Below are 103895 nucleotides of genomic sequence, written 5' to 3'. Positions count from 1 at the left end.
AACCGTCACTCCCCAGCCCGTTGCCGTACAGCACACCCACATCGCTGCGGCCGTCACCGTCGAAGTCACCCGACGTCACCTTGGACCGCTCCCAGTCCCAGCTGATCGACCCCGCGCTGTCCCAGACCTTCACGGGCTTGGCGAAGCCGGTGCCGCTGCTGGTCAGCGTCCACAGCGCGGTGCGGTTGGTCCCGTCGCTCCCCGCGCCGTTGCCGTAGAGCACGCCCACGTCGTCGCGGCCGTCACCGTCGAAGTCACCGGTGACCACCTTGGACCGGCTCCACTCCCAGCTGATGGTGCCGGCGCTGTCCCAGACCTTCACGGGCTTGGCGAAGCCGGTGCCGCTGCTGGTCAGCGTCCACAGCGCGGTGCGGTTGGTCCCGTCGCTCTGGCGGCCGTAGTCGTACAGCACGCCGACGTCGCCGTCGCCGTCACCGTCGAAGTCACCGGTGAACGCCTTGGACCGGCTCCAGTTCCAGCTGCCTCCCGTGGCGCTGTCCCACACGCGCACGGGGCTGCCGAAGCCGGTGCCGCTGCTGGTCAGCGTCCACAGCGCGGTCCGGTTGGTCCCGTCGGTGCCCTGACCGTAGTCGTAGAGCACACCCACGTCGCCCCGGCCGTCACCGTCGAAGTCGGCGGCGGGGGTCCGCACGGCGTTCCGGGCGACCCAGTCGCGGACGTCGTCTACACGGGCGGCGACCGCACCGGCGGAGGCGCCCTCGGCGGAGTCGACACCGAAGCAGCCCACCTGGTTCGAACGGCTGCTGACCGCGACGAGCGCCGGGCGGCCGTCGACGGTCCGCAGGACGGGGCCGCCCGCGTCGCCCTGGCAGACCGAGGCGCCGTCCTTGCCGCTCAGGGTCAGGTCGGCGCCGTCGACGGCGGTGACGGCGAAGGTGCCGGTGTGCCGGTCGAGCGGCACCCACTCGGTCGCGGTGCGACCGTGACCGGCGACGGTGAGGTCCTGCCCCGAGACGGGCGCCGCGGTGGCGAGGGCGACGGGGGCCACCCCGCGCACGGGCTGCGCCAGGCGGGCCAGCACCAGGTCGCGCTCGCCGTGCGGGCGGAGCTCCAGGACGGCTCTCTGCACACCGCCCACGGTCGCGACGGTCTCCGTCCGGGGCGCACCGGCCGGGACGGAGAGATCGGCGGCCGGGTTGTCCGCGAAGCAACTGGCGGTCGTGAGCACCCACTCGGGCGAGACCAGCGAACCCGAGCAGCCCCGCTGGTGGTCACCGACCACGAGCCGGGCGGTGAAGCCCAGGTCGGCGTCGGTCGAAGGCCGGCCGACCAGAGCCTGCGCGGGCGTGACGCTCAGGAACAGCGGCACCGCGCCGAGCAGCACGGCTGCCCGTCTGAGCCGTCGCGGGCGTGAAGAGGTCGTGCGTACGTTCATGGCGATCCTAGGAGTCGGTCTCGGGAACTGGCTCGAAGGTTGCGGTACGCCGAGTGCTCTTCACATGCCGGGCCGTGCTCTTCGCACCACGTCGGCGAAGAACACCCGATACCCGCCCCCGCGGCCATCTAAGACCGTGCTCCAAGATCCGTCCACGGGACGAACCACCCGAACTGACAGTACGTCACACCAAAGGTATGACGTACGTCACCTGCACGCCACCTGCCGTTACTTCACCGTCAACGGCAGCAGCTTCTTGCCGGTCGGGCCGATCTGGATCTCCGTGTCCATCGCGGGGCACACCCCGCAGTCGAAGCACGGGGTCCAGCGGCAGTCGTCGACCTCGGTCTCGTCGAGGGCGTCCTGCCAGTCCTCCCAGAGCCACTCCTTGTCGAGGCCGGAGTCGAGGTGGTCCCAGGGCAGGACCTCCTCGTAGCCGCGCTCGCGGGTGGTGTACCAGTCGACGTCGACGCCGAAGGGCTCCAGGGCCTTGTCGGCGCAGGCCGTCCAGCGGTCGTAGGAGAAGTGCTCGCGCCAGCCGTCGAAGCGGCCGCCGTCCTCGTAGACGGCGCGGATGACGGCGCTCATGCGGCGGTCGCCGCGGGAGAGGAGGCCCTCGATGATGCCGGGCTTGCCGTCGTGGTAGCGGAAGCCGATGGAGCGGCCGTACTTCTTGTCGCCGCGGATCTTGTCGCGGAGCTTCTGCAGGCGGGCGTCGGTCTCCTCGGAGGAGAGCTGCGGGGCCCACTGGAAGGGGGTGTGGGGCTTGGGGACGAAGCCGCCGATCGAGACGGTGCAGCGGATGTCGTTGGAGCCGGAGACCTCGCGGCCCTTCTGGATCACGCGGGTGGCCATGTCGGCGATCTGGAGGACGTCGTCGTCGGTCTCGGTCGGCAGGCCGCACATGAAGTACAGCTTCACCTGGCGCCAGCCGTTGCCGTAGGCGGTGGCGACGGTGCGGATCAGGTCCTCCTCCGAGACCATCTTGTTGATGACCTTGCGGATGCGCTCGGAGCCGCCCTCGGGGGCGAAGGTGAGGCCCGAGCGGCGGCCGTTGCGGGTCAGCTCGTTGGCCAGGTCGATGTTGAAGGCGTCGACGCGGGTGGAGGGGAGGGACAGGCCGATCTTGTCCTCCTCGTACCGGTCCGCGAGGCCCTTGGCGACGTCGGCGATCTCGGAGTGGTCCGCGGAGGAGAGGGAGAGGAGGCCGACCTCCTCGAAGCCGGTGGCCTTCAGGCCCTTCTCGACCATGTCGCCGATGCCGGTGATGGAGCGCTCGCGCACCGGGCGGGTGATCATGCCGGCCTGGCAGAAGCGGCAGCCGCGGGTGCAGCCGCGGAAGATCTCCACCGACATGCGCTCGTGGACGGTCTCGGCCAGCGGCACGAGGGGCTGCTTGGGGTAGGGCCACTCGTCGAGGTCCATGACGGTGTGCTTGGACACGCGCCACGGCACGCCCGAGCGGTTGGGGACGACGCGGGCGATACGGCCGTCGGGGAGGTACTCGACGTCGTAGAAACCGGGGACGTACACCCCGCCCGTCCTCGCCAGGCGCAGGAGGAGCTCCTCGCGGCCGCCCGGGCGGCCCTCGGCCTTCCAGGCGCGGACGATGGCGGTGATCTCCAGGACGGCCTGCTCGCCGTCGCCGATGACGGCGCAGTCGATGAAGTCGGCGATCGGCTCGGGGTTGAAGGCGGCGTGGCCGCCGGCCAGGACGACCGGGTCGTCGATGCCGCGGTCCTTGGCCTCCAGCGGGATGCCGGCCAGGTCGAGGGCGGTCAGCATGTTCGTGTAGCCCAGCTCCGTGGAGAAGGACAGGCCGAACACGTCGAAGGCGCCGACGGGGCGGTGGCCGTCCACGGTGAACTGCGGGACGGAGTGCTCCCGCATCAGCGCCTCCAGGTCCGGCCACACGCTGTAGGTGCGCTCGGCGAGGACGCCCTGCTGTTCGTTGAGTACCTCGTAGAGGATCATGACGCCCTGGTTGGGCAGCCCGACCTCGTAGGCGTCCGGGTACATGAGAGCCCAGCGGACGTCGCAGGATTCCCAGTCCTTGACCGTGGAGTTGAGCTCTCCGCCGACGTACTGGATCGGCTTCTGCACATGCGGGAGCAGCGCTTCGAGCTGCGGAAACACGGAAGACACAGACTCGGCGGCTTCGGCAGGCATCTCACGGAACCTTCGTGTGCTGACAAGGGGGACCATCCAGCCTAACCCGGCTGGATGGTCCCCCTTACCGCTCGTCCCCGTACCGCCCGTCCCCCGGGTCTCCCCGGCTAGGCCGACATGGGTCTCTGCACGGTGATCGACTGGAGGAGCCCCACCGCTATCCACACGGCGAACATGGAGGAGCCGCCGTAGGAGACGAAGGGCAGGGGCAGGCCGGTGACCGGCATGATGCCGAGCGTCATGCCGATGTTCTCGAAGGTCTGGAAGGCGAACCAGGCGACGATCCCGGCGGCGACGACCGTGCCGTACAGGTCGGTGGTGTCGCGGGCGATCCGGCAGGCGCGCCACAGGACCACTCCGAGCAGGACGACGATGAGCCCGGCGCCGAGGAAGCCCAGTTCCTCGCCGGCGACGGTGAACACGAAGTCGGTCTGCTGTTCCGGGACGAACTGGCCGGTGGTCTGCGAGCCGTGGAAGAGGCCGGAGCCGGTCAGGCCGCCGGAGCCGATGGCGATGCGTGCCTGGTTGGTGTTGTAGCCGACGCCGGCGGGGTCGAGTTCCGGGTTGGCGAAGGCGGCGAAGCGGGCGATCTGGTAGTCGTCCAGGATGCCGAGCTGCCAGACGGCGAGCGCCCCGGCGGTCCCGGCGCCGAGCAGGCCGAAGATCCACCGGTTGCTGGCTCCGGAGGCGAGCAGCACACCCAGCACGATGATGACCATGACCATGACCGACCCGAGGTCCGGCATGAGCATCACGATCAGCATCGGCACGGTGGCGAGGCCCAGGGCCTGGAGCACGGTCCGCTGGTCCGGGTGCGGCCGGTCCCCCGCGTCGACGCGGGCGGCCAGCAGCATCGCCATGCCCAGGATGATCGTGATCTTCACGAACTCCGAGGGCTGGAGGGAGAAGCCGCCGGGGAGCTTGATCCAGGAGTGGGCGCCGTTGATCGTGGAGCCGAGCGGGGTGAGCACCAGCAGGATCAGGAAGACGGACGCGCCGTACAGCAGCGGTACGGCGGTGCGCAGGGCGCGGTGGCCGATCCAGACGACGCCGACCATCAGGGCGAGCCCGATGCCGGTGTTCAGCAGGTGCCGGGTGAGGAAGTAGTACTGGTCGCCCTGGTTCAGCTCGGTGCGGTTGCGGGTGGCCGAGTAGACGAGCAGGGAGCCCATCAGGGAGAGGGCGACGGCGGCCAGCAGTATCGGCCAGTCGAGTCGCCGGGCGAGGGAGTCCCGTGCGAAGAGCCGGGTCCACCCGGCCTTCTCGGGTCCGTACCCGGAGACCTGGAAGCTGTTGGCACCGGTCATGCGCGCGTCCTCCGGCTTCCGCTCGCGCCCGTCCCGCCGCGCCGGCCACCGCCGCCGCGCCGCCGGTGGCGGCGGGTGGCGCGGTTGTCGCCGGTCTGCGTCGGCGGGGTCGTTCCCTGCTGCTGTTCCTCGACGGGGGCGTACTCGTCCTCGGGGGCGGCCTTCTTCTCCGGCAGCAGGTCCTTGACGGCGTCCTTGGACATCTTCGGGGCGGGGATGGTGCCGTCCGCCTTGATCGTCGGCAGCTTCGCCTGCGGCCGGGGCAGCAGTGCCTTCTTCTGGTCGATGTCGCCCTCGTCCGAGACGCCGTAGAGCGCGTCGTAGATGTTGCGGACGGCGGGGCCCGAGGCACCGGAGCCGGTGCCGCCCTGGGAGATCGTCATGACGATCGCGTAGTCGTCGGTGTAGGTGGCGAACCAGGAGGTGGTCTGCTTGCCGTGGACCTCGGCGGTGCCGGTCTTGGCGTGCATCGGGATCTTGTCCTGGGGCCAGCCGCCGAACCGCCAGGCGGCGGTGCCGCGGGTGGCGACGCCTTCGAGGGCGTCGTCCATCTTGGCGAGCGTGGTCTTGCTTATGGGCAGCTTGCCGTGCGCCTTGGGCTCGATCTCGTCGACGTGCTTGCCGTCGGGGCTGATGACCGCCTTGCCGATGGTGGGGTCGTACATCGTGCCGCCGTTGGCGATGGCTCCGTAGATGGTGGCCATCTGGATGGGGGTGACGAGGGTGTCGCCCTGGCCGATGGAGTAGTTGATGGCGTCACCGGCGCGCATCTTGTTGCCTTCGAGGCAGCCTTCGTAGGCGAGCTTCTCGACGTAGGAGCCGTCCTTCTTGCCCGTCTTGCACCAGGCGTCCTTGTTGGCCTTCCAGTAGTCCTGCTTCCACTGGCGGTCGGGGACGCGGCCGGTGACCTCGTTGGGCAGGTCGATGCCGGTCTCCTTGCCGAGGCCGAACTGGTGGGCGGCCTTGTAGAAGTAGTCGTTCGGCTTCTTGGGGTTGGTGCCGCCGTCCTTCTTCCACTCCTCGTGGGCGAGGCGGTAGTAGACGGTGTCGCAGGAGAGTTCCAGGGCGCGGCCGATGCTGATGGAGCCGTAGCTGGCGGACTCGAAGTTCTTGAAGACCTGGCCGCCGACGGAGTACGAGCTGGAGCAGTCGTAGCCGCCGTCGAAGTCGTAGCCCGCCTCCACGGCGGCGGACGAGGAGACCACCTTGAAGATCGAGCCGGGGGCCGCCTGACCCTGGGTGGCCCGGTTGAGCAGCGGGTAGTTGGACTCCTTGCCGGTGAGCTTCTTGTAGTCCTTGGCGGAGATGCCGCCGACCCAGGCGTTGGGGTCGTACGTCGGGTTGGAGGCCATGGCGACGACGCGGCCGGTCTTGGCCTCCATCACCACGACGGCGCCGGCGTCGGCCTCGTAGAGCCGGTTGGTGTTGCGGTCCATCTCCTTGCGCGCGGCCTTCATCGCCTCGTTCAGCTCGTACTCGGCGACCCGCTGGACACGGGCGTCGATGCTGGTGACGAGGTTGGAGCCGGGCACGCCGGGGTCGGACTCGGCCTCGCCGATGACGCGGCCGAGGTTGTCGACCTCGTAGCGGGTGACGCCGGCCTTGCCGCGCAGCGCCTTGTCGTACTGGCGCTCGATGCCGGAGCGGCCGACCTGGTCGGAGCGGAGGAAGGGCGAGTCGGTGTCCTTGGCCTTCTCGATCTCCTCGTCGGTGACCGGGGAGAGGTAGCCGAGGACCTGCCCGGTGTTGGCCTTGCCGGGGCTCGCGTAGCGGCGTACGGCCATGGGTTCGGCGGTGATGCCGGGGAAGTCCTCGGCGCGCTCGCGGATCTGGAGGGCCTGCTTGGCGGTGGCCTCGTCGGTGACGGGGATGGGCTGGTAGGGCGAGCCGTTCCAGCAGGGCTGGGGGGTCTCGGCGTCGCAGAGCCGGACCTTGTCCTTGACGTCCTTGGGCTTCATGCCGAGGACGCCGGCGAGCTTGGTGAGGACGGCCTCGCCGTCGTCCTTCATCTTCAGCAGGTCGGTGCGGGAGGCGGAGACCACGAGCCGGGTCTCGTTGTCGGCGAGCGCCACGCCGCGCGCGTCCAGGATGGAGCCGCGGGGGGCGGGCTGGACGACCTGCTGGACGTGGTTGCCGGAGGCCTCCTTGGCGTACTCGTCGCCCTGGCGGATCTGGAGGTACCAGAGCCGGCCGCCGAGGGTGCCGAGGAGGGAGAGGACCAGGACCTGGATGACGACGAGCCGGATCTGGACGCGGGTGCTGCGGCCGGTCTCGGGGATGTTAGTCATGGGCGCGGCCCGTTCCGTTCGGGGTGGCGGTGGGCGACGGGTGGGCGTTCCTCACTGCTGCCGCCTCCCCCTGGCCCCGTGTGCTGGTCGTGTGCTGCCGCGTCCTCACAGGCGCTTGACCCCCTTGATGCGTCCGGCGCGGGCGACCCGGGCCCGGGCCGCCTTCACCCGCAGTCCGTTGCGCTGGCTGCCGATGCGCAGCCCGGTGCCTCCGGAGAGCCAGCCGGAGGAGATGTCGGGCTTCTGCCCGGCGGAGCCGGACTCGGCCAGCGGGTCGTTCTCGGCGCGTCTGGCGAGGGCCATGATGCCGGGGACGACGAAGGGCGCGAGCAGCAGGTCGTAGAGGGCGGCCGTGAACAGCAGGCCGGGCAGGCCCACGTGGCGGGCGGCGGTGTCGCCGACGAGGGCGCCGACGCCGGCGTAGAGCAGGGTGGTGCCGAGGGCGGCGACGACCACGACGACCATGGGGCCGGTGGCGGACCTGAGCCGGCCGTTCTCCGGCTTGGCGAGGCCGGCGAGGTAGCCGATGACGCAGAGCACCAGGGCGTAGCGGCCGGCGGCGTGGTCGGCGGGCGGGGCGAGGTCGGCGAGGAGTCCGGCGCCGAAGCCGACGAGGGCGCCGCCGACATGGCCGTAGACCAGGGCGAGGCCGAGGACGGTGAGCAGGAGCAGGTCGGGGACGGCGCCGGGCAGGTGCAGGCGGGCGAGGACGCTCACCTGGAGCACCAGGGCGACGACGACCAGGGAGGCGGACAGCAGGATCCGGTTGACGCGCATGGGGTGAGAACTCCTACTGCTCGGTCTGCTCGTTCGGATCTGTCTGCGCGTTCGGATCGGTCTGCGCGTCGGGCTCCGTCCGCGCGTTCGGATCGGTCTGCGCGTTCGGATCGGTCTGTCCGGTCTGCCCGTCCGGTGACTGGCCGTCGGCGTCGGCTCCGGCGGACGGGGTCGCGGTCACCGTGACGGTCGGCGTGGGCTTCGGCTGCTTCTTCTCCGGGAGGACCGTGTCGCGCGGGTCCTTCTGCGGGGCCTGGACGACGACGCCCACGATGTCGAGCTTGGTGAAGCTGACGAACGGCGTGACGTCGAGGATGCGGGTCAGGTCGCCGCCGGAGGGGTCGACGCGGGAGACGATGCCGACGGGGACGCCCGGCACGAACGGCTTGTCGGCCTGGGACCCGAAGGTCACCAGCCGGTCGCCCTTCTCGACGTCGGCCTTGCCGTTGAGGAGTTCGACGCGCAGCGGGCGGCCGCCCTGGCCCGAGGCGAAGCCGAGTTCGTCGCCGGCCTCCATGCGGGTGCCCACGGTGAAGTCGGGGTCGTTGGCGAGCAGCACGGTGGCGCTGTCGGGTCCGACGGTGGTCACCCGTCCCACCAGACCGTCGCCGTTGAGGACGGTCATGTCGCGCTTGATGCCGTCGTTCGCGCCGACGTCGATGGTGACGGTCCAGGAGAAGCCCTGGGCGGCTCCTATGGCGATGACCTGGGCGCCCTTGATGCCGTACTGGCCGGCGCCGGCGAGTCCGAGCATCTTGTCGAACTGCTTCAGGCGGCTGCGGCCTCGCTCGTCGCTGCCGAGTTTCGCCTTCAGGGCCGCGTTCTGCGTCTCCAGCGCGGCGAGCCGGTCGTGGCGGTCGCCGGAGTCGCGGATCGCGGAGACCGCGTTGCCGACCGGGTCGACGGCCGAGGAGACCCCGTTCTCGATCGGGCCGAAGACCGAGGCCGCGGCCTGCCGGGCACCGTCGACCGGTGAGTCCTCCCCGCCGCGGATGTCCACCGTGATCAGTGCGAACGCGATGGCGATCAGCAGCACCAGGAGCAGCCGGCTCTCTTTCGTGTCCCTCACGTGCGGCGGCCGTGCCTTCCTCGTCGAAATTCGGGAATCTCGGAATTTACGTGGCGGTGTTCAGGAATTCAGATGTCTCGGTGGGCGCGGTACTCGGGGCGGTCGCGCCGCACTCGCCGTGCTTGCGTACTGAAGCCTCTATATCAACGATCCGCCGCACGAGAGGAGATCGTCTCGTACGGCGGAACCGAAGCGTTACGTCATCTGCGGGGCTGGGCGTCCAGCACCTGCTGGAGCGCCTCGAACTCCTCGACGCACTTGCCGGAGCCGAGCGCCACACTGTCCAGCGGGTCCTCGGCGATGTGGATCGGCATCCCGGTCTCCCGGCGCAGCCGCTCGTCGAGCCCGCGCAGCAGCGCGCCGCCGCCGGTCAGGACGATGCCCCGGTCCATGATGTCGCCGGACAGCTCCGGCGGACACTTGTCGAGGGTGGTCTTGACGGCGTCGACGATCGCGTTGACCGGCTCCTCGATCGCCTTGCGCACTTCGGCGGCGGAGATGACGACGGTCTTGGGCAGCCCGGAGACGAGGTCCCGGCCGCGGATTTCGGTGTGCTCGTCGGAGTCGAGGTCGTACGCCGAACCGATCGTGATCTTGATCTGTTCGGCCGTGCGCTCACCCAGCAGAAGGCTGTACTCCTTCTTGACGTGCTGGATGATCGCGTTGTCCAGCTCGTCACCCGCGACGCGGATGGACTGGGCGGTGACGATGCCGCCGAGCGAGATGACCGCGACCTCCGTGGTGCCGCCGCCGATGTCGACCACCATGTTGCCCGTGGCCTCGTGGACCGGCAGGCCGGAGCCGATGGCCGCGGCCATGGGCTCCTCGATGATGTGCACCTGACGGGCGCCGGCCTGGGACGACGCCTCGATGACGGCGCGGCGCTCGACGCCGGTGATGCCCGAGGGCACACAGACGACGACCCGCGGACGAGCCAGATAACGCCGCTTGTGGATCTTCAGGATGAAGTAGCGGAGCATCCGCTCGGTGATCTCGAAGTCGGCGATGACGCCGTCCTTCAGCGGCCGCACGGCGACGATGTTGCCCGGCGTGCGCCCGATCATCTTCTTCGCTTCGGCGCCGACCGCGAGGATGCCACCGGTGTTGGTGTTGATCGCGACGACGGACGGCTCGTTGAGTACGATCCCGCGACCCCTGACGTACACCAGCGTGTTGGCGGTCCCGAGGTCGACAGCCATGTCACGGCCGATGAACGACATTGAGTTCCCCATCAGGATTCGACTGGCCTTCCCAGGAGCTTTTGAGGGCTTTTCAGGTAGGCGAAGTGGGTGCAGTGACGCGTGGAGGCTTCCATCGTAGACGCGCTTTCGCGAACACTGCGCGAGGGTCTTCGCCATTGTCAGCAGATGGCGCCTCGCCTCGCTTGTGGAGACGGGCCAACGGGGGCATCCGTTCCCCCGATCAGGCGCGCATATGCCACAGGGCGGTCGCTTTTACGCGACCGCCCCGGTGCGCTGCGGGCCATTCGACTGACGCGGCGTCAGAAAAAAGATGCGTCCGGCGTGTCCGGCGGGAGGCTCAGACCCGGCCCGGGAAGAAGATCTTCAGCTCGCGCTCGGCGGACTCCTCGGAGTCGGAGGCGTGGATCAGGTTCTCCCGGACGATCACGCCGAAGTCACCGCGGATGGAGCCGGGGGCGGCGGCGATGGGGTCGGTCGGACCGGCCAGCGCCCGCACGCCCTCGATGACCCGCTCGCCCTCGACGACCAGGGCGACGACGGGGCCGGACGCCATGAACTCGACCAGCGGCTCGTAGAAGGGCTTGCCCTTGTGCTCGCCGTAGTGCTGCTCCAGCGTCTCGGCGTCCAGGGTGCGCAGTTCCAGCGCGGTGATCTGCCAGCCGGCCTTGCGCTCGATACGGCTGATGATCTCGCCGGTCAGGCCACGACGGACGGCGTCGGGCTTGAGGAGGACGAGGCTGCGCTGGGTCACGACGGGCTCCCTTGGGTGTGCGGTGGTGCGACGTGATGACTGAGGTTACCGGGCGTGTCGCGGCGCCTGTCACGCAGCGTCAGCCGACGCCCGGGGCACACCCGCGGCGGCCGCGCGCACGCCACCGGGGCAGCATCCCCATCCCGGCCACGCACACGCCACCGAGGCAGCACCCGATGGCGGTCACGCACGCGGCGCGTGGGCAGCGCCCCGCAACGGCCGCACCGCAGTCCGCGCCGCGCCCTCAGCGGCCACACATGCTGCGCCCGGACGGCATCCGCGACCGTCAGGCATACGGCGAGAAGCGAGAGGCACCCGCCACGGCGGCGCGTGCGGCAGCCGGCGCGAGGCACGGTCCCGCCGTGCCGTCCGGCGCGGCCACGGCGCCCGGCCAGGCCCCGCTCAGGCGGCGTCCGGAGCGGAGCCGCTCTCGGCCTGGGCGGCGAATCTCGCCTTCGCCTCGTCGATCTTCCGCCCGTAGTGCACCGAGGCCCACCACAGGGCCGCGAAGATCGCGCCGAGGAAGAACATGGACGGCACGACGAAGCCGGAGGCGATCAGGGCGATCTGCAGGGCCCAGCCGAAGGCGATGCCGCCCGGCCGGGTCACCACGCCGCACAGCGCCACGCACAGGAACATCGCGATGCCGCTGACCGTCCACACCGTCCCCACGGCCAGGTCCGGGTCCTTCATGGCGACCAGACCGGCGAAGCCGATGACGAAGAACTCGCCGATCAAGGTCGAAGCACAGAGCGTACGCACGTGGATCTCAGCCCTTCCCCAGCAGCAGCCGGGCCTCGCCGACGGTGATGACGGAACCGGTGACGAGCACACCGCCGCCCGCGAACTCGCCCTCCTCCTCGGCCAGCGTGATCGCGGCCTCCAGGGCGTCCGGCAGTCGCGGCTCGACCTGGACGCGGTCCTCGCCGAACACCTCGACGGCGATCCCGGCCAGCTCGTCGGCGTCCATCGCGCGGTGGCTGGAGTTCTGGGTGACGACGACCTCGGCGAAGACCGGCTCGAAGGCCTCCAGGAGGCCCCGCACGTTCTTGTCGCCGCTGGCGCCGACCACGCCGATGAGGCGGCTGAACTGGAAGGCCTCCCCGACCGCCTCGGCGGTGACGCGGGCCCCGGCCGGGTTGTGCGCGGCGTCGAGCACCACGGTGGGTGAGCGCCGCACCACCTCCATCCGTCCCGGTGAGGCGACGGCGGCGAAGGCCTTGCGCACGGTGTCGACGTCCAGCGGCTCGGGGCGCTGCGCGCCGACGCCGAAGAACGCCTCGACGGCGGCCAGCGCGACCGCCGCGTTGTGGGCCTGGTGGGCGCCGTGCAGCGGCAGGTAGAGGTCGGTGTACTCGCCGCCGAGCCCGCGCAGGGTCAGCAGCTGTCCGCCGACGGCGACCTCCCGGGCGACGACGCCGAACTCCAGGCCCTCGCGGGCCACGGTGGCGTTGACGTCGACCGCCTTCTTCAGCATGACCTGCGCCGCGTCCACCGGCTGCTGGGCCAGGATCACGGTGGCGTCCTGCTTGACGATGCCGGCCTTCTCGGTGGCGATCGCGCCGGGCGTCTCGCCGAGCCGGTCGGTGTGGTCCAGGTCGATGGGGGTGACGACGGCGACGTCACCGTCGATGACGTTGGTGGCGTCCCAGGAGCCGCCCATGCCGACCTCGACGACGGCCACGTCGACGGGCGCGTCGGCGAAGGCGGCGTACGCCATGCCGGTCAGCACCTCGAAGAACGACAGCCGGTAGTCCTGCTGCGCGTCGACCATCTCGACGTACGGCTTGATGTCCTGGTACGTCTCGATGAACCGTTCGGCGGCGATCGCGGCGCCGTCCAGGCTGATCCGCTCGGTGATCGACTGCACGTGCGGCGAGGTGTACCGCCCGGTGCGCAGCTCGAAGGCGCCGAGCAGGGCCTCGATCATGCGGGCGGTGGAGGTCTTGCCGTTGGTCCCCGTGATGTGGATGGACGGGTACGAGCGCTGCGGCTCCCCCAGCACGTCCATCAGGGCGGCGATGCGGGCGACGGACGGCTCCAGCTTGGTCTCGCCCCAGCGGGTGGCCAGCTCCGTCTCCACCTCGCGCAGCGCCCTGTCCACCTCGGGGTCCTCGGGGCGCGCGGGCACGTCGGCCTGCGGGGGCCCGCCCTGGGTGCGCAGGGTGCGGCTGCCCGCCTCGATGACGGCGAGGTCGGGGTCGCGGGTGGTCTCCGCGTCGATGATCTCGTCGAAGGAGTCGAGGGGGTCGGCAGGGTCGGGCTGGTCGTTCTCGCCGGGGATGTCGCTCACGGGGACCAGTCTACGGAGGTCGCCGACGGTGGGGCGGCTGAGGTCCCGTGGTGTCCGCCGGTCCGTCGTGGCCCGGCGCGCCCGCGCGGCGGAGCCGCACGTGGAGACAGCCCCGCGCCCCTGGGGGCATGAAGGCTCCCGGCACGCGAGCGCCGGGAGCCTTCGTCGACGTGGGCCGCCTACGCCTGCGGCAGCTTCTCCAGCTGGGCCTGGATGCGGGCGATGTCCTCGTCCGCCTTGGCCAGCCGGCCCCGGATCTTGTCCACGACCTGGTCCGGCGCCTTGGCGAGGAACGCCTCGTTGCCGAGCTTCCCGTTGGCCTGCGCCTTCTCCTTCTCCGCGGCGGCGAGGTCCTTGGCCAGCCGCTTGCGCTCCGCGGCGAAGTCGATGACCCCGGAGAGGTCGAGGGCGACCTCGACGCCCGCCACCGGCAGGGTCGCCGTCGCCGTGAAGGCGTCGCCCTCCGGCTGGAGGCGGAGCAGCTGCCGGACGGCCGCCTCGTGCGCCGCGAGCGCGCTGCCCGCGAGCGTCAGCCGGGCCGGGACCCGCTGGCCGGGCTGGAGGCCCTGGTCGGCGCGGAAGCGGCGGACCTCGGTGATCACCGACTGGACGGTCCCGATCTCCCGCTCTGCGTCGGCGTCCCGGAAGCCCGAGTCGGCCGGCCAGTCGGCGATCACGACGGACTCGCCGCCCGTGAGCGTCGTCCACAGGGTCTCGGTGACGAACGGGACGACCGGGTGCAGCAGCCGCAGCGTGACGTCGAGGACCTCGCCGAGGACGCGCTTGCTGACCTCGGCTGCCTCGCCGCCCGCCTGGAACGTGGTCTTGGACAGCTCCACGTACCAGTCGAAGACCTCGTCCCACGCGAAGTGGAACAGGGCGTCGGAGAGCTTGGCGAACTGGTAGTCCTCGTAGAACGCGTCGACCTCGGCGACCACCGAGTTGAGCCGGGAGAGGATCCACCGGTCGGTCGAGGACATCCTCGACGCGTCCGGCAGCGGGCCCTCGACCGTCGCGCCGTTCATCAGCGCGAAGCGGGTGGCGTTCCAGATCTTGTTGGCGAAGTTCCGGGAGCCCTGGACCCAGTCCTCGCCGATCGGGACGTCGACGCCCGGGTTGGCGCCGCGCGCGAGGGTGAAGCGCAGGGCGTCGGAGCCGTACTTGTCCATCCAGTCCAGCGGGTTGACCACGTTCCCGAAGGACTTGGACATCTTCTTGCCGTTCTGGTCACGGACCATGCCGTGCAGGGCGATGGTGTGGAACGGCGGGGTGCCGTCCATCGCGTAGAGGCCGAACATCATCATCCGGGCGACCCAGAAGAAGAGGATGTCGTAGCCGGTGACCAGGACGGAGTTCGGGTAGAACTTCGCGAGCGAGTCGGTCTGCTCCGGCCAGCCGAGCGTGGAGAACGGCCACAGGCCGGAGGAGAACCAGGTGTCCAGGACGTCGGAGTCCTGGTGCCAGCCCTCGCCGCTCGGCGGCTGCTCGTCGGGGCCGACGCAGACGATCTCGCCGTTGGGCCCGTACCAGACCGGGATGCGGTGGCCCCACCACAGCTGGCGCGAGATGCACCAGTCGTGGAGGTTGTCGACCCAGTCGAAGTACCGCTTCTCCATCTCCTGCGGGTGGATCTTGACCTTGCCGTCGCGGACGGCGTCGCCCGCCGCCTTGGCCAGCGGGGCGACCTTGACCCACCACTGCATGGACAGGCGCGGCTCGATGGTGGTCTTGCAGCGCGAGCAGTGGCCGACGGAGTGGACGTAGGGCCGCTTCTCGGCGACGATCCGGCCCTCGGCGCGCAGCGCGGCGACGATGGCGGAGCGGGCCTCCAGCCGGTCCAGGCCCTGGAAGGGGCCGTGGACGGTGATGACGGCGTGCTCGTCCATGACCGCGATGGCGGGCAGGTCGTGGCGCTGGCCGATCTCGAAGTCGTTCGGGTCGTGGGCGGGCGTCACCTTGACGGCGCCGGTGCCGAACTCGGGGTCGACGTGCTCGTCGGCGACGACCGGGATGGAGCGGTCGGTCAGCGGCAGCTTGATGAGCTTGCCGACCAGGTGCTGGTAGCGCTCGTCCTCGGGGTGGACGGCGACGGCGGTGTCACCGAGCATCGTCTCGGCGCGGGTCGTGGCGACGACGATGGTCTCGTCCCCGTCGCCGTACTTCATGGAGACCAGTTCGCCGTCGTCGTCCTGGTACTCGACCTCGATGTCGGAGATCGCGGTCAGGCAGCGGGGGCACCAGTTGATGATGCGCTCGGCGCGGTAGATCAGCTCGTCGTCGTAGAGCCGCTTGAAGATGGTCTGGACGGCCTGGGAGAGGCCCTCGTCCATCGTGAAGCGCTCACGCGACCAGTCGACCGCGTCGCCCAGGCGCCGCATCTGGCCGCCGATCTGCCCGCCGGACTCGGCCTTCCACTGCCAGACACGCTCGACGAAGGCCTCCCGGCCCAGGTCGTGCCGGGACTTGCCCTCCTTGGCCAGCTCCCGCTCGACGACGTTCTGCGTGGCGATGCCGGCGTGGTCCATGCCGGGCTGCCACAGCGTCTCGTAGCCCTGCATGCGCTTGCGGCGGGTCAGGGCGTCGATGAGCGTGTGCTCGAAGGCGTGCCCGAGGTGCAGGCTGCCCGTGACGTTCGGCGGCGGGATGACGACGGTGTACGGAGGCTTCTCGCTCTGGGCGTCCGCCTCGAAGTAACCCCGTTCTACCCAGCGCTCGTACAGCTTCCCCTCTACCTCGGCCGGCGTGTACTGGGTCGGCAGTTCGGTCGTGGGCGCTGCTTGCGGCTGCTGAGTGTTCTCGGTCACGGGGGTCAGTTTACGGGCGTCACGACCGTGTCCCGAAACGCGTTTCCTTTGTAACGGTGCGGCCCCCCGGTGACCTGCGCACGCCGCCTCTGCGTCAGGATGTCAGCACCACGTAAGCATCTGGAGGGGAACCCAGCAATGAGTCACAACCAGCCGGGCCCGTACGGCGGGCAGCCTCAGCAGCCCGGACCGTACGGCCAGCAGGGGCCGTACGGCCAGCAGCCGCCGCAGGCCCCCCAGCCCGGCTACGGCTACCCCCAGCAGACGCCTCCCCCGCAGCCGGGCTACGGCTACCCGTCCCAGCCCCAGCAGGGCGGCGTCCCCCCGCAGACCCCGCCCTACGGCCAGCAGCCCCCGTACGGCCAGCAGCCTCCCTACGGCCAGCAGCCCTACGGCATGCCCCAGCCCCCGGCCCCGGGCGGCGGCAAGAAGAAGATGGGCCTGATCATCGGCGCGGTCGCCGTCGTGGCGGCGATCGGTGTGGGCGCGTACTTCGTCCTCGGCTCCAGCGGTGGCGGCGGCTCGGACATCGCCGACGACGGCCCGCACAAGCTGACGACGCCGGCGACGGTGCTCGGCGGAGAGTACAAGAAGGGAAGCAACGCGGACAGTGGCGGCTTCGACAAGAGTGACCTCGAAGAGGCCGAGAAGCACGGCGTCAAGAACGCGCAGGACGTCAACGCGGGCTACGAGGCCGGGGATGAGACCAATCCGCTTTCCATGAAGATGATCAACTTCATGGGGGTGTACGGCGAGATCGACGACCCGGAGAAGGTCGTCGACGCCATGTTCGCCGAGCTCAAGAAGAACGCCGGCGAGGACAAGGAGACCGAGGGCGAGGTCGTCGGAACCCCCAAGGAGTACAAGCCGAGCGATCTGGACGGAGCGGTTCTCAAGTGTCAGGAGACCAAAGTCAAGAACGCCGACGCGACCGAGGGCTCCGCCGCTTCCGGCCCGTCGGAGTTCAGCATGCCGGTGTGCATCTGGGGTGACCACAGCACCCTCGGCGTCATCATCAACATGGATCTGGCAGACGCCATGGCCGGCAAGCCGGCCGACCTGGAGAAGGCTGCCGACCTCACGGCCAAGCTCCGTAAGGACGTGCGCGTCAAGGCGTGACCAGTTCCGCCTCGCTGCTGCGAGTGGAGGGCGGCTCGGCTCAGTGCCGAACCGCCCTCCACTTGTTGCAGGCGCCGGAGCTTGCGCCGCAATGTGTCCGTCAGGCGCGCAGGCAGGCTGGGCTCGCCACGGTCAGGACAACGCCTGCATTCAGTAGCCGGGTCGTACACACCGGGTTGGGTATCTTGCTGACGCCCATGTCGATCGCCCCGGCACTGCAGGCGAAGCGGACCTTCGGCCCGATCAGGTAGCCCTTGCTGCCCACGTAGTTCACACACGTGCTTTGAGCAGCGCTGGCAGGCGTCGCCGTGATCAGCGGCATGACCCCCGCAGCAGCGACCACCCCTACCGCCGTCATAGCCGCCTTGATGCTGCGTGACCTCATGATGTGCCTCCCGTTTCTGCCGCCGACAGTTTGAACACCTAGTCGACGTGGTGGCACCACCAGATCACAGCGAGGAAGCGCGGTCCCCCACCCCTTGCTCATCTGACGCGATCTTGTCATCAGTTGGCGAGATGGGAGCGGCCGCACCTTCTACCGCGACTCTTTGTGGGCTGGAGAAGCGCTGCGTCGCCGCTACGCCGTCTTCTGCTCGCCCGATCCCCGCCCACGCGAATCGCGCGGGATGAGCGTCGGGTTGACGTTGGAGAGGACCACGTCGGCCGTGATGACGACGCGGGCGACGTCCTTGCGGGACGGGACCTCGTACATCACGCCCTGGAGGACCTCCTCCATGATGGCGCGCAGGCCGCGGGCGCCGGTCTGGCGGAGGATGGCCTGGTCGGCGATGGCCTCCAGGGCCTCGCGCTCGAAGTCCAGCTCCACGCCGTCGAGTTCGAAGAGGCGCTCGTACTGCTTGACGAGCGCGTTGCGCGGCTCGACCAGGATCTGGAGGAGCGCCTCGCGGTCGAGGTTGTGGACCGAGGTGATGACCGGGAGCCGGCCGATGAACTCGGGGATCATGCCGAACTTGACCAGGTCCTCCGGCATGACCTGCTCGAACTGGTCCTTGGACTCGATCTCCCGCTTGGAGCGGATCTGCGCGCCGAAGCCGATGCCCTTGGCACCCGCCCGGCCCTCGATGATCTTCTCCAGGCCGGCGAAGGCACCGCCCACGATGAACAGGACGTTCGTCGTGTCGATCTGGATGAACTCCTGGTGCGGGTGCTTGCGGCCGCCCTGCGGCGGGACGGAGGCCGTGGTGCCCTCCAGGATCTTCAGCAGGGCCTGCTGGACGCCCTCGCCCGACACGTCGCGCGTGATGGAGGGGTTTTCACTCTTCCGCGCGACCTTGTCGATCTCGTCGATGTAGATGATCCCGGTCTCGGCCTTCTTGACGTCGTAGTCCGCGGCCTGGATCAGCTTCAGCAGGATGTTCTCGACGTCCTCGCCGACGTACCCCGCCTCGGTGAGCGCCGTGGCGTCGGCGATCGCGAACGGGACGTTCAGCATGCGCGCGAGCGTCTGGGCGAGGAGGGTCTTGCCGGAGCCCGTGGGGCCCAGCAGGAGGATGTTGGACTTCGCCAACTCGATGGCGTCCTCACGCCCTTGGGCGCCGCCGTTCTCGCCGGCCTGGACCCGCTTGTAGTGGTTGTACACCGCGACGGAGAGGGCCTTCTTGGCCGCCTCCTGGCCGACCACGTAGCCCTCGAGGAACTCGTAGATCTCGCGGGGCTTCGGGAGCTCCTCCCAGCGCACCTCGCTGGTCTCCGCGAGCTCTTCCTCGATGATCTCGTTGCAGAGATCGATGCACTCGTCGCAGATGTAGACACCGGGCCCTGCGATGAGCTTCTTGACCTGCTTCTGGCTCTTCCCGCAGAACGAGCACTTGAGCAGATCGCCGCCGTCACCGATGCGTGCCACGGTGTGCTTCCCCTTCGCCTGGGAGACTCCCGGACGTCGACGTGACGTCGACGGCCGGCGGACTCCTGGTGCTGCCTTATGTCCGACGGTACCTTGCCGGGCCCCCCGTCCGGGCCCCCCTTGGCATGGTTCGCTTTGACGTGAATCGCGTCAAACCGTGCCAAGGAGCGGCAGACGATACAGCCTCCCGCCTAGCGGAGAGAGGAGTTGTCCATCTTCCGGGTGGTGATGATCTGGTCGATCAGGCCGTAGGCCAGCGCGTCCTCGGCCGTGAGGATCTTGTCGCGCTCGATGTCCTCGCGGATCTTCTCGACCGGCGTGGTGGAGTGCTTGGCCAGCATCTCCTCCAGCTGCGAGCGCATCCGCAGGATCTCGTTGGCGGCGATCTCCAGGTCGGAGACCTGACCGCGGCCGGTCTCGCTGTAGGGCTGGTGGATCAGGACGCGGGCGTTCGGCAGCGCCATGCGCTTGCCCGGGGTGCCCGCGGCCAGCAGCACGGCCGCGGCGGAGGCGGCCTGGCCCATGCAGACCGTCTGGATGTCCGGCTTCACGTACTGCATCGTGTCGTAGATGGCCGTGAGCGCCGTGAAGGAGCCGCCGGGGCTGTTGATGTAGACCGAGATGTCCCGGTCGGGGTCCATCGACTCCAGGCACAGCAGCTGCGCCATGACGTCGTTGGCGGAGGCGTCGTCGATCTGGACGCCGAGGAAGATCACGCGCTCCTCGAAGAGCTTCGCGTACGGGTCGTACTCGCGGACGCCCTGGGAGGTGCGCTCGACGAAGCGGGGGATCACGTACCGGGACTCGGCCGAGGGGCCGGTGTACTCGGCGCGGGCGCGGTCGTACAGGCCGCTGCCGGGAAAGTCGTTCACAGTGTCTCCTGGAAAGGGGCTGAGGCGGTCGGCTGAGGCCGGCTGGGGCGCGCTGGGACCCCCGCTGGGGCCCGCAGAGGGCTCAGGCGCCGGTACCGCCGCCGCCCGGCATGCCGGCGGCCGTGGGGATCACGTCGTCGATGAGGCCGTACTCCTTGGCCTCGAAGGCGTCGAACCAGCGGTCGCGGTCCGAGTCGCGGGTGATCTGCTCGATCGTCTGCCCAGTGTGCTGGGACGTGAGCTCGGCCATGCGGCGCTTGGTGTGCAGCAGCCGCTCAGCGTGGATCTTGATGTCCGAGGCCGAGCCGGCCAGGCCCGCGGAGGGCTGGTGGATCAGGATCTCGGCGTTCGGCAGGGCGAAGCGCTTGCCCGGGGTGCCCGCGCTGAGCAGGAACTGCCCCATGGAGGCGGCAAGGCCCATGGCGATCGTCACCACGTCGTTCTTGATGAACTGCATGGTGTCGTAGATCGCCATGCCGGCCGTGATCGAACCGCCCGGGCTGTTGATGTACAGGAAGATGTCCTTGTCCGGGTCGGCGGCAAGGAGCAGCAGCTGCGCGGTGATCTTGTTGGCAATGTCGTCGTCGACCGGCTGGCCGAGGAAGATGATCCGCTCGCCGAGCAGTCGGTTGTACACCTGGTCGCCGAGGCCACCACCGATGGAGGGCTCGCCGGCGGCTGAGGGCATCAGATTCGTCACGTATCCACCTGCTCGTCTTACGACGGCGCCGGGCCGTCTCACGTTTCCCTGCGGGGCTGGAGCCGCTTTCGGGGACTCCCCTGCCCTCGTATTCATGGACCCTAACGCGGTGGGCCTGCGGCGCCATCCCGGTTCTGCGGGTGTTCGCCGGGGGCGTAGCGCCGTGGCAGCTCCTGTCGGTCGCCGGGTGCGGGTCCCTCGCGGTTGCTCGCGCAGTTCCCCGCGCCCCTGAGGGGGCTGTCCGGCCGTACGGCGAAAGGGCCCCGGACCTGATCGTCCGGGGCCCTTTCACGTCCGTCGGCGCAGACGCGAGGGTCAGCCCTCGGTCTTCTCCTCGGCCTTGTCCTCGGCCTGCTCGGCGTCGGTGGACTCGGCGGCGGCCTCGGCGGCCTCCGTGTCCTCGTCCTCCTCGTCGTCCAGGTCGACGAGCTCGCCGTTGGTGTCCTTGACCGTGGCCTTCTCGACCACGACGGCCAGGGCCTTGCCGCGGGCGACCTCGCCGACGAGGAGCGGGACCTGGCCCTGCTCGACGACGGCCTGGGCGAACTGGTCGGGGGACATGCCGGAGGAGGCCGCGCGGCGCATGAGGTGCTCGGTGAGCTCCTCCTGGCTGACGTTGAGGTTCTCCTGCTTGACCAGCTCGTCGAGGACGAACTGGGTCTTGATGCCCTTGACCGCGGCCTCGCGGGTCTCGGTGTCGAACTCCTCGGCGGTCTTGCCCTGGAGCTCGAGGTACTTCTCCAGGTCGAGACCCATCTGGCCGAGCTGGTGGTGCTCGAGGTTGTGCTTACGGGTGTTGATCTCGTCCTCGAGGAGCTTCTCGGGGATCGGGACCTCGACCAGCTCGAGCAGCTTGTCCAGGACGCGCTCCTGGGCCTGCGTGGCCTGGTCGTACTGCTTCATGTTGGCGAGGCGCTTGCGGCTGTCGGCGCGCAGCTCCTCCAGCGTGTCGAACTCCGACGCGAGCTGCGCGAAGTCGTCGTCCAGCTCGGGCAGCTCGCGCTTGGCGACCTGGGTGACCTTGACGGTGACCTCGGCCTCCTTGCCGGCCGCCGAGCCGCCCTTGAGCTCGGAGGTGAAGGTGGTCTCGCCACCGGCCTCCAGGCCCGTCACGGCGTCGTCGATGCCTTCCAGCAGCTCGCCGGAGCCGATGGTGTAGGAGACGCCGTCGGCGACGCCGTCCTCGAGGACCTCGCCGTCGACCTTGGCCCGCAGGTCGAGGGTGACCACGTCACCGTCCTCGGCGGCGCGCTCGACCGGGGCGGTGGAGGCGAAGCGCTCGCGCAGCTGCTCGACCGACTTCTCGACGTCCTCGTCGCTGACCTCGACGGCGTCGACCTCGACCTCGATGCCGGAGTAGTCCGGGATCTCGACGGTCGGGCGGATGTCGACCTCGGCGGTGAAGTTCAGCGTCTCGCCGTCCTTCAGCTCCGTGATGTCGACCTCGGGCTGGCCGAGCGGGTTCAGCTCGGCCTCGTTGACCGCGTCGGTGTAGAACTTGGGAAGCGCGTCGTTGACCGCCTCCTCCAGAACCGCACCGCGGCCGAACCGCTGGTCGATGACCCGGGCCGGGATCTTGCCCTTGCGGAAGCCCTTCACCGTGACCTGCTGGTTGATCTTCTTGTACGCCGCGTCGAGGCTGTCCTTGAGCTCCTCGAAGGGCACCTCGACAGTGAGCCGAACCCGGGTCGGGTTCAGGGTCTCCACGGCGCTCTTCACGGTTCGGTCTCCTTGGTGGCTGACTTCTCGGGTTCTGCCGGAGCCAGAGCGGCATCCGGCAAATTTCGCCGCCCGGGAGACTTCAGACGCTGAGACACACGGGCGTGCAGCTTGCATAGTAACGGCAGCGACTACACGGCCCAAAAGGCGATCACTCGCACTCGTCCGGGACGATCGACCGAGGTGGTCGGGGTGGCGGGATTTGAACCCACGGCCTTCCGCTCCCAAAGCGGACGCGCTACCAAGCTGCGCCACACCCCGTCTGGTGCGACACGTAGGGTACATGCCGCCAGGCGTCGCGGCCTTCCGGTTTCCCGCGCGCCGCGGACGGTCCGGCGCGGACCGGAAGGGGTGTGCGGTGAGGCGGGGCGACCCGCTAGGATGCCTGGAGTGCCGCGGTCGCCGACCTGCGGTGCGCTGTGCGGGCGTAGCTCAATGGTAGAGCCCTAGTCTTCCAAACTAGCTACGCGGGTTCGATTCCCGTCGCCCGCTCCGAGAGGCCTCCGGCCCGGTCCCTTCGAGGGACCGGGCCGGAGGCCTTCGTGCTGTCCGGAGGCCCGCACACCGACCGGGCGCCTCCGTGCGGGCCGGAGGCGGTGGGCCGGAGACGGCGGGCCGGCGGGCCGGCGGGCCGGCGGGCCGGTCAGAACTGGATCGAGTTGATCGTGTCCGCTATCGAGTTCAGGAACCGCTGGATGTCGTCGGCCATGCCGGTGGACGCCAGGAAGAAGCCGAAGAGGACCGCGACGATCGCCGGGCCCGCCTTGATGGAGCCCCCTCGCAGCAACACCACCAGGATGATCGCCAACAGCAGCACCACTGACAGTGAAATGGCCACAACTGATCACACCCTAGGTCGGTCCCTCTCCCGGCCCGGGGGTGCGGCCGCGCACACCCCCGCCAGAACCATCGTGCCACCAACCGGGCCCCGCTATGCGGCAGGTGACACATCGTCCGGCCGGCTTCTGGGGTGTCGCTGTTCCCCGTCCACGCGGACGTACTCAAGCTTCGCACCCCGCACACGAATTCGACAGGGCACCCGTGCGGGGAATTCCGGCCACTTCGTTTCGATGCCCACACAACGCGTTCGCAGATATTTCGAATTGTCGCGGGACGCACATCGAGGGGCACATCACAGGGAGATCTCGCAGACGCCCGCGCTCCCCGTAAGCGCATTGAAGCGGACATTCCAGTGGAGTCGCCCGCCGGACTTATGCACTGTTTAGTCATGACGAGTCAGGACAAGTGGGGTGGTCCCGGGCCCGGTTCCCGACGCGGTGCTACTCGGGGGCGTTCCGGCGTCACGGGGGCGCGGTGGTCGCGTTCACCGGAATACACGGGGCCCACGAACCACCCGGGCATGCGAATACGGGAATGACGTCGGAGGTTTTACGGATTCCCGGGGAGAACGCTAGGGTGCCTCAGATGTTCTACGCTGCCCCGTCCCCCACCAGAGCAGCGAGGTCCTGTGACGACTCGCCGATTTTCCGGCGGGGGGTCGCATGACGAGCTCGCTGCGATCGCGCGACGGCCGGAAGACGCCGCTCCCGCCGAACCGGCAGACGCAGCCGGACCGTCGGCGCGACGCGTTCTTCGACAACGCCAAGTACCTGGCGATCGTGCTGGTCGGTGTCGGTCACGCGTGGGGCCAGATCCTGGACGGCAACCGGACCGTGGAGACCCTGTACCGGGTCCTGTACACGTTCCACATGCCGGCGTTCATCATCATCTCCGGCTACTTCTCGCGCAGTTTCGATCTGAGCCCCAAGCGGGTCAAGCGACTGGTCACCGGTGTCGCCGTCCCCTACCTCGTCTTCGAGGTCGCCTACGCGCTGCACCGCCGCCTCAGCGAGGACCCGGGCGCCGACATCAGCCTGCTGGACCCCACCTACCTGCTGTGGTTCCTGTGCGCGCTGTTCGTCTGGCGGCTGACCACCCCCCTCTGGAAGACGGTCCGTTGGCCGCTGCCGATCGCCCTGGCCATCGCCGCGCTGGCCTCCGTGACACCGACGGTCGGCAACGACCTGAACATGCAGCGGGTGCTGCAGTTCCTGCCGTGCTTCGTGCTGGGCCTGCTGCTGCGCCCCGAGCACTTCCGGCTGGTGCGGCGCCGTTCGGTGCGGATCATGTCCGTGCCGGTGGTCGCGGCGGCGGTGGCCGTCGCCTGGTGGTCGGTGCCGCGCATGGAGACCGGCTGGTTCTACCGCAACGCCCCGGTGCAGGACACCGGCGCCCCCTGGTGGACCGGGCCCGTCGTGACGCTCGCGCTCTTCGGCTGCTCGGTGGTGCTCTCCGCGTGCTTCTTCGCCTGGGTGCCCGGTCGCCGCATGTGGTTCACGGCCCTCGGCGCGGGCACGATCTTCGGCTACCTGCTGCACGGCTTCCTGGTGAAGGAGGGCACGTACGCCGGCTGGTTCTCCCATCCCGTGCTCGACCGGCCGCTCGGCGAGATCGGGCTGACCGTCCTCGGCGCCGCCGTCATCACCGTGCTGTGCACCAAGCCCGTCCAGCGGGTCTTCCGCTGCGTGGTGGAGCCGCGGATGGAATGGGCCTTCCGCCGGGACCCGGGTGAGGCCGCCCGCGACCGCGAGCGGCGGGAGCAGCCCGAGGCGCGCACGGCACGCGAGGCAGCCGAGGCACCCGGGGTGCGCGAGGCGCACGTGCCCGGCAGGGCCGGCGAGAAGGTCTCCGTCTAACTCCGGTCCGTCGGGCCGCCGTCCGGACCGAGGAGTGCGCGCATCCGCCCGTACTTCTCGGTCAGCCGGGCGCGGGTGGCCTCGTCGAGGACCGCGAGCCGCGCCGGGTCCGCGTTGTGCGCCAGGTCGGCCTCCTTGACCAGGCGTGCGCCGGGCGTGGCGAGGATGCGCGCGGCGTACTCCGCGGGCGGCTCCCCCGGGCGCTTGGTGAGGGCGAGCACGATGTCCTTGGTGCGGCGGCTCAACGCGGCCTCGCGCAGCCACTCCTCGGACAGCGCGTCGTCCTCGACGGCGTCGTGCAGCCAGGCCGCCGCGATCTGCTCCGCGTCACCGCCGCGCCGCCGGACGCCCTCGGCCACGGCCCGCAGGTGGTCGGTGTACGGCCGTCCCGCCTTGTCGGTCTGTCCGGCGTGGGCGGCGCGGGCGATGGTCTCGACCTCGGCCTCGGAGAGGGCCGGGGAGGGTTCGCCGGTGGGTGGGGAGGTGAGGGACACGCCGTCCAGTGTGTCAGTCGGCCGTCGCCGGGCTGTGGGCCGTCGCGCCCTCCCGGCAGATCAGCAGCAGCGCCCGGTCGTCGTTGACGTCCTTGGCGACCGCCTCGATCAGGTGCCAGGCGGCGCCGTGGAAGCCGCCCGCGACATAGCGGTCGGCCTCGCCGGTGAGGCGGTCGATGCCCTCGGCGATGTCGCGTTCGGAGGTCTCCACCAGTCCGTCCGTGAACAGCATCAACACGTCCCCGGGGCGCAGCGAGCCCTTCACGGGGTCGAACTGCGCCCCGTCGTACACCCCGAGCAGCGGTCCCTCGGCGGACTTCTCCTCCCAGCGGCCGGTGCCCGCGCTGAGCTGGAGGCCCGGCGGATGTCCGGCGGAGTACAGCTCGTAGTCGCCGGAGTCGAGGTCCAGGACGAGGTGGATGGAGGTGGCGAAGCCCTCGTCCCAGTCCTGGCGGAGCAGGTAGCCGTTGGCGGCCGGCAGGAAGGCGTGCGGCGGGAGGCTGCCCAGCAGACCGCCGAAGGCGCCCGACAGCAGCAGGGCGCGGGAGCCCGCGTCCATGCCCTTGCCGGAGACGTCGGTGAGGACCACCTCGAGGGTCCGGCCGCCGTTCGTGCGGGCCGCGACGACGAAGTCACCGGAGAAGGACTGGCCGCCGGCCGGACGCAGTGCCATCTCGCGGTGCCAGCCCGGCGGCAGGCCCGGCAGCTTGCTCTGGACCCTGATGCGTTCGCGCAGGTCGAAGAGCATGGTGCCGCCGCGCCGCCAGGGCACGCCGACCCGGCTGCGGAACTGGGCGACCAGCAGCCCGAAGAAGCCGCAGGCCGCGACGACCAGGACGACGCCGGGGGTGACCCGGGAGGGGCCCTCGGTGTACGGGCCCAGTTGGACCGACTCCACGATCAGCGCGGTGGCCGCCGCCGCGTACAGGCCGAGCAGGCTCGCCGGGCGGAGCAGCAGGCCGCCCGCGACGATCGGCAGGACCAGCGCGGCCGGTGCGCACCACACGCTGTTCATCATCGTGGTGGCCGCGATCACGGGGATCATCAGCAGCAGCCCGGCCAGGGCGATCCAGTCCGAGCCGTCGCCGCGGAAGTAGTCGACGGCGGACCGGCGCATGCCGACGCGGGCCCGGTGCCACTGCTTCTTCCACCGGGCCGTGAACGTCTCGGCCTCCGCGCGCCGCTGTCGTCCTGCTGCCATTAGTTCGGGACCCTATCCATCGGACCGGCCGCTTGGCACGGGAGGCCCCACTTGTCCCCCGTCCGAGGCCTGACTTCACAGTGAACTTCACGTACGGCCGTCGCGCCGCAACCTGGCGGAAATTGGTTCGACCGTCCTGGGCGGCCCTGGTACGCATGGTCCATGGGCGAGGACCGCGATGTGACGACCGAGCTGCGCGTGCTGCGGCAGGACGAGTGGAGCCAGTGGTACGAGACGCTGATCCGGGCCTTCAGCGGGGTGCCGGAGTCGGCGGAGGAGAAGGAGCTGTACAACGCCCTGACCGAGACGGACCGCTCCCTCGGCGTCTGGGAGCGCGACGAGTGCGTCGGGACCACGGGGGCGTTCGGCTTCCGGATGACCGTGCCGGGCGGGGCCGAGGTGCCCGCGGCGGGCGTGACGATGGTCAGTGTCGCCGCCACGCACCGGCGCCGGGGCCTGCTCACGGCGATGATGCGGCGGCAGCTGGACGACGTACGGTCCTGGGGTGAACCGCTGGCCGTGCTGACGGCCTCCGAACCGGGGATCTACGGCCGGTTCGGGTACGGCGCCGCGACCTACCAGATCAACGCGGAGATCGACACGGACCGGGTCCGGCTGTCCGTGCCGGACGGCACGGATGACGTACGGCTCGGGTACGCGGCGCCCGAGGAGGTGCTCGACGCCTGCGAGGCGGTGTACGCGCGGCTGGTCCCCGGGCGGCCGGGGATGCTCGCGCGCCGGCCCGGCTGGGAGCGGGTGGGGCTGCTGGACCCGGAGAGCAGGCGGGAGGGAGCTTCTCCGCTCCAGTGCGTGGTGGCCCGGCGCGGCGGCGAGGTCACGGGGTACGCGCGGTTCCGGGTGCGGCCGGCCTGGGGGGACGAGGGGCCCAGGGGCACGGTGGCGCTGAGCGAACTGGCCGGGCTGGACCCGGCGACCAGGGCGGCGTTGTGGCGCTTCCTGTTCGGCATCGACCTGACCTCCACGCTGGCCGTGCGGGGACGGCCGGTCGACGAGGAGTGGCAGTACCAGGTGTCGGACATCAGGCGGTGCCGCCCGGCGGTGCGGGACGCGTTGTACGTACGGCTGGTGGACCTTGCGGCGGCGCTGACGGCGCGGACCTACCTGGCGCCGGTGGACGTCGTGCTGGAGGTCGAGGACGCCTTCTGCCCCTGGAACGCGGGGCGTTGGCGGCTCAGCGGGGACGCGAAGGGGGCGACCTGCGAGCGGACGTCCGCAGCGGCGGATCTCGTCCTGTCCGCGCGGGAGTTGGGGGCGGCCTACCTCGGCGGCGTGAGCCTGGGCTCGCTGGCCGCGGCCGGGCGCGTGCGGGAGGTGCGGCCGGGCGCGCTGGCGGAGGCGTCGGTGGGGTTCGGGTCGGACGTGGCGCCGTGGCTGCCGCACGGGTTCTGACGGCGGGGCGTTCCCTCCGACGGAGCGGTCCGGTGGCGGATCGTCACGTCCGCCGCTCGTGCGCCCGGCTCGGTCGCTGCTGGCAGGTCGGGCACCAGAAGAGGTTGCGGGCCGCGAGGTCCGCGGTGCGGACGGGGTCGCCGCAGAGGTGGCAGGGCTGCTGTGCCCGGCGGTAGACGTAGACCTCGCCGCCGTGGTCGTCGACGCGGGGCGGGCGGCCCATGGCCTCGGGCGTGTGCTCGGGGCGGACGGTGTCGATGCGGTTGTTCCGGACGCCTTCCCGCATGAGGCCGGTCAGGTCGTGCCAGATCGCGTCCCATTCGACGGGGGTGATGTCCCGGCCCGGGCGGTAGGGATCGATGCCGTGGCGGAAGAGGACCTCGGCGCGGTACACGTTGCCGACGCCGGCGATGACCTTCTGGTCCATGAGCAGGGCGGCGACGGTGGTGCGGCTGCGGGAGACGCGGCGGTACGCGGCGCCGGGGTCGGCGTCCGGGCGCAGGGGGTCGGGGCCGAGGCGGTCGTGTATCGCCTGCTTCTCGGCGTCGGTGATCAGGGCGCAGGTGGTGGGGCCGCGCAGGTCCACGTACGCGGTGTCGTCGGCGAGGCGCAGGCGGACGGTGTCCGTGGGCGGGGGCGCGGGGGCTCCTCCGAAGGTGACCTTGCCGAAGAGGCCGAGGTGGATGTGGACCCACTCCTCGTCGCGGAAGCCGAGGAAGAGGTGCTTGCCGTGGGCCTCGGTGCGGGTGAGCGCGGTGCCGGTGAGCAGCGCGGCGGCGTCGGAGAACTTGCCCTGGGGGCTGGTGACGCGCACGGTCCTGCCCGCGAAGGCGGCGGCGTAGTCCTGTGCCAGCCGGTGGATCGTGTGGCCTTCCGGCACGGGGTGGTCCTTCCTGCGTCTGCTCCGGGGCTGCGCCCGGGCCGCCGCTCGCGTGGGCGTGCCGCCCGGCCCGGACGGCGGTCCGGCGCCGAGCCGACCGGCGGGCGGTCGGTCGGTCACGGCACGGCACGGCACGGCAGCCGCGCGCGTCAGGGGCCCGGGCGTCGGTGCGGCGGCCTCCGGCCCCGCGCCCGTCGTGAGCGCGGGCCCCTCCGTCCCGCCAGGTCCGGGGCGCTCCCCCGGTGCTCGTGCGCCGGGGGGGCGCCGGGACCTGGGGTTACTGCTGCGGGTGGTGGGCCGGGATGGGCGGGAGGTCGCCGGTCGTCTCGTAGGAGCTGAGCATGTCGATGCGGCGGATGTGGCGTTCGTCGCCGGAGAACGGCGTGGCGAGGAAGGTCTCGACGAACTTCGTCGCCTCCTCCTGGGAGTGCATGCGAGCGCCGACGGCCACGACGTTGGCGTCGTTGTGCTGACGGCCCAGGGCCGCGGTCTCCTCGCTCCAGGCCAGCGACGCGCGCACGCCCTTCACCTTGTTCGCCGCGATCTGCTCGCCGTTTCCGGAGCCGCCGATCACGATGCCGAGGGCGCCCGGGTCCGCGGCCGTCCGCTCCGCGGCGCGGAGGCAGAAGGGCGGGTAGTCGTCCTGGGCGTCGTAGAGGTGCGGGCCGCAGTCGACGGGGTCGTGGCCCGCCGCCTTGAGCCACTCGACGAGGTGGTTCTTGAGTTCGTAGCCCGCATGGTCGGAGCCGAGATACACGCGCATGCCACGAGTGTGACACGCGCCCCACGGGGCAGCAGCGTCGGGTGTCGGGTCGGAAAAGACCAGGTGAAACAATGGAAGCTCAGGGAAAGCTCAAGTAACGATCCGGAATCAAAGGTTCCCGAATTCGTTCACCTCCGTTTCACTGGTCCGGCTCGTACACCGCTCGTACGGGAAACTGCTCGACCGGCGCAAAGGAAAACCACCCCATGACTTCGCAGCCGACCCTGACCAAGGCCGAGGAAGGCCCCGACAGTCCCGGAGACCCCGGGACCGGGCTCCAGGCCGGACTCAAGAACCGCCACCTTTCGATGATCGCCATTGGCGGTGTCATCGGGGCCGGGCTGTTCGTGGGTTCCAGCTCCGGTATCGCCACCGCCGGGCCCGGCATTCTTCTTTCGTACGCGCTCGTCGGCACCCTCGTGGTGCTGGTGATGCGGATGCTCGGCGAGATGTCCGCCGCCAACCCGACCTCGGGTTCCTTCTCCGCGCACGCCGACCGGGCGCTCGGGCCCTGGGCCGGGTTCTCCATCGGCTGGCTCTACTGGTTCTTCTGGGTCGTCGTGCTGGCGGTGGAGGCGACCGCCGGCGCCAAGATCCTCGAAGGCTGGATACCGGCCGTGCCCCAGTGGGGCTGGGCCCTGATCGTGATGGTGGTGCTGACGGCGACCAACCTCGTCTCGGTCGGCTCCTACGGCGAGTTCGAGTTCTGGTTCGCCGGGATCAAGGTCGTCGCGATCGCCGCGTTCATCGTGGTCGGCGGGCTGGCCGTCTTCGGTCTGCTGCCGGGTGTCGACAGCGAGCAGGCGGGGCTGGCCAATCTGACGGAACACGGAGGGTTCCTGCCCAACGGGGCGGGGGCGATCCTGACCGGTGTGCTGCTCGTGGTCTTCTCCTTCATGGGCAGCGAGATCCCCACGCTGGCCGCCGGCGAGTCCGAGGACCCGCAGCGGGCCGTCACCAAGGCGACCAACAGCATCATCTGGCGTATCGCCGTCTTCTACCTGGGCTCCATCTTCGTCGTGGTCGCCCTGCTGCCCTGGGACTCCCAGTCGATCATCGACAAGGGTTCGTACGTGGCCGCGCTGGACTCGCTCGGCATCGCCAACGCCGGCCAGATCATGAACTTCATCGTGCTGACGTCCGTGCTGTCCTGCCTGAACTCCGGGCTCTACACGGCCTCCCGCATGGCCTTCTCGCTCGGTCAGCGCGGTGACGCCCCCAAGGCCTTCGCCCGGACCACGCGCAGCGGCGTGCCGCGGACGGCGATCCTCGTGTCCGTGGTGTTCGGTTTCGTCGCCGTGTTCTTCAACTACGAGTTCCCGGACTCCGTCTTCCTCTTCCTCGTCAACTCCTCGGGAGCCGTGGCGCTCTTCGTGTGGCTGGTGATCTGCTTCTCTCAGCTGCGGATGCGGAAGATCATCCAGGCGGAGGCGCCGGAGAAGCTGGTGGTGCGGATGTGGCTGTTCCCGTACCTGACCTGGGTGGCCGCCGCCGTCATCGTCTTCGTGCTCGGCTACATGCTCACCGACACCGAGAACAACGGGCGCACGACCGTGCTGCTGTCGCTGCTCGTCGCGGCGCTCGTGCTCGCCGTCGCCGTCGTCAAGCAGAAGCTGGGCGCGCGCAAGGCCGTCGCCGACGGGAGCTGACCGCCGGCGGAACGCACGAAGGGGCCGGCCGGATCGCATCGCGATCCGGCCGGCCCCTTCGTGCGTGCGGCCGCCGCTTCCTAGCGCTTGCCGACCAGCTTCCAGGCGGTGGGCACCAGGCCCATCGCCAGGGCCGCCTTCAGGGCGTCGCCGAGCAGGAAGGGGGTGAGGCCGGCCGCGATGGCGGCGCTCAGGGACAGGTCCGCGGCGAGGGCCAGGTACGGGACGCCGACGGCGTAGATGATCGCTTCACCGACCAGCATCGTGCCCGCCATGCGCAGCATCGAGCGGTCGGCGCCGCGGCGGGCCAGCGCTCCGACGACGGTGGCGGCGAGCAGCATGCCGAGGACGTAGCCGAGGGACGGGGCGCCGGTGCCGGAGCCGCCCTCCGCGAACCACGGCACGCCCGCCATGCCGACCAGCGCGTACAGCGCGAGCGAGAGCAGGCCGCGGCGTGCGCCGAGCGAGGTGCCGACGAGCAACGCGGCGAAGGTCTGGCCGGTCACCGGGACCGGGGAGCCCGGCACGGGCACCGCGATCTGGGCCGCGAGGCCGGTGAGCACGGCACCGCCGGCCACGAGCGCGACGTCGCGGACTCGGGAGGAGGGGACGAGGTCGGCGAGGACCTGCCGGGAGGGGGCGGGGACGGCAGCGGTGCTCATGGGGACTCCGCGGTGGTGTGGACATGTCGGGACTCCGCGACGCTATCCCAGCGCGGTCGGGCCGATCACCAGCAGTGCTCGACAAAGGCCTGGTCGCGCGCTTGGTGGGCTCTCGACAAAGGGCGCGGGCTACACCTGGTCCGGGGTGACACCGGTCACCGTGACGGGGAGGTGAGCGTCACTCGCGTCACACGGAAGCGGAATCTCGCATTCGGACGCTTACGTTCCGTATCGGGATCGTCCGCATCGTGGGCAACCGGTGTCGCCGACCGGGCCGACGCCGGAGACTGTGGGCGTTTTTTCCCTGCCCCCCACGCATTGGACGAGCCGCTCCATGTCCAACAGCACCACCGAGGCGCCGGCACGGTCCGACGACGCCTCGCTCTCCCACGGTCTCAAGCAGCGCCACCTGTCGATGATCGCCCTCGGCGGCGTGATCGGTGCCGGTCTGTTCGTCGGCTCCGGGGCCGGCATCGCCGCCGCCGGGCCGTCGATCGTCGTCGCCTACACCCTCTCCGGTCTCCTCGTGATGCTGGTGATGCGGATGCTGGGCGAGATGTCGGCCGCGTATCCCTCCTCGGGCTCCTTCTCCGCGCACGCCGAGCGGGCGATCGGGCCGTGGGCCGGCTTCACCGCCGGCTGGGCGTTCTGGGTACTGCTGTGCACGGCCGTGGGCCTGGAGGGCATCGGCGCCGCGCAGATCGTCCACGGCTGGCTGCCGGGCACGCCCGAGTGGGCCTGGGTGGCCCTGTTCATGGTGGTGTTCTGCGGGACGAACCTGGCCGCGGTGAAGAACTTCGGCGAGTTCGAGTTCTGGTTCGCCGCCCTCAAGGTCGGCGCGATCTCGCTGTTCCTCGTCCTCGGCGTGCTGGCGATCGCCGGCGTCCTGCCGGGCACCGACTCCCCCGGCACCTCGCACCTGAGCGACTTCCTGCCCAACGGCGGCAACGGTCTGATCATCGGCCTGCTCGCCTCGGTGTTCGCCTACGGCGGCCTGGAGACGGTGACCATCGCGGCGGCCGAGTCGGAGAACCCGGTGAAGGGCGTGGCGAGCGCCGTACGGACCGCGATGTGGCGGATCGCGCTGTTCTACATCGGCTCGATGGCGGTCATCGTCACCCTGGTGCCCTGGGACTCCGCGGAGGTCGTGGAGAAGGGCCCGTACGTCGCCGCCCTCGACGAGCTGGGCATCCCGGGCGCCGGTCAGCTCATGAACGTCGTCGTGCTGGTCGCGCTGCTGAGCGCGATGAACGCCAACATCTACGGCGCCTCGCGCATCGGCTACTCGCTGGTCGAGCGCGGCCAGGGCCCGAAGGCGCTGGGCCGGGTCTCGGGCGGGGTGCCGCGGGTCGCGGTGCTCGTCTCGTCGCTCTTCGGCTTCGGGTGCGTGCTGCTCAGCTACTGGCGGCCCGACGACGTGTTCGCCTGGCTGCTGAACATGATCGGCGCGGTCATCCTGGTCGTCTGGATCTTCATCGCCGTCTCCCAGCTGCGGCTGCGCCGCCGTCTGGAGCGGGAGGAGCCCGAGAAGCTGGTCGTGCGCATGTGGGGCTTCCCGTGGCTGACGTGGGTGGCGCTGGCGGCGATGGTCGCGGTGTTCGTGCTGATGGCCCGCGAGCCGGACACGCGGGTGCAGCTGTACTCGACCGGCGCGATGACGCTGGTCCTGGCGGCCGCCGGCTACGCCTGGCAGCGACGGCGGGCCCGCGCCTAGTCGGACACGGCCCAGCCGCCGCCCGGAGCACTCGGGGCCCTCGCACGGAGACGATCCGGGCGGGGGCCCCTTTCCGTGCGCCACGGCACGCCCGCGCGCCCCCGCCGACCACCACGGGCGCCTTCTTGCTGCTAGCGTGCACTTGCAAGCTTTGTGCAATAAGAGGTCTGAGGGGATCCGCCATGCCCGTCTACACGCTTCCTGAACTGCCGTACGACTACTCCGCGCTGGCCCCCGTGATCAGCCCCGAGATCATCGAGCTGCACCACGACAAGCACCACGCGGCGTACGTCAAGGGCGCCAACGACACGCTGGAGCAGCTCGCCGAGGCGCGGGACAAGGAGACCTGGGGCTCGATCAACGGCCTGGAGAAGAACCTGGCCTTCCACCTCTCCGGCCACATCCTGCACTCGATCTACTGGCACAACATGACCGGGGACGGCGGCGGCGAACCGTTGGACAAGGACGGCGTGGGCGAGCTGGCCGACGCGATCGCCGAGTCCTTCGGGTCATTCGCCGGCTTCAAGGCGCAGCTCACCAAGGCCGCCGCGACCACCCAGGGCTCCGGCTGGGGCGTCCTGGCCTTCGAGCCGCTGAGCGGCCGCCTGATCGTCGAGCAGGTCTACGACCACCAGGGCAACGTCGGCCAGGGCGCCACCCCGATCCTGGTCTTCGACGCCTGGGAGCACGCCTTCTACCTCCAGTACAAGAACCAGAAGGTCGACTTCATCGACGCCATGTGGGCGGTCGTCAACTGGCAGGACGTGGCGAAGCGCTACGAGGCCGCCAAGTCCCGCACGAACACGCTGCTGCTGGCGCCGTGAGCGCCTGAGCCACCGGGTCGTCCTGCCTCGTGATCGTCTTCTCACCCTTCACGGCGGCAGGCGGAATGAGGGAAGCCCCCGCGAGGACGTGACTCGCGGGGGCTTCCTGTGGGGCCGACGGGAACAGGTGACCGCCCGGGCCCGGAGGCTTCCCGGTGGGAGGGGTTCCGGTCCACAGTGGCCCGCATGGGTCTTCCGATCAGGCGGTGTCCCAACTGCGGGGACACGGACCAGGCCTTCCGGCCGCTCGACGACGCGGAGCGGGCGTACGCCCTGGGACGGGTGCCCAGGGCGGACCTGGGCACCTACCGGCGCTGCGCCCGTACGGGGTGCGTGCGCGTGCAGTCCTACTTCAACTGGCGGTCCGGCTTCGATCTGCCGGACTCCTTCCGGCCTACAGGTTGCTGAAGTCCGGCCCCTTGGTGCGGGTGCGCTTGATCTCGTAGAAGCCGGGGACGGAGGCGACGGCCAGGGTGCCGTCCCAGAGCCGGGCGGCGTCCTCGCCCCGGGGCGCGGGGGTGACGACCGGGCCGAAGAAGGCGACCTGCTCGCCGTCGGCGCCGGGGACGGCGATGACCGGGGTGCCGACCTCCTGGCCGACCTTGTCGATGCCCTCCTGGTGGGAGGCGCGCAGCTGCGGCTCGTACGGGGTGGAGTCCCAGTGGTCCAGGAGGGACTCGGGCAGGCCGACGTCCTTCAGGGCGGCGGCGACCGTCTCCTTCTCCGGGCCCTCGCCCTGGTTGTGGAAGCGGGTGCCGAGCGCGGTGTAGAGATCGCCGAGGACCTCGGGGCCGTGCTCCTCCTGGGCGGCGACCACCACGCGGACCGGGCCCCAGGCCTTGGTCTCGAGCATCTCGCGGTACTCCTCGGGCAGCTCGTCGAGCTTGTCCTCGTTCAGGACGGCGAGGCTCATCAGGTGCCAGCGCACCTGGATGTCCCTGACCTTCTCCACCTCCAGCACCCAGCGGGAGGTCATCCAGGCCCACGGGCACAGCGGGTCGAACCAGAAGTCGACGGGAGTCTTCTCCGACATGTCTCTCCTCAGGAGGTGGCGCAACCGTGCTTTTCTCCTGCCAACCCACCGGTCACTCCCGCCATTCCCGGCTGCCGCCCGTCAGGGCCGCATGGCAGGATCGGTGCTGTCCGCATACTGAACACCACCCGAGGGAGTGCCGCCCGTGCCCGGTGAGAATCTGTCCCGCGACGAGGCCCGGGAGCGGGCCGCCCTGCTCTCCGTCGACGGGTACGACGTGTCCCTCGACGTGCGCTCGGCCACCGGCGACGCGGAGGGCGACGGCCCCCGCACCTTCCGTTCCGTGACGACGATCCGCTTCCGCTGCAACGAGCCGGGGGCGAGCAGCTTCGCCGACCTGATCGCGCCGAGCGTGACCGCCGTGTCCCTCAACGGCCGCGACCTCGACCCGAGCGAGGTCTTCGACGGCACCCGGATCGTCCTGGAGGACCTGGCCGCCGACAACGAGCTGGTCGTCGACGCGCGGTGCGCCTACTCCCGCACCGGCGAGGGACTGCACCGCTTCGTCGACCCCGAGGACGGCGAGGTCTACCTCTACACCCAGTACGAGCCGGCCGACTCCCGCCGCGTCTTCGCCAACTTCGAGCAGCCGGACCTGAAGGCACCCTTCCGCTTCGAGGTGCGGGCGCCCGAGGAGTGGACGGTGTGGAGCAACGGCACCGGGGAGCGCTCCGACAAGGTGTGGCGGTTCGCGGAGACGAAGCCGATCTCGACGTACATCACCTGCGTCGTGGCGGGCCCGTACCACTACGTCACGGACCGCTACGAGCGGACCTTCGAGGACGGCACCCGGCTGGAGATCCCGCTCGGCGCCCTGTGCCGCAAGGGGCTGGCGCCGCACTTCGACGCGGACGACGTCTTCCTGGTCACCAAGCAGGGCCTGGACTTCTTCCACGACCACTTCGACTACCCGTACCCCTTCGGCAAGTACGACCAGGCCTTCGTGCCGGAGTACAACCTCGGCGCGATGGAGAACCCGGGGCTGGTGACCTTCCGCGAGGAGTTCATCTTCCGGGGCAGGGTCACCCGGGCGTCCTACGAGGGCCGCGCCAACGTGATCCTGCACGAGATGGCGCACATGTGGTTCGGCGACCTGGTCACCATGGAGTGGTGGGACGACCTGTGGCTCAAGGAGTCCTTCGCCGACTTCATGGGCACCTTCGCGAACGTCGGCGCGACCCGCTTCAAGGACGCCTGGATCACCTTCGCCAACCGCCGCAAGGCCTGGGCCTACCGGGCGGACCAGCTCCCCTCCACCCACCCGATCACGGCCGACATCCGTGACCTGGAGGACGCCAAGCTGAACTTCGACGGCATCACGTACGCCAAGGGCGCCTCCGTGCTCAAGCAGCTGGTGGCGTACGTCGGGCAGGACGCCTTCCTGGAGGGCGCCCGGCGCTACTTCAAGCGGCACGCGTACGGCAACACGCGCCTCGGCGACCTGCTGTCGGTGCTGGAGGAGACCAGCGGGCGGGACATGAGCGCCTGGGCGCGGTCCTGGCTCCAGACGGCGGGCGTCAACGCGATGACCCCGCAGGTGCTGCTGAGCCCCGAGGGGCGGGTGGACGAGCTGGCGGTGGTGCAGGAGGCCGCCGAATCCCACCCCGAACTGCGCCCGCACCGGGTGGCGGTGGGCCTGTACCGGCGCACCGGCGAGGGCGCCCTGGAGCGGTACGCGCGCGCCGAGGTGGACGTCGACGGACCGCGCACGGTGGTGGCGGAGCTGGCCGGGGCCGAGGCGCCCGAGCTGGTCCTGGTCAACGACGACGACCTGACGTACTGCAAGACCCGCTTCGACGAGACCTCGCTGGCCACGCTGCGCGAGCACCTGGGCGCGCTGACCGACCCGCTGGCCCGTGCCCTGTGCTGGTCGGCGCTGTGGAACATGACGCGGGACGCGCTGCTGCCGGCGCGGGACTTCACCGGCCTGGTGCTGCGCTTCGCCGGGCGCGAGTCGGACATCGGGGTCCTCCAGATGCTGCACGCCTGGGCGCACTCGGCGCTCGTGCACTACGCGGCTCCCGAGTGGCGGGAGACCGGCGGGCGGCTGCTCGGCGAGGGCGCGCTGCGGGAGCTGCGGGAGGCGGCCCCGGGCGGCGAGCAGCAGCTGGCGTGGGCGCGGTTCTTCGCGGCGGTGGCCGGCGACGAGGCCGGACTGCGGTTGCTGCGCGGCCTGCTGGACGGCACCGAGAAGGTCGACGGCCTGGACGTCGACCAGGAGCTGCGCTGGGCGTTCCTCCAGCCGCTCGCCGCGCACGGCCACGCCGACGAGGGCGTGCTCGCCGCCGAGCTGGCCCGGGACGACACCGCCTCCGGCAAGCGGCACCAGGTGCGCTGCCTGGCGGCCCGGCCGTCGGCGGCGGTGAAGGCGCAGGCCTGGGCGCAGGTGGTGGAGTCGGACGCGTTGTCGAACGCGCTGGTGGAGGCGACCATCGCGGGCTTCGCGCAGCCCTCGCAGCGGGAGCTGGTCGCGCCGTACGCCGAGAAGTACTTCGCGGCGATCGAGCGGGTCTGGGCCGAGCGGTCCATCCAGATCGGGATGGACGTGGTGCGGGGGCTGTTCCCGTCCCTGCGGGACTCCCGGGACACCCTCGACGCGACGGACGCGTGGCTGTCCGCGCACGAGGACGCCGCGCCCGCGCTGCGCCGGCTGGTGCTGGAGGCGCGGGACGACCTGGCGCGGGCGCTGCGGGGCCAGGCGTGCGACGCGGCGGCGGCCGGCAGCCGCCGCTGAGCCGTTGATCCCGGACCGCTGATCCCGGAGCGATGAACAGGCCGATCTTTGGCCAATGATTGGGCTCTCCGTCATCGTTACGGAATTCGGTCACCGGCAGCCGTAACCCCTGGGCCGCACGCCGACGGACCAGGGGTTTTCGGCATCCGAACACCCGTCCTTTAGGGCGGCCTTGTCCGGATTGTGCGATGGGCTTGTAACAGCGGTTAAGGGACGGATCGGGCGCGGGAAGGTCCCGGTCATGACGCACAACACCCCGCTCTCCCCCCGCCCGCTCCACCACCTCGCCGAAGGCCGGCGCCGCCTGATGACGGTCACTCAGCTGCGGGCGCACGGTGTCTCCGTCGCCGAGACCGAGGAGCAGTGCCGTCCCGGCGGGCCCTGGCAGCAGCTCCTCCCCCATGTCGTCCTGCTCCACGCGGGCCCGCCGACCAGCGAGGAGCGCCTGCACGCGGTGCTGATGTACGCCGCGCGGGAGCGCACCGCGACGGCCGCCGGCTCCCCCGCCGGCGTCCCGGCCTCGGTGCCGGTGCAGCCGGGCGGGCGCGAGCGGCCCGTCCCGGCCTACGCGGAGGCGATGATCACGGGGCTGGCCGCACTGACGCTGCACGGCTTCCGCGCCGCACCCCCGCTGCCGTCCCTGGACGCCATCGACGTCCTGGTGCCGAGGCTGCGCCGGCTGCGCACGACGGGCTGCGCCCGCATCGTCCGGACCACGGCGCTGCCCACCGCCGAGCACGTCACCGGGGTGCCGGTGGCGCCGGTGGCGCGGGCGCTGGCCGACGCGGTGGCGGGGCTGTCGGACGCGGACGTCGTCCGCCTGCTGCTGACGGAGGCGGTGCGCGGCGGGCACTGCGAACCGGCGGCGGTGGTACGGGAACTGAGCCGGGCCCGGCTGCTCAGCCGTCCGCACGTGGTGGACGCCGTCGACTCGCTGGTCGCCGAGGGGCGGGCCCTCGCGGAGCGGCGCCTGTACCGGATGGTGCGCGAGCACGGTCTGCCGGAACCGGTGTGGAACGTCGACCTGCGGCTGCCCGGCGGCCCCCACCTCGGCGGGGTGGACGCCTACTGGCCCGAGCACTCCGTGGCGCTGGAGCTGGACACCCGCGCCCACCGGCAGCAGGACGACGACGCCGAGTGGGCCGAGCACGCCCGCAAGCGCGAGCACCTGGAACGACTGGGCGTCACGGTCGTGCACCTGACGCCGCGCAAGCTGCGGGACGGTGCGGAGCACCAGGCGACCGTCGTACGTACCGCGTTGATGGCGGCCGCGGACAGGGAACCCGCCGCGTACGTCGTGGTGCTGCCCCGGTAGTGACGGACCGGGGCGGTCGCCAGGAGGGGAGAGGAGGGGCCGCCGGGTTTCCGGCGGCCCCTCCTCGCGCACGCGGCCCCTCCTCGGGCACGCGGCCCGGGTCCTCGCGGACGCGGCCCGGCAGCGCGCTCCACACGGCGACGCCGACCCACGGGAATGTCACAGGACACCCCTTACGTCCCCGGTGGCGCATGGCGGAAGTACGCCATGGCTTCGCCCCGTCCCGGACAACTCTCCCCAAAGAGTGATCCGTTGCGTAAAGCTGAGCGGTCGTCCGGGATCGTATTCCGGACTGCCCGCGGCCAGCACCGATCGGCCCCGGTCGTCCACGCACGTTCCTTTACCTACAAGGGATGCCGATGACCCACACCCCTCAGCGCGCACCGATCACGGGCGCGAGACGCGCGGCCCGCCTGACCGTGGCCACGGGCCTCGTCGCCGCGCTCTGTGCCGTCGGACCGATACCCGTGGCCCTCGCCGCCGACGGTCCGGGCACCGCCCCGCCGGTCGACACCTCCGTCAAGTCGGCGCACGACAAGCTCGGTTCCGCCGACGCGGACCTGCTCGCCGAGGCGAAGGCCGAGGGCACGAAGAACGTCACCATGATGGTGGCCACCGCGCCGGGCCGGACCGAGCAGGTGGCGCAGCAGCTCGACGCGGTCGGCGGCGGCTCCGTCGGCCGCACCTACGACGCGCTGGGCTACGTCCGCGCCACCGTGCCCACCGGCAAGGCGGACGCGGCCATCGCCGCCGCCGCGAAGCTCTCCTCCGTGCAGGGCATCGACCTGCGCGACGAGATCCCGCTGGACGACCCGACGCCGGCCGCGGACGCGGCGAAGGGCGCCGCGCGGCAGGGCCGCTCCTACCCCGCGCCGGACCGCAGGACGCCCGCCGAGAACCCGTACAACCCGTCCTTCGAGACGGGTGCCGTCGACTTCGTGAAGAAGAACCCGAAGGCGGACGGCCGCGGCATCACCATCGGCGTCCTCGACTCGGGCGTCGACCTCGGCCACCCGGCGCTCCAGAAGACCACCACCGGCGAGCGCAAGATCGTCGACTGGGTCACCGCGACCGACCCGGTCGTCGACGGCGACCGGACCTGGCGCCCGATGGACACCGCCGTCTCCGGCCCGACCTTCACCTACGGCGGGGAGACCTGGACGGCCCCGGCGGGCTCGTACCGGGTCAGCACCTTCCTGGAGTCGTACACCCTCGGCGGTGACGCGGCGGGCGACGCCAACCGGGACGGCGACACCACCGACTCCTGGGGCGTGCTGTACGACAAGGCGGCCGGCACCGTCCGCGTCGACCTGAACGGCAACCACGACTTCGCCGACGACACCCCCATGAAGCCGTACAAGGACGGCTTCCAGGTCGGGTACTTCGGCACCGACGACCCGGCGACGGACGTGGCCGAGCGCCAGCCCTTCGTCGTCGAGATCCGCGAGGACGTCGTCCGCAACGCGGCCGGGGACAAGGCCGACTTCGTCAACATCGGCGTCATCGAGGGCTCGCACGGCTCCCACGTGGCCGGCCTCACCGCCGCCAACGGCCTGTTCGGCGGGCGGATGAACGGCGCGGCCCCCGGCGCGAAGATCGTCTCCTCGCGCGCCTGCACCTGGAGCGGCGGCTGCACCAACGTCGCGCTCACCGAGGGCATGATCGACCTCGTCGTCAACCGGGGCGTCGACATCGTCAACATGTCGATCGGCGGCCTGCCCGCCCTCAACGACGGCAACAACGCGCGCGCCACGCTGTACACGCGCCTCATCGACACCTACGGCGTCCAGCTGGTGATCTCCGCGGGCAACTCCGGCCCCGGCGCCAACACCATCGGCGACCCGGCCCTCGCGGACAAGGTGATCTCGGTCGGCGCGTCCATCTCCCGCGAGACCTGGGCCGCCAACTACGGCTCCGTGGTGAGCAAGAAGTACGCGATGATGCCGTTCTCCTCGCGCGGCCCGCGTGAGGACGGCGGCTTCACGCCGACGCTGACCGCCCCCGGCGCCGCGGTGAACACCATCCAGACCTGGGCGCCCGGCGCCCCGGTCGCCGAGGCGGGCTACGCCCTGCCCGCCGGCTACGGCATGCTCCAGGGCACCTCGATGGCGTCCCCGCAGGCCGCCGGCGCCTCCGCGCTGCTCCTGTCGGCCGCGAAGCAGGCCGGCGTCGACCTCACCCCGGCGAAGCTGCGCACGGCGCTGACCTCCACCGCCGACCGCATCGCGGGCGCGCAGGCCTACGAGCAGGGCGCGGGCCTGATCAACGTCCCCGACGCCTGGCGCGCGATCCGCAAGGGCGCCACCGCGCACGAGTACACGGTCCAGGCGCCGGTCGACACCGCGATCGACCAGTTCCTGAAGACCCCCGGCCGCGGCACCGGCCTCTACGACCGCGAGGGCGGCCTGAAGGCCGGCGGGAAGAAGACGTACGAGATCACGCTCACCCGTACCTCCGGCGCCGACCAGGCGATCCGGCACGAGCTGCACTTCGAGAACAACGCCGGGCGCACCTTCCGGATCGTCGGCTCGGACGTGGTGCGGCTGCCGCTGAACGAGCCGGTGACCGTCCGGGTGGAGGCCAGGCCCGGCTCACAGGGGATCAAGAGCGCGGTCCTGGAGGTCGACGACCCGCGCACCGAGGGCACCGACAAGCTGGTCCTGACCACGGTCGTCGCCTCGGCCCCGCTCGCCTACGACTTCTCCGCGAAGGACTCCGTGCAGCGCAACAGCACCGAGTCGTACTTCGTGACCGTCCCCGAGGGCGCGCAGGCGCTGGAGGTGGCGATGAGCGGGCTGAAGAACGGCAGCCAGACCCGGTTCATCGCCATCCACCCCTACGGCGTCCCGGTCGACAACACCTCCACGCCGTACTGCTACAACAACTACCTCGACGGCAACGGCTGCCGGCCCGACGTACGCGCGTACGCCGACCCGCAGCCCGGCGTCTGGGAGATCGAGGTCGAGTCGCGGCGCACCTCGCCGCTGCTGGACAACCCGTACCGGCTGGACGTCGCCGTCCTCGGCGCCGGCTTCGACCCCGAGGTCGTGACCGTGCCCGAGGCGAAGGCCGGTGTCCCGGCCGACGCGTCCTGGAAGGTGACGAACCACTTCGCCCCGATCGAGGGCCGGCTGACCGGCGGGCCGCTGGGCTCGGCCGAGACGGCCCGTCCGGCGATCCGGCAGGGTGAGACGCGGACCTCCACGGTCCAGGTGCCCGAGGGCGCCGAGTCGCTGGACGTGGCCATCGGCGGCGTCTCCGACGCGGCCGCCGACCTGGACCTGACGGTGTACGACGAGGACGGCAACGTCGTCGGCCAGTCCGCCGACGGCGACTCGGAGGAGACGGTCTCGCTGCCGAAGCCGGCCGCCGGCGCCTACACCGTCGAGGTCGTGGGCTACGCGGTGCCGTCGGGCACCACGGAGTACGACTACCGGGACGTGTACTTCGCCGCCTCCCTCGGCTCGGTCGCGGTGGAGGGCTCGGCGCCGGTGAAGCTCGGCACGGGCGCCTCGGCGACCGTCACCGGCAGCGTCACGGCGCTGGCCGCGGCCCCCGAGGGCCGTGAGTTCTTCGGCCGGGTCCAGCTGGTGAACGCCCACGGCACCGCCGCGGGCCTCGGCAGTGTGCGGATCGGGAAGGTCGTGCCGTAGTCCGGTACGACACCCCGGAGGGCGGGCGCTCCGCGGGGCGCCCGCCCTTCGCGCGTCCCGGACGCCCGGAGGTCAGTCGCAGGTGAGGGTGCGGGCCTCGGGCAGGGACGCGGTGATCCGGGCACCTTCGGCGGCGACGGCCGCCTCGCCGGTGATCACGGTGTCCGCGGTGTCGCCGTACCGGGGGACGCCGATCAGCGCGTGGTCCCCGGCCGACAGGCGGGCCGTGGTGTCGTCCAGGACGAAGGTCATCGGCTCGTCCGCCGGGTCCGCCGTCGCAGTCGCGTCCACCGTGTCCGCCGGGTCCGGCCGTCCCTCCGGCTTGTAGGAGCGGGTCACGTCCAGGGTGATCCGGTGCCTTCCGGTGCCCGGCAGGGGTTCGGCGCCGGTCACCGTGCCCTCGGCCACCACCCGTGCGCAGGCCAGGTAGCGGGGGCTGCCGAAGGCGATCCCCGCCTCGGCGGAACCGGCCCGTTTGTCGTCGGCGGCGGCGCTGCCGGCCCCCGTGTCGGCCGTGCCGCCGCCGCCCTGCACGACCAGCCACCCCAGCCCCGTCATCAGCGCGCCGGCGCAGGCCACCGCGAGGGTGCCGAGGGCCAGGGCGAAGGGACGGCGCCGGGAGCGGCGGGCGGGCCGCGTCACCGGGGTGGCGTCGCGGGCGGGGGGCGGCTCGCCCAGCGACCGTCCGAGGGCGCCCAGCTGCTCGCGCAGCAGCGCCACGTCGGCCGTCGCCGACCGGTACGCGGCTTCAGCGTCCGCGTCCGCCCCGGGCGGCAGCGGCTCACCCGTGATCGCGGCCATCAGCGCGTCGTCCCCCGCGGGATGCTGCCCGGCGGGATGCTCTCCGGCGGCCATCTCACACCACCTCGTCCTCGTGCAGGCGGGCCCGCAGTGCCCGTACCGCCGTGTGCAGCCTGCTCTTGACCGTGCCCTCGGGTATCCCCAGCTCCTCGGCGATGCCGCGCACCGGAAGATCGGCGTAGAAGCGCAGGACGACGACCTGGCGCTGGGCGTCGGGCAGCTCGTCCAGGCCCTGGGCGACGGCGAGGGAGAGCACGCTGGTGTCCTCCCCGGAGGGGTGCTCCGTCTGGCGCAGCGCGGCGAGGCGCTCACCCAGCCGGTCCTGGCGGCGCCTGGCCCGGTGCCAGTCCATGGCCAGGTTGGAGGCGACGACCGCCGCCCACGCGGACACGTCGCGCGGCGCCTCCCGTCCGCTCGCCGTGCGCTCCAGCAGCCGCAGGCGGACCTGCTGCACCCCGTCCGGCAGGTCCGCCTGCGGCACCCCGCCGAGCGCGAGCACCGCCCGCACCCGGCGTTCCTGGGCCGCGTCCAGGGGGTCGTCGAGCACGGCCTCCCCCTGACCGCGGCGGGCCCTTCTGCCCAGCACAGCCACCCCTCCCCTCGCCGCGTTTCCCCTAGGACGCCGGCGGGGCCCGAAACGTTCGCCCGTACGGGCCGCTTTCGGATGCGAGGCGTATGTCACATCGTCGTGTGGGTCCGGAGGGGATGGGCAGGGACGGAACAGCACAGCTTGCGGCGCGGTGGCCGCCCGAGGGGAATTTCTGCAGCTCAGCGGGGGCTTCCCGGGCAGGACGGTGCCCGCTGACCGCGGTGCCGCGTCCCACGGTGCGGGCACCCCGCGCAAAGAAGTGGACAGGCGGGCCGGACTGAGCCCCATGATGGAAAAGTCTCGGCCGAGCACAACGCACGTGGAGACACGGGCACGAACGGAGAAGGAGTCACTGTGAGGGTCGGAATCGTCGGAGCCACCGGTCAGGTCGGCACGGTCATGCGCAGGATCCTCGTGGAGCGCGACTTCCCGGTCACCGAGCTGCGCCTGTTCGCCTCGGCCCGCAGCGCCGGCAAGGAGCTGGACGGTGTGACGGTGGAGGACGCGGCCACCGCCGACTACTCCGGCCTGGACATCGTGCTGTTCTCCGCGGGCGGCGCCACCTCCAGGGCGATGGCCGAGAAGGTCGCCGCCCAGGGCCCGGTCGTGATCGACAACAGCTCCGCCTGGCGCCTCGACCCCGAGGTCCCCCTGGTGGTCTCCGAGGTGAACCCGCACGCGATCGCCGACCGCCCCAAGGGCATCATCGCCAACCCGAACTGCACCACGATGGCCGCGATGCCGGTGCTGCGTCCGCTGCACGCCGAGGCGGGGCTCCAGGCGCTGGTCGTCGCCACCTACCAGGCCGTGTCCGGCTCGGGCCTGGCCGGCGTGGACGAGCTGTTCGAGCAGGTCCAGAAGGTCGGCGCGGACGCGCCCAAGCTCACCCACGACGGCTCGGCGGTGGAGTTCCCGAAGCCCGACAAGTACGTGGCGCCGATCGCGTACAACGTGCTGCCGCTGGCCGGCTCGATCGTCGACGACGGCTCGCACGAGACCGACGAGGAGCACAAGCTCCGCAACGAGTCCCGCAAGATCCTGGAGATCCCGGAGCTGAAGGTCTCCGGCACCTGCGTGCGGGTGCCCGTCTTCAGCGGTCACTCCCTCCAGATCAACGCCCGCTTCGCCCGCCCGGTCAGCGTCGAGCGCGCCAAGGAGCTGCTGGCCGGTGCCCCCGGCGTCGCGCTCACCGAGGTGCCGACCCCGCTGGAGGCGGCCGGCCAGGACCCCTCGTACGTGGGCCGCATCCGCCAGGACGAGACCGTCGACAACGGCCTCGCGCTGTTCGTCTCCAACGACAACCTGCGCAAGGGCGCGGCCCTGAACGCGGTGCAGATCGCGGAGCTGGTGGCGGCGGAGCTGAAGGGCTAGTCGCGCCGCACCTCGTGGGGGAACCAGCCCCGCCGCACCTCGTAGAGGAAGCAGCCGTACTCGACGGCCCGGACGTGGACGAACTCCACGGCCGGGTCGTCGAACGCTTCCCGGAGGGCGGGCGCGAACCCGTCGGGGTCCCCGACCAGCCGCCCGCCGAGGATGCGCCCGTCGCCCGAGTAGCGGCGCAGGACCCGGTGCGCGCCGGTGAAGGCGAGGCCGTCCGCCTCCGGCCCCGCGCACTCCTCGGCGTGGACGAAGACCGGGCCCTGCTCGTCGTAGGCGCCCGGGTCGGCGCCGGCCGCCGCGGCCCAACGGCGCAGCGGGGCGTACGAGACGAGCGCGATCCTCTCCCCGGGGCGGCTGCGGCGCAGGCAGCAGCGCAGCGGGGCACCGCCCTCCCGGTCGGTGAACGGGGCGGGGACACGGCCCGCGTCGTCGGTGGTGCGCAGGTCCTTCAGGACGGCCGGTGGAACGGGCCGTGCGGTGTGGTGCTGCATGGCCCCAGGCTCGCGCCCGCCCGGGGCACGCACCGGCGGGAAATGGACATCGCGTTCGGTACGCGCCACGTGGAAGGATGGCGCAACCCACACATAACGAGGAGATGACCGCGTGCCTGGCACAAACCTGACTCGCGAAGAAGCGCGGCAGCGGGCGGAGCTGCTGACCGTTGACTCGTACGAGATCGAACTCGACCTCACCGGCGCGCAGAGCGGCGAGGGGACCTACCGGTCCGTGACCACGGTGCGCTTCGACGTCGCGGAGACCGGCGACGGCGGCGCCGCGTCCTTCATCGACCTGGTCGCGCCGACGGTCCACGAGGTGACGCTCAACGGCGACGCCCTCGACCCCGCCGAGGTGTTCCAGGACTCCCGCATCGCGCTGCCGGGGCTGCTGCCGGGCCGCAACATCCTGCGCGTGGTCGCGGACTGCGCCTACACCAACACCGGTGAGGGCCTGCACCGCTTCGTCGACCCGGTCGACGACCAGGCCTACCTCTACACGCAGTTCGAGGTGCCGGACGCGCGCCGGGTCTTCGCCTCCTTCGAGCAGCCCGACCTGAAGGCGACCTTCCAGTTCACGGTGCGGGCCCCCGAGGGCTGGACGGTCATCTCCAACTCGCCGACACCCGAACCGCAGGACGACGTCTGGGTCTTCGAGCCGACCCCGCGCATCTCGACGTACATCACGGCGCTCATCGTCGGCCCGTACCATTCCGTCCACAGCGTGTACGAGAAGGACGGCCAGTCGGTGCCGCTCGGCATCTACTGCCGGCCCTCGCTCGCCGAGCACCTCGACGCGGACGCCATCTTCGAGGTGACCCGGCAGGGCTTCGAGTGGTTCCAGGAGAAGTTCGACTACGCGTACCCCTTCGCCAAGTACGACCAGCTCTTCGTGCCGGAGTTCAACGCGGGCGCGATGGAGAACGCGGGCGCGGTGACCATCCGGGACCAGTACGTGTTCCGTTCGAAGGTGACGGACGCCGCGTACGAGGTGCGGGCGGCGACGATCCTGCACGAGCTGGCGCACATGTGGTTCGGCGACCTGGTCACCATGGAGTGGTGGAACGACCTGTGGCTGAACGAGTCGTTCGCCACCTACGCCGAGGCCGCCTGCCAGGCCGACGCGCCCGGCTCGAAGTGGCCGCACTCATGGACGACGTTCGCCAACCAGATGAAGACCTGGGCGTACCGGCAGGACCAGCTGCCGTCCACGCACCCGATCATGGCGGACATCAGCGACCTGGACGACGTGCTCGTCAACTTCGACGGCATCACGTACGCCAAGGGCGCCTCGGTGCTCAAGCAGCTCGTCGCGTACGTCGGTGAGGACGCGTTCTTCCAGGGCGTTCAGGCCTACTTCAAGCGGCACGCGTTCGGCAACACCCGCCTGTCCGACCTGCTGGGCGCGCTGGAGGAGACCTCCGGCCGCGACCTGAAGACCTGGTCGAAGGCGTGGCTGGAGACGGCCGGCATCAACGTGCTGCGCCCGGAGATCGAGACGGACGGCGAAGGGGTCATCACCTCCTTCGCCATCCGCCAGGAGGCCCCGGCGCTCCCGGCCGGCGCCAAGGGCGAGCCCACGCTGCGCCCGCACCGCATCGCGATCGGCGCCTACGACCTGGACGCGAACGGCAAGCTGGTGCGCGGCGACCGCGTCGAGCTGGACGTGGACGGCGAGCTGACGGCCGTGCCGCAGCTGGTCGGCAAGGCCCGCCCGGCGGTGCTGCTGCTCAACGACGACGACCTGTCGTACGCCAAGGTCCGCCTGGACGAGCAGTCGCTGGCCGTCGTCACCGAGCACCTCGGCGACTTCACCGCGTCGCTGCCGCGCGCCCTGTGCTGGGCGTCGGCCTGGGACATGACCCGGGACGCCGAGCTGGCGACCCGGGACTACCTCTCGCTGGTCCTCTCCGGCATCGGCAAGGAGTCCGACATCGGCGTGGTGCAGTCGCTGCACCGCCAGGTGAAGCTGGCCATCGACCAGTACGCCGCCCCGGCCGCCCGCGAGACGCTGCTCACCCGCTGGACCGAGGCCACGCTGGCCCACCTGCGGGCCGCAGAGGCGGGCAGCGACCACCAGCTGGCGTGGGCGCGTGCCTTCGCGGCGACGGCCAGGACGCCGGAGCAGCTCGACCTGCTGGACGCGCTGCTGGACGGCACGACGACGATCGAGGGTCTGGCCGTCGACACCGAGCTGCGCTGGGCGTTCGTGCAGCGGCTGGCGGCCGTGGGCCGGTTCGGCGGTTCGGAGATCGCGGCCGAGTACGAGCGGGACCGCACCGCCGCCGGTGAGCGCCACGCGGCCACCGCGCGGGCCGCCCGCCCGACCGAGGCGGCCAAGGCGGAGGCCTGGGAGTCGGTCGTGGAGTCCGACAAGCTGCCGAACGCCGTGCAGGAGTCGGTGATCGCCGGCTTCGTCCAGACCGACCAGCGCGAGCTGCTGGCGGCCTACACGGAGCGGTACTTCGAGGCGCTGAAGGGCGTCTGGGAGTCCCGTTCGCACGAGATGGCGCAGCAGATCGCGGTCGGTCTGTACCCGGCGGTGCAGGTGTCGCAGGAGACCCTGGACCGCACGGACGCCTGGCTGGCCTCCGCCGAGCCGAACGCGGCCCTGCGCCGCCTGGTCTCGGAGTCCCGTTCGGGCGTCGAGCGCGCCCTGCGGGCGCAGGCGGCGGACGCCGCGTAGCCGTCCGCTCCCTGAGGGGCGTCCGGTGCCTCGCGGCACCGGGCGCCCCTTCGCCGTCCCGGCGGTGTGCGGGTGACCGCCGGTCGGCGGCGGTGTCCCGGGCCGCTCCGACCGCCTACCCGGGGGCCCGCGGTCCGCCGGGGCGGGGCGCCGCGGCCGTGCGGAGGGCGGCCAGCACCCTGCCCACCGCCGTGCCCACCCCGGTGCCCTCCCCCGCTCCCCTGCGCACGGCCGCCACGACGTGCCGGACGGGACGGTCCGCGCGCAGCTCGCGCATCACCACCCCGTCCCGCGGCACCGCGGCCATGCGCGGTACCAGGGCGACCCCCATGCCCGCTTCCACCATGGCGAGGATCGCCGTCCACCCGGCCGCCGTGTGCGCCTGCTCCGGCCGGAACCCGGCCGCCTCGCAGGCTCCCCGCGTGATGTCGGACCAGGGCCCGCTGCCGCCGAAGATCCACGGCTCGGTGGCGAGGTCGGCCAGCCGCAGCCCCTGCGCGCGGGCCAGCGGGTGGTCGCCGGGCAGGGCGACGTCCAGCGGGTCGGCGAGGAGCGGGACGCGGGTGAAGCGGGGGTCTGCGGCGGTGGGCGCGTGGGCGGCCAGGGACAGGGCGAGGTCCACGTCCCGGGCCGCGAGCAGCTCGTACGCCTCCTGCGCCTCGGCCTCCCGCACCCGCACCGCGATGTCGGGGTGCGTCGTCCGCAACGCGGTCACGGACGGCACGACCAGGGCGGGCACGGCGGTGGAGAAGGCGCCGACCCGCACCTCACCCGCCTCGCCCCTCAGGTGGGCCGCGAGTTCCGCGTCCGCCTTCTCCAGCCGCTCGAACACCGCGTCGGCGTGGCGCAGCACGAGGTGGGCCGCGTCCGTGAGCCGGACCCGCCTGCCCTGGGCCCGGAGCAGCTCCACGCCGAGTTGCCGGGAGAGGTTCGTCAGCTGCTGGGAGACGGCGGACGGTGTCATGCGCAGTGCCTCGGCCGTCGCGGTGACCGTGCCCCGTTCCCGCAGCGTCCGCAGGATGTGCAGCTTGCGGATGTCCCAGTCGGCCATGGCGGCCAACCTATCCGCGCCCGGCTCCGGTCACCGGCGCGCCCCCGCGCCGAGGACGACGCCGCCGAGGATGAGGGCCATGCAGCCGGCCTGCGCCCAGCCGGTCGGCTCGGCGAGCAGCGCCCAGGACAGCAGGGCCACGCACACCGGCTGGAGGTAGTAGACGATCCCGGCGCGGGCCGGGCCGATCAGGGCGATCGCCTTGTTCCAGGCGAAGAAGGCGACCGCGGAGGAGGCGACGCCGACGTAGAGGAGGGGCAGGACGGTCCCCGGCGCCGGGCTGAAACCGCCCTGGACGGCGAGGCTGATCCCCTGGGCGGGCAGCAGCAGGACCGTGCCGAACAGGAACGTGGTGAAGAGGAACCCCGCGCCGTCCAGGCCGGCGGGCCTGCGGCGCAGCAGCGCGCTGTACGAGCCGAAGCAGCAGGCGGCGACGATCATCCACAGGTCACCTGCCGAATAGGACGCCCCGCCGCCGACCAGCAGCAGCACGCCCGCGCAGGCGACGAGGAGCCCGGCGACGCGGCGGGCGCCGAGCCGTACGCCGCCCGCCCGTTCGAGGACCGCCATCAGCACCGGGGAGGCCGCCATGATCATGCCCATGTTGGCGGCGGGGGTGGTGACTCCGGCCTGGTTGACGAGGGTGTTGTAGACGGCCACGCCGAGCAGGGAGGCGAGGAGCACGAAGCCGAGGTGGCGCCGGATCAGCGCCCGCTGCCGCCAGGCCCGCCGGGCGCCGAACGGGGCGACGACGGCGAGGGCGATCACCCAGCGCCAGAACGCGTGCTGGACGGGCGGGACGCTGTCGCCGAGGGCCCGGGAGGTGACGAAGCTGCCGGACCAGACGACGGTGGCGAGTACGGCGAGTCCGATCCCGAGGGCGACGGGGGCGGGCGGCCCGGAGACGCGGGCAGGGGTGGGCGCGGGGGCGGTGGTGGTCCGGCGGTCGGCTACGGCCACGGAGGTCCTTTCGGCGGGCGGTGGCGTGGGTGGTGGCCCTACCGTCGCAGCGCCGGACCCGTCAGGTCCATCGAGTCTTTTCGACCGTTCTGTGAAGCAGAACTGAAAGAACGGGAGGAAGGACGGGCAGACGGCCGGGCGGCGGCCTTCGCGCCCGGCGCGAGCTGGCCCGCGAGGGTCGCCCCGAACGCCAGCGCCATGCCCGCCGTCTGCACCGGCGTCAGGGCCTCCCCGAGTGCCGCCCAGCCGACGACGGCGGCGGTCAGCGGGGACAGCGGACCGAGGAAGGTGACCTGGGTGGCGGTCAGCCGCCCGATGCCGCGGAACCAGAGCCAGTACGCCACCGCCGTGCCGGCCAGCGCCAGGTAGAGGTAGCCGCCGACCGCCGCGCCGTCCAGCGCGGGCGGGGGCCCCTCGGCCAGGAAGGCGACCGGGGCGATGAGCAGGCCGCCCGCGGTCAGCTGCCAGCCGGTCAGCGCGAGCGGGCCGACGCCCTCGGGACGGCCCCACCGCTGGGTCAGCACGATGCCGGCCGACATGGAGACGGTGGACGCGAGCGCCGCCAGCACGCCGAGCGTGTCCAGCGTGCCGGCCGCCTGGAGCACCACGAGGCTGACGCCGAACGCGGCGACGACCCCGGACAGCACGGACCGGGCGGCGGGCCGCTGCCCCAGCAGGAGTGCCGAGAGCGCGACGACGCACAGCGGACCGGCCGAACCGACCGCGGCGGCCGTGCCGCCCGGCAGCCGGTAAGCGGCGAGGAACAGCAGCGGGAGGAACATCCCGATGTTCAGCGCGCCCAGCACTGCGGCCTTCCCCCACCAGGCGCCCCGCGGCAGCACCCGGGCGAGGGCGAGCAGCAGCAGCCCGGCGGGCAGGGCGCGCATCAGCGCGGTGAACAGGGGCCGGTCGGGCGGCAGGAACTCGGTGGTCACCGCATAGGTGGTGCCCCAGGAGACGGGAGCGAGGGCGGTCAGGGCGATGAGGACGGGACGGTTCGCGGGCATGGGGAGCCCCTCCAAGTCGGTCGGCAATAAGTAGCTTACCGCTAAGCTACTTATTGCGAAGCAACTTTCTTGCGGGCGACCTGCCGACCGTCGATACTCGGTCCATGAGCGAGCACCTCCAGCAGCGCACCGAGCGGCACCGGGACCCGGTCGACGCGATCATCGGCCAGTGGGCGGAGGTCCGACCGGACCTCGACACCGCGGCGATGGAGGTCTTCGGCCGGATCAACCGGCTCTCGCGCGCGATCGGCGACCGGATGGAGAAGGCCTACGCGCGCTTCGGCATCGCCCGCGGTGAGTTCGACGTCCTGGCGACGCTGCGCCGCTCCGGGGAGCCGTACGCGCTCTCGCCCCGGCAGCTCTCGGCGACCCTGATGCTCACCACCGGCGGCATGACGGGGCGCCTCGACAAGCTGGAGCGGGCCGGGCTGCTGTACCGCTCCCCCGACCCGCACGACCGGCGGGCCCTGCGGGTCACCCTCTCCGACGAGGGACTGCGGCTGGTGGACGAGGCGGTCGGCGCGGGTCTCGCCGTGCAGACCGAGGCGCTGTCCGCCGCCCTGGACGCCGGACGGACCGGGCAACTGGCCGACCTGCTGCGCGACCTGCTGGCCGCCACCGAGCGGTAGCGGGCCCCGCGCACGCCGAGGGCGCCGGTCCCGCGCACACGGCGTGCGAACGGTGGGACCGGCGCCCTCGGTGGAGAAGGTGCGGTGGCGGTCAGGCCTTGGCGTCGGCCTTGGGCCGGGTCTTGATGTTGCGGGAGGTCACGCGGTGCTCCTCCTTGGACTTGTCCAGCACCATCACCAGGCCCGCGATGATCACGAACAGCGCGATGGGGGCCAGGACGTAGAGACCCAGCGTCTCGACGACGCTCAGGCCGGTGCCGGGGTCGTCGCCGTCGTCGCGGGTCAGCGCGAGCGCGGGGGACGACATGAGCAGCATCATCAGCGTCGTACCGGCTGCCAGGGCGCCGGCGCGCAGGGCGTTCTTCTTGTCCACGGTGCAAAGTTAGCGAACGGCCGTCGGGGGCGCGCGCCCGGGGTGCCCGTACGGGGCCGCGGCGCGCGCCGCTCAGCCGCCCGCGCGGTCCCGCACCACCTCGATCAACGCATGCAGCCGGGGGGAGGCGGCCAGGTCCTCCAAGGTCAGGGGGCGGCCGTCGGCGTCGGCGACGGGCAGCCGCCAGTTCGGGTACTGGTCCCAGGTGCCGGGCAGGTTCTGCGGGCGGCGGTCCCCGACGGCGTCCGGGAGCCAGATCCCGGCCATCCGGGCGGGGGTGCGCAGCAGGAAGCGGTGGACGGCCTGGATGCCCGCCTCCTCGGAGGGGGCACCGGGGTCACCGCCGGTGGCGTCCATCAGGCCGAGCCGGGCCAGGACCTCCAGCCACTCGGCCGTGTCCGCCGCCGCCTCGGCCCGCTCCTCCTCCAGCGGGCGGGTGAGGAGGCCGAGGCGGTCGCGGAGTTCGACGTGCTCGCCGGTGAGACGGGCGGCGGTGGACGGCAGGTCGTGGGTGGTGGCGGTGGCCAGGCAGTCGGCACGCCACCGCTCGGGCGGCAGGGGACGGCCGTCGCCCGCCCAGTCCCGCTCGAACCAGAGCACCGAGGTGCCCAGCACCCCGCGCTCGCGCAGCGCCTCGCGCACACCGGGCTCCACGGTCCCCAGGTCCTCGCCGATGACCACGGCGCCGGCCCGGCCGGCCTCCAGGACGAGGACGGCGAGCATCGCCTCGGCGTCGTAGCGGACGTAGGTGCCCTCGGTGGGCGGATGGCCCTCGGGGACCCACCAGAGCCGGAACAGACCCATGACGTGGTCGATGCGCAGGGCTCCGGCGTAGCGGAACAGCCCCCGCAGCAGGCGCCGGAAGGGCGCGTATCCGCAGGCGGCCAGGCGGTCGGGGCGCCAGGGCGGCAGGCCCCAGTCCTGGCCGCGGGCGTTGAAGGCGTCGGGGGGCGCGCCCACCGACATGCCGGCGGCGAAGTACTCCTGCTGCGCCCACGAGTCGGCGCCGCGCGGGTGCACGCCCACGGCGAGGTCGTGGACGATCCCGACCGGCATGCCGGCCTCGCGGGCCGCGTGCTGGGCGGCGGTGAGCTGGGTGTCGGTGAGCCAGGTGAGGCGGGAGTGGAAGTCGACGCGGTCCATCAGCTCGGTGCGGGCCCGGTCGGTGTCGGCCGATCGGGGGTCGCGCAGGCCCTCGGGCCACCGGTGCCAGTCGGGGCCGTGGATCTCGGCGAGCGCGCACCAGGTGGCGTGGTCCTCCAGCGCGGTGCCCTGTTCGGCGAGGTAGTCGCAGTAGGCGGCCCGGCGGCCGGGGCCGAGGGGCACCTCCAGGAGCAGCTCCGCGGCCTCGCGCTTGAGGTCCCAGACGGCGTCCCGGTCGATCAGGGCGCCCTGCTCCAGGACGGCCTCGCGCAGCCGTCCGGCCCGCTCCCGGAGGGCGCGGACGCGCTCGGGTCCGGTGACGTACGCGAACTCGGGCACGTCCTCGATCCGCAGGTGGACGGGGTCGGGGAAGCGGCGCGAGGAGGGCCGGTACGGGGACGGGTCGGTGGGTGCGCCGGGTACGGCCGCGTGCAGCGGGTTGACCTGGACGAACCCGGCGCCGAGGGCGCGTCCGGCCCAGGCGGCCAGTTCGCCGAGGTCGCCGAGGTCGCCCATGCCCCAGGAGCGGCGGGAGAGCAGCGAGTAGAGCTGTACGAGGAGCCCGTAGGAGCGCGCGGCGGGGACGGGCAGCCGGGCGGGCGCGACGATCAGGTGGGCGCCGGCGGTCCGGCCGTCGGGCGCGGTGGCGGTCAGCCGGTGGACGCCGGGCGGGAGCCGGTCGGCGTCGACGCGGGTCTCGCCCTCCTCGGTCTCGACGCGGAGCCGGGTGCCCGCGGGCAGGGCGGCCAGGGCGGCCGGGGTGCCGCCGTCGCTCCAGGCGACCACGGTGGGCGGCAGCAGGCGCTCGCGCAGCTCGGTCTCACGGGCGGTCAGCGCGGCGCGGACGGCCTCCGGGGTGCCCGCGTCCACGCCCAGGGCGGCCAGCGCCAGGACGACGGCGGTGGCCGAGGCCGCGACGGTGCGGTCCGGCGACGGGCTGTAGGAGGTGGCGACGCCGTGCAGGGCGGCGAGCCGGGTCAGATCCTCGGGAAGGGTCTCGGCGGGCGGCTCGGCCGGCCGGGCTGCTGGCATCGATGACCTCTACGACCTCGTGGGTTCCGGGACGGCGAAGGAGGGGCCGCCCTGCTCCGGCACGTCCGCCGTGAGTTCGGGCGAGGACTCGCTGGTCAGGGGCACGGCGTCGGCGAACGGGGACTCGCTGGTCAGGGGCTCGGCGTCCGGCAGCGGCGGTTCGCTCGTGAGGGGGGTCTCGGCGCAGCTTCCGGTGGCGCCGAAGACGCAGTAGTGCGGGGTGTCGGAGGCGGCGGAGGGATCGGACCAGGGTGTGGACGGCTCCGCCACGGGTTTGGACGGGGCCGGGAGCAGCAGGGGTGCCGGTGCAGCCACGGGATTCTCCTTCGGTCGAGCGGTGTCGGTCCTCGGCGGGCTCTGCCGAGCACGCTTTCGGCGGGTAACGGCAGCCCTACCCAGTCCGCGCGCGGACAGACGCCTCAGTACCGACAACGTGCTCCTGGTCACATCGCACCCCCAGGAATTCTTCTCGTATGTACGTGAAACACCCACCTAACCCGTTCGCGCATCACCCAAACCGGTCACGGGAGCGAGCGCCGTCGACCCGCGAGGACCAGAAAGATCCGCCAGCTATTCACTCCGTACATGTACTCAGTGAATACTGGGCGCCATGAGCACCCGTCACATCCTGCTGGGGCTGCTCGCCTCGGGGCCGAGCCATGGCTACGACCTGAAGCGACGCCACGACGAACGCTTCCCCCAGGCCCGTCCGCTGGCCTACGGGCAGGTCTACACGACCCTCCAGCGCCTGGTCCGGGACGGCCTCGCGGAGGTCGACGGCACCGCGTCCGACGGCGGCCCGGAGCGGACGGCGTACCGCGCGACGGCCGAGGGCACGCGCGAGCTGGCGCGGTGGGCGGGCGAGGTCGCGCCGCCCGCGCCCTTCGTGACGAACGAGATCTTCGCCAAGGTCGTCGTCTCGATCCTCACCGGCGCGGACGCGGGCGCCTACCTGCTGGCCCAGCGCGCCGCCCACATGGAGCGGATGCGGGAGCTCACGGCGGTCAAGACGGCCTCCGGCACGGACCTGGCGACCGTGCTCTCGGCCGACTACGGCCTCAACCACCTCGACGCCGACCTCCGCTGGATGACCACCACGGCGGCCCGGCTCACCACCCTGACCGCGGAGGTCCGCACAGCATGACGAGCGGGGACACGAACGGGACCACGGCGGGGCCGCTGCTGGCGGCCCGCGACCTGGTGAAGGTCCACGGCAGGACCGAGGCCCTGCGCGGTGCCTCGGTGGACCTGCGGGCCGGCGAGATCCTCGCCGTGACCGGGGCCAGCGGCAGCGGCAAGTCGACGCTGCTGCACTGCCTGGCCGGGATCGTCCGGCCGGACGCCGGGTCGGTGACGTACCGCGGTGAACGGCTGCAGGAGCTGCCGGAGAAACGGCTGAGCACGCTGCGCCGCACCGACTTCGGCGTCGTCTTCCAGTTCGGGCAGCTGATCCCGGAGCTGACGGCGCTGGACAACGTGGCACTGCCGCTGATGCTGGCCGGCACCGGCCGCGCCGAGGCGCGGGCGCGGGCCGGGGAGTGGCTGGAGCGGTTCGGGGTGCGCGGGCAGGGGGAGTCGCGGCCCGGCGAGATGAGCGGAGGACAGGCGCAGCGGGCGGCGCTGGCCCGCGCGCTGGTCACCGGCCCCAAGGCGGTCTTCGCGGACGAGCCGACCGGGGCGCTGGACTCGCTGGCGAGCGAGCAGGTGATGACGACGCTGACGCACACCGCCCGGGAGACGGGCACGGCGGTGCTGCTCGTCACGCACGACGCCCAGGTGGCGGCGTACGCGGACCGCGAGGTCCAGCTGCGGGACGGCACCGTGGCACCGCTGGGGGTGGCGGCGTGAGCGCGTGGGACACGGTGGTGACGGACGTCCGGCTGGCCCGGCAGCTCGTGCGCGGGTCGGACCGGCGGGAGTGGTGGCGGATCTCGCTCACGGCGGCGGGCGCCGCGCTCGCCACGGGGTGCGCGCTGGCAGCGGTCACGCTCGCGTCGGTCCCCGAGGGTCACACGGTCTCCGCCTTCCACGGTCTGCTGAGTGGCGCGGGGACCCGTGCCGGGGTGATCACCGGTCTGCTGCTGTTGCTGGTGCCGGTGCTGGCCTTCCTCGGTCAGTGCGCCCGCATCGGCGCCGTACACCGCGACCGGCGGCTGGCGGGACTCCGGCTGGCCGGGGCGACGCCGTGGCAGGTGCGGCGGATCGCCGCGCTGGAGACGGGGCCGGCCTGCCTGGTGGGCTCGTCGGTGGCGACCGTCTTCGGCGTCCTGCTGCTGCTCCGCCTGTGGAGCGCGACGACCGCGCAGACCTGGGTGGGGATCACCCTGGTCGCGGTCGCTGTGCCGGTGCTGGGCGCGGTGGTGGGGGCGCTGGCACTGCGCCGGGTGGTGGCCTCGCCGCTGGGCCTGGTGCGCCGGGCCGGCCCGGGTACGGGACGCGGGCCCGCGCTGCTGTTCCTCGGTGCGCTGCTGCTGGTGGCGGTGGCGGCCCTGCTCGCGGGGGCCACGACCGGCTCCGGTCCGGGCGGAGGGCACCGCTGGCGGGCTCCCCTGACCGTGTTCGCCCTCGTCGTCGCGTTCGGCGCCGGCTCGGTGTGGCTGTCCGGGGCCGCGGCGCGGCTCACCGGGCGGCTGCTCGCCGGGCGGGCCCGGACGGCGGCACCGCTCGTCGCGGCCGGGCGCCTGCGTGACGACCCGTGGGCGCCGGCCCGCAGCCACGCGGCGGTGATGCTGGTGACGGTCGCCGGAACGGTCCTCCTGTGCGTCCGGCACGCGATGCTCACCGAGCTGCGCACCCGGGAGTACCACCTCGGCGCCGACCTGGAGTACTACACGACCGGCCTGGACCTGGCCGGCGCCGCCGTCCTCCTCGGTCTGGCGATCGCCCTGTCCGGACTCGCCGTGGGCACCGCCGAGTCCCTCACCTCCCGGCGCCGGACGCTGGCCGCCCAGGTCGCCGCGGGAGTGCCGCGCGCGGTCCTGAACCGGGCGCTGCTCCTGGAGACGGCCCTCCCGCTCGCCCCCGCCCTCCTGCTGGCCGGCGCCGGGGGCATGGCGGCGGGCGCCTGGTACTCGTCCCTCACCGGCGCCGGCTCGCTGCCGTGGACGGCGCTGCTGGTCGCTCCCGCGGTGTACACGTCCTGCCTGCTGTCGGCGGCGACGGCCCTGCCGCTGCTGGGGCGGTCGGTGCGGCCGGGGGAGCTGCGGTGGGCCTAGAGGCCGCGGGGAGCACCGCATTTCCCCTACGCTGGGCAGAAGTGGACCCCTGCACCATCGGAGGAGCCCTGTGACCGTGACCGCCGACCGGCCCCAGATGACCACCCATGAGTTCGAGGAACTCGCCGTCCATGCCGCCCGGAGCATAGAGGGCGCACGGCTCGAGTTCATCAACGGACACCTTGGGGGGAAGGCCGTGCCTGACGGCGACCACGGCAGCATCATCGAATGGCTCACACGCGTCTGCATGCAGCAGCGTCCGGAACTGTGGCTCGACTCTCACCAGGGCCTGAGCGTAGAGACCTACCGCGAGGGTCGCGCGCGGCCCGACGGCTCCCTGACCCCGAGCCACGCCTTCGCCGGCGCGGGCGAATGGGCCGACCCCACCCCCGTCCTCATGGTCGTCGAGGTCACCTCCTACGACTCCGACACCGACCGGCGCGACCGCGTCGAGAAGCCGCGCGCCTACGCCGAGACCGGCATCCCGGTGTACCTGCTGATCGACCGGGACACCTGTGAGGTCAAGGTGCACAGCCGGCCGGACGGCGGGCGCTACGAGACCGTGCAGACGCTGCCCTTCGGCAAGCAGGTCGCCCTGCCCGAGCCGGTCGGGATCGTTCTGGAGACCGGGCCGCTGAAGAACTGGGTGCGCTGACCCGCCCGGCCGCGCAGGCGAAGGCCCGGACCGTCAGGCGGAGATGCCGTCGATCCGGGCCATGGCGTCCTCCGCGCCGTAGGGCTGCAAGTACGGCAGCCAGCGCGGGTCCCGGTGGCCCGTGCCGATGATGCGCCAGGCCAGGCCGGTGGGCGGGGCCGGTTTGTGGCGCAGCCGCCAGCCGATCTCCCCGAGGTGGCGGTCGGCCTTGACGTGGTTGCAGCGGCGGCAGGACGCCACCACGTTGTCCCAGGCGTGCAGGCCGCCGCGGCTGCGCGGGATGACGTGGTCGACGCTGGTGGCGACGGCACCGCAGTACATGCACCGGCCTCCGTCCCGGGCGAAGAGCGCCCGGCGGGTGAGCGGGACGGGCCCCCGGTAGGGGACCCGCACGAACCGCTTGAGCCGGACCACGCTGGGTGCGGGCACGGTGACGGTCGAGCTGTGCAGGTAGGCGCCGGACTCCTCGAGGCAGACGGCCTTGTTCTCGAGGACGAGGACGAGCGCGCGGCGGAGCGGTACGACGCCGAGTGGCTCGTACGACGCGTTGAGGACCAGGACATGCGGCACGGATGCCTCCTTGTACGCCGGCGGCGCGTGGCTCGCGCCGGGACGATCCGTAGTCAGTCTCTCCTCATGGCCGCGGGAAGCGCCACCATGTCCCGGTAACGGGCTGGGAGTGTTTTCGACCACACCTCATGCATCCCCCGGAGCCTGACCAGTTCAAGCGCGCGTGAGCGCCGTCTCTCCCGACCGTTTCGGGACGGTCCGTGCCCGGTGCCCCGTTAGTGTGGTCCATCTGCCCGTCCGGTGACCTTTCCGTGACCTCGACCGGACCTCGGAGGACGGGCCGCCGCATCTGGAGGTGCCCACCGTGTCCCTGTCCGCCGCCGTCCTGTCGGCCGCCGGCTCGTCGCCGTCGCCCTCTCCGTCCCCGACGGCCCCGTCGGTGCCCTCCCTCCGGGACGCCCACGAGAGCGCGACGAACGCCGCCGGGTGGGTCGAGGAGAACTGGTCGACGTGGCTCGCGATCGGCCTGCGGGTGCTGCTGATCGTGGTGACAGCCGCGGTGCTCAGGGCGGTGGTCCGGCGGGCGATCACCAAGCTGATAGACCGCATGAACCGCACGGCCGGCACGATGGACGGCACCGCGCTGGGCGGCCTGCTGGTCAACGCCGAGCGGCGCCGCCAGCGCTCGCAGGCCATCGGCTCGGTCCTGCGCTCCATGGCCAGCTTCGTCATCCTCGGCACCGCCGCCCTGATGGTCCTCGGCACCTTCCAGATCAACCTGGCCCCGCTGCTGGCGTCCGCCGGTGTGGCCGGCGTCGCGATCGGCTTCGGCGCCCGCAACCTGGTCACCGACTTCCTGTCCGGCGTCTTCATGATCCTGGAGGACCAGTACGGCGTCGGCGACAGCATCGACGCGGGTGTGGCCGCCGGCGAGGTCGTCGAGGTCGGACTGCGGGTGACCAAGCTGCGCGGCGACAACGGGGAGATCTGGTACGTCCGCAACGGCGAGGTCAAGCGGATCGGCAACCTCTCCCAGGGCTGGTCCACGGCCGGCGTCGACGTGACGGTCCGCTCCGACGAGGACCTGGACAAGGTGAAGGAGTCCCTCTCCGCGGTCGGCGAGCGGATGGGCAAGGAGGAGCCCTGGAACGAGATGCTCTGGGGCCCGATCGAGGTGCTGGGCCTGGACTCCGTACTGCTCGACTCGATGGTGGTGCGGGTCTCCGCGAAGACCATGCCCGGCAAGTCCCTCACCGTCGAGCGCGAGCTGCGCTGGCGCATCAAGCGGGCCTTCGACGCGGCCGACATCCGGATCGTCGGCGGCCCCGAACTGCCGGTCCAGGCGACCGAGGCGGCCGACCCGACCGCGGGCGTGGCGGCACCCTCGGCGTACGCGAGCACCGTGTCGCCGCAGTCCGTCGCGGCGTCCCCGATCACCCCGCCGAGCACCACCAAGTAGCGGCACGGCACGCGCTCCCCGCCCCCGGTCCGACGTCCTCGTCGGACCGGGGGCGGTCTCTTGACGTGTCCTCCCGGGCGGCCTACGTTCCCAGCCGACAGGAAAGTTTCCTGACAGTCGCCGTCACCGGAAGCCGACCGGCAGAGAGGCAGGTGGTCACGCATGGCGGGAACCGCCGGCACGCCGGGCACCCCACGCGTCCTGCGCGCCATGAACGACCGGGCCGCGCTCGACCTCCTGCTGGAGCACGGCCCCCTGTCCCGTGCCCGGATCGGCAGGCTCACCGGCCTGTCGAAGCCGACCGCCTCCCAGCTGCTGGCCCGCCTGGAGGCGGCCGGGCTGGTCCTGGCCCGCGGCACGACGAAGGGGCGCCCCGGCCCCGGCGCCCAGCTCTACGAGGTCGATCCGGCCGCCGCCCACGCCGCCGGACTCGACGTCACCCGGGACCGCGTCCTCGCCGCGGTCGCCGACCTCACCGGGCGCACGGTCGGCCGGTACGAGCTGCCCACCCCCGGCCGGCGCGCCGCCGGTCCGGTCGTCCGGCAGGTCACGGACGCCCTGGACGGCGCGGTGAAGGCGGCCGGGCTCGTCCGCGGCGACGTGCACCACCTGGTCATCGGCACCCCGGGCGCCTTCGACCCGGGCACCGGCCGGCTGCGCTACGCCGCGCACCTGCCCGGCTGGCACTCCCCCACCCTCCTCGACGAGCTGGCCGCCGCCCTGCCCATGCCGGTCGAGTACGAGAACGACGTGAACCTCGCCGCGGTGGCCGAGCAGCGGCTCGGCGCCGCCCGGGGCCACGAGGACTTCGTCCTGCTGTGGAACCAGGAGGGCCTCGGCGCCGCCCTGGTCCTCGGCGGCCGCCTGCACCGCGGCTGGACCGGCGGCGCCGGCGAGGTCGGGTTCCTGCCGGTGCCGGGCGCCCCGCTGGTCCGCAAGGTCAGCCGCACCGGCAGCGGCGGCTTCCAGGAGCTGGCCGGGGCGCAGGCCGTCCCCCGGCTGGCCCGCGAGCTGGGCATCGACCCGGTGCCGCCCGGCCCGTACCCCGAGGCGACGGCCGCGCTGCTCGCCACGGCCGCCGCCCACCCCGGCGACGCACGGCACCACCGCCTGCTCCGGACCTACGCCACCCGCCTCGCCACCGGTCTCGCCTCCCTCGTCTCCGTCCTCGACCCCGAGCTGGTGGTCCTCAGCGGCACGGCCCTCACCGCCGGCGGCGAGCCGCTGCGCGCCCTGGTCCAGGACGAGCTGGCGGAACTGGCCGCGCCCCGGCCACGCCTGGTCGTCGGTGACGTGACCGACGACCCCGTACTGCGCGGCGCGCTCGTCAGCGCGCTCGCGACCACCCGCGACGAGGTCTTCGACACCTCGCGCCCACCCCGGCGCTCCGCGCCACCGTCCCTGCCCGGAAAGGATCGATGACTGCATGAAGCTCACCGTGGTCGGCGGCGGTTCGACCTACACGCCCGAACTGATCGACGGGTTCGCCCGGTTGCGGGACACGCTGCCCGTGGAGGAGCTGGTCCTCGTCGATCCGGCCGCGGACCGGCTGGAGCTGGTGGGCGGTCTCGCCCGCCGCATCTTCTCCCGGCAGGGGCACGACGGCCGCGTCGTCACCACCTCGGACCTGGACGCGGCCGTGGACGGCGCCGACGCGGTCCTGCTCCAGCTGCGCGTCGGCGGTCAGGCCGCCCGGCAGCAGGACGAGACCTGGCCCCTGGAGTGCGGCTGCGTCGGCCAGGAGACGACCGGCGCCGGCGGCCTCGCCAAGGCGCTGCGCACCGTGCCGGTGGTGCTGGACATCGCCGAGCGGGTCCGGCGGGCCAACCCGGACGCGTGGATCATCGACTTCACCAACCCGGTCGGCATCGTGACCCGCGCCCTGCTGCGGGCCGGGCACCGGGCGGTCGGCCTGTGCAACGTGGCGATCGGCCTCCAGCGCAAGTTCGCGGCGCTGCTCGGGGTGGCGCCCGCCGACGTCCACCTCGACCACGTCGGCCTCAACCACCTCACCTGGGAGACCGCCGTCCGGCTCGGCGGCCCCGACGGCCAGGACGTCCTGCCCCGGCTGCTGGCGGAACACGGGGACACCGTCGCCGCCGACCTGCGCCTGCCCCGCCCGCTCCTGGACCGCCTCGGCGTCGTCCCCTCCTACTACCTGCGCTACTACTACGCGCACGACGAGGTCGTGGACGAACTGCGCACCAAGCCGTCCCGGGCCGCCGAGGTGGCCGGGATGGAACGGCGGCTGCTGGAGATGTACGGCGACCCGGCCCTGGACGAGAAGCCCGCCCTGCTGGCCGAGCGGGGCGGGGCCTACTACTCGGAGGCGGCCGTCGACCTGGCCGCCGCCCTGCTCGGCGGCGCCGGCTCCCCGTACCAGGTGGTGAACACCCTCAACCGGGGCACGCTGCCCTTCCTCCCCGACGACGCGGTGATCGAGGTGCCGGCTGCGGTGGGCGCCGAGGGCGCGGTCCCGCTGCCGGTGGCGGCCGTGGACCCGCTGTACGCGGGGCTGACGGCGAGCGTGACGGCGTACGAGGACCTGGCCCTGGACGCGGCCCTGCGCGGCGGCCGGGACCGGGTGTTCCGGGCACTGCTCGCCCACCCCCTCGTGGGGCAGTACGGGTACGCCGAGCGGCTCACCGACCGGCTGATCGCGCACAACCGGGAGCACCTGGCGTGGGCCTGACCGCGAGCGTCCTCGCCGTCGACGCGGGGAACAGCAAGACCGACGTGGCCGTGGTGACGGCCGGCGGGGAGGTCCTCGCCACGGCCCGCGGCGGCCCCTTCCGGCCGCCCGCCGTGGGGGTCGAGCGGGCCGTGGACGACCTCGGGGAGGCGGTGGCGCGGGTCTTCGCCGCGGCCGGCGTCACCTCCGTCGACCAGGTGTCGGCGTGCCTGGCCAACGCGGACCTGCCCGTGGAGGAGCAGGAGTTGGCCGCCGCGCTGGGCGCGCGCGGGTGGGGCGCGGACGTGGACGTGCGCAACGACACGTTCGCGGTCCTGCGTGCCGGTGTCGACGAGCCGCGCGGCGTCGCGGTCGTGTGCGGGGCCGGCGTCAACTGCGTCGGCATGCGCCCCGACGGCCGCACCGCCCGCTTCCCGGCCGTCGGGCGGCTGTCCGGCGACTGGGGCGGCGGCTGGGGGCTTGCCGAGGAGGCGCTGTGGCACGCGGCGCGGGCGGAGGACGGACGCGGCGGGCCCACGGAGCTGGCCCGGACCCTGCCCGCGCACTTCGGGCTCGGCTCGATGTACGCCCTCATCGAGGCCCTGCACCTGCGGCGCGTCGCACCCGTCCGGCGGCACGAGCTGACCCCCGTGCTGTTCGCCACGGCGGCCGACGGCGACCCGCTCGCCCGGGGGATCGTCGACCGGCAGGCCGACGAGGTGGTGGCCATGGCCGCGGTCGCGCTGACCCGGCTCGGCCTGCTGGCCGAGGAGACGCCGGTCGTGCTCGGCGGCAGCGTCCTGGCGGCACGCCACCCGCAACTCGACGGCCGGGTACGGGAGCTGCTGGCGGCCCGCGCCCCGAAGGCCGTCCCGCGGGTGGTGACGGCGCGACCCGTCCTGGGCGCGGCCCTGCTGGGCCTGGACCGCCTGGGGGCCGCCCCCGGGGCCCGGGCGCGACTGCGGGCGCACTTCGACGCCTGAGCGGGCCCGGACCCCGGGGACGGCCCGCGCCCCGTGGAACCGAACCGCTTCCGGCGGCGTATTCATGGGCAGGGGTGGTGCGTTGCTCCGGGATCGGAGCAAGATCGTGCGAAGGCCGGTGCGAATGTCGTCGTGGGCAGCGATACTTGCGGCGACGGAAGACCACGGGGGAGGTCGGCAGTGACTCGACCGCAGAGGGGCGGCGCAGTGCCACCGCCCGGCACCGGCGCGCCCACGCCGCCCGCCGCGCCCCCGCTGTCCCGGCCGCTTCCGGAGCAGCGCTCGGGCGGCAGCGCCCCCGCCGTCCCCCCGCCTCCGGTGCCCCGGCGCACCGCCTTCGCCGAGGGCGTGGACCGGTTGCGCGCGGCGGCCGTGACCGAGCCCGGGCGGCTGCGGATCATCGGCGCGCTGCTCGCCGCGCTCGTCGTCGCCTTCGGCGCCGTCACCGCCTGGCAGATGAGCGAGCGGTCCGCCGCCGCCGACGACGTGCTCCACCGCAGCCAGCCGCTGAGTTCGGCCGCGGCCGGCGTCTACCGCTCACTCGCCGAGGCCAACACCGCCGCGTCCAGCGGCTTCCTCGCCGGCGGCCAGGAGACCGAGGCCGCCCGCGACGAGTACGAGAGCGCGGTCCGGGCGGCCGCGGAGGGGCTCGTGAAGGCCGCCGCGGACTCCGAGGCCGACTCCCCCGCCGAGGCGACCATCACCGAACTCAACCGCCTCCTGCCCGAGTACAAGGGCCTGGTCGAGCGGGCCCGCACCTACAACCGGCAGGGCTTCCCGGTCGGCGGCGCCTACCTGCGCTACGCCAACGAGAAGATGCAGCAGCAGATGCTCCCCGCGGCGGAGGACCTCTACACGAGTGAGAACCGGCGGCTCGGTGCCGACTACGCCGACGCGAAGCCCTACCCCTGGGCCGCGATCGCCCTCGGTGTCCTCGCCCTCGCGGCCCTGGGCTGGGCGCAGCGCCGGCACTACCGGCGCACCCACCGCGTCCTGAACCACGGCCTGGTCGCCGCCACGGCCGCCTCCGTGGTCGTCCTGCTCTGGCTGGTCGCCGGCCACAGCGTCGCCCGGGCCGGCCTGACCGACTCCCAGGAGCACGGGGTGCGCTCCCTGAACGCGCTGAACGGGGCCCGTATCGCCTCCCTGAAGGCCCGGGGCAACGAGAACCTCACCCTGGTGGCGCGCGGCGCGGAGACGAGGAAGGTCGGCGACCGGACGTACGACGCCTACGACCTCGACTTCGAGAAGAACATGAAGACCCTCGGCGAGGGCCTGGCCGAGGCGCGGCGGCTCGCCGACGACCAGGCGGGCGAGCAGCCGGTCGACCGGGCGAACGGCAACATGGCCGAGTGGAAGAAGCGGCACGCCTCGGCCCGTGAGCAGGACGAGAACGGCAACTACCAGCAGGCGCTGGACCTCGTGATCGGCGGCAAGGGCGCCACGGCCGAGTGCTTCGACGGCGTGGACGACTCGCTCGACACGGCGCTCGGGCACGAGGAGGCCGAGTTCGAGCGGGCGGCGGGCGACGGTCTGGACGCGATGCGGCCCCTGCCGGCCATGGCCGGCGTCCTCGCCGGGGTGGGCGTGGCCGGTGCGCTCCTCGGCATCGGCCGCAGGCTGTCGGAGTACCGGTGAAGCGGCGCTCGGGCCCGCGGGCCAGGGGGCGAGGATGCCCGTGAAAGGGGGCGTGAGGATGCGCGCACAACGGCTCCGTACGGGGCTGAAGGGCTGGGGCGGGGTGGGGGCGATGGCCTTCGCCTGCACCCTCGCGGTGCTGTTCGCCCTCCTCCTGCCGGTGCTCCGCTCGCACGACACGGGCGGGCAGACCGGCACGGGCGGGGCAACCGGTGCGGACGGCCACGGCGGCACCCGGGGCGGTCAGGCGCGCGGTCAGGCGCGCGCCGCGCAGGAGTGCGCGGACCCCGAGAAGCAGACCCTGGCACCCTCCGACGCCGACGGCCCCACCATCGACGCGATCCGGAACCGGCAGGGCGAGAAGCGCAAACTGATCGTCGGCGTCGACCAGAACAGCTACCGCTGGGGCTACCGCGACCCGAACAGCGGCGGCGACGCCGAGCTGGAGGGCTTCGACATCGACCTGGCGCACCGCATAGCGCAGGACGTCCTCGGCGACCCGGACGCCGTGCAGTTCAAGGCGATCCCCACCAACCAGCGCGAGCCCGCCATCGAGAACGGCCGGGTCGACATGGTGGTCCGCACCATGACCATCAACTGCGCGCGCCTGGAGAAGGTCGCCTTCTCGGCCCCGTACTTCCGGACCGGACAGCAGCTCCTGGCCCCCAAGTCCTCACCGATCACCGGCTACGACGGCACGCTCGCCGGCAAGAGGATCTGCACGGCGGCCGGTTCCACCGCGCTCAGCACCCTGGAGCAGGACCGGGAGGACGGCAGGCTGGCCGCCGACACCGACCTGGGCACCACCGTCCCCAACCAACTCGACTGCCTGGTCAGGCTCCAGCTCGGCGAGGTCGACGCGGTGGTCACCGACGGCGCGCTCGCCGCCAGCCAGGCCGCGCAGGACCCGACGGTCCAGCTCAAGGGCGACGCCTTCACCACGGAGTACTACGGCGTGGCGATGAAGAAGGACGCCGACGATCTGGTACGCCGGGTCAACCACGTCCTGCGGGAGTGGCGCGCGGACCGGGCCGGGGGCTGGCGGGACTCGTACGAGGCGTGGCTGAGACCGACGATGGGGGACGACCCGGCGAAGTCGGAGCCGCCGGCCCCGGAGTATCTGCGCACGAGCTGACCGCCCGTCGCAGCGCAGGGAAGAGCACGCACAAGTCCGCGACAGCGAGGGGTGATCGATGGGCGACACGGATCCCACCGGGCCGGTGATGGACCGGGACGAGGTGGACCGTGCGCTGGCGCGGCTCGGCGCGGAGCACGAGGCGATCGAGACCTCGCTCCTCGCCCTCCAGGACCACGCGGGCCGCAGACTCCTCGAAGGCGCTTCCCTGACCGGGGTGACCGCCGAGCGCTGGGCCACCGCCGAGGCGTCGATCACGCTCCTGTGGAACTGCTTCGACGCGTACACGGGTGCATTGCGCACCGCCCGGGAGATCCGCTCCCGGCGCCGCTGGTCGAGCCGCGAGGACCTGGCGGAGCTGACCGAGCTGCTGCGCGGCGAGGCCGTCACGATGGCCGGGGGCGCCGCCGCGGGCGCGCCCGCGGCGCACGGCGGTCCGGGCCGGCTGAGCGAGCGGTACTCGCTGGCGGCGCTGGTGGACCGGATGAACCAGCTGTACGCAGGCTCCCTGGACATGGTGGTCGCCGCCGACGCGGTGTGGTCGGCGCTGCCCGCGCGGATCGACCTCCTCGCGGCGGAGCTGCGGCGCACCCGCGAACTCGCGCACTCCGTGGGCGTCCGCCCCGGCGAGCACCCGGCCGGCGACGACCTGGAGCGGATCACCCGCACCCTGACGCGACTGCGCGAGCAGGTGATCTCCGACCCGCTGGCCCACTGGACGCCGGCCGAGGGCAGTTCGGCGCCCGGGGGCGGCCGCCCGGACACCACGGTCTACGACCGTCAGGCGCGTGCCCTGGAGGACGTGCGCCGCGAGATCGACGCCGTGCTGGCCGTGCGCCAGGACGCCGAGCAGCGGATCGTGCGACTGCGGGACCTGCTCTCCCGGGCGGACCGCACGCTCGCCGAGGCCCGTACCGCGCGCGGCGAGGTGCTGGCGAAGATCGCCGCGACGGAGGTGCCGGTCGTCAGCGGGCCGCCGACCGTGTTGCAGGAGCAGCTCGCGGCGGCCGCCGAGTACCGCCGGCACGCCCAGTGGCACCGCCTGTCCCCGCTCCTGGAGTCCCTGGAGGAGAAGGCGGAGGACGAACTGCTGCGCGCCCGGGAGTCGCTGACGGCGGTCACCGCTCCGCTCGCGGTCCGCGCGGAGCTGCGCGGCCGGCTCGACGCGTACAAGGCGAAGGTGGCCCGGCTCGGTTTCGCCGAGGACCCCGAGCTGGCGGAGAAGTACGAGAAGGCCCGCCGCATGCTGTGGAGCGCGCCCTGCGACCTGCGCGTCGCCGGGCAGGCCGTGCTGCGCTACCAGCACGCGGCGGCCGAACTGCTCGGCTCCGCCCCGCGCGTGCCCGGTCAGGGCGGGCCGGTGGACCGGACGGGGCCCGGCGCATGAGCGGCGACGGGGAGGGGACGGCATGAGCGAGGCGGAGCAGACGTGTCAGCGTCCCGGCTGCGGCGGGGCCTACGAGGACGTGGGCGGCGGCGAGCTGTACTGCGACACGTGCGGTCTGGCGCCCGTCGTCGCCCCCGACGGCATGGTGGGCTCCCCGCCGACGGGCGTCACCGGGGGCGGCGGACGCGGCTCGCGCGGTTCGGCGGGCAGCGGCAGCGCGCGTTCGAGCGGCCGCAGCGCCCGTACGTCCTCGCAGTCGTCGCGGTCCCGGCGGTCGGTCTCGGGGCGGCTCTCGCGCGCGGTGTCGGGCCGGTCCACGGGCCGCTCGGTGTCGGTGCGCAGTTCGGGTTCGGGTGCCGGTTCCGCCACGCGCGGGCGCCTCGGCGCCGGCCTGGTCGAGGTCCCGCTGATCCCGCGGCCCGACCCGCGCGCGATGGTCCTGGACAGGGCCGAGGTGCCCGAACGCAAGCGGTTCTGCTCGCGTTCGGACTGCGGGGCGCCGGTCGGACGGGCGCGCGGGGAGCGGCCGGGGCGCACGGAGGGCTTCTGCACCAAGTGCGGCCACCCGTACTCGTTCGTGCCCAAGCTGAAGGCCGGGGACGTGGTGCACGGCCAGTACGAGGTGGTGGGCTGCCTCGCGCACGGCGGGCTCGGCTGGGTCTACCTCGCCGTCGACCGGGCGGTCTCGGACCGGTGGGTGGTCCTCAAGGGCCTGCTGGACACCGGCGACCAGGACGCGATGGCGGCGGCCATCTCCGAGCGGCGGTTCCTCGCGGAGATCGAGCACGCCAACATCGTGCGGATCTACAACTTCGTCGAGCACCTCGACCAGCGGACGGGTTCGCTGGACGGCTACATCGTCATGGAGTACGTCGGCGGCAAGTCGCTGAAGGAGATCGCCAACGGCCGGCGCACCCCGGAGGGTCGGCGCGATCCGCTGCCGGTGGAGCAGGCCTGCGCGTACGGCATCGAGGCGCTGGAGGCGCTCGGCCACCTGCACAGCCGCAACCTGCTCTACTGCGACTTCAAGGTCGACAACGCCATCCAGACCGAGGACCAGCTCAAGCTGATCGACATGGGCGCGGTGCGCCGGATGGACGACGAGGAGTCGGCCATCTACGGCACGGTCGGCTACCAGTCGCCCGAGGTCGCCGACGTCGGCCCCTCGGTGGCGTCCGACCTGTACACCGTCGGCCGCACCCTCGCCGTGCTGACGTTCGACTTCCAGGGCTACACCACGGTCTACGCCGACTCGCTGCCGGATCCGGACACCATCGACGTCTTCCGGCGGTACGAGTCGTTCTACCGGCTGCTGGTGCGGGCCACCGACCCCGACCCGGCCCGCCGGTTCGCCTCGGCCGAGGAGATGGCCGAGCAGTTGACGGGTGTGCTGCGCGAGGTGATCTCGCTCCAGACGGGGCGGGCCCGGCCCGCCGTGTCGACGCTGTTCGGGCCGGAAGTCAGGGTGACGGACACGGAGTTGTTCCCGCGGCTGGACGGGGAGGTGTCACGGCTGGGGGCGCGGACCGTGGGCCGGGGGCGGCGCGGTGCCGGTACGGCGGTGCCGCCCCCGGCCGGCGGCCCCGCGCTGCCGGCCGGGACGAGCGCCGCGGTCGGCGCGCCCGGGGGCACGGGCCCGGGCGTCGGGCAGGCCGGCGGGGCGGGCATGGCGGTCGGACAGGCGGGAGGGGCGGGCACGGGCGTCGGACACGGCGGCGGACACGGCGGCGGACCGGGCACGGGCGTCGGACACGGCGGCGGACCGGGCGCGGGCTTCGGACACGGCGGCGGTGGTTCCGGCGTCGAGGCGGGCGGCCTGGTCAAGCCTGCCGACGCGCCGACCGCCGCCCTCGCGCTGCCGGTGCCCCGGGTCGACGCCGGCGACCCCAACGCGGGTTTCCTGGCGGGCCTCATGGCGTCGGCGCCGGGCGAGCTGCTGACCGCGCTGGCCGCCGCGCCGGCACCGTCGGCCGAGACCCGGCTGCGGCAGATCCGCGGCCGGCTGGAGACCGGCGACGCGCCCGGCGCGGTGGCCGACCTGGAGTCGCTGGAGGACGAACGGCCCGACGACTGGCGGGTGGTCTGGTACCGGGGCCTGGCCGGGCTGGTGACCGGCGACCACGAGGGCGCCGCACTGGCCTTCGACGCGATCTACGACGCCTTCCCGGGCGAGATCGCGCCCAAGCTGGCGCTCGGCCTGTGCGCGGAGGTCCTGGGGCAGCTCGACAACGCCGCCGAGTACTACCACCTGGTGTGGGCCTCCGACCCGAGCCATGTGAGCGCCGCGTTCGGGCTGGCCCGGGTCCAGCTCGCCGGCGGCGACCGGGCCCGTGCCGTACGGACGCTGGAGTCGGTGCCGGAGTCGTCCGTGCACTGCACCGCGGCGCGGATGGCGGCGGTGCGGGCACGGCTGCGGCGGCGCGTCGCGAACGCGGGCGACACGGCGTTCCTGGACGACCTGGTCGCGGCCGCGCGGCAGGTGGAGGCGCTGGACGTGTACGGTCTGGATCCGGCACGGCGCGAGCAGTTGTCGGCCGAGGTCCTCGGTTGCGCGCTGGACTGGGTACTCTCCGGAGGTCAGGGTTCCGTCCCTCCCGCCGCCGGAGGACGGACGCTGCTCGGCAGCGGCCTGGACGAACGCGGTCTGCGTTTCGGCCTGGAGCGTTCGTACCGCACGCTGGCTCGGCTGGCGCGGGGCGGCGAGGAGAGGATCGACCTGGTGGAACGTGCCAATCGTTACCGCCCCCGGACGTGGGTGTAGTTGATGTCGCAGATGCCCCAGCAGGCCGCTGTGTCGAAGTGCCCGAGCTGCGAGGAACCCCTCGAGTCGGGTGACCGTTTCTGCGGTGCGTGCGGATACGACCTGTCCGCCGTGCCCGCGCGGCCCGACGAGAGCCCGACGATCGCCCTGAACGGCTCGGTGCCCGCGCCGTCGTGGGCGCCGGACGGCGTGGACTGGCCGACGGCCCGGGACTCGGACGGCTCCGGCCGGCCCGCCCCGGTGCACGCGGCGGCCGAGGTGCCGGGGACCGACTCGGGCGGCTCCCCGCTGCCGCCCCCGCCACCGGTGCCGCCGGCCGTGCCCGCGGCGCGGTTCGATCTCCCCGACCGGCCCGACCGGCCGCGGGAGCCCGACGAGTACCCGTTGCAGGCGCCCGACCCGAGGTCGGCGTCCGAGCCGGCCCCTTCCGCTCCGGTCCCCGCCGGGTCCGTCGCCGGCCGGGCCGTGGCCGTGAAGGTCTGCGTGGCCTGCCGCGCGGGCCGGGTCGACGACGACGGCTACTGCGAGAACTGCGGCCACGCGCAGCCACGCGAACGCGACCACATGGAGCAGGAGTCGGGCCCCGTCGCCGCGGTGAGCGACCGCGGACTGCGCCACCACCGCAACGAGGACGCGTTCTCCGTCGGCTGCACCGCGCTGCCCGACGGCGCGCCCGCGTCCGTGGCGATCGTCTGCGACGGCGTGTCCTCCGCGACCCGCCCCGACGACGCCTCGCTCGCCGCCTCCCGGGCGGCCGGCGCGTCGCTGCTCGCCGCCCTGCCGCGCGGCACGCACCCGCAGCAGGCCATGCACGACGCGATCGTCGCCGCCTCGCACGCCGTCAACGCGCTGGCCGACGAGCCCGCCACGGCCCGCGAGCAGGCCCCGCACCAGAACGCGCCCGCCTGCACCCTGGTCGGCGCCGTGGTGACCGCGGGTCTCCTGGTCGTCGGCTGGGTCGGCGACAGCCGCGTCTACTGGGTGCCGGTCGACCGGAGCACCCCGCCCGCCCGGCTCACCGAGGACGACTCGTGGGCCGCGCAGATGGTCGCCGCCGGCCTGATGAGCGAGGCCGAGGCCTACGCCGACGAGCGGGCCCACGCGATCACCGGCTGGCTCGGCGCCGACGCCTACGAACTGGAGCCGCACACCGCGTCCTTCAAGCCGGACCGCCCCGGTGTCGTCGTGGTCTGCACGGACGGCCTGTGGAACTACGCGGAGTCCGCCGAGGAGATGGCCGAGGCCGTCCCCCTCGACGCCGCCGCGCGACCGCTGCACGGCGCCCGCGTCCTGGTGGGCCACGCCCTGGACGGCGGGGGCCACGACAACGTAACAGTGGCGCTCGTGCCGTTCCCCGCCCCGCCGCAGGGGGCAGGATCGGCCTGAGGCCTTGCGTGGCGCCGCGGCGCCGTCGTGGCCGGGCGCGGCCCCGGTTGGGCCCGGGGACGGCGCGCGGGGGTGGCCTCGCGGACCGCAGGGGGCGGTCCGTGCCGGCAGCCAGACACCCACCACCGTGGGGACGTAGAGGGGGATGCGAACCGGCATGGCCAAATTCTCGAAGTCGAATGTGCCGCAGTTCTCGGTGGACGTCTACCAGAACGAGTACCTGCCCGACGGCGGCCGCGAGGTCAACGCCATCGTGACGGTCACCGCGACCGGCGGCGGCACCATCGGGAGCGCGGTCGCCGCGCCCCACCTCTACTCGCCGGGCCAGGGCCCGTCCGCGGCCGTCGCCGTCATGGTCGACTGCTCGGGCTCGATGGACTACCCGCCCACCAAGATGCGCAACGCCCGCGACGCCACGTCCGCGGCGATCGACACCCTGCGCGACGGAGTGCACTTCGCGGTGGTCGGCGGCACGCACGTCGCCAAGGAGGTCTACCCGGGCGGCGGGCGCCTCGCGGTCGCCGACGCCACCACCCGGGAGCAGGCCAAGCGTGCCCTGCGCGGCCTGAACGCGGGCGGCGGCACCGCCATCGGCACATGGCTGCGGCTGGCCGACCGGCTGCTGTCCACCGCGGACGTCGCCATCCGGCACGGCATCCTGCTCACCGACGGCCGCAACGAGCACGAGTCGCCGGAGGACCTCAGGGCCGCGCTGGACGCGTGCGCCGGACGCTTCACCTGTGACGCCCGGGGCGTGGGCACGGACTGGGAAGTGAAAGAAGTCACAGGCATCGCCTCCGCCCTGCTCGGCACCGCCGACATCGTCGCCGACCCCGCCGGTCTCGCCGCCGACTTCACGCGGGTGATGGAGACGGCCATGGGCAAGGAGGTCGCGGACGTCGCCCTGCGCCTGTGGACCCCGGTCGGCACCACCGTGAGGTTCGTCAAGCAGGTCGCCCCCACGGTCGAGGAACTCACCGGCCGCCGCACCGAGGCGGGGCCGCGCGCCGGTGACTACCCCACCGGTTCCTGGGGCGACGAGTCCCGGGACTACCACGTGTGCGTGGAGGTTCCGGCGGCCGGTATCGGCCAGGAGATGCTGGCCGCGCGGGTCTCCCTGGTCGTCCCGGAGCCCGCGGGCGAGGCGCCGGGCGCGGGGGGCGGTGCCCGCAACCTCGGCGCGCAGGGTCTCGTACGGGCCGTGTGGACCGACGACATGGCCGCCTCCACGTCGATCAACCCGCAGGTGGCCCACTACACCGGGCAGGCCGAACTGGCCCAGGTCATCCAGCAGGGTCTTGACCTACGCAAAGCGGGAGACATCGACGGAGCAACGGCCAAACTGGGCCGCGCGGTTCAGCTCGCCGGGGCCTCCGGAAACGCGGATACTGCGAAACTGCTTGCGAAGGTGGTGGACGTGGTCGACGCGGCGGCAGGTACTGTGCGACTGAAAGCGAAGGTCGAGGAGGCCGACGAGATGACTCTCGAGACCCGGTCGACGAAGACCGTCCGCGTGAAGAAGCACTGAACCGACCGCACGACGCAGTCCCGCAGCACCGCAGGACAACACAGCGACAAGCTCCGCAAGAGGGGGAAGCTCCGACATGCCGACCTGCCCGAACGGACACCAGTCGGGTTCCGACGACTGGTGCGAGGTCTGCGGTCACCGCATGGCCGGTGCCGTGCCTCCCCCTCCCCCGCCTCCGCCCCCGGGCGGCGGCTACGGCTTCCCGCCGCCCGCCGGTCCGGCCGGCCAGGGCGGCGGCCCCGGAGGCCCCGGCGCCGAGCCTCAGCTGTGCCCGCAGTGCCGCACGCCGCGTGAGGGCGGGGCGCCGTTCTGCGAGGAGTGCCGGTGGAACTTCCTCACCAACACCGCCACCTCGTACACCCCGGCCGCCCCGCGCCCGCCGTCGCCCGGCCCCGGCCCGCGCTTCCCGCAGCCGCCGTCGGGTCCGTCGGGTCCGTCGTACGGCGGTGACGCGTACGACTACCAGGGCTCCCGCCCGTCCCAGATGAACCGCCCCGCCGAGCCGATCCCGCCGGGCCCGCCCTTCGGCGGCGCTCCGTCGGGTCCGGGAGGCCCGGGCGGTCCCGGTGCTCCGGGCGGACCCGGTGCCCCGGGCGGTCCCGGTGCCCCGGGCGGTCCCGGTGCCCCGGGCGGTCCTGGTGGACCCGCGGGCCCTGGTGGCCCCGGTGGTGGTCCCGGTGGCCCCTTCAACCCCCATGCTCCCGGCGGACCCGGCGGACCTGCCGGCCCGGGTGGTCCCGGCGGCTTCGACGGGTCTCGCGGCCCGGGTGGCTTCGGTGGCCCCGGCGGCGGTCCTGGCGGGCCCACGGGCCCCGGTGGGCCCGGCTTCCCGAACGGGCCCGGTGGACCCGGTGGTCACGGCGGTCCGAACGGGCCCTCCGGGCCGCCCGCGCCGCCGCCCTTCGGTGGCGACCCCTCGCGCCCGGCCCCGCCGCCCGGCCCCGGTGGGCGGGACGGCGCCCCGCAGGCCTACCAGCAGTCCGGCCCGCCGGCCCCGCCCGCGTTCCCGCAGGAGACCAACCGGCCGCAGCAGGGCGGCCCGTCCTTCGGCGGCGGTGACGACGACTGGGTGCTCTCCCCGCCGTCATCGGGTCCCGCGGGTCCCGGTGGCCCGAACGGCCCGGGTCCGGCCCAGGGCGGGGGCTACGGCTTCCCGCAGCCCGGCGCCACCCAGGCTCCGCCGCCCCCGCCGGGCGGAGGCTACGGCTTCCCCCACCAGTCCCAGCAGCCTCACCAGCCCCAGCAGCCCCAGCGCCCCCAGGGCCCCGCGACCTGGACGGCGACCATCGGCCCGGACCGCGACTACTTCATGGCGATGATGCAGCGGTCCGGCCCCGAGGCCGCGGGTCTCAACCTGCCCGCGTACTCGCCCGAACAGCAGCGCACCCTCGCCGGCAACCAGATCACCATCGGCCGGCGCCGGCACTCCACCGGCGACACCCCGGACATCGATCTCGCGGTGCCGCCGGAGGACCCGGGCGTCTCGCACCAGCACGCGGTGCTGGTGCAGCAGCCGGACGGCAACTGGGCGGTCGTCGACCAGAACTCGACCAACGGCACGACGGTCAACGGCGGCGAGGAGCCGATCCAGCCCTTCGTGCCGGTGCCGCTCCAGGACGGCGACCGGGTGCACGTCGGCGCCTGGACGACGATCACGATCCGCCGGGGCTAGAGCACGTCCGTCAGGCGAAGGGCCAGGCGTACGGGCCCTGAGGGTCGTCCAGCCAGGCCCAGGCCCGTTCGCCGCGGACGGTGATGCCGAAGCGCTCCCGGCGCGGGGCGTCCTCGCGGTCCCACAGGGCGTACGCCTCCTGCGGGTCGAGGCCGCCCCGGCTCAGCTCCAGCAGGAAGCGGAACAGGTCGTTCTCCCGGGCCCGGCGCGGCACCCCGCCGAGGCCGGGCGCCTCGGGCTCGTTCCGCTCCGCGCCGCGCAGCGGAACGAAGTACGCGGGCGTGCGCAGGAAGCGCCCCTCGGCGTGCCCGGCGTCGTGGACCGTGAGGACGACCAGGCCCGTGGCGAGCGGGGCCAGGATGCGGCCGCCGGGACGGCACTGGGCCAGCCAGGCGCGCGGCACCGAGGGCAGCGTGCAGGTGGCGAGGATCCGGTCGTAGGGCGCGCGCTCGGGCACTCCGCGGGCGCCGTCGCCCGTGACGACGGCCGGGTGGTGGCCCACCGCGGCCAGGTGCCGGCGCGCGGACTCGGTGATCTCGGGTTCCAGGTCGACGGTGGTGACCAGGTCGTCGTCGCCGAGCCGGTGGGCGAGCAGGGCGGCGTTGTAGCCGGTGCCGGCGCCGATCTCCAGGACCCGGTCGCCGTCGCGTACGCCCAGTTCCACCAGCATCAGGGCCATCAGCGAGGGCTGGCTGCTGGAGGAGAGCAGTTCGCCGTCGCGCAGCCGGGTCGCCAGCGGTGCGTCGGCGTACGCCCCGAGCACCCAGCGCTCGCGGGCGCCCGGGTCGGGGTCCTCGCCCCACCGGCGTTCGTGACCGCCCCGGACGCCGACGTAGTAGTACGGCACGAAGAGGTGGCGCGGGACCGTCGCGAAGGCCTCCCGCCACACCGGGTCGGCCGTCCAGGCGCCGCTCAGCTCGATCTCCCGCACCAGCTCCGCCCGCGCGGAGGCGGCGAGGCCGTCCAGGTCCGGGTGCCCGCCCATGCCTCCACAGTAAGGCGGGCGGGGAGCGGGCGAGGAGTGGTCCTAAGCCCGAAGTCCTATGTCCGCCCGTCTGAGACCATGGACGACGTGAATGAGATTCGGCGCGGCACGCTTCAGGAGCAGACCTTCTACGAGCAGGTCGGCGGGGAGGAGACCTTCCGCCGGCTCGTCCACCGTTTCTACCAGGGGGTGGCGGAGGACCCGATCCTGCGGCCCATGTACCCGGAGGAGGACCTGGGCCCGGCCGAGGAGCGTTTCGCGCTCTTCCTGATGCAGTACTGGGGCGGCCCGACGACGTACAGCGACAACCGCGGCCATCCGCGGCTGCGGATGCGCCACGCCCCCTTCGCCGTCGACCGGGCGGCGCACGACGCCTGGCTGAAGCACATGCGGGTCGCCGTGGACGAGCTGGGGCTCTCCGATGAGCACGAGCAGACGCTGTGGAAGTACCTGACGTACGCGGCGGCCTCGATGGTCAACACCGCCGGCTGACCCCTCGCCCGACGCAGACGCCGACGTCGATGTCGGAAGCCGGTCGTCCGGCGTCGGCGGGGTCAGCGCACGCTGATGCCGAGGGCCCCGGTCCCGGCCCGGCGCAGGGCGACGGAACCGTAGGGCGTGCGCAGCCGCAGCCACGTGCCCGAGGCGAGGAGTTTCGGCGCGTCCTCGCCGGAGGGGGCGCCGGGAGGGCCGAGGAAGCCCAGGGACTGGGCGGCGTGCACGGCCCGTACCGGCAGCCCGGTGTCCCCGACCGTCCGGGACCATATCTCCCGCCCGATCCGGTCCAGCTCGGCCCGGGTGCGGCCCTCGGGCGCCAGCTCGCCCGTACGGGAGCGGAACTCCGCCACCGCCGCGGCGACCAGCGCGCGCAGGGCGTCCGGGGCGGGCAGGCCCGGCTCGGGGCGCCAGCCGCCGCGCGGAGGCAGCAGACCGGCCCACGGCGGCCCGGTCACCGCACCGGGCACACCCGCGGTGGCCGCCTTCTCGTCCACCGCCTCCAGCAGCTCACCGGCGGAGACGGTGACGTCCAGCGTGACGTCGAGTCCGTCCTCGTACGGCTTGGCCAGCCGTACCGCGCGTACGGCCAGCACCTCGAAGGAGGGCGGCCGGCCGAAGACGGCGAGGGCGGTGCCGGCCGCCTGGAGGCGCACCGCCGCCGCGCGGTCGTAGCGGAGCAGGCGGGAGAGGAAGGCCGCGAGATCCGCGGCCTCCCCCTCGTCGGCCAGGTGGAGCACCGTCATGCGGCGACGGCCTCCTCCTTGTCGTCCGTGTACTCGCCGAGGAACTCCCGTTCCTCCGCGGTGATCCGGCGCGGACGCTGGGTCTCGAAGTCGAACGGCACGATCACCGTCGAGGCGCGGACGTAGACCTCGTCGCCGTCCTTGACCTCGTAGGTGAGGGTGAAGGACGCGGCCCTTATCTCCGTGACCCACAGCTCGACGTCGACCGGGCGGTGCCGGTGCACGAGCTGCCGTTTGTAGTCGATCTCGTGGCGCGCCACCACCGACCCCTGCTTGAACTCCTTGTCCGGACGGAACAGGAAGTCGATACGGGCCTCCTCCAGGTAGCGGAGGAAGACCACGTTGTTGACGTGGCCGTACGCGTCCATGTCCGCCCAGCGCAGCGGGCAGCGGTAGATGTGGCGCAAGAGATCAGCCCCGGGTCAGCTTCTTGTAGGTGGCGCGGTGCGGACGCGCGGCGTCGGCACCCAGCCGCTCGATCTTGTTCTTCTCGTACGACTCGAAGTTGCCCTCGAACCAGAACCACTTGGACTCGCCCTCGTAGGCGAGGATGTGGGTGGCGACGCGGTCCAGGAACCACCGGTCGTGGGAGACGACCACGGCGCACCCGGGGAACTCCAGCAGCGCGTTCTCCAGGCTGGAGAGGGTCTCGACGTCGAGGTCGTTGGTCGGCTCGTCGAGGAGGAGCAGGTTGCCGCCCTGCTTGAGGGTGAGCGCGAGGTTCAGGCGGTTGCGCTCACCGCCGGAGAGGACCCCGGCCGGCTTCTGCTGGTCCGGACCCTTGAACCCGAAGGCGGACACGTAGGCGCGGCTCGGCATCTCGACCTGGCCGACGTTGATGTAGTCCAGCTCGTCGGAGACGACGGCCCACAGCGTCTTCTTGGGGTCGATGTTCTCGCGGCTCTGGTCGACGTAGGAGATCTTGACCGTGTCGCCGACCTTGATGGAACCGGAGTCCGGCTCCTCGAAGCCCTGGATCATCTTGAAGAGGGTGGTCTTGCCGGCGCCGTTGGGGCCGATGACGCCCACGATGCCGTTGCGCGGCAGCGTGAAGGACAGGTCGTCGATCAGGACCTTGTCGCCGAAGGCCTTGGTGAGGTTGTTGATCTCGACGACGACGCTGCCCAGCCGCGGGCCCGGCGGGATCTGGATCTCCTCGAAGTCCAGCTTCCGCATCTTGTCGGCCTCGGCGGCCATCTCCTCGTAGCGGGCGAGGCGCGCCTTGGACTTGGCCTGCCGGCCCTTGGCGTTGGAGCGGACCCACTCCAGCTCGTCCTTGAGGCGCTTCTGCCGCTTGGCGTCCTTCGCGCCCTCGACCTTGAGGCGGGTGGCCTTGGTCTCCAGGTACTTGGAGTAGTTGCCCTCGTAGCCGTGCAGCCGGCCGCGGTCGACCTCGCAGATCCACCCGGCGACGTTGTCCAGGAAGTACCGGTCGTGGGTCACGGCCACGACGGTGCCCTCGTACTTGGCGAGGTGCTGCTCCAGCCAGTTCACCGACTCGGCGTCGAGGTGGTTGGTGGGCTCGTCGAGCAGCAGCAGGTCGGGCGCCTCCAGCAGCAGCTTGCACAGCGCGACCCGGCGCTTCTCACCACCGGAGAGGTTCACCACGGGCCAGTCGCCGGGCGGGCAGCCCAGCGCGTCCATGGCCTGCTCCAGCTGGGCGTCGAGGTCCCAGGCGTTGGCGTGGTCCAGCTCCTCCTGGAGCTTGCCCATCTCCTCCAGCAGCGCGTCCGAGTAGTCGGTCGCCATCTGCTCGGCGATCTCGTTGAACCGGTCGAGCTTGCCCTTGATCTCGGCGACACCCTCCTGGACGTTCTCCAGGACGGTCTTCTCCTCGTTGAGAGGGGGCTCCTGCAGCAGGATGCCGACCGTGTAGCCCGGCGACAGGAACGCGTCACCGTTCGACGGCTGCTCCAGCCCTGCCATGATCTTCAGCACCGTGGACTTACCGGCACCGTTCGGCCCGACGACACCGATCTTCGCGCCGGGCAGGAAGTTCAGGGTGACGTCGTCGAGGATCACCTTGTCGCCGTGCGCTTTGCGCGCCTTGCGCATGGTGTAAATGAACTCAGCCAAGAGAAACCGTCCGGCAGCTTGAATCAGGCAGTGGGCAGATACACCCCATCTTGCCGCACCGCCACCCCTGGGAGAAAACGCGTTCCGGGCGGGGGCGCTGACCTGCGGGTTCTGGGCGGGCGGCCGACGGTCGTCCGTCACTGCCGGTCGCCGTCGATCGGCCTCGGGCTCCCTCGCACGGTCCAGGGACGGTGCAGCCGAGGATGCCGCTCCCCCGCCGCGCGGCGTTACGGTGCTGCCGTGACCAGCTCAGCGGAGCGCCCTCTCCTCTTCCTCGACGTGGACGGCCCACTGATCCCGTTCGGGTCTTCGGCCGACCGGAAGGAGGTCACTGCCGCCTCCTCGACGACCGCTGACCAGGGGAACCCGTTGCTCCCCCGGCTCGACCCCGGCATCGGGGAGCGCCTCGTCGCTCTGGGCTGCCGGCTCGTCTGGGCGACGACCTGGATGGAAGAGGCGAACGAAGTCATCGCCCCGCGCATCGGCCTGCCGAGGCTGCCGGTGCTGGAGTGGCCGGACGCGGTCGCGGGAGAAACGCCGCGGGGACTCCACTGGAAGACGCGCCCCATGGTCGAGTGGGCCGGCGGTCGACCCTTCGTCTGGGTCGACGACGAGATCAGCGCGGTGGACCGCCTCTGGGTCGACGCCGGGCACCCCGGGCCTTCACTCCTGCACCAGGTCGATCCGGCCAAGGGCCTCAGTGACGCCGACTTCTGCACGCTCGCCGGATGGCTCGATGCACAAGGCCATCCGACGTAGGAGGCTGCCTGTACTCGAGGCGGGACGAAGCACCGTCGTGCTCAGGGCTCCGCGCGCCTTCGGGAGCCCCGGCGGCCTCGTGTCAGCGGGAGGCGTTCTTCCGGGTGATCACGGTCAGGGTCGTGCCGCCGGCGATGAGCAGGACCAGGGCCAGGCCGCCGATCAGGGGGGTCAGTTCGGAGCTGCCGGTCTCGGCGAGGTTGGGGTTCGGGGTGGGCGTGGGGGTGGTCACCGTCGTGGGGGCCGGCCGGCCGAGGGTGTGGGTGGCGTCCGCGAGTGCGGCGCTCTGGGTGCGGCAGTCGAGGACGCCGCTGAAACGCTGCTCGAAGCCGGCCGGGCCGCGGATGGTGAAGTCGTACGCCCTGTCCTCCGGAAGCGGGACGGTCACCGTCCGGGACTCGCCGGGCGCGATGGTGTGCTCGCTGTCGAGCAGCTCGAAGGTGAAGGGCTCGTCGCCCTCGTTGGCCGCGGTGATGTCCAGGGCGCCCTCGGCGCAGTTCTTCCTGGCGGAGAGGGCGGGTATCGCGCCCTGGTCGGCCCAGGTGGCGCTCGCCGTCGCGGCGACCGTCGACTCGCTGGAGCCGGCCAGGATCTGCGTCTGGCTGCGGCTCTCCGAGGCGAAGGCGCGGCCGACCGGCACTGTCGTGGAGGCCTGGACCGTCAGTTCGGCGGTGCCGGCCGCCGCGTCCTTCGGCACGTCGAAGAAGATCTGGGTGCCGTCGGTGACGGACGTGACGGGCTCGCCCTTCTTGTCGACGATCCGCACCCCGCCCGCCGTGGCGTCCACCGGGGGCGTGACCGTCGCGCCGCCCGCGTTGGTGCGCACCGTCACCGGGCCGATCCGCTCCCCGGGCCGGCCGGATACCGCGGGCGGGTCCAGGGTGAGCGACGCCTTGGGCTCCGTGAGAAGACGGGCCTTCTTCTCCAGGTAGTCGGCGAGCCGCTCGGCCTGAGGGTCGACGGCCTCGACGTCCGCCCGGTCCGAGTGGCGCCAGATGGCCACCTGCGTGCCGGCCGCCGCGTCCTGCTCGGTGAGCCCGCCGCGGACACCGGCCTTCTTAGCCAGTGCGGCGAGGTCGTTGACCTGGGGGTAGGAGTTCTGAAGGATCCAGCGGATGCGGCCGGCGTCCTTGTTGGTGCCCAGCGACGTGCCGCTCCAGGGCGTCTCGTGGTACTTGGCGTCCTTCTGCGTCGGGTTCTGGATGTCGACGCAGTACGTCTGGAGCATGCCGCCGCCCTCGACGGACATCTCGAAGAGGCCGGCCGACACCTCCTGGTCCCCGGTGTCCCCGTGGATGACCGCGGTGCCGTACGTCTTGAGGCCGCCTATGGTGGCCGTCGCCCCGCCCTGCCCCTGTCCCGCATCCTGGGCGGCGGCCGGGGCGGCGCCGGTCGTCACTCCGGCGGCGGCGAGCGCGGACACCAGCGCCGCGGCGGCGAGACGTGCCGCCCCTCGGCCGGGCAGAGACAGCGCGGTGAGCGAAGAAAACACCAAATTCCCCTTCGAGCAGGACCCGTTGGCGTGGGGGGCACGGTCCCACCAGCAGAATCAGCAGCCCCATAGGGCTCGTTCGGCATCCTAAGGACCTAACGCACCGTGCCTGCCGGGGATGTTCGCCCACGCGTTGATCCGACTCGGAATCGTTATCCCCGGCAGGGCTGTGAGCAGGGCTTATCGACAAATCCACCCGGCTTTGCCTGGGCGTGTTCGTCGATAAGCCGCACTTCGGTCACTTCCGGCGGAACGGCGTCATCAGGCCACCGCGACAGGCTCCGGTCGCTGTTCGGGGGGCGGTGCGGCCGACTCCGCGGCCGGTGTCTCCCAGTTGGGCTCCGGCTGCGGTGGGGAGCCCGCCGTCTCCGCCCGGCCGGTGCGCCGGAACGCGGCCGTGCCGCGCGCGAGGTCGTGGCCGATCGCCACCGCGTCGATGTCCGCCGACGTCCAGTTCTGCCCCTCGCGCACGTCCGTGCGCACCTTCAGCCGGCCCTGGACGACGACGGGGTCGCCCACCGTCAGCGACGCCGAGGCGTTGGTGGCGAGTTGCCGGTTGGCCCACACCGTGAAGAAGTTGGTGTGACCGTCCGTCCACGCGCTCTTCTCGCGGTCCCAGTACCGCGCGGTGACCGCCAGCCGGAACCGTGCGGAAGCGCCGTTCGCCAGGTCCCGGAAGACCGGTTGGGTCGCCACGTTGCCCACGGCGCAGATCATCGTCTCGTTCATCGCGAGTCCTCCCTTGCGCACGGGCACCTCCCGTGCGGCTGCGTCCGGCGCGGCGGCGTCACATCCCCGTACACCGCCGCACCCCGGGCCGACCGCGTCCGTCGCGATGGCCACAGGGCCAGACTGCATCCGCTCGGGCCGGTCCCGCCGAGGCCTGTGGACCGCCTCCGGACCTGTGGAGAACTCCGTCACTCTTTCGGGAGAACCACTCCCGGCGGGCCCTGCCCCCCCGAGGCCCGTCCCTCCTACCTGGCCACGGCTCCCACCCCGGTGACCCGCCCGTACTGCTCACGCACTTCCCGGTACCGCAGCAGTTCCGCCGCGAGCGGATCGAGTACCCGGGCCCGGCCGCACCCCGCGGCGGCCTCCCGCAGCAGGCGTTCCGCCTCGTGGCCGTAGCGCCGTGCGGGTCCGCGGGCCGCGATGCGGCAGCTCCACTCGATGAGGGGGCCGCCGATGATGCCGGCCAGCATCAGGAGCACCGGCACGCCCAGGTTCGGCGCCACGAAGCCGATGATCTGGGCCAGCAGCCACAGTCCGCCCACCACTTGGAGCAACGTCATCGAGGCCTGGGCCAGCACGGCCGCCGGCCACCAGCCCGGCCGCGGTGGACGCCCCGGCGGCGTCCCGGTGCGCACCGCCAGTTCGTCGAGGGCCTCGGGCAGTCCCTGGGCGCCGCGGACGGCGGCCTCGCGCATCGCCTGCGCCCAGGGCGCCGGCAGCCCGGCCGACGCCCGGTCGGACACCGTGCGCACCGCCTGTTCGACGCGCTGACGGGCCGTGGCCTCCTCGTCCGCCTGGGCACGCGACGGGAGCCGGCCCGTGGTGGGCTCGCGCCGGTCGTCGTACCAGCGCCACAGCCGCAGCCAGGGCGTGCCGCACGCGCGGTTGGCGTTGCGCAGCCAGGCGCGCTCGGCCGCCTCCCCCGCCGCCGTGGCGCCCACGGCGTCCGCGAGCCGGTCGGCGAACTCCTCCCTCGCCTCCTCGCTGAGACCGGTGCGCCGGCCGGTGACGTACACGGGACGCAGGCGCCAGGCGGCGGCGTCCACGTCGGCGGAGATGCGGCGCGCCGGGGCCTGCCGCTCGGCGACGAACTGTCCGAGCACCTCGCGCAGTTCGCCGACGCCGTCCCCGGTGAGCGCGGACAGGGCGAGGACCGTGGCCCCGGGCTCGCCGTGCTCGCCGAGCGCGATGCCGTCCTCGTCGAGCAGCCGCCGCAGGTCGTCGAGGACCTGTTCGGCGGCCTCCCCGGGCAGCCGGTCGACCTGGTTGAGGACGACGAACGTGACCTCGGCGTGGCCCGCCATCGGGCGCAGATAGCGCTCGTGGAGCATGGCGTCGGCGTACTTCTCCGGGTCGACGACCCAGATGACCGCGTCGACGAGCTTCAGGATGCGGTCCACCTGCTCGCGGTGCTGCACGGCCGCCGAGTCGTGGTCCGGCAGGTCGATCAGGACCAGCCCGCGCAGCGGCGATTCGGCGTCCGGGTGCTGCAACGGGCGGCGGCGGAGCCGGCCGGGGATGCCGAGGCGGTCCAGGAGGCTGGCCGCGCCGTCGCTCCAACTGCACGCGATGGGCGCTGCGGTGGTCGGCCGGCGCACGCCCGTCTCGGAGATCGGCACCCCGGCGAGCGTGTTGAACAACTGCGACTTGCCACTGCCGGTCGCGCCCGCGAGGGCGACGACGGTGTGCTGACCGGAGAGCCTGCGCCGCGCGGCGGCCTCGTCCAGGACCCGGCCGGCCTCCGCCAGCGTCCCGCTGTCCAGCCGGGTACGGGAGAGGCCCACCAGTTCGCGCAGGGCGTCGAGCCGCGACCTGAGCTGCCCGTCGTAGGCCAGGGGCATCAGGGCGGCGGCGGAACCGGAGGGCCTGCCCGGCATGACGGTGTACTGATCCGGCGTGCTGTTCTCGTCCACCCGCCGCGCGATCAGACCGTCGCCCCAGGCACCGTCACCGTCCCCGGCACCGGACGAGCCGCCGGCCGCCCGCTCCGCACCTCCCGCACGCTCCGCACGCTGCACGTCTCCCGCACGCTCGCTGCCCGCCGCCCCCGCCCCGCGGTCGCGGGCCTCCGCACGGCCGCGTTCCTCCCTGCGGGGCTGATCAGCCGCTCGGCGCCGGTCGGCCACGTCTCCTCCGCGTTCCGGGCGTTCCGCGCCCCTGCCCTTCCTGAAGTCCCCGTCCCGCCCGGGCCTCTCCTGCCGGTCACGCCCCCGGTCCGGCTCCCGTTCCCGGTCACGCGCTCGGTCCGGCTCCCGTTCCCGGTCACGCGCCCGGCCCTGCTCCCGCTCCCGGTCCGTACGGCGGGACTCCCCGGCGTCCTTCACGCGCGCGAGGAGGCCGCGTGCGCGGTCGCCCCCGCGCTCGAACGGGCGGGGCCTTCGCCCGGCGTCCCCGGGGGTGTCCGCCCGCGGACCGTCCTCGGCGGACCGTTCCGGATCCCGGCCGTCACCTGCCGGGACGGCGTCCGCCCGGTCCTCGCGGCCCGTTCGGCCGGCCCGGCGCCCCGGGCGATCCACCTCGTCCGGTCGACCCGTACGGTCTGCTCGGTCTGCTCGGTCTGCTCGGTCTGCTCGCTCTGCTCGCTCTGCTCGATCTGCTCGGTCCGTACGGTCTGCTCGGTCCGTCTCGCCCGTTCGGGTCATCTCGCCCGTTCGGGCCGCCTCCTCCGGCCGGCCCGCCTCCTCCGGCGTGTCATGGGTGTGCTCGGTGGGGTCCTGGTCAGTGACGGCGGTCACCGGTCACCTCTCCTTCTGCAGTACGGACAGCGCGGCGATGAGTTCGGCCTGGGGCTCGGGATGGACCTCCAGCCCGTCGAGCGGTGCCAGCCGGCGTTCGCGCTCGACGTGCACGACCCGGTCCACGCAGTCGTCGAGCAGGCGTCCGCCCCGGTCCCGCAACCGCAGCGCGCCATGGGCGCCGATGCGTTCGGCAAGCCCCTCCCCCGCGCTGCGCGCCCGGCGCCCGCCGAGCAGCACCGTGGCGACCAGAGCGGTGACCGCACCGGGGTCCGGCGCCAGGTTCCGGTCCAGTCGGCGCACCTCCTCCTCGGCGTACTCCTCCAGCTCCCGACGCCACCGCCGCACCGCCATCCCGATACGGTGCTCGGCGCCCTCCGGCGCGGAGTCGTGGCCGGTGAGTTCCGGGGCGGTGGCCGCGGGCTCGCCCCGCCATGCCTCGTCGACGCGTTCGTCGGCGGCGGTGACGGCGCACAGCAGCAGGGCGCTCAGGCTCTCCACCAGCGAGTCGAGAAGCTCCTCCGGGGAGCAGTCCAGGGGGAAGGCACGCCACCGCTTGAGCGCGTCCCCGGCGAGCACGGCGCCCGCCTGCAACCGCCCCCGTACGCGCGCGTGCTCGCCGTCGTAGGCACCGTCGACGGCCGCGGTGAGGCGCAGCGCGGCGGAGTACTGCGCGGCGGCCGCTCCGGCCAGTTCGGGCATCCGGGACTTGAGCGAGTCCAGGATGCCGTGCGCGGTACGGGCCATGGCGTGGTGCCGGGCGTCGAGGTCCTGCGCCCGGTGGACGAGCCAGGCCCGCAGCGGGGCGACCGCGCTGGCCGGCAGCAGCCCCCCGCCCCAGGCCGACTCGGGCAGCTCGGGGACGGTGAAGCGGGGGACCTCGCCCAGCCCGGCCTTGGCGAGCAGCGCCCCGTACTGCCGTGACACCTCGGACACCACCTGGTGGGGCACCCGGTCGAGCACGGTGACCAGGGTGGCGTCGTACTCCTTGGCGGTGCGCAGCAGATGCCAGGGCACCGCGTCGGCGTAGCGGGCGGCCGTGGTGACCATCACCCAGATGTCGGCCGCGCAGATCAGCTCGGCCGCGAGGACGCGGTTGTCGGCGACGAGGGAGTCGATGTCCGGCGCGTCGAGGAGGGCGATGCCGGGGGGCAGGCTGTCGGCGGTCTCCACCCGCAGTACGCGCGCGGGGCTCTCCCCCGGCAGCAGCAGGTCGTCGTCCTGCTCCCGGTGGGGCACCCACACGCGCGTCAGGTCGGGCAGCACCCGCATGCCGCTGAACCAGTGGTGGTCCTCCGGATGGCACACGAGCACCGGCGTGCGGGTGGTCGGCCGCAGCACGCCCGCCTCGCTGACCCGCCGGCCCACCAGGGAGTTCACCAGGGTGGACTTCCCGGCGCCGGTGGAGCCGCCCACGACGGCCAGCAGGGGCGCTTCGGGGTCCTTCAACCGGGGCACCAGGTAGTCGTCGAGCTGGGCGAGGAGTTCGTCGCGGTTGGCACGCGCGCGTGGGGCCCCCGCCAGGGGCAGCGGGAAGCGTGCGGCCGCGACACGGTCGCGCAGGGCGGAGAGTGCGTCGAGCAGCTGAGGCCGTACGTCCAAGGTCACCACATGTGAAGAATGCCCAATTTTAGGGGAATTCTGAAGCATATGCGCATGATGAGTATGTCCGCGCGCCGACCGGACACTCCGGACGGAAGGGATTACCGGGGCGCAAGGACAGTCCAGGCATAACGAGTGCACAACACCCGATGCGCGGGACGCCAAAAGCGATGCACGATTCGTACCTGCCTGCGATTATCAGGACCGCTTCACCGAACCTCCACATCGAGCCACGGAGGCGAAGCAGCAGGGACACGGAGCCGGGAGCCCTATCCTTGTCCCCGGCAACGTCGCGGAACAGCCCACACCCGGGCACCGAGAACGAGGCCACCACACCAGGCCCCCGTAGCTCAGTGGATAGAGCAGGCGCCTTCTAAGCGCTTGGCCGCAGGTTCGAGTCCTGCCGGGGGCGCCACTGCCCGTTGGGCGGGAGGGGCGGGACGACGTGCGACTGCGCTGCGCGGTGCTCGACGACTTCCAGCGCGTGGCGACCGCGATCGCCGACTGGTCGCCCGTCGCGGACGCCGTGGACGTCGTGTCCTTCGACACCCACCACCCCGACGAGGAGACCCTCGCCGCGGCCCTCGCCGACATCGACATCGTGGTCACCCTGCGGGAACGCGTACCGTTTCCCGGGTCGCTGATCGCCCGCCTGCCCCGGCTGAAACTGATCGTCGCCTCCGGCATGCGCAACAGCGTCATCGACTACGCCGCGGCCGAGGCGCACGGCGTCACCGTCTGCGGTACGGCCTCCTCCTCGACGCCGCCCGTCGAACTGACCTGGGCCCTGCTGCTGGGCCTGGCCCGCGGTCTCGTCCAGGAGAGCAACGCGCTGCGCGAGGGCGGCCCCTGGCAGCAGACGGTGGGGGCCGACCTGCACGGCCGGCGGCTCGGTCTGCTGGGTCTCGGGAAGATCGGCAGCCGGGTGGCGCGCGTCGGGCTCGCCTTCGGCATGCGGGTGAGCGGATGGAGCCAGAACCTCACCCGCGAGCGCGCCGACGAGGTCGGGGTCGAACTCGCCCCCTCCAAGGAGGAGCTGCTGCGCACCGCCGACTTCGTCTCCGTCCACCTGGCGCTCGGCGACCGCACCCGCGGACTGCTCGGCGCCGCCGAGCTGGCCCTGCTCAAGCCGACCGCCTACCTGGTCAACACCTCGCGCGCGGCGATCGTCGACCAGGACGCCCTGCTCGCCGCACTGCACGAGGGCCGTATCGCGGGCGCGGGCGTCGACGTCTTCGACACCGAGCCGCTGCCCGCCGGCCACCCGATGCGCACCGCCCCGCGCCTGCTCGCGACCCCGCACCTCGGATACGTCTCGCAGGCGAACTACGCCACGTACTACGGCCAGGCGGTCGAAGCGGTCCAGGCCTACCTCGCGGGTTCGCCCGTACGGCGGCTGCCCGCCTCCGGCACGCCGGACGTTCAGGCGGTGCCCGCCCGGTCGGACCGCGCCGGACGCCAGTAGGTCCCACCGCTGCGGCGCAGGTGGCCCAGGTCCACCAGGTGGCGCCGGAGCGTCACATGGTCGACGTCGCCCTCCTCGCACCAGGCGCGCAGCTTCTCGTCGACCGTGCGCTCCGGATACTCCGCGCCGGGCACGAAGGTCTGCTCGGCGATGTGCCGCAGCACCACCTTCTTCCGCGTCCAGCGCGCGGGCAGGCGTACCAGCCGCCCGTCCTTCACGAACGTCCGCACGATCATGCCGGCCCGGTCGTCCTCCGCCCCCGGGCCACCGGTGGCCGGTGCCGTGGACCGGGCCTCCTCCCGGGCCAGTTCCCTGAAGCGGTCGTGGGCGACGACGAGTTGACCGTCGCCCCCGGAGATCACCACGCCCTGCTCGCGCAGGCGGCGCAGCGCGGCGGAGGCGTCCCGCACCGACAGGCCGGCCGCGGCCGCCACCTGTGCGGCACTGCCCGCGCCCAGCGCCACGGCCGCGAAGGCGCGCACCCGCCCCTCCTCGGCGAACAGGCCGGGCAGCGCGGCCAGAGCGGCCCGGGCGGACGGCACGGACTCCCGGAACGGCGGGAACGGCTCGGACGGCGGGGATGACGGGGATGACGGCGACGGCACAGGCGCCTCGGACGTCGCGGATCGGTCGGATCGGTCGGGTCGGTCGGGTCGGTCGGGTCGGTCGTTCACCATGCCGGGAGGCTAGTGGACGGCCCCGTGCCGCGTGGAGCGGTTTTCCCGCCCCCCGGCGCCGGCGCGCCGCTCCTCCGGAGCCCCCTGTTCAAAAAGGGTGATCCTCACATTCCCCCCGTGTCCCCTCTCCGACCTGCTGCGTTGAACCGGAAGTGCGGTGGCACGTCCCGCTGCCGTGCTCCCCGAGTCATAAAGGAGAACGTGATGTCTCGCATCGCGAAGGCCGCCGGCGTCGTACTCGGCGCCGGTGCCGTCGTGCTCAGCGGCACCGGCCTGGCCATGGCGGACGCGGGCGCCGAGGGCGCGGCCATTGGTTCGCCCGGTGTCCTGTCCGGCAACGTCGTCCAGGTCCCGGTGAACGTGCCGATCAACGTCTGCGGCAACACGATCAACGTGATCGGCCTGCTGAACCCGGCCTTCGGCAACGCCTGCGAAAACGGCGACGACAAGAAGAGCGACAAGCACGGCGACGACGGCAAGAACAGCGGCTACGGCAGCTGACCCTGCGGTCACCGAGGAGCCCCGGCCGTCCGGCCGGGGCTCCTCCCGTTCCTCCTGCCGCTCCTCCCGTTCCTCCGGCCCCGTTCAGGCGTACCGGTAGATCCGGCTGACGTCCTCCAGCTCGTCCGGCGTCACGTCCCACGGCGGCAGCTTCTCGTGCCGCGCGACGATCCGCCCGTGCTGCGCGCCGCCCCGGCCGGGCGGTTCGGCGGGCAGGTAGCGGGCCCCGCGGTGCCGGGCCTGCCAGCGGGACCACAGGAGGTCCACGAAGGCGTGGTGCAGCCAGAACACCGGGTCGTTGACGGAGGCCCCGCCGACCATGGCCCCGCCGACCCAGCGGTGCACGCGGTTGTGGTTGCGCCAGGAGACGCTGCCGCGGCCGGTCCCCCACCCCTCCAGCTTGTTGCGGAACCCCTTGCGCACCGTGGAGTCCCACGGCGCGGTGTCGTACACGGGGTCGCCGAGGGCCCACTCCAGGTCGCTCTTGGTGGGCAGCGCCAGGGGGTCGGCGGCCCGGCCGAGGTCCCGGGTGAGGTACTCGGTGTCGGTGACGTTCTCCTTGAGGGTCCAGTTGCCCTCGGCGTGGGCGAACGGCCCGGTGGTCACCCGGTGGTCGGAGCGCCGCCCGGTGCCGCCGAGCAGGTCGGCGGTCCAGGGCGCCGAGGAGGCGGTGCGGTCCTTCGTCCAGTCCCAGTAGGGCACGGTGACCGAGGCGTCGACCCGGCGCAGCGCCTCCTCCAGGTCCAGCAGGAACCGGCGGTGCCAGGGCAGGAAGGACGGCGCCATGTGCGCCGTACGGAGACCGTCCTCGCCGTCGGAGACGTAGTACTCGATGTGGGTGCGCACGAACTCGTCGTACTCGCCGCGCCTCTTGATCTCCAGCAGCGCCTTGACGAACCGTCGCCTCTCGGTGGCGGTGAGGGTGCTGACGTCCTTACGCGTGTACGCCATGGTGCCCCCCGGAGTGGTCCTGACCGGCGGCCGGGGTGTCGCGCAGGTGCTCGCCGGGGCCGAGTTCGTCGACGGCACCGCGCGCCGCGGCGAGGGGGGTGGGGTACGAGCGGTAGTGGTCGATCATGCTGAGCCAGCTGCCGTCGGCCCGGCGCATCAGGTGCAGTGGCCGGCCGTCCACGGTGACGTGCCAGGAGCCGGCGCCGACGGCGCGCCCCGCGGCGGACCGGATGCCGCGGATGCGGCGGCCGCGGTAGGTCTCGTCGAACGAGGCGCTGCCGGCCGGCTCCTCGGCGCGGGGCTCGGGGCGCGCGGGCTGCCCGGCCGCGCCGGTGGCGGAGGCTCGGAAGGGCCGGGAGGCGGCGACCAGGGGCGCGAGGCTAACGGCGAGCGCCGGGGCGAGCAGCCCCCGCATCATCTGCCGCCGTGTGCCGTGCGCCGGTCCGCCTCTCGCCGGGACGTCCGCCTCCCGCTCCGTGCCGCTCGGTGTTCCGCCCAGGTTGACGACCATGCTCGCTCCTCGTCCGGTTCGGTGATCCGTACCGGTAACCGAGCGGCGGGCCCCGCGGTCACCGCCCGCAGGGCCACACGAGGCACCGGACGCCGTGACGGAACGACCGGCGGTGCGCGAACGCCGTGCGCACCGGGTGCGCGGATGCCTCGTGCGCGCCGGTGCGTGGGAGCGGGTGGGCGAGGGGCCCGAGGGGTCGTGCGGGCGACGCGCGCGGGGCCCGTAGGGCTGGCGCGCGCGTGGGCCCGCGGCGGGGCTACAGTCCGGGGCCGACGCCCAGGTCGGCCGCGGGCACCGTCTGGACGACCGGGGTGAGGACGCCCGCCTGGGGCAGCTTGGCGGTCGGCAGGCCGAAGCCGCCGCCGTCGGGCGCGCTGAGCGGGGCGTCCAAGGAGAGACCCGGCGCCAGGGCGCGCAGCTCGGCGGCCGGGGCCTGGACGGCGGCGTGGTCGAATTCGTCCCCGAGGACCTGCGGCAAGGGCTGGCGCAGGTCGACCCCCGGCAGCCCGCTGCGTACCGGCAGCTGCGGAAGCGTCCGCTCCGGCAGCAGCCGGCCCTCGGCGTACCGCGGCCCCTCGGGCGCGCCCGCCGTCGGCACGGGCAGTTCGCCGGCCACGTCGGGCAGTTCCATGCCGAGCGCCGTCTCCGCACCGCCGAGCGGTACGGGCACGGGAATCGCGCCGGCCGCGACGGCGGGGGCCGCCGCTACGCCCACGGCGGCCGCCACACCGGTGACGACGGCGGCCAGGGTTCGTCTGGTGGTCGACTTCATGTCGGGCACGGTCCCTTTCATCAAGGCGAGAAGGAGAGCGGAAGAACGCGGTGGGGGAATGCGGGTCAGCCGCGCAGCGGAAGGCCGCCGAGCAGGCCGCCCTTGGAATTCAGCTGCGTGGTCGCGCCCTTCACGGTGTGCAGCACGGAGTCCTTGTTCTCGGTGTCCAGCGCCTCCGACTGGTGCTTGAGCGGCATCACGTCGATGGGTTCGGCGGTGAGCGCGTTCACGGCGCCGTTGAGGCTGGTCGGCGTGAGGGCCTCGGCGTCGTAGGCGAACGCGGGCGCGGCGGAGCCGGCGGCGACCAGGGATCCGGCGACCACGGCGGCGGCCTTGAGGGACTTCATCGTGCTTCCTTTCTTCGGCGACCCGGTGACCCGGCGACCAGGCGGCCCGGAGACACCGGAGGACATGCTGACGCCGTGCCTAACGACCCGCACCGGGCCCGGAAACCCCGCCTCCGGAAGACATATGAGATCTCCGGAGACCCTCTCGGAAACCTCGGAGACCACCCGCGAAGACAATTACGACGACACCTACTACGGAACCCACTACGACATCCCTGACGACATCCACGACAACATCTGCGAAGACATCCCCGACGACATCCGACGACATCCGACGACATCCGCGACGGCAAAAGGAAAAGGGCCGTTGCGTCACCCCGGCGGGGATGGCGCAACGGCCCCTGGACTCCGTGGGCGTCAGGAGGGGTCGGCCGGCAGCGGGACGGCCGGGGCGGCGGCTTCCGGCGCGGCGGCGTCCGGGGCGCTCGGCAGGGCGGGCAGACCGGCCAGGTCGGCGGCGGGCAGGCCGCTGCCCACCAGCGTGGCGGCGACCACGTCGACAACGCCGTTCACCACTTCCTCGACGGCCGGGGTCACCTGTTCGGCGCTACCGGACGTGGTGGCCTGGATCAGGGCGTCGATCTGCTTCTGGAGGGCGGCGTGCGCGTCGGCGGCCAGGTCGTCGCCCACCGCGGCCCCGTCGCTGTCCGCCACGACGGGCGCCGGCAGCGTGACCGGCGCCCCGTCCTCCGGCGCGGTCACGACCGGCGGCTGGGCCGGGGTGCTCGTGCCGGGCGTCGTCGTACCCGGTGCGGTGGCCGTGTCGTCGGCGTCGAGGTCCGCCGCCTCCGCCTTGGCGAGGGCGTCCTTTACGGCGGCGGCGAACCCGTCCGCGTCCGTGTCGGAGAGCTGGCCGTCGTCGGCCTTGAGGACGGCGCCGAGCAGGTCGGTGACCGGCGTGAGCACTCCGCCCAAGCCCGCCAGGCTGCCGACCTGGTCCTGGAGTTCCTCCACGTCGGCGAGGGGGGCGCGGGACGCCGCGTGGGTGCGTTCCCGGACCGAGTCGCCATCGGCCGCCATCACCGCCGGGCCGGAGAGACCGATCAGGAGACCTGCGGTGAGGGCGGTGGTGGCGATTCGCCGTGCGGGCAGACGCATGGGGGTTCCTTTCGGTGGTGCGTCGGATCTTGTGCCCACCGTGGAATTGACCGTGGCGCTCTGCAACCGTTCCACTACGCACCGCGCTCACCCGTGACCCTCGGGGTCGGCGTCGTCCCTGGTGGGACGCCGTGTCAAGGTCCCGCGGCCGTGTCGCCGCCCGCACCCTCCATTCGGGGGCGCACACCGCCGTCCGTGCGGCAACGCGAACCGGCCGCCCGCTCGCGGAGGAACCGCGGCGGACGGCCGGCCATGGGGTTCGAGTCGACGGTCAGTCGTTCTCGCACTCGTTGCCGAACGCCGGGTTCAGCAGGCCGATGATGTCGATGGTGTTGCCGCAGACGTTGACCGGGATGTGGACCGGGACCTGCACGACGTTGCCCGACAGCACGCCCGGGGAGTGGGCGGCGGCGGCCTGCGCGCCGGCGTCGGCGGCGGCGACACCGGCGGTGCCCGCCACCGCGGCGGCGGCGACGGAGGTCAGGGCCAGGCCCTTCGCGATACGCGACATGGAGAGGTGCTCCTTGGGGGTTGACACAAACATCCGGGCGGGTGCCCGGCGCAGTGTCAACGCGTGGCACGCACGCGAGTTGTGCCGCCGAAAGGGTGATGTCGCCCGGGCCCGGCGTTCACGGACCCGACACACATGCCCGGTTTCACCGTATTAGTACGGATAGCGGCTAGAGTTCCGCACCATCCGACGCATCCCTGTCGCACCATGTGCGGGACTTCGGCCGAGGGCGCTCCACGAGAACTCCGAACGCGGCGGTGACCAGCCGGACTTCCGGCTCGTTTCCCAGGAGACGCGGCGTGCGCCGGTGTACGCCGCGTCGCGGTCGGCGCCTGCGATGAGACGCGTTCCCGCCCGTCCCGAGCATTTTCCGTGAGCGAGGAAACGCGTATGCACCTGCCACCGACCGACGCCCGGCCGCGGGTCCTGCACGTCACCCAGCCGGTGGACGGCGGGGTCGCCCGTGTCGTGACGGACCTGACGCGGGCCCAGCTCGCCGCCGGTCTGCGTGTCGCGGTCGCCTGTCCGGACGGGGACCTCGCGGACCGGCTCCGCTCGCTCGGCGCCGACGTGCGGCACTGGCCGGCGACGCGATCGCCGGGCCCGGCCCTGGCCTCGGAGGTACGGCGGCTCGCCCGGGTGGTCCGGGAGGTCCGGCCCGACCTGGTGCACGCGCACAGCGCGAAGGCCGGCCTCGCGGGACGGCTCGCCGTACGTGGACGGGTCCCGACCGTGTTCCAGCCGCACGCCTGGTCGTTCGAGGCGGTCGACGGGGTGGCCGCGGCCCTGGCGCTCGGCTGGGAGCGGTGGGGCGCGCGGTGGGCGGCGCGGACGGTGTGCGTCAGCGAGGCGGAGCGGCTGCGGGGCGTGCGGGCCGGGATCCACGGACGGTGGTCGGTGATCCCGAACGGCATCGACGTCGACCGCTTCGGTCCAGGCGACGGGGCCGAGCGGGCGCCGGTGACCAAGGCGACCCAGATGGCCGATGCGGCGCGAGCGGTCGAGGCGACCCAGGCGGCCGATGCGGCGCGAGCGGTCGATACGACCCAGGCGGCCGATGCGGCGCGGGTGACCGATGATGCGGCGCGGGCGACGGGCGGTCCGGACGCCCCGCTGGTCGTCTGCGTGGGACGGCTGTGCCGGCAGAAGGGCCAGGACGTCCTGCTGGCCGCCTGGGATGCGGTCCTCGCGCGGGTGCCCGGGGCCCGGCTGGTGCTGGTCGGCGACGGTCCGGACCGGGCACGGCTCACCGGGCGGGTCGCGGCGGGCCGGCCGGACGTCCCCGGGCCGACCCGGGACGACCGCGGGGCGGGCGGGGCGGACTCCGTGCTGTTCACGGGGGCCGTCGCGGACGTCGGGCCCTGGTACCGGGCCGCCGATCTGGTCGTCCTGCCGTCGCGCTGGGAGGGCATGGCACTGGCCCCCCTGGAGGCGATGGCCTGCGGGCGGCCCGTGGTGGTGACCGACGTGGACGGTGCCCGCGAGGGCCTGCCACCGGCTCTCGTACCGCACTGCGTGGTGCCGCCCGAGAACCCGGCGGCACTGGCCGACGCCGTGGCCCGGCTGCTGCTCGACGCTCCGCTGCGCGCGTCGCTCGGGCGCCGGGGTCGCGCGCACGTGCGGTCCACGCACGACGTACGGCACACGGCCGCGGCGGTCGCCGCGCTCTACGACGGCCTCCTCGCCGAGCGGGGCGGGGCGACCGGACCGCTCGCCGTCCACGGCGACCGACTGACCACGCCCGCACCGCACCACCCCGGCGGAAGGCCGGCCCTCAGCACGCACCCCCACCCCGTCCCCGGCACCCGGCCCGCACCCGCCGAACCCGACCCCCGAGGCACCCGGCCCGCACCGGCCGTGTCCCGCCTGCCCGGCAACCGGGCGACGCCCGCCGAGTCCCGCCTGCCCGGCGACGGGTCCGCAGCCGTGGGCCGGGCCGACGTCGCGCCCATCGAGTACAGGGAGCCCACCCACCCGTGACCGCGGAACGCACCGTCCCCAATCCCGCCGGCCAGCCGCGCGACCTCGGCTCCTCTCCCGTGTCGGTGCTGACGCGGCGCACCGGCGCACCGGGCTTCCGGTTCCCCGCCGGGCGGCCCGCACCGCGGCCCCGGTTCCCGCGTCGGCCGGACTCCCCGCTGCCGCTGCTCGTCGCGGACGGCGCGGCGGCCCTGCCGGGTGCGCTGGTCCTCACCGGCGCCCCGCACCCACCGCTGCTCACCGCGCTCCTGGTGGCCGGCTCGCTGCTGCTGCGCCCCCGCTCGGGCCCGCCCCGGCGCCTGCCGGGTGTCCTGGACGACCTGCCCGCGCTGTGCGGCCGTATCGCGGTGGTCTGGCTGGCGCTGGCCGCGCTCGTCGCGGCGTACGCCCCACCGCACGCGCTGTCCGCCCGCACCCTGCTCCTCGGCTTCCTCCTGCACGCCGTCTCCGGCTGCGCGGGCCGGGGCGTCGTGCACCGGCGGCGCCGTACCGAACTGCTGAACCATCCGCGCGCCGCCCTCGTCGTGGGCCCCGCGGCCACCGCGCACCGCGTGGCCTCGGCGGTCCTGCGCCACCCGCGCTGCGGGGTGCGGCCGGTCGGGATCGTCACCGACGACCCGGGCGGAGCGGCGTCGCTGCCCGTGCTGACCACGGGCGAGGAGGTGCGGCGGGCCGTCGTGCAGAACGGCGTGCGCGACGTCCTGGCGGACCCCTCGGTACGGGCCCTGCGGGGGCCCCTGCTGCGGACGCTGGCCGAATCGGGCTGCGCGGTGTGGGAGGTCGACGCGGACGCCCCCTCGTACGCGGGCCCGGACCGGCTCGCCGGGTTCCCCTGCCGGCGTCTGGAGGCGGGCCTGCGACGCCCGCGCAGCACCGGCAAGCGGGTGCTGGACGTGACGGTCTCCGGGGCGCTGTTGCTGCTGCTGAGCCCTCTGCTGCTGGCCTGCGCGGCGGCCCTGCGGATCATCAGCGGCCCGGGCGTCCTGTTCCGGCAGGAACGCGTCGGCAAGGACGGCAGGCCGTTCACGCTGCTGAAGTTCCGCACCCACCGGCCGGCCGACGAGCACGAGTCGGCGACCCGGTGGAGCGTGGCGGACGAGCGCCGGATGCCGTGGTTCTGCCGCTTCCTGCGCCGCACCTCCCTGGACGAGCTGCTCCAGCTGTGGAACGTCTTCCGGGGCGACATGAGCCTGGTCGGTCCGCGACCCGAACGGCCTTACTTCGTGGCGCAGTTCAGCCAGGCGCACCCCGGTTACGCCGCCCGCCACCGGGTGCCGGCCGGGATCACGGGCCTGGCGCAGATCCACGGGTTGCGCGGCGACACCTCCATCGAGGACCGGGCCCGCTTCGACAACGCCTACATCGACGACTGGTCCCTGTGGCAGGACGTGTGCATCCTGCTGCGCACGGCCGCGGCGCTCGTCCGTCCGACGGGAAGCTGAGCCGCGTGAGCAGTCCCGTCCCGCCCCCGTGGTCCGCCGCGCGCGTACGGCGGCTGCCGCCCGTCCTCACCGTGGTCGCCGTCGTCGCGCTGCTCGCCCTGCCGGCCGCCGCGGACGGCGGGGGCGGCGCGCATCCGGCCGACGCGCTCTCCGCGCTGGTGGTGCTGTACGGCGTGCTGCGCCTGGTACGCGGCCGGCGGCGCCCCCTGTCCCGTACGGCGGCGGTGGTGCTGGGCCTGCCGGTGCTGGGGCTCGCCGTCGCCGCCATGGGCGCGGTGTCACCGGGGGCCGGGGTCACCGGCCTCGGCCGCTACCTCCAGGTCTTCGTCCTCGTCCCCGCCGCGGTCCTGCTGCTCGTCCGCGACCGGGGTGACGTACGGCTGCTCGCCCGGTCGGTGGTGGGGCTGGCGCTGTGGCAGGGGGCGGTCGGCGTGCACCAGTACGCCACCGGGACCGGCGCCTCGTACCAGGGCGAGCAGATCCGGGCCGTGGGCACCTTCGGACCGCAGGACGTGATGGGGATGGCGACCGTCGTCTCCCTGGGGCTGGTCTGCGCGGTCGGGCTGGCGCTCGGTCACGCGCCCGCCCGGCAGCGCGCCCTGGCGGCCGGGTGCGCGCTCGCCCTGCTGGTGCCGCTCGCCCTGTCCTTCAGCCGCGGCGCGTGGATCGCCACGGCGGTGACCTGCGCGGCGCAGTTGCTGCTCGCCGGGGTGCGCAGGGCGCTGGCGGTGGGCGCGGTCGCGGTCGCGGCGGGTGTGGTGCTGGTGGGCGGGTTCGGGCTCGGCACGGCGATGCTCCAGGAGCGGGTCGGCAGCATCACGCAGGTCGCGGACGCCCCCGACCAGTCGGTGACCGACCGCTACACGATGTGGGAGGCGGCCGTCGGCATGTGGCGCGAGCGTCCGCTGACCGGCGTGGGTCTCAAGGGCTTCCCGGAACACCGCGACGGCCACGCCTCGCTGGCGCTGTCCTCGGGCAGCGAGACGGACGGCGCCGGCGCCGGTTACCTTCGGCAGCCGCTGCTGTCCCCGCACAACATGTACCTGCTGGTACTGGCGGAGCAGGGGCTGCTCGGGCTGCTCGCGCTCGCGGGGAGCTGGCTGGCGCTCCTCGTCCTGGGGTTGCGCGGACTCCGTGCGGCACGGCGTACGGGGCGGACCGGGACGGACTGCGGGCTGGTCGCCTGCGGTCTGCTCGTGTGGCAGCTGACCGACTTCGCGTACGCCGACATCGGCGGGCCCTCGACCGTGCTGACGGCGGTGTGCTTCGGACTGGCGGCCTGGTGGGCGCTCGGGTCCGGGGCGGGATCGGCAGCGGCGGGAGCCGGCGCGGGACGCGGCGCTGAACCCGGCGTGGAAGCGTGCCCCGGGACCGGGACGGGAGTCCGTGCGCAAGCCGGCTCCGAGGAGGTGCCGGCCCGGTGAAGCCCACCCCGCTGCGCGCCGCGGACGGGGCGTCCGTACCGTCCGCCAGGGTCACCACGCCCACGTCACCGCCCGTATCCACCCCCGCTCCCGCCACCCCGCCCACCCCCGAGCCCCGTTCCTCCCGGAGTTTCCTCGCCCGGGCCGCGCTGCTCACGGCCGTGCTGTCGGTGGCCGGGTCGGTGCTCGGGCTGGCCCGGGACCAGGCGCTGGCCCGGCTGTTCGGGGCCGGCGGGGAGACCGACGCCTTCCTGGTGGCGTGGACGGTCCCGGAGTTCGCGGCGACGCTGCTGATCGAGGACGGTCTGGCCTTCGCGCTGGTCCCGATGTTCAGCCTGGCGCTGGCCCGCCGTGCGCAGGGCGCCCCCGGCGACCCGGTCCGCGCGCTGGTCGCCTCGACCCTGCCCCGCCTGGCGCTGGCCTTCCTCGCCGTCGGCACCCTGGTCGTCCTCACCGCGCCGTTGCTGGTCCGGACCCTGGCCCCGGGTCTGCCCGAGCACGCCCTGGCCGTGGACTGCACCCGGCTCACCGCCACCTGCGTGCTCAGCTTCGGGCTCGCCGGGTACTGCAGCGCGGCCCTGCGGGCGCACCGCCGGTTCCTGGCGCCGGCCGCGATCTACGTCGCCTACAACACCGGCATCATCACCGCGATGTTCGTGCTCGGCGGGCGCTGGGGGGTGCGCTCGGCGGCGGTCGGGGTCGCTGCGGGCGGCTTCCTGATGGTGGCGGCGCAACTGCCGTCGCTGCTGCGCCGGCTGCGGTGCCGGGACGGGGCCGGCACGGCGCGGGAGACCGCGTCCGACCCGGCCCGCCCCCTCGCCCTCGCCCTGTTCACCACCGTCCTGCTCTTCGCCCTGTGCCGCCAGTCCCAGGTCCTCATCGAGCGCTTCCTCGCCTCCGGACTGCCCTCCGGGGCCATCTCGCACCTGAACTACGCGCAGAAGGTGGCCCAGATCCCGATGACGCTGTCGCTGATGCTGTGCACGGTCACCTTCCCGGTGGTGGCCCGGGCGCTGGCCGACGGCGACACCGAACGCGCCCGCGACCGGGTCGAACGGGACGTGGCGCTGGCGGCCTGCCTGGTGCTGCTGGGCGCGGCCACCGTCATCGCCTGCGCACCGCAGATGATCCAACTCCTCTTCCAGCGCGGCGCCTTCACGGCGGCCGACACCGCGGTCACCGCGAACGTCATGCGCGTCTACGCGCTCGGACTGCTCGGCCAGACCGTGGTGGGCGCGCTCGCCCGCTCGTACTTCTCCGCGGGCCGCGCCAGCTGGTACCCGCTGGGCGCGATGGCCGCCGGCATCGCCGCCACCGCGGGCATCGGCGCCGGTGCGGTGGGCCCGTGGGGCGTGACCGGCATCGCCGCCGCCAACGCCGCCGGCATCACCGTCACCGCGGCCCTGCTGCTCGCTGGGATGGGTCCGCGCAGTGTGCCGGTGCGCATCGGGCGCGTCCTGGGCGACCTGGGCAGGGCGGTGCCGGCGGCGGCCGGGGCGACCCTCGCGGGCGCGGCGGTCGCGGCCGGGTTCGACGGGCCCGCCGTGTCCCTCGCCGCCGGTGCGGCGACCGTCGGCGCGGTCTTCGCCGTCCTCGGCCTGGCGCTGGGCGTCCCGGGGGTCGCCGCCGCCCTCAGGTCCCTCGGCCACCCCCGTCTCCGCCGCCACCGCCACCTCCCCCGCCTCCCCCGTCTCCTCCGCCTCCCTCCCCTTCCCCGCTCCGTCTCACGAAGGCTCTCCCATGGCCGCTTCAGCTTCCGCCTCCGTTCCCGCCCCCGTCGGCCCCGTCGGCCCCGTTGACGCCGCCGCGCGCGGCGGGGTCCGCGCCCGCCTGGGCACCGTCCCGTGGGTGGCGATGTACCACTCCGTCGGCGACCGCTCGGCCGATCCGTACGGCATCACGGTCACGCCCGACCGCCTGGACGCGCAGCTCGGCTGGCTGCGGCGGCGCGGCCTGCGCGGCGTACCGGTCGGCGAGTTGCTGGCCGCCCGGGCGCGGGGCGCGGGCCGCGGGCTGGTCGGGCTGACCTTCGACGACGGGTACGCCGACTTCGTCGAGCACGCGCTGCCGTGCCTGCGCCGCTGGGGCTGCGGGGCCACCCTCTTCGTACTGCCGGGACGGCTCGGCGGGGACAACGCCTGGGATCCGCTGGGTCCGCGCAAGCCGCTGCTGACCGCCGACGGCATCCGGCACGCCGCCGCCGAGGGCGTCGAGATCGGCTCGCACGGGCTCACCCACATCGACCTGACCGAGGCGGACGACGCCGCGCTGCGGGCCGAGACCGCCGAGAGCAGAGCACTGCTCGCGGATCTGATCAGTGCTCCGGTCACCGGCTTCTGCTATCCGTACGGCACGGTCGACGCCCGCGCCGTCGAGGCCGTGCGGGCCGCCGGCTACGCGTACGCCTGCGCCATCGACCCCGGCCCGCTGACCGGCCCGCACGCCCTGCCGCGGGTGCACGTCGGACAGAGCGACGGATCGCTGCGACTGCTGCTGAAGACGCGGCTGCACCGCCTGCGCCGCCGCGCCGGCGCGGGGGTCTGAGATGAAGGCACTGCACGTCATCACCGGCCTCGGGGTGGGCGGTGCCGAGCAGCAACTGCGGCTGCTGCTGCGCCACCTCCCCGTCGACTGCGACGTCGTGACGCTCACCAATCCTGGCCCGGTCGCCGAGGGGCTGCGGGCCGACGGCGTACGCGTCGTCCACCTCGGCATGGCCGGCAACCGGGACCTGACCGCGCTGCCCCGCCTGACCCGGTTCGTCCGCCGCGGCGGCTACGACCTCGTGCACACCCACCTCTACCGCGCCTGCCTCTACGGCCGCCTCGCCGCGCGGCTGGCCGGCGTCCGGGCGATCGTGGCCACCGAGCACTCCCTCGGCGACTCCCAGATGGAGGGCCGCCCGCTCACCCCGGGCGTCCGCGCCCTCTACCTGGCCGGGGAGCGGCTGGGTAGCGCCACGGTCGCCGTCTCCCCCACCGTCGCCGAGCGGCTGCGGCGCTGGGGCGTGCCCGCGCCCCGCATCGAGGTCGTCCCGAACGGCATCGACCTGGAGCGGTTCCGCTTCGACCCCGTGGCCCGGCTGCGCACCCGCCGCCGCCTCGGCCTGCCGGAGGGCGCGTACGTCGTCGGCGGCGTCGGCCGACTGGCCCCGGGCAAGCGGTTCGACGTCCTGGTCCGCGCCCTGGCCCGGCTCCCGGACGACTGGTGGCTGCTGCTGGTCGGCGGCGGCCCGGAGGAGCACACGCTGCGCCGCACCGCCCACGAGGCCGGGGTCGCCGACCGCGTCCTGCTCACCGGCGAACGCCCCTGCCTGCCCGACGGTTCCCCGGGCCCCGACCTGCCCGCGCTCACCTCGGCCATGGACGTCCTCGCCTCGCCGTCGGCCGAGGAGGCCTTCGGCCTGGCGGTCGTGGAAGGGCTCGCGTCGGGGCTGCCGGTGCTCCACTCCTCCTGCCCGGCGATCGAGGACCTGCCCCCGGACGCCGCGCCCTCGGCCCGGCACGTCACCGGCGGTGCCGAGGAGTTCGCCCGCGCCCTCGCCCGGGTCCGCGCGGACAGCGGCCCGGGGTCCGGCCCGCGCACCGCGCCGGAGGCCGCCCGCCACTACTGCGTCACGCGCAGCGCCGCCCGCCTGACGGACGTGTACGCGGCCACTCTCACGCACCCGTTGTCCCCGGCACCCCAGGGAGTCAGTTCCAGATGACCGAGCCCCTCACCCAGTCCCCGGCCGAGCCCTGCACCGAGTACGCGAAGCACGCCGCCCGGCCGGACCGGCCCGCCCGCGCCCGCACCCCGCTGGGCCCCGTCCTGCACCGGCTGCGCACCCTGCCGCCCTGGTCCCCGCTCGCGGCCGGCGTCCTCGCCGGCGGCCTGCTCGGCGCCTCCTACGGCCTGGTCACCGCCCCGCAGTACACGGCGACCAGCTACGTCGTCGCCGTCCCCACCGACAAGTCCGACCCGGCGTCCGCGCTGGGCTTCGCGCAGGCCTACGGCCGGGTCGCCACCCAGCTCGCGGTGCTCGGGGACGCCCAGATGTGGGCGGACGTGCCGGTGGCGACGCTCCGCGAGAGCGTGCGCACCGCGACCTC

At 73.0% G+C, this 103895-nt stretch carries 87 protein-coding genes and 3 tRNA genes (1 of these 90 cut by a window edge); 41 read left to right on the top strand and 49 right to left on the bottom strand.

The features are described from left to right. The 11 genes from AC07FV_RS01925 to AC07FV_RS01875 form a co-directional block, all read right to left on the bottom strand. Positions 1–1396: S1 family peptidase (locus AC07FV_RS01925; RefSeq protein WP_479083940.1), on the bottom strand; the 1396-nt coding region annotated here is incomplete at its 3' end. 228 nt (positions 1397–1624) lie between these two features. Further along, a complete protein-coding gene (locus tag AC07FV_RS01920) occupies positions 1625–3565 on the bottom strand; it encodes a TIGR03960 family B12-binding radical SAM protein (RefSeq protein WP_479083939.1) in 1941 nt (646 codons plus the stop codon). 107 nt (positions 3566–3672) lie between these two features. After that, positions 3673–4872 carry a rod shape-determining protein RodA gene (gene rodA, locus AC07FV_RS01915; RefSeq protein ID WP_479083938.1) on the bottom strand — a complete coding sequence of 400 codons (1200 nt, stop codon included), beginning with the start codon at positions 4870–4872 and terminating at the stop codon, positions 3673–3675. Beyond that, positions 4869–7160, bottom strand: coding sequence for a penicillin-binding protein 2 (gene mrdA / locus AC07FV_RS01910; RefSeq protein ID WP_479083937.1), 2292 nt, complete (start codon positions 7158–7160; stop codon positions 4869–4871). Before mrdA ends, rodA begins: the two co-directional genes overlap by 4 nt. Before the next feature lie 105 nt (positions 7161–7265). Then, positions 7266–7937: a rod shape-determining protein MreD gene (mreD, locus tag AC07FV_RS01905; RefSeq protein WP_479083935.1), complete on the bottom strand. Its 672-nt coding sequence runs from the start codon at positions 7935–7937 to the stop codon at positions 7266–7268. 13 nt (positions 7938–7950) lie between these two features. Further along, positions 7951–9006, bottom strand: coding sequence for a rod shape-determining protein MreC (gene mreC / locus AC07FV_RS01900; RefSeq protein ID WP_479083933.1), 1056 nt, complete (start codon positions 9004–9006; stop codon positions 7951–7953). A gap of 200 nt (positions 9007–9206) precedes the next feature. Next, a complete protein-coding gene (locus tag AC07FV_RS01895) occupies positions 9207–10226 on the bottom strand; it encodes a rod shape-determining protein (protein ID WP_030381728.1) in 1020 nt (339 codons plus the stop codon). A 319-nt stretch (positions 10227–10545) separates the two neighbouring features. Next, positions 10546–10959 (bottom strand): nucleoside-diphosphate kinase, encoded by a 414-nt coding sequence (ndk, locus tag AC07FV_RS01890; protein ID WP_356603389.1) that lies wholly within the window; start codon positions 10957–10959, stop codon positions 10546–10548. Between the two features lie 402 nt (positions 10960–11361). Beyond that, positions 11362–11721, bottom strand: a complete 360-nt coding sequence (locus AC07FV_RS01885) for a DUF4233 domain-containing protein (RefSeq protein WP_479083932.1) — start codon at positions 11719–11721, stop codon at positions 11362–11364. A gap of 7 nt (positions 11722–11728) precedes the next feature. Beyond that, positions 11729–13252 (bottom strand): bifunctional tetrahydrofolate synthase/dihydrofolate synthase, encoded by a 1524-nt coding sequence (gene folC, locus AC07FV_RS01880; RefSeq protein WP_479083930.1) that lies wholly within the window; start codon positions 13250–13252, stop codon positions 11729–11731. A gap of 179 nt (positions 13253–13431) precedes the next feature. Then, positions 13432–16056 (bottom strand): valine--tRNA ligase, encoded by a 2625-nt coding sequence (locus tag AC07FV_RS01875; RefSeq protein ID WP_479083929.1) that lies wholly within the window; start codon positions 16054–16056, stop codon positions 13432–13434. Positions 16057–16194: 138 nt separating this feature from the next. On the opposite strand from AC07FV_RS01875, the gene AC07FV_RS01870 reads away from it, so the two are divergent. After that, complete coding sequence (locus AC07FV_RS01870) at positions 16195–17175, top strand: hypothetical protein (RefSeq protein WP_479083928.1); 981 nt, start codon at positions 16195–16197, stop codon at positions 17173–17175. A 100-nt stretch (positions 17176–17275) separates the two neighbouring features. Here the strand turns inward: AC07FV_RS01870 and AC07FV_RS01865 are convergent, their stop codons facing one another. The 6 genes from AC07FV_RS01865 to AC07FV_RS01840 all read right to left on the bottom strand — a co-directional run bounded on the left by AC07FV_RS01865 (position 17276) and on the right by AC07FV_RS01840 (position 22591). Further along, complete coding sequence (locus AC07FV_RS01865; RefSeq protein ID WP_479083927.1) at positions 17276–17560, bottom strand: hypothetical protein; 285 nt, start codon at positions 17558–17560, stop codon at positions 17276–17278. Between the two features lie 192 nt (positions 17561–17752). Next, positions 17753–19039 (bottom strand): ATP-dependent Clp protease ATP-binding subunit ClpX, encoded by a 1287-nt coding sequence (gene clpX, locus AC07FV_RS01860; RefSeq protein ID WP_122620118.1) that lies wholly within the window; start codon positions 19037–19039, stop codon positions 17753–17755. A gap of 191 nt (positions 19040–19230) precedes the next feature. Next, entirely contained in the window at positions 19231–19911 is a 681-nt protein-coding gene (locus AC07FV_RS01855; protein WP_479083925.1) for an ATP-dependent Clp protease proteolytic subunit, read from the bottom strand. An 82-nt stretch (positions 19912–19993) separates the two neighbouring features. Further along, positions 19994–20599: an ATP-dependent Clp protease proteolytic subunit gene (locus tag AC07FV_RS01850; protein ID WP_479084868.1), complete on the bottom strand. Its 606-nt coding sequence runs from the start codon at positions 20597–20599 to the stop codon at positions 19994–19996. A 327-nt stretch (positions 20600–20926) separates the two neighbouring features. Further along, a complete protein-coding gene (gene tig / locus AC07FV_RS01845; RefSeq protein WP_479083923.1) occupies positions 20927–22330 on the bottom strand; it encodes a trigger factor in 1404 nt (467 codons plus the stop codon). A 184-nt stretch (positions 22331–22514) separates the two neighbouring features. Beyond that, positions 22515–22591: transfer RNA gene (locus AC07FV_RS01840), tRNA-Pro, on the bottom strand. Positions 22592–22751: 160 nt separating this feature from the next. Between AC07FV_RS01840 and AC07FV_RS01835 the strand changes: the two genes are divergently transcribed. Next, positions 22752–22822: transfer RNA gene (locus tag AC07FV_RS01835), tRNA-Gly, on the top strand. A gap of 151 nt (positions 22823–22973) precedes the next feature. On the opposite strand, the gene AC07FV_RS01830 is transcribed toward AC07FV_RS01835, so the two are convergent. Next, a complete protein-coding gene (locus AC07FV_RS01830) occupies positions 22974–23168 on the bottom strand; it encodes a hypothetical protein (RefSeq protein ID WP_053130833.1) in 195 nt (64 codons plus the stop codon). Positions 23169–23832: 664 nt separating this feature from the next. Between AC07FV_RS01830 and AC07FV_RS01825 the strand changes: the two genes are divergently transcribed. Then, complete coding sequence (locus AC07FV_RS01825) at positions 23833–25026, top strand: acyltransferase family protein (protein ID WP_479083921.1); 1194 nt, start codon at positions 23833–23835, stop codon at positions 25024–25026. On the opposite strand, the gene AC07FV_RS01820 is transcribed toward AC07FV_RS01825, so the two are convergent. Next, complete coding sequence (locus AC07FV_RS01820) at positions 25023–25520, bottom strand: HD domain-containing protein (protein WP_479083920.1); 498 nt, start codon at positions 25518–25520, stop codon at positions 25023–25025. The two genes, AC07FV_RS01825 and AC07FV_RS01820, sit on opposite strands and share 4 nt — an antisense overlap. A 13-nt stretch (positions 25521–25533) precedes the next feature. Further along, on the bottom strand, positions 25534–26721 hold the full coding sequence (locus AC07FV_RS01815) for a PP2C family protein-serine/threonine phosphatase (RefSeq protein ID WP_479083919.1): 1188 nt from the start codon (positions 26719–26721) through the stop codon (positions 25534–25536). A 162-nt stretch (positions 26722–26883) separates the two neighbouring features. Between AC07FV_RS01815 and AC07FV_RS01810 the strand changes: the two genes are divergently transcribed. Continuing rightward, complete coding sequence (locus AC07FV_RS01810; protein ID WP_479083917.1) at positions 26884–28131, top strand: GNAT family N-acetyltransferase; 1248 nt, start codon at positions 26884–26886, stop codon at positions 28129–28131. 43 nt (positions 28132–28174) lie between these two features. Here the strand turns inward: AC07FV_RS01810 and AC07FV_RS01805 are convergent, their stop codons facing one another. Further along, a complete protein-coding gene (locus tag AC07FV_RS01805) occupies positions 28175–29011 on the bottom strand; it encodes an Fpg/Nei family DNA glycosylase (protein WP_479083915.1) in 837 nt (278 codons plus the stop codon). 277 nt (positions 29012–29288) lie between these two features. Next, on the bottom strand, positions 29289–29774 hold the full coding sequence (locus AC07FV_RS01800; protein WP_479083913.1) for a ribose-5-phosphate isomerase: 486 nt from the start codon (positions 29772–29774) through the stop codon (positions 29289–29291). A 206-nt stretch (positions 29775–29980) separates the two neighbouring features. Here AC07FV_RS01800 and AC07FV_RS01795 point away from each other — a divergent pair, with 206 nt between their 5' ends. Continuing rightward, complete coding sequence (locus AC07FV_RS01795; RefSeq protein ID WP_479083911.1) at positions 29981–31423, top strand: amino acid permease; 1443 nt, start codon at positions 29981–29983, stop codon at positions 31421–31423. Between the two features lie 80 nt (positions 31424–31503). Here the strand turns inward: AC07FV_RS01795 and AC07FV_RS01790 are convergent, their stop codons facing one another. Beyond that, positions 31504–32085 carry a biotin transporter BioY gene (locus AC07FV_RS01790; protein WP_356603419.1) on the bottom strand — a complete coding sequence of 194 codons (582 nt, stop codon included), beginning with the start codon at positions 32083–32085 and terminating at the stop codon, positions 31504–31506. Positions 32086–32419: 334 nt separating this feature from the next. On the opposite strand from AC07FV_RS01790, the gene AC07FV_RS01785 reads away from it, so the two are divergent. The 3 genes from AC07FV_RS01785 to AC07FV_RS01775 all read left to right on the top strand — a co-directional run bounded on the left by AC07FV_RS01785 (position 32420) and on the right by AC07FV_RS01775 (position 35031). Then, positions 32420–33799 (top strand): amino acid permease, encoded by a 1380-nt coding sequence (locus tag AC07FV_RS01785; RefSeq protein ID WP_361016466.1) that lies wholly within the window; start codon positions 32420–32422, stop codon positions 33797–33799. A gap of 182 nt (positions 33800–33981) precedes the next feature. Next, positions 33982–34623 (top strand): superoxide dismutase, encoded by a 642-nt coding sequence (locus tag AC07FV_RS01780; protein WP_383640926.1) that lies wholly within the window; start codon positions 33982–33984, stop codon positions 34621–34623. A 186-nt stretch (positions 34624–34809) separates the two neighbouring features. Next, on the top strand, positions 34810–35031 hold the full coding sequence (locus AC07FV_RS01775) for a hypothetical protein (RefSeq protein ID WP_479083910.1): 222 nt from the start codon (positions 34810–34812) through the stop codon (positions 35029–35031). Here AC07FV_RS01775 and AC07FV_RS01770 read toward each other — a convergent pair. Beyond that, positions 35018–35656 (bottom strand): mycothiol-dependent nitroreductase Rv2466c family protein, encoded by a 639-nt coding sequence (locus tag AC07FV_RS01770; RefSeq protein WP_356603425.1) that lies wholly within the window; start codon positions 35654–35656, stop codon positions 35018–35020. The two genes, AC07FV_RS01775 and AC07FV_RS01770, sit on opposite strands and share 14 nt — an antisense overlap. 145 nt (positions 35657–35801) lie before the next feature. On the opposite strand from AC07FV_RS01770, the gene pepN (AC07FV_RS01765) reads away from it, so the two are divergent. From pepN (AC07FV_RS01765) to AC07FV_RS01755, 3 genes are all read left to right on the top strand, one after another. Continuing rightward, positions 35802–38390, top strand: coding sequence for an aminopeptidase N (gene pepN / locus AC07FV_RS01765; protein WP_479083908.1), 2589 nt, complete (start codon positions 35802–35804; stop codon positions 38388–38390). A gap of 241 nt (positions 38391–38631) precedes the next feature. Further along, positions 38632–39705: a hypothetical protein gene (locus AC07FV_RS01760; RefSeq protein WP_479083907.1), complete on the top strand. Its 1074-nt coding sequence runs from the start codon at positions 38632–38634 to the stop codon at positions 39703–39705. A gap of 359 nt (positions 39706–40064) precedes the next feature. Then, positions 40065–43358: a S8 family serine peptidase gene (locus AC07FV_RS01755; protein WP_479083906.1), complete on the top strand. Its 3294-nt coding sequence runs from the start codon at positions 40065–40067 to the stop codon at positions 43356–43358. Positions 43359–43430: 72 nt separating this feature from the next. Here the strand turns inward: AC07FV_RS01755 and AC07FV_RS01750 are convergent, their stop codons facing one another. Both AC07FV_RS01750 and AC07FV_RS01745 read right to left on the bottom strand, forming a co-directional pair. Further along, complete coding sequence (locus AC07FV_RS01750; protein WP_479083905.1) at positions 43431–44213, bottom strand: hypothetical protein; 783 nt, start codon at positions 44211–44213, stop codon at positions 43431–43433. A gap of 1 nt (position 44214) precedes the next feature. Then, a complete protein-coding gene (locus tag AC07FV_RS01745) occupies positions 44215–44751 on the bottom strand; it encodes an RNA polymerase sigma factor (protein ID WP_479083904.1) in 537 nt (178 codons plus the stop codon). A 351-nt stretch (positions 44752–45102) separates the two neighbouring features. Here AC07FV_RS01745 and AC07FV_RS01740 point away from each other — a divergent pair, with 351 nt between their 5' ends. After that, positions 45103–46119 (top strand): aspartate-semialdehyde dehydrogenase, encoded by a 1017-nt coding sequence (locus tag AC07FV_RS01740; RefSeq protein WP_479083903.1) that lies wholly within the window; start codon positions 45103–45105, stop codon positions 46117–46119. Here AC07FV_RS01740 and AC07FV_RS01735 read toward each other — a convergent pair. Beyond that, a complete protein-coding gene (locus AC07FV_RS01735) occupies positions 46116–46619 on the bottom strand; it encodes a DUF1203 domain-containing protein (protein WP_479083901.1) in 504 nt (167 codons plus the stop codon). The two genes, AC07FV_RS01740 and AC07FV_RS01735, sit on opposite strands and share 4 nt — an antisense overlap. Before the next feature lie 112 nt (positions 46620–46731). On the opposite strand from AC07FV_RS01735, the gene pepN (AC07FV_RS01730) reads away from it, so the two are divergent. Continuing rightward, positions 46732–49308, top strand: coding sequence for an aminopeptidase N (pepN, locus tag AC07FV_RS01730; protein WP_479083899.1), 2577 nt, complete (start codon positions 46732–46734; stop codon positions 49306–49308). A 115-nt stretch (positions 49309–49423) separates the two neighbouring features. Here the strand turns inward: pepN (AC07FV_RS01730) and AC07FV_RS01725 are convergent, their stop codons facing one another. From AC07FV_RS01725 to AC07FV_RS01715, 3 genes are read right to left on the bottom strand one after another with little or no spacing between them, the layout of a single operon-like run. Then, a complete protein-coding gene (locus AC07FV_RS01725; RefSeq protein ID WP_479083898.1) occupies positions 49424–50359 on the bottom strand; it encodes a LysR family transcriptional regulator in 936 nt (311 codons plus the stop codon). Between the two features lie 30 nt (positions 50360–50389). Continuing rightward, entirely contained in the window at positions 50390–51319 is a 930-nt protein-coding gene (locus AC07FV_RS01720; protein WP_479083897.1) for a DMT family transporter, read from the bottom strand. A 38-nt stretch (positions 51320–51357) separates the two neighbouring features. Further along, positions 51358–52326 (bottom strand): EamA family transporter, encoded by a 969-nt coding sequence (locus AC07FV_RS01715; protein ID WP_479083896.1) that lies wholly within the window; start codon positions 52324–52326, stop codon positions 51358–51360. 104 nt (positions 52327–52430) lie between these two features. On the opposite strand from AC07FV_RS01715, the gene AC07FV_RS01710 reads away from it, so the two are divergent. Further along, complete coding sequence (locus AC07FV_RS01710; protein ID WP_479083894.1) at positions 52431–52955, top strand: MarR family winged helix-turn-helix transcriptional regulator; 525 nt, start codon at positions 52431–52433, stop codon at positions 52953–52955. Positions 52956–53046: 91 nt separating this feature from the next. On the opposite strand, the gene AC07FV_RS01705 is transcribed toward AC07FV_RS01710, so the two are convergent. The 3 genes from AC07FV_RS01705 to AC07FV_RS01695 form a co-directional block, all read right to left on the bottom strand. Then, positions 53047–53328 carry a hypothetical protein gene (locus AC07FV_RS01705; protein ID WP_479083892.1) on the bottom strand — a complete coding sequence of 94 codons (282 nt, stop codon included), beginning with the start codon at positions 53326–53328 and terminating at the stop codon, positions 53047–53049. Positions 53329–53400: 72 nt separating this feature from the next. Next, entirely contained in the window at positions 53401–55503 is a 2103-nt protein-coding gene (gene malQ / locus AC07FV_RS01700; protein WP_479083891.1) for a 4-alpha-glucanotransferase, read from the bottom strand. 9 nt (positions 55504–55512) lie between these two features. Next, entirely contained in the window at positions 55513–55818 is a 306-nt protein-coding gene (locus tag AC07FV_RS01695) for a hypothetical protein (protein ID WP_356603455.1), read from the bottom strand. Between the two features lie 295 nt (positions 55819–56113). Here AC07FV_RS01695 and AC07FV_RS01690 point away from each other — a divergent pair, with 295 nt between their 5' ends. The 4 genes from AC07FV_RS01690 (at position 56114) to AC07FV_RS01675 (ending at position 59373) form a co-directional block, all read left to right on the top strand. Further along, on the top strand, positions 56114–56647 hold the full coding sequence (locus AC07FV_RS01690) for a PadR family transcriptional regulator (RefSeq protein WP_356603457.1): 534 nt from the start codon (positions 56114–56116) through the stop codon (positions 56645–56647). Continuing rightward, positions 56644–57351 carry an ABC transporter ATP-binding protein gene (locus AC07FV_RS01685; protein ID WP_479083890.1) on the top strand — a complete coding sequence of 236 codons (708 nt, stop codon included), beginning with the start codon at positions 56644–56646 and terminating at the stop codon, positions 57349–57351. The genes AC07FV_RS01690 and AC07FV_RS01685 overlap by 4 nt, the downstream gene beginning before the upstream one ends. Next, positions 57348–58718, top strand: coding sequence for an FtsX-like permease family protein (locus AC07FV_RS01680; RefSeq protein WP_479083889.1), 1371 nt, complete (start codon positions 57348–57350; stop codon positions 58716–58718). Before AC07FV_RS01685 ends, AC07FV_RS01680 begins: the two co-directional genes overlap by 4 nt. Positions 58719–58788: 70 nt before the next feature. Beyond that, complete coding sequence (locus AC07FV_RS01675) at positions 58789–59373, top strand: Uma2 family endonuclease (RefSeq protein ID WP_479083888.1); 585 nt, start codon at positions 58789–58791, stop codon at positions 59371–59373. A 33-nt stretch (positions 59374–59406) separates the two neighbouring features. Here the strand turns inward: AC07FV_RS01675 and AC07FV_RS01670 are convergent, their stop codons facing one another. Continuing rightward, positions 59407–59943 (bottom strand): HNH endonuclease, encoded by a 537-nt coding sequence (locus AC07FV_RS01670; protein WP_356603465.1) that lies wholly within the window; start codon positions 59941–59943, stop codon positions 59407–59409. A 304-nt stretch (positions 59944–60247) separates the two neighbouring features. Here AC07FV_RS01670 and AC07FV_RS01665 point away from each other — a divergent pair, with 304 nt between their 5' ends. The 11 genes from AC07FV_RS01665 (at position 60248) to AC07FV_RS01615 (ending at position 76503) form a co-directional block, all read left to right on the top strand. Beyond that, the gene (locus AC07FV_RS01665; protein ID WP_479083886.1) at positions 60248–61342 is read left to right on the top strand and encodes a mechanosensitive ion channel family protein; all 1095 of its coding nucleotides are present in this window, start codon (positions 60248–60250) and stop codon (positions 61340–61342) included. 162 nt (positions 61343–61504) lie between these two features. Then, a complete protein-coding gene (locus AC07FV_RS01660) occupies positions 61505–62764 on the top strand; it encodes an ROK family transcriptional regulator (protein WP_479083885.1) in 1260 nt (419 codons plus the stop codon). Positions 62765–62768: 4 nt separating this feature from the next. Further along, complete coding sequence (locus AC07FV_RS01655; RefSeq protein WP_479083883.1) at positions 62769–64034, top strand: 6-phospho-beta-glucosidase; 1266 nt, start codon at positions 62769–62771, stop codon at positions 64032–64034. After that, a complete protein-coding gene (locus AC07FV_RS01650; RefSeq protein ID WP_479083881.1) occupies positions 64025–64996 on the top strand; it encodes an N-acetylglucosamine kinase in 972 nt (323 codons plus the stop codon). The genes AC07FV_RS01655 and AC07FV_RS01650 overlap by 10 nt, the downstream gene beginning before the upstream one ends. Positions 64997–65203: 207 nt before the next feature. Then, the gene (locus tag AC07FV_RS01645; RefSeq protein ID WP_479083880.1) at positions 65204–66634 is read left to right on the top strand and encodes a hypothetical protein; all 1431 of its coding nucleotides are present in this window, start codon (positions 65204–65206) and stop codon (positions 66632–66634) included. Between the two features lie 58 nt (positions 66635–66692). Next, positions 66693–67769, top strand: a complete 1077-nt coding sequence (locus tag AC07FV_RS01640) for a glutamate ABC transporter substrate-binding protein (protein ID WP_479083878.1) — start codon at positions 66693–66695, stop codon at positions 67767–67769. Between the two features lie 58 nt (positions 67770–67827). Further along, positions 67828–69156: a coiled-coil domain-containing protein gene (locus tag AC07FV_RS01635; RefSeq protein ID WP_479083876.1), complete on the top strand. Its 1329-nt coding sequence runs from the start codon at positions 67828–67830 to the stop codon at positions 69154–69156. A gap of 22 nt (positions 69157–69178) precedes the next feature. Continuing rightward, entirely contained in the window at positions 69179–71917 is a 2739-nt protein-coding gene (locus tag AC07FV_RS01630) for a serine/threonine-protein kinase (RefSeq protein WP_479083874.1), read from the top strand. 3 nt (positions 71918–71920) lie between these two features. After that, positions 71921–73303, top strand: coding sequence for a PP2C family protein-serine/threonine phosphatase (locus AC07FV_RS01625; protein ID WP_479083872.1), 1383 nt, complete (start codon positions 71921–71923; stop codon positions 73301–73303). Between the two features lie 157 nt (positions 73304–73460). Continuing rightward, a complete protein-coding gene (locus AC07FV_RS01620; protein ID WP_479083870.1) occupies positions 73461–74831 on the top strand; it encodes a vWA domain-containing protein in 1371 nt (456 codons plus the stop codon). Positions 74832–74907: 76 nt separating this feature from the next. Next, the gene (locus AC07FV_RS01615; protein ID WP_479083869.1) at positions 74908–76503 is read left to right on the top strand and encodes an FHA domain-containing protein; all 1596 of its coding nucleotides are present in this window, start codon (positions 74908–74910) and stop codon (positions 76501–76503) included. Positions 76504–76513: 10 nt separating this feature from the next. On the opposite strand, the gene AC07FV_RS01610 is transcribed toward AC07FV_RS01615, so the two are convergent. After that, positions 76514–77488: a methyltransferase domain-containing protein gene (locus AC07FV_RS01610; protein ID WP_479083868.1), complete on the bottom strand. Its 975-nt coding sequence runs from the start codon at positions 77486–77488 to the stop codon at positions 76514–76516. Positions 77489–77566: 78 nt separating this feature from the next. Here AC07FV_RS01610 and AC07FV_RS01605 point away from each other — a divergent pair, with 78 nt between their 5' ends. Next, the gene (locus tag AC07FV_RS01605; protein ID WP_479083867.1) at positions 77567–77980 is read left to right on the top strand and encodes a globin; all 414 of its coding nucleotides are present in this window, start codon (positions 77567–77569) and stop codon (positions 77978–77980) included. A 62-nt stretch (positions 77981–78042) separates the two neighbouring features. Here AC07FV_RS01605 and AC07FV_RS01600 read toward each other — a convergent pair whose 3' ends face one another. Genes AC07FV_RS01600 through ettA form a run of 3 tightly spaced genes read right to left on the bottom strand, consistent with a single transcriptional unit; the run spans position 78043 to position 80805 of the window. After that, a complete protein-coding gene (locus tag AC07FV_RS01600) occupies positions 78043–78729 on the bottom strand; it encodes a DUF8185 domain-containing protein (RefSeq protein ID WP_479083866.1) in 687 nt (228 codons plus the stop codon). Further along, the gene (locus AC07FV_RS01595) at positions 78726–79136 is read right to left on the bottom strand and encodes an acyl-CoA thioesterase (RefSeq protein WP_383640824.1); all 411 of its coding nucleotides are present in this window, start codon (positions 79134–79136) and stop codon (positions 78726–78728) included. Before AC07FV_RS01595 ends, AC07FV_RS01600 begins: the two co-directional genes overlap by 4 nt. Positions 79137–79140: 4 nt before the next feature. Further along, positions 79141–80805 (bottom strand): energy-dependent translational throttle protein EttA, encoded by a 1665-nt coding sequence (ettA, locus tag AC07FV_RS01590; RefSeq protein WP_391968038.1) that lies wholly within the window; start codon positions 80803–80805, stop codon positions 79141–79143. A gap of 240 nt (positions 80806–81045) precedes the next feature. Here ettA and AC07FV_RS01585 point away from each other — a divergent pair, with 240 nt between their 5' ends. Beyond that, the gene (locus AC07FV_RS01585) at positions 81046–81564 is read left to right on the top strand and encodes an HAD domain-containing protein (RefSeq protein WP_479083865.1); all 519 of its coding nucleotides are present in this window, start codon (positions 81046–81048) and stop codon (positions 81562–81564) included. An 82-nt stretch (positions 81565–81646) separates the two neighbouring features. On the opposite strand, the gene AC07FV_RS01580 is transcribed toward AC07FV_RS01585, so the two are convergent. The 4 genes from AC07FV_RS01580 to AC07FV_RS01565 all read right to left on the bottom strand — a co-directional run bounded on the left by AC07FV_RS01580 (position 81647) and on the right by AC07FV_RS01565 (position 88134). Beyond that, positions 81647–83056: a Cys-Gln thioester bond-forming surface protein gene (locus AC07FV_RS01580; RefSeq protein ID WP_479083863.1), complete on the bottom strand. Its 1410-nt coding sequence runs from the start codon at positions 83054–83056 to the stop codon at positions 81647–81649. A 261-nt stretch (positions 83057–83317) separates the two neighbouring features. After that, the gene (locus AC07FV_RS01575; RefSeq protein WP_479083862.1) at positions 83318–83785 is read right to left on the bottom strand and encodes a single-stranded DNA-binding protein; all 468 of its coding nucleotides are present in this window, start codon (positions 83783–83785) and stop codon (positions 83318–83320) included. A gap of 245 nt (positions 83786–84030) precedes the next feature. Then, complete coding sequence (locus AC07FV_RS01570; RefSeq protein WP_479083860.1) at positions 84031–86112, bottom strand: GTPase; 2082 nt, start codon at positions 86110–86112, stop codon at positions 84031–84033. 414 nt (positions 86113–86526) lie between these two features. After that, positions 86527–88134, bottom strand: a complete 1608-nt coding sequence (locus tag AC07FV_RS01565) for a dynamin family protein (RefSeq protein ID WP_479083858.1) — start codon at positions 88132–88134, stop codon at positions 86527–86529. Positions 88135–88464: 330 nt separating this feature from the next. Between AC07FV_RS01565 and AC07FV_RS01560 the strand changes: the two genes are divergently transcribed. Together AC07FV_RS01560 and AC07FV_RS01555 are read left to right on the top strand one after the other, a co-directional pair. After that, positions 88465–88540: transfer RNA gene (locus AC07FV_RS01560), tRNA-Arg, on the top strand. A 30-nt stretch (positions 88541–88570) separates the two neighbouring features. Beyond that, positions 88571–89590: a D-2-hydroxyacid dehydrogenase family protein gene (locus AC07FV_RS01555; RefSeq protein ID WP_479083856.1), complete on the top strand. Its 1020-nt coding sequence runs from the start codon at positions 88571–88573 to the stop codon at positions 89588–89590. Here AC07FV_RS01555 and AC07FV_RS01550 read toward each other — a convergent pair. After that, positions 89548–90132, bottom strand: coding sequence for a DUF2087 domain-containing protein (locus AC07FV_RS01550; RefSeq protein WP_479083855.1), 585 nt, complete (start codon positions 90130–90132; stop codon positions 89548–89550). The genes AC07FV_RS01555 and AC07FV_RS01550 overlap by 43 nt on opposite strands. Positions 90133–90471: 339 nt before the next feature. Between AC07FV_RS01550 and AC07FV_RS01545 the strand changes: the two genes are divergently transcribed. Further along, on the top strand, positions 90472–90768 hold the full coding sequence (locus tag AC07FV_RS01545) for a chaplin (RefSeq protein ID WP_479083854.1): 297 nt from the start codon (positions 90472–90474) through the stop codon (positions 90766–90768). Positions 90769–90852: 84 nt separating this feature from the next. Here AC07FV_RS01545 and AC07FV_RS01540 read toward each other — a convergent pair whose 3' ends face one another. From AC07FV_RS01540 to chpG, 6 genes are all read right to left on the bottom strand, one after another. Then, a complete protein-coding gene (locus tag AC07FV_RS01540; RefSeq protein ID WP_479083852.1) occupies positions 90853–91719 on the bottom strand; it encodes a tyrosinase family protein in 867 nt (288 codons plus the stop codon). Then, entirely contained in the window at positions 91703–92230 is a 528-nt protein-coding gene (locus AC07FV_RS01535; protein ID WP_479083851.1) for a tyrosinase family oxidase copper chaperone, read from the bottom strand. Before AC07FV_RS01535 ends, AC07FV_RS01540 begins: the two co-directional genes overlap by 17 nt. 256 nt (positions 92231–92486) lie before the next feature. Beyond that, positions 92487–93002: a hypothetical protein gene (locus AC07FV_RS01530; protein ID WP_479083849.1), complete on the bottom strand. Its 516-nt coding sequence runs from the start codon at positions 93000–93002 to the stop codon at positions 92487–92489. Positions 93003–93067: 65 nt separating this feature from the next. After that, positions 93068–93349, bottom strand: coding sequence for a hypothetical protein (locus tag AC07FV_RS01525; protein ID WP_383640740.1), 282 nt, complete (start codon positions 93347–93349; stop codon positions 93068–93070). Between the two features lie 357 nt (positions 93350–93706). Beyond that, positions 93707–94447: a hypothetical protein gene (locus tag AC07FV_RS01520; protein ID WP_479083848.1), complete on the bottom strand. Its 741-nt coding sequence runs from the start codon at positions 94445–94447 to the stop codon at positions 93707–93709. 271 nt (positions 94448–94718) lie between these two features. After that, positions 94719–94958: a chaplin ChpG gene (gene chpG, locus AC07FV_RS01515; RefSeq protein ID WP_271415965.1), complete on the bottom strand. Its 240-nt coding sequence runs from the start codon at positions 94956–94958 to the stop codon at positions 94719–94721. Positions 94959–95348: 390 nt separating this feature from the next. Between chpG and AC07FV_RS01510 the strand changes: the two genes are divergently transcribed. The 7 genes in view from AC07FV_RS01510 to AC07FV_RS01480 are tightly spaced (at most 55 nt apart) and all read left to right on the top strand, a layout consistent with a single transcriptional unit that may run on beyond the window. After that, on the top strand, positions 95349–96938 hold the full coding sequence (locus AC07FV_RS01510; protein ID WP_479083847.1) for a glycosyltransferase: 1590 nt from the start codon (positions 95349–95351) through the stop codon (positions 96936–96938). Further along, complete coding sequence (locus AC07FV_RS01505) at positions 96935–98380, top strand: exopolysaccharide biosynthesis polyprenyl glycosylphosphotransferase (RefSeq protein WP_479083846.1); 1446 nt, start codon at positions 96935–96937, stop codon at positions 98378–98380. Before AC07FV_RS01510 ends, AC07FV_RS01505 begins: the two co-directional genes overlap by 4 nt. A 5-nt stretch (positions 98381–98385) precedes the next feature. After that, positions 98386–99804 carry an O-antigen ligase family protein gene (locus AC07FV_RS01500; RefSeq protein WP_479083845.1) on the top strand — a complete coding sequence of 473 codons (1419 nt, stop codon included), beginning with the start codon at positions 98386–98388 and terminating at the stop codon, positions 99802–99804. Next, positions 99801–101603, top strand: coding sequence for a murein biosynthesis integral membrane protein MurJ (murJ, locus tag AC07FV_RS01495; protein ID WP_479083844.1), 1803 nt, complete (start codon positions 99801–99803; stop codon positions 101601–101603). The genes AC07FV_RS01500 and murJ overlap by 4 nt, the downstream gene beginning before the upstream one ends. Positions 101604–101658: 55 nt before the next feature. Further along, positions 101659–102348 (top strand): polysaccharide deacetylase family protein, encoded by a 690-nt coding sequence (locus AC07FV_RS01490; protein ID WP_479084866.1) that lies wholly within the window; start codon positions 101659–101661, stop codon positions 102346–102348. Between the two features lies 1 nt (position 102349). Next, positions 102350–103510 (top strand): glycosyltransferase, encoded by a 1161-nt coding sequence (locus AC07FV_RS01485; protein WP_479083842.1) that lies wholly within the window; start codon positions 102350–102352, stop codon positions 103508–103510. Further along, a protein-coding gene (locus AC07FV_RS01480; protein WP_479083841.1) for a YveK family protein crosses the window boundary here: on the top strand, positions 103507–103895 show its 5' portion. It continues 337 nt past the right edge of the window; only the first 389 of its 726 coding nucleotides appear in the window; it begins with the start codon at positions 103507–103509; its stop codon lies beyond the right edge, outside the window. Before AC07FV_RS01485 ends, AC07FV_RS01480 begins: the two co-directional genes overlap by 4 nt.

It is taken from the genome of Streptomyces sp. NPDC045956, from assembly GCF_056430705.1.
This window is presented reverse-complemented; position numbering and strand designations above follow the sequence as displayed.

Coding starts and splice junctions, on each gene's coding strand:
- AC07FV_RS01785 (WP_361016466.1), top strand. CDS start 32,420: ATGTCCAACAGCACCACCGAGGCGCCGGCACGGTCCGACGACGCCTCG.
- AC07FV_RS01800 (WP_479083913.1), bottom strand. CDS start 29,774: ATGCGCGTGTATCTCGGCTCCGACCATGCGGGCTACGAACTCAAGAAC.
- AC07FV_RS01640 (WP_479083878.1), top strand. CDS start 66,693: ATGCGCGCACAACGGCTCCGTACGGGGCTGAAGGGCTGGGGCGGGGTG.
- AC07FV_RS01735 (WP_479083901.1), bottom strand. CDS start 46,619: ATGCAGCACCACACCGCACGGCCCGTTCCACCGGCCGTCCTGAAGGAC.
- AC07FV_RS01920 (WP_479083939.1), bottom strand. CDS start 3,565: ATGCCTGCCGAAGCCGCCGAGTCTGTGTCTTCCGTGTTTCCGCAGCTC.
- AC07FV_RS01625 (WP_479083872.1), top strand. CDS start 71,921: ATGTCGCAGATGCCCCAGCAGGCCGCTGTGTCGAAGTGCCCGAGCTGC.
- AC07FV_RS01870 (WP_479083928.1), top strand. CDS start 16,195: ATGAGTCACAACCAGCCGGGCCCGTACGGCGGGCAGCCTCAGCAGCCC.
- AC07FV_RS01540 (WP_479083852.1), bottom strand. CDS start 91,719: ATGGCGTACACGCGTAAGGACGTCAGCACCCTCACCGCCACCGAGAGG.
- AC07FV_RS01535 (WP_479083851.1), bottom strand. CDS start 92,230: ATGGTCGTCAACCTGGGCGGAACACCGAGCGGCACGGAGCGGGAGGCG.
- AC07FV_RS01485 (WP_479083842.1), top strand. CDS start 102,350: ATGAAGGCACTGCACGTCATCACCGGCCTCGGGGTGGGCGGTGCCGAG.
- rodA (WP_479083938.1), bottom strand. CDS start 4,872: ATGACCGGTGCCAACAGCTTCCAGGTCTCCGGGTACGGACCCGAGAAG.
- AC07FV_RS01685 (WP_479083890.1), top strand. CDS start 56,644: ATGACGAGCGGGGACACGAACGGGACCACGGCGGGGCCGCTGCTGGCG.
- AC07FV_RS01655 (WP_479083883.1), top strand. CDS start 62,769: ATGAAGCTCACCGTGGTCGGCGGCGGTTCGACCTACACGCCCGAACTG.
- AC07FV_RS01510 (WP_479083847.1), top strand. CDS start 95,349: ATGCACCTGCCACCGACCGACGCCCGGCCGCGGGTCCTGCACGTCACC.
- AC07FV_RS01770 (WP_356603425.1), bottom strand. CDS start 35,656: ATGTCGGAGAAGACTCCCGTCGACTTCTGGTTCGACCCGCTGTGCCCG.
- chpG (WP_271415965.1), bottom strand. CDS start 94,958: ATGTCGCGTATCGCGAAGGGCCTGGCCCTGACCTCCGTCGCCGCCGCC.
- AC07FV_RS01600 (WP_479083866.1), bottom strand. CDS start 78,729: ATGACGGTGCTCCACCTGGCCGACGAGGGGGAGGCCGCGGATCTCGCG.
- AC07FV_RS01660 (WP_479083885.1), top strand. CDS start 61,505: ATGGCGGGAACCGCCGGCACGCCGGGCACCCCACGCGTCCTGCGCGCC.
- AC07FV_RS01525 (WP_383640740.1), bottom strand. CDS start 93,349: ATGAAGTCCCTCAAGGCCGCCGCCGTGGTCGCCGGATCCCTGGTCGCC.
- AC07FV_RS01710 (WP_479083894.1), top strand. CDS start 52,431: ATGAGCGAGCACCTCCAGCAGCGCACCGAGCGGCACCGGGACCCGGTC.
- AC07FV_RS01795 (WP_479083911.1), top strand. CDS start 29,981: ATGACTTCGCAGCCGACCCTGACCAAGGCCGAGGAAGGCCCCGACAGT.
- AC07FV_RS01615 (WP_479083869.1), top strand. CDS start 74,908: ATGCCGACCTGCCCGAACGGACACCAGTCGGGTTCCGACGACTGGTGC.
- mreD (WP_479083935.1), bottom strand. CDS start 7,937: ATGCGCGTCAACCGGATCCTGCTGTCCGCCTCCCTGGTCGTCGTCGCC.
- AC07FV_RS01895 (WP_030381728.1), bottom strand. CDS start 10,226: ATGTCGTTCATCGGCCGTGACATGGCTGTCGACCTCGGGACCGCCAAC.
- AC07FV_RS01575 (WP_479083862.1), bottom strand. CDS start 83,785: ATGAACGAGACGATGATCTGCGCCGTGGGCAACGTGGCGACCCAACCG.
- AC07FV_RS01810 (WP_479083917.1), top strand. CDS start 26,884: ATGGGCGAGGACCGCGATGTGACGACCGAGCTGCGCGTGCTGCGGCAG.
- AC07FV_RS01610 (WP_479083868.1), bottom strand. CDS start 77,488: ATGGGCGGGCACCCGGACCTGGACGGCCTCGCCGCCTCCGCGCGGGCG.
- AC07FV_RS01725 (WP_479083898.1), bottom strand. CDS start 50,359: ATGGCCGACTGGGACATCCGCAAGCTGCACATCCTGCGGACGCTGCGG.
- AC07FV_RS01750 (WP_479083905.1), bottom strand. CDS start 44,213: ATGGCCGCCGGAGAGCATCCCGCCGGGCAGCATCCCGCGGGGGACGAC.
- AC07FV_RS01635 (WP_479083876.1), top strand. CDS start 67,828: ATGGGCGACACGGATCCCACCGGGCCGGTGATGGACCGGGACGAGGTG.
- AC07FV_RS01790 (WP_356603419.1), bottom strand. CDS start 32,085: ATGAGCACCGCTGCCGTCCCCGCCCCCTCCCGGCAGGTCCTCGCCGAC.
- AC07FV_RS01605 (WP_479083867.1), top strand. CDS start 77,567: ATGGACGACGTGAATGAGATTCGGCGCGGCACGCTTCAGGAGCAGACC.
- AC07FV_RS01755 (WP_479083906.1), top strand. CDS start 40,065: ATGACCCACACCCCTCAGCGCGCACCGATCACGGGCGCGAGACGCGCG.
- AC07FV_RS01775 (WP_479083910.1), top strand. CDS start 34,810: ATGGGTCTTCCGATCAGGCGGTGTCCCAACTGCGGGGACACGGACCAG.
- AC07FV_RS01490 (WP_479084866.1), top strand. CDS start 101,659: ATGTACCACTCCGTCGGCGACCGCTCGGCCGATCCGTACGGCATCACG.
- AC07FV_RS01545 (WP_479083854.1), top strand. CDS start 90,472: ATGTCTCGCATCGCGAAGGCCGCCGGCGTCGTACTCGGCGCCGGTGCC.
- AC07FV_RS01690 (WP_356603457.1), top strand. CDS start 56,114: ATGAGCACCCGTCACATCCTGCTGGGGCTGCTCGCCTCGGGGCCGAGC.
- AC07FV_RS01865 (WP_479083927.1), bottom strand. CDS start 17,560: ATGAGGTCACGCAGCATCAAGGCGGCTATGACGGCGGTAGGGGTGGTC.
- AC07FV_RS01825 (WP_479083921.1), top strand. CDS start 23,833: ATGACGAGCTCGCTGCGATCGCGCGACGGCCGGAAGACGCCGCTCCCG.
- mrdA (WP_479083937.1), bottom strand. CDS start 7,160: ATGACTAACATCCCCGAGACCGGCCGCAGCACCCGCGTCCAGATCCGG.
- AC07FV_RS01530 (WP_479083849.1), bottom strand. CDS start 93,002: ATGAAGTCGACCACCAGACGAACCCTGGCCGCCGTCGTCACCGGTGTG.
- AC07FV_RS01715 (WP_479083896.1), bottom strand. CDS start 52,326: ATGCCCGCGAACCGTCCCGTCCTCATCGCCCTGACCGCCCTCGCTCCC.
- AC07FV_RS01620 (WP_479083870.1), top strand. CDS start 73,461: ATGGCCAAATTCTCGAAGTCGAATGTGCCGCAGTTCTCGGTGGACGTC.
- malQ (WP_479083891.1), bottom strand. CDS start 55,503: ATGCCAGCAGCCCGGCCGGCCGAGCCGCCCGCCGAGACCCTTCCCGAG.
- AC07FV_RS01520 (WP_479083848.1), bottom strand. CDS start 94,447: ATGCGTCTGCCCGCACGGCGAATCGCCACCACCGCCCTCACCGCAGGT.
- AC07FV_RS01850 (WP_479084868.1), bottom strand. CDS start 20,599: ATGCCCTCAGCCGCCGGCGAGCCCTCCATCGGTGGTGGCCTCGGCGAC.
- AC07FV_RS01815 (WP_479083919.1), bottom strand. CDS start 26,721: ATGGCAGCAGGACGACAGCGGCGCGCGGAGGCCGAGACGTTCACGGCC.
- AC07FV_RS01630 (WP_479083874.1), top strand. CDS start 69,179: ATGAGCGAGGCGGAGCAGACGTGTCAGCGTCCCGGCTGCGGCGGGGCC.
- AC07FV_RS01780 (WP_383640926.1), top strand. CDS start 33,982: ATGCCCGTCTACACGCTTCCTGAACTGCCGTACGACTACTCCGCGCTG.
- AC07FV_RS01760 (WP_479083907.1), top strand. CDS start 38,632: ATGACGCACAACACCCCGCTCTCCCCCCGCCCGCTCCACCACCTCGCC.